Annotated in this window: 71 protein-coding genes and 1 riboswitch; of the genes, 22 read left to right on the plus strand and 49 right to left on the minus strand. The window is 72.8% G+C overall.

Annotated features, from left to right (window positions below; genetic code table 11):
* Window positions 1-130 precede the first annotated feature (130 nt).
* The 4 genes from ACFYP3_RS23470 to ACFYP3_RS23485 form a co-directional block, all read right to left on the minus strand.
* A complete protein-coding gene (locus ACFYP3_RS23470; protein WP_388835751.1) occupies window positions 131-781 on the minus strand; it encodes a thymidine kinase in 651 nt (216 codons plus the stop codon).
* Window positions 782-858: 77 nt separating this feature from the next.
* On the minus strand, window positions 859-2061 hold the full coding sequence (locus ACFYP3_RS23475) for an alkaline phosphatase family protein (protein ID WP_388835754.1): 1203 nt from the start codon (window positions 2059-2061) through the stop codon (window positions 859-861).
* Window positions 2061-2663: a DUF5998 family protein gene (locus ACFYP3_RS23480; protein WP_030385644.1), complete on the minus strand. Its 603-nt coding sequence runs from the start codon at window positions 2661-2663 to the stop codon at window positions 2061-2063. Before ACFYP3_RS23480 ends, ACFYP3_RS23475 begins: the two co-directional genes overlap by 1 nt.
* A 50-nt stretch (window positions 2664-2713) precedes the next feature.
* A complete protein-coding gene (locus ACFYP3_RS23485) occupies window positions 2714-5509 on the minus strand; it encodes a GNAT family N-acetyltransferase (protein ID WP_388835758.1) in 2796 nt (931 codons plus the stop codon).
* Window positions 5510-5693: 184 nt separating this feature from the next.
* On the opposite strand from ACFYP3_RS23485, the gene ACFYP3_RS23490 reads away from it, so the two are divergent.
* On the plus strand, window positions 5694-5975 hold the full coding sequence (locus tag ACFYP3_RS23490; RefSeq protein WP_007267025.1) for an HPr family phosphocarrier protein: 282 nt from the start codon (window positions 5694-5696) through the stop codon (window positions 5973-5975).
* A gap of 271 nt (window positions 5976-6246) precedes the next feature.
* On the opposite strand, the gene ACFYP3_RS23495 is transcribed toward ACFYP3_RS23490, so the two are convergent.
* The 4 genes from ACFYP3_RS23495 to ACFYP3_RS23510 all read right to left on the minus strand — a co-directional run bounded on the left by ACFYP3_RS23495 (window position 6247) and on the right by ACFYP3_RS23510 (window position 11031).
* Window positions 6247-6924: a GntR family transcriptional regulator gene (locus ACFYP3_RS23495; protein ID WP_388835761.1), complete on the minus strand. Its 678-nt coding sequence runs from the start codon at window positions 6922-6924 to the stop codon at window positions 6247-6249.
* 179 nt (window positions 6925-7103) lie between these two features.
* Window positions 7104-7904: a M23 family metallopeptidase gene (locus tag ACFYP3_RS23500; protein ID WP_376618967.1), complete on the minus strand. Its 801-nt coding sequence runs from the start codon at window positions 7902-7904 to the stop codon at window positions 7104-7106.
* Between the two features lie 12 nt (window positions 7905-7916).
* A riboswitch (cyclic di-AMP (ydaO/yuaA leader) is annotated at window positions 7917-8076 on the minus strand.
* Between the two features lie 217 nt (window positions 8077-8293).
* Window positions 8294-9661 (minus strand): M16 family metallopeptidase, encoded by a 1368-nt coding sequence (locus ACFYP3_RS23505; RefSeq protein ID WP_388835996.1) that lies wholly within the window; start codon window positions 9659-9661, stop codon window positions 8294-8296.
* Between the two features lie 20 nt (window positions 9662-9681).
* Window positions 9682-11031 (minus strand): M16 family metallopeptidase, encoded by a 1350-nt coding sequence (locus ACFYP3_RS23510; RefSeq protein WP_388835764.1) that lies wholly within the window; start codon window positions 11029-11031, stop codon window positions 9682-9684.
* Window positions 11032-11293: 262 nt separating this feature from the next.
* Here ACFYP3_RS23510 and ACFYP3_RS23515 point away from each other — a divergent pair, with 262 nt between their 5' ends.
* From ACFYP3_RS23515 to ACFYP3_RS23525, 3 genes are all read left to right on the plus strand, one after another.
* The gene (locus ACFYP3_RS23515) at window positions 11294-13747 is read left to right on the plus strand and encodes a DNA topoisomerase (ATP-hydrolyzing) subunit A (RefSeq protein WP_388835767.1); all 2454 of its coding nucleotides are present in this window, start codon (window positions 11294-11296) and stop codon (window positions 13745-13747) included.
* Window positions 13748-13869: 122 nt separating this feature from the next.
* The gene (locus ACFYP3_RS23520) at window positions 13870-15924 is read left to right on the plus strand and encodes a restriction endonuclease (protein ID WP_388835999.1); all 2055 of its coding nucleotides are present in this window, start codon (window positions 13870-13872) and stop codon (window positions 15922-15924) included.
* Between the two features lie 10 nt (window positions 15925-15934).
* The gene (locus ACFYP3_RS23525) at window positions 15935-16699 is read left to right on the plus strand and encodes an alpha/beta fold hydrolase (protein WP_388835770.1); all 765 of its coding nucleotides are present in this window, start codon (window positions 15935-15937) and stop codon (window positions 16697-16699) included.
* A gap of 43 nt (window positions 16700-16742) precedes the next feature.
* Here ACFYP3_RS23525 and ACFYP3_RS23530 read toward each other — a convergent pair whose 3' ends face one another.
* Window positions 16743-17882, minus strand: coding sequence for a CobW family GTP-binding protein (locus ACFYP3_RS23530; RefSeq protein ID WP_388835773.1), 1140 nt, complete (start codon window positions 17880-17882; stop codon window positions 16743-16745).
* A 55-nt stretch (window positions 17883-17937) separates the two neighbouring features.
* Complete coding sequence (locus tag ACFYP3_RS23535; protein ID WP_388835776.1) at window positions 17938-19098, minus strand: citrate synthase/methylcitrate synthase; 1161 nt, start codon at window positions 19096-19098, stop codon at window positions 17938-17940.
* An 80-nt stretch (window positions 19099-19178) separates the two neighbouring features.
* On the opposite strand from ACFYP3_RS23535, the gene ACFYP3_RS23540 reads away from it, so the two are divergent.
* The 3 genes from ACFYP3_RS23540 (at window position 19179) to ACFYP3_RS23550 (ending at window position 22882) form a co-directional block, all read left to right on the plus strand.
* Window positions 19179-20414 (plus strand): citrate synthase, encoded by a 1236-nt coding sequence (locus ACFYP3_RS23540; RefSeq protein WP_388835779.1) that lies wholly within the window; start codon window positions 19179-19181, stop codon window positions 20412-20414.
* 132 nt (window positions 20415-20546) lie between these two features.
* Window positions 20547-22148: an ATP-binding protein gene (locus ACFYP3_RS23545; RefSeq protein ID WP_388835782.1), complete on the plus strand. Its 1602-nt coding sequence runs from the start codon at window positions 20547-20549 to the stop codon at window positions 22146-22148.
* Between the two features lie 32 nt (window positions 22149-22180).
* Complete coding sequence (locus ACFYP3_RS23550) at window positions 22181-22882, plus strand: response regulator (RefSeq protein WP_388836002.1); 702 nt, start codon at window positions 22181-22183, stop codon at window positions 22880-22882.
* 6 nt (window positions 22883-22888) lie between these two features.
* On the opposite strand, the gene ACFYP3_RS23555 is transcribed toward ACFYP3_RS23550, so the two are convergent.
* The 3 genes from ACFYP3_RS23555 to ACFYP3_RS23565 form a co-directional block, all read right to left on the minus strand.
* Complete coding sequence (locus ACFYP3_RS23555; protein WP_388835785.1) at window positions 22889-24481, minus strand: cation acetate symporter; 1593 nt, start codon at window positions 24479-24481, stop codon at window positions 22889-22891.
* Window positions 24478-24963, minus strand: a complete 486-nt coding sequence (locus tag ACFYP3_RS23560; RefSeq protein WP_388835788.1) for a DUF485 domain-containing protein — start codon at window positions 24961-24963, stop codon at window positions 24478-24480. The genes ACFYP3_RS23555 and ACFYP3_RS23560 overlap by 4 nt, the downstream gene beginning before the upstream one ends.
* Window positions 24964-25148: 185 nt before the next feature.
* Complete coding sequence (locus ACFYP3_RS23565) at window positions 25149-27269, minus strand: type IIA DNA topoisomerase subunit B (RefSeq protein ID WP_388835791.1); 2121 nt, start codon at window positions 27267-27269, stop codon at window positions 25149-25151.
* Between the two features lie 448 nt (window positions 27270-27717).
* Between ACFYP3_RS23565 and ACFYP3_RS23570 the strand changes: the two genes are divergently transcribed.
* Window positions 27718-27951, plus strand: a complete 234-nt coding sequence (locus ACFYP3_RS23570; protein ID WP_030016583.1) for a hypothetical protein — start codon at window positions 27718-27720, stop codon at window positions 27949-27951.
* 137 nt (window positions 27952-28088) lie between these two features.
* Here ACFYP3_RS23570 and ACFYP3_RS23575 read toward each other — a convergent pair whose 3' ends face one another.
* From ACFYP3_RS23575 to ACFYP3_RS23605, 7 genes are all read right to left on the minus strand, one after another.
* Complete coding sequence (locus ACFYP3_RS23575; protein ID WP_388835794.1) at window positions 28089-29015, minus strand: serine protease; 927 nt, start codon at window positions 29013-29015, stop codon at window positions 28089-28091.
* Between the two features lie 96 nt (window positions 29016-29111).
* Complete coding sequence (locus tag ACFYP3_RS23580; RefSeq protein ID WP_388835797.1) at window positions 29112-30710, minus strand: RNA polymerase sigma factor; 1599 nt, start codon at window positions 30708-30710, stop codon at window positions 29112-29114.
* A gap of 369 nt (window positions 30711-31079) precedes the next feature.
* Entirely contained in the window at window positions 31080-32021 is a 942-nt protein-coding gene (locus tag ACFYP3_RS23585) for a FadR/GntR family transcriptional regulator (protein WP_388835800.1), read from the minus strand.
* A gap of 137 nt (window positions 32022-32158) precedes the next feature.
* On the minus strand, window positions 32159-33973 hold the full coding sequence (locus tag ACFYP3_RS23590) for an ATP-binding cassette domain-containing protein (protein WP_388835803.1): 1815 nt from the start codon (window positions 33971-33973) through the stop codon (window positions 32159-32161).
* 188 nt (window positions 33974-34161) lie between these two features.
* Entirely contained in the window at window positions 34162-34908 is a 747-nt protein-coding gene (locus ACFYP3_RS23595) for an NUDIX domain-containing protein (protein ID WP_388835806.1), read from the minus strand.
* Between the two features lie 117 nt (window positions 34909-35025).
* The gene (locus tag ACFYP3_RS23600; RefSeq protein WP_388835809.1) at window positions 35026-37014 is read right to left on the minus strand and encodes a glycogen debranching N-terminal domain-containing protein; all 1989 of its coding nucleotides are present in this window, start codon (window positions 37012-37014) and stop codon (window positions 35026-35028) included.
* 251 nt (window positions 37015-37265) lie between these two features.
* Window positions 37266-38531 (minus strand): DUF4192 domain-containing protein, encoded by a 1266-nt coding sequence (locus ACFYP3_RS23605; protein WP_388835811.1) that lies wholly within the window; start codon window positions 38529-38531, stop codon window positions 37266-37268.
* A 122-nt stretch (window positions 38532-38653) separates the two neighbouring features.
* On the opposite strand from ACFYP3_RS23605, the gene ACFYP3_RS23610 reads away from it, so the two are divergent.
* Both ACFYP3_RS23610 and ACFYP3_RS23615 read left to right on the plus strand, forming a co-directional pair.
* Entirely contained in the window at window positions 38654-40813 is a 2160-nt protein-coding gene (locus ACFYP3_RS23610) for a RecQ family ATP-dependent DNA helicase (protein ID WP_388835814.1), read from the plus strand.
* Window positions 40814-41028: 215 nt separating this feature from the next.
* A complete protein-coding gene (locus tag ACFYP3_RS23615; protein WP_388835816.1) occupies window positions 41029-41658 on the plus strand; it encodes a hypothetical protein in 630 nt (209 codons plus the stop codon).
* A gap of 183 nt (window positions 41659-41841) precedes the next feature.
* Here the strand turns inward: ACFYP3_RS23615 and ACFYP3_RS23620 are convergent, their stop codons facing one another.
* The 3 genes from ACFYP3_RS23620 to ACFYP3_RS23630 form a co-directional block, all read right to left on the minus strand.
* Window positions 41842-42486: a hypothetical protein gene (locus ACFYP3_RS23620; RefSeq protein WP_388835818.1), complete on the minus strand. Its 645-nt coding sequence runs from the start codon at window positions 42484-42486 to the stop codon at window positions 41842-41844.
* Between the two features lie 59 nt (window positions 42487-42545).
* A complete protein-coding gene (locus tag ACFYP3_RS23625; RefSeq protein ID WP_388835820.1) occupies window positions 42546-43256 on the minus strand; it encodes a ribonuclease HII in 711 nt (236 codons plus the stop codon).
* 115 nt (window positions 43257-43371) lie between these two features.
* Window positions 43372-43974 carry a TetR/AcrR family transcriptional regulator gene (locus tag ACFYP3_RS23630; RefSeq protein WP_388835823.1) on the minus strand — a complete coding sequence of 201 codons (603 nt, stop codon included), beginning with the start codon at window positions 43972-43974 and terminating at the stop codon, window positions 43372-43374.
* Window positions 43975-44115: 141 nt separating this feature from the next.
* On the opposite strand from ACFYP3_RS23630, the gene ACFYP3_RS23635 reads away from it, so the two are divergent.
* The gene (locus ACFYP3_RS23635) at window positions 44116-45669 is read left to right on the plus strand and encodes an MFS transporter (RefSeq protein ID WP_388835826.1); all 1554 of its coding nucleotides are present in this window, start codon (window positions 44116-44118) and stop codon (window positions 45667-45669) included.
* Window positions 45670-45747: 78 nt separating this feature from the next.
* Here ACFYP3_RS23635 and ACFYP3_RS23640 read toward each other — a convergent pair whose 3' ends face one another.
* From ACFYP3_RS23640 to ACFYP3_RS23660, 5 genes are all read right to left on the minus strand, one after another.
* Window positions 45748-47571 carry a DUF4153 domain-containing protein gene (locus ACFYP3_RS23640; RefSeq protein ID WP_388835829.1) on the minus strand — a complete coding sequence of 608 codons (1824 nt, stop codon included), beginning with the start codon at window positions 47569-47571 and terminating at the stop codon, window positions 45748-45750.
* A 166-nt stretch (window positions 47572-47737) separates the two neighbouring features.
* The gene (locus ACFYP3_RS23645; protein ID WP_388835832.1) at window positions 47738-48655 is read right to left on the minus strand and encodes an ADP-ribosylglycohydrolase family protein; all 918 of its coding nucleotides are present in this window, start codon (window positions 48653-48655) and stop codon (window positions 47738-47740) included.
* A gap of 11 nt (window positions 48656-48666) precedes the next feature.
* Window positions 48667-49326, minus strand: a complete 660-nt coding sequence (locus ACFYP3_RS23650; RefSeq protein ID WP_388835835.1) for a histidine phosphatase family protein — start codon at window positions 49324-49326, stop codon at window positions 48667-48669.
* A 73-nt stretch (window positions 49327-49399) separates the two neighbouring features.
* Window positions 49400-50005 (minus strand): YdbC family protein, encoded by a 606-nt coding sequence (locus tag ACFYP3_RS23655; protein ID WP_319728923.1) that lies wholly within the window; start codon window positions 50003-50005, stop codon window positions 49400-49402.
* Window positions 50006-50037: 32 nt separating this feature from the next.
* A complete protein-coding gene (locus ACFYP3_RS23660) occupies window positions 50038-50877 on the minus strand; it encodes an arylamine N-acetyltransferase (RefSeq protein WP_388835838.1) in 840 nt (279 codons plus the stop codon).
* A 147-nt stretch (window positions 50878-51024) separates the two neighbouring features.
* Here ACFYP3_RS23660 and ACFYP3_RS23665 point away from each other — a divergent pair, with 147 nt between their 5' ends.
* The gene (locus tag ACFYP3_RS23665) at window positions 51025-51984 is read left to right on the plus strand and encodes a DUF1152 domain-containing protein (RefSeq protein ID WP_388835841.1); all 960 of its coding nucleotides are present in this window, start codon (window positions 51025-51027) and stop codon (window positions 51982-51984) included.
* A gap of 82 nt (window positions 51985-52066) precedes the next feature.
* Here the strand turns inward: ACFYP3_RS23665 and ACFYP3_RS23670 are convergent, their stop codons facing one another.
* The 3 genes from ACFYP3_RS23670 to nrdR form a co-directional block, all read right to left on the minus strand.
* Complete coding sequence (locus ACFYP3_RS23670) at window positions 52067-52807, minus strand: class I SAM-dependent methyltransferase (RefSeq protein ID WP_388835844.1); 741 nt, start codon at window positions 52805-52807, stop codon at window positions 52067-52069.
* Between the two features lie 317 nt (window positions 52808-53124).
* Window positions 53125-56013 (minus strand): vitamin B12-dependent ribonucleotide reductase, encoded by a 2889-nt coding sequence (locus tag ACFYP3_RS23675; RefSeq protein ID WP_388835846.1) that lies wholly within the window; start codon window positions 56011-56013, stop codon window positions 53125-53127.
* A 144-nt stretch (window positions 56014-56157) separates the two neighbouring features.
* Window positions 56158-56670, minus strand: a complete 513-nt coding sequence (gene nrdR, locus ACFYP3_RS23680; RefSeq protein WP_388835849.1) for a transcriptional regulator NrdR — start codon at window positions 56668-56670, stop codon at window positions 56158-56160.
* A 467-nt stretch (window positions 56671-57137) separates the two neighbouring features.
* Here nrdR and lexA point away from each other — a divergent pair, with 467 nt between their 5' ends.
* Window positions 57138-57932 carry a transcriptional repressor LexA gene (gene lexA, locus ACFYP3_RS23685; protein WP_030709636.1) on the plus strand — a complete coding sequence of 265 codons (795 nt, stop codon included), beginning with the start codon at window positions 57138-57140 and terminating at the stop codon, window positions 57930-57932.
* Between the two features lie 62 nt (window positions 57933-57994).
* On the opposite strand, the gene ACFYP3_RS23690 is transcribed toward lexA, so the two are convergent.
* From ACFYP3_RS23690 to ACFYP3_RS23710, 5 genes are all read right to left on the minus strand, one after another.
* Window positions 57995-59965 carry an ATP-dependent DNA helicase gene (locus ACFYP3_RS23690; RefSeq protein ID WP_388835852.1) on the minus strand — a complete coding sequence of 657 codons (1971 nt, stop codon included), beginning with the start codon at window positions 59963-59965 and terminating at the stop codon, window positions 57995-57997.
* Between the two features lie 52 nt (window positions 59966-60017).
* On the minus strand, window positions 60018-61928 hold the full coding sequence (locus ACFYP3_RS23695) for an IucA/IucC family protein (RefSeq protein WP_388835854.1): 1911 nt from the start codon (window positions 61926-61928) through the stop codon (window positions 60018-60020).
* A gap of 98 nt (window positions 61929-62026) precedes the next feature.
* Complete coding sequence (locus ACFYP3_RS23700; protein ID WP_388835857.1) at window positions 62027-62725, minus strand: GNAT family N-acetyltransferase; 699 nt, start codon at window positions 62723-62725, stop codon at window positions 62027-62029.
* Window positions 62726-62757: 32 nt separating this feature from the next.
* Entirely contained in the window at window positions 62758-65016 is a 2259-nt protein-coding gene (locus ACFYP3_RS23705; protein WP_388835860.1) for an IucA/IucC family protein, read from the minus strand.
* A 354-nt stretch (window positions 65017-65370) separates the two neighbouring features.
* Window positions 65371-66693: a diaminobutyrate--2-oxoglutarate transaminase family protein gene (locus tag ACFYP3_RS23710; RefSeq protein WP_388836004.1), complete on the minus strand. Its 1323-nt coding sequence runs from the start codon at window positions 66691-66693 to the stop codon at window positions 65371-65373.
* 325 nt (window positions 66694-67018) lie between these two features.
* On the opposite strand from ACFYP3_RS23710, the gene ACFYP3_RS23715 reads away from it, so the two are divergent.
* On the plus strand, window positions 67019-68188 hold the full coding sequence (locus tag ACFYP3_RS23715) for a trypsin-like serine peptidase (RefSeq protein ID WP_388835863.1): 1170 nt from the start codon (window positions 67019-67021) through the stop codon (window positions 68186-68188).
* 105 nt (window positions 68189-68293) lie between these two features.
* On the opposite strand, the gene hflX is transcribed toward ACFYP3_RS23715, so the two are convergent.
* The 6 genes from hflX to miaA form a co-directional block, all read right to left on the minus strand.
* A complete protein-coding gene (gene hflX / locus ACFYP3_RS23720; protein ID WP_030709650.1) occupies window positions 68294-69799 on the minus strand; it encodes a GTPase HflX in 1506 nt (501 codons plus the stop codon).
* A gap of 139 nt (window positions 69800-69938) precedes the next feature.
* The gene (locus ACFYP3_RS23725) at window positions 69939-71423 is read right to left on the minus strand and encodes a M1 family metallopeptidase (RefSeq protein ID WP_388835866.1); all 1485 of its coding nucleotides are present in this window, start codon (window positions 71421-71423) and stop codon (window positions 69939-69941) included.
* An 87-nt stretch (window positions 71424-71510) separates the two neighbouring features.
* Window positions 71511-73592: a RelA/SpoT family protein gene (locus ACFYP3_RS23730; protein WP_388835869.1), complete on the minus strand. Its 2082-nt coding sequence runs from the start codon at window positions 73590-73592 to the stop codon at window positions 71511-71513.
* Between the two features lie 140 nt (window positions 73593-73732).
* On the minus strand, window positions 73733-74608 hold the full coding sequence (gene dapF / locus ACFYP3_RS23735) for a diaminopimelate epimerase (RefSeq protein ID WP_388835872.1): 876 nt from the start codon (window positions 74606-74608) through the stop codon (window positions 73733-73735).
* 73 nt (window positions 74609-74681) lie between these two features.
* Window positions 74682-75194: a hypothetical protein gene (locus tag ACFYP3_RS23740; protein WP_388835875.1), complete on the minus strand. Its 513-nt coding sequence runs from the start codon at window positions 75192-75194 to the stop codon at window positions 74682-74684.
* Between the two features lie 132 nt (window positions 75195-75326).
* Window positions 75327-76265, minus strand: a complete 939-nt coding sequence (gene miaA, locus ACFYP3_RS23745; protein ID WP_388835878.1) for a tRNA (adenosine(37)-N6)-dimethylallyltransferase MiaA — start codon at window positions 76263-76265, stop codon at window positions 75327-75329.
* A gap of 207 nt (window positions 76266-76472) precedes the next feature.
* Here miaA and ACFYP3_RS23750 point away from each other — a divergent pair, with 207 nt between their 5' ends.
* A complete protein-coding gene (locus ACFYP3_RS23750) occupies window positions 76473-76688 on the plus strand; it encodes a gliding motility protein (RefSeq protein ID WP_388835881.1) in 216 nt (71 codons plus the stop codon).
* 23 nt (window positions 76689-76711) lie between these two features.
* The gene (locus ACFYP3_RS23755) at window positions 76712-76957 is read left to right on the plus strand and encodes an antitoxin (RefSeq protein ID WP_351291475.1); all 246 of its coding nucleotides are present in this window, start codon (window positions 76712-76714) and stop codon (window positions 76955-76957) included.
* Between the two features lie 106 nt (window positions 76958-77063).
* Here the strand turns inward: ACFYP3_RS23755 and ACFYP3_RS23760 are convergent, their stop codons facing one another.
* The 3 genes from ACFYP3_RS23760 to ACFYP3_RS23770 all read right to left on the minus strand — a co-directional run bounded on the left by ACFYP3_RS23760 (window position 77064) and on the right by ACFYP3_RS23770 (window position 80104).
* Window positions 77064-77786, minus strand: a complete 723-nt coding sequence (locus tag ACFYP3_RS23760; protein ID WP_388835884.1) for a hypothetical protein — start codon at window positions 77784-77786, stop codon at window positions 77064-77066.
* Between the two features lie 99 nt (window positions 77787-77885).
* The gene (miaB, locus tag ACFYP3_RS23765) at window positions 77886-79406 is read right to left on the minus strand and encodes a tRNA (N6-isopentenyl adenosine(37)-C2)-methylthiotransferase MiaB (protein WP_388835887.1); all 1521 of its coding nucleotides are present in this window, start codon (window positions 79404-79406) and stop codon (window positions 77886-77888) included.
* On the minus strand, window positions 79403-80104 hold the full coding sequence (locus tag ACFYP3_RS23770; protein ID WP_388835890.1) for a maleylpyruvate isomerase family mycothiol-dependent enzyme: 702 nt from the start codon (window positions 80102-80104) through the stop codon (window positions 79403-79405). Before ACFYP3_RS23770 ends, miaB begins: the two co-directional genes overlap by 4 nt.
* 70 nt (window positions 80105-80174) lie before the next feature.
* On the opposite strand from ACFYP3_RS23770, the gene ACFYP3_RS23775 reads away from it, so the two are divergent.
* Window positions 80175-81107, plus strand: coding sequence for a LysR family transcriptional regulator (locus tag ACFYP3_RS23775; protein ID WP_388835893.1), 933 nt, complete (start codon window positions 80175-80177; stop codon window positions 81105-81107).
* A 31-nt stretch (window positions 81108-81138) separates the two neighbouring features.
* A complete protein-coding gene (locus ACFYP3_RS23780; RefSeq protein ID WP_388835896.1) occupies window positions 81139-82134 on the plus strand; it encodes a TAXI family TRAP transporter solute-binding subunit in 996 nt (331 codons plus the stop codon).
* A gap of 63 nt (window positions 82135-82197) precedes the next feature.
* On the opposite strand, the gene ACFYP3_RS23785 is transcribed toward ACFYP3_RS23780, so the two are convergent.
* Both ACFYP3_RS23785 and ACFYP3_RS23790 read right to left on the minus strand, forming a co-directional pair.
* Window positions 82198-83277 carry an ROK family protein gene (locus ACFYP3_RS23785; RefSeq protein WP_388835899.1) on the minus strand — a complete coding sequence of 360 codons (1080 nt, stop codon included), beginning with the start codon at window positions 83275-83277 and terminating at the stop codon, window positions 82198-82200.
* 21 nt (window positions 83278-83298) lie between these two features.
* Window positions 83299-84375 carry a LacI family DNA-binding transcriptional regulator gene (locus ACFYP3_RS23790; RefSeq protein WP_388835902.1) on the minus strand — a complete coding sequence of 359 codons (1077 nt, stop codon included), beginning with the start codon at window positions 84373-84375 and terminating at the stop codon, window positions 83299-83301.
* A 504-nt stretch (window positions 84376-84879) separates the two neighbouring features.
* Here ACFYP3_RS23790 and ACFYP3_RS23795 point away from each other — a divergent pair.
* Together ACFYP3_RS23795 and ACFYP3_RS23800 are read left to right on the plus strand one after the other, a co-directional pair.
* Window positions 84880-86133, plus strand: a complete 1254-nt coding sequence (locus tag ACFYP3_RS23795) for a glycosyl hydrolase (protein WP_388835905.1) — start codon at window positions 84880-84882, stop codon at window positions 86131-86133.
* A 115-nt stretch (window positions 86134-86248) separates the two neighbouring features.
* Window positions 86249-88441, plus strand: a complete 2193-nt coding sequence (locus ACFYP3_RS23800) for an endo-beta-N-acetylglucosaminidase (RefSeq protein WP_388836007.1) — start codon at window positions 86249-86251, stop codon at window positions 88439-88441.
* A gap of 4 nt (window positions 88442-88445) precedes the next feature.
* On the opposite strand, the gene ACFYP3_RS23805 is transcribed toward ACFYP3_RS23800, so the two are convergent.
* On the minus strand, window positions 88446-89858 hold the full coding sequence (locus ACFYP3_RS23805; RefSeq protein WP_388835908.1) for an ATP-binding protein: 1413 nt from the start codon (window positions 89856-89858) through the stop codon (window positions 88446-88448).
* A 12-nt stretch (window positions 89859-89870) separates the two neighbouring features.
* Window positions 89871-90641, minus strand: a complete 771-nt coding sequence (locus ACFYP3_RS23810) for a response regulator transcription factor (RefSeq protein WP_388835911.1) — start codon at window positions 90639-90641, stop codon at window positions 89871-89873.
* 298 nt (window positions 90642-90939) lie between these two features.
* Between ACFYP3_RS23810 and ACFYP3_RS23815 the strand changes: the two genes are divergently transcribed.
* Window positions 90940-91725: an amino acid ABC transporter ATP-binding protein gene (locus tag ACFYP3_RS23815; RefSeq protein ID WP_388835914.1), complete on the plus strand. Its 786-nt coding sequence runs from the start codon at window positions 90940-90942 to the stop codon at window positions 91723-91725.
* A 118-nt stretch (window positions 91726-91843) separates the two neighbouring features.
* Window positions 91844-92695 carry a glutamate ABC transporter substrate-binding protein gene (locus ACFYP3_RS23820; RefSeq protein ID WP_388835917.1) on the plus strand — a complete coding sequence of 284 codons (852 nt, stop codon included), beginning with the start codon at window positions 91844-91846 and terminating at the stop codon, window positions 92693-92695.
* Window positions 92696-92824 lie beyond the last annotated feature (129 nt).

A 92824-nucleotide genomic window follows, 5' to 3' on the forward strand; every position in this document is an offset into this window, starting at 1 on the left:
CAACGGCGGAATCTTCGGGCCAGGACGACTCATACCCCAACCAACGACAAACCTCTGACTCAGGTCACTAGGTCGTCTCTTTCGGATCTTGCCGGGCGGCGCGGGCGAGGCAAGATCCGGAAGAGACGGCCTAGGTGTGGTTGACCGGGAGGACGTCCGGGGAGAGGGCGCCCGCGCGGGCCGCGGCCGAGGTCATGCGGCGGCGGTGGTGGCGGCGGCAGAGGACCTCGTAGCCGATCTCCCCGGCCGGGCGGTTCACGTCGCCGACGACGACCTGGGCGCCTTCGACGACCATCTCGCCGTCTATCGTGCGGGCGTTGTGGGTGGCGCGGGCCCCGCACCAGCACAGGGCCTCCACCTGGAGCTGCTCCAGTCGGTCCGCCAGCTCGATCAGGCGCTGGGAGCCCGGGAACAGCTTCGTACGGAAGTCGGTGGTGATGCCGAACGCGAAGACGTCCAGGCCGAGATCGTCCACGACCCGCGCCAACTGGTCGATCTGCTCGGGGGCCAGGAACTGGGCCTCGTCCACGATCACGTAGTCCGCCCTGCCGCCCTTCGACAACTCGGCGACCAGGTACGCGTACAGGTCCATGCCCTCCGGCGCCTCCACCGCCTCCGTCACCAGGCCGAGGCGGGAGGACAGTTTGCCCTCGCCCGCCCGGTCGTCCCGCGTGAAGATCACGCCCTGGAGCCCGCGCGCGTCGCGGTTGTGGGCGATCTGGAGCGCCAGCGTGCTCTTTCCGCAGTCCATCGTTCCGGAGAAGAACACGAGCTCGGGCATGGGAAGTACGGGACCTTTCGGGTCGGAGGCGGGAGGTGCGGGAGGGAAGGGAGGGGCGGAGGATCGGGTGCGGAGGGTCAGGTGCGGATTTCCAGCAGCGGGACCAGCTGCTCCGCCGCGGTCATGGAGCCGTGCATGCCGACGAGCGCGGACTCGTTCGGTTCGGCCCGCGAGGCCGTGATCGCGACATCGGCCTGGGCGGCCGCGACCACGTCGCCGATGCGGCCCAGCACGCGCTCGTCGCACTCCCCCGGCGCGCCGAACCAGCCCAGTTCCAGCGCCTCTTCGCGGCTCGCCACCCAGAACCGGTCGCCGAGCACCTCGCGCCACACGGTCAGGACGTCGTTCTGCGCGCCCGGCACCGCGTACACGTGCCGGGCCCGGCCCTCGCCGCCCAGCAGGGCCACGCCGGCCCCGAGCTCCCAGTCCTCGTCGAAGTCGATCCGCGCGTCCTCGTCGAAGGGGACGTCGACCATGCCGTGGTCCGCGGTCACGTACAGCGCGGTGCGCGGCGGCAGCTGCTCGGCGAGCCGCTGCACGAGCCGGTCGACCAGCATCAGCTGGCCGCGCCAGGCGTCGGAGTCCACGCCGTGCCGGTGGCCCGCCCCGTCGAGCTCGCTGTAGTACGTGTACACGAGCGAGCGGTCACCGGCCGCGAGGCGGTCGGCCGCCAGGTCCATCCGCTCCTCGCCGGTCATCCGGCCGAGGAAGGTGCCGCCGCTCAGCGCGACCTTCGTGAGCGGGGTGGTCTGGAAGGTGGGCGAGGACACCTGGGCGGTCGCCACCCCGGCCTTGTCGGCCAGCTGGAAGACCGTCGGGTACGGCTGCCAGGGCTTGGGCGAGGTCCACGGGTGCCAGCGGAGCTGGTTCATGAGCTCGCCGGTGGCGGGGTTGCGCACGGCGTAGCCGGGCAGACCGTGCCGGGCGGGCGGCAGGCCGGTGCCGACGGAGGCCAGCGAGGTGGCGGTGGTCGCCGGGAAGCCCGCGGTGATCGGGCGGCCGGTACCGCCGCGCGAGCTGCCGAGGAGCGAGGTGAGGTACGGGGCCTCGTCCGGGTGGGCCTTGATCTGCTCCCAGCCCATCCCGTCGACCAGGAACACGCAGTTCCGGTCGGCCGGGGTCAGCTCGGCGATGGCGGCGGTGAAACCGGGGACGCCCTGGCCGGCCGCGAGCGTGGGGAGCAGGTCGGCGAGGGACCCGGTGCCGTACTCCGGGACGGGAGCACCGGCCAGGTCCAGCAGCTCCGGCTCGGGCCACTCCTGCGCCGCGGAGTACGCCATCAGCGGGCGGGGGTGGAGGTGGACGTGGCCGCCGTCGCCTCGCTGAGCGCCTGCGCGAAGACCAGGGTCTGGCGCACCGCCTCGGGGCCGTCGCCGGCCTCGCTGACGCGCAGGCTGAGGTCGTCGGCGGTGGAGTTGCCGGTGTACCCGTGGTCGGAGTCGCAGTTCGGGTCGCCGCAGGCGGCCGGCTCCAGGTCGATCCGGGAGACCGCACCCCAGCCGATGGTCAGGACGACCTCGCGGGGCAGCGTGCCCGGCGTGTAGGACTCCGGGTTGGCGACGACACGGCTCAGCACCACGGAGGAGATGCTGGACAGCTTGACCGACTCGGTGGAGGTGGTCGCGTACGGGGACGGGGACCCGGCGTCGGCGGCCTGCTCGTCGGTGTGGCTGACGATGAAGCGGTTGCCGGTGAGGACCAGCACGGTGACGTGGCGGCGCACCTCGTTGGAGTCGAAGGTCGTCTCCTGGTGGACCAGGTACGACGAGATCGGCTCGCCGCCCACCGCGGCCTCCACGGCCTCGGCCACGAGGGCCGGGTAGTAGCCGCTGCGCTCGATCGCCGTGCGCAGCCCCTGGGTCGTCGTACCGGATTTCGCCATGAGGTCCATCCTAAGGCCCGTACGGGGCCCCCAGGCCGCGTCGTCTTCGCTCAGTAACTGGGGAGGGTCCGCGGGCCGAGGTCGCCGCGGGCGGGCGGGTGCGCGACGCGGACGGTGGCGCTGAGCACCGAGAGGCCCTCGGCGGCGACCACGACGGGCTCCAGGGAGACGCCGATCACCTCGGGATGGTCGTCCACCAGGCGCGACAGTCGCAGGAGCAGCTCCTCCAGGGCGTCGGTGTCCACGGGGTCGCTGCCGCGCCAGCCGAAGAGGAGGGGTGCGGCCCGAATGGAGCGGATCAGTCCGGCGGCGTCCCGGTCGGTGGCCGGAACCAGTCGGTGGGCGGTGTCGCCGAGCAGCTCGGAGGCGACGCCGGCGAGCCCGAAGGAGAGGACGGCGCCCGCGGCCGGGTCGATGACCGAGCGGACGACGGTGTCGACCCCGCGCGGGACCATGGCCTGGACCACCGGCTGGAGCTCGGCCGGCTTGCCGAGCAGGTCGGTGAGCTCCTCGTACGCGCGCCGCAGCCCGGCCTCGTTCGCGAGGTCGAGCCGTACGCCGCCCAGGTCGGCCCGGTGGCGCAGGTGCGGGGCGGTGGTCTTGAGGGCCACCGGGTAGCCCAGGATCCCGGCGGCCCGGACCGCCGCGTCGGCGCTGGGCGCGGGCAGGGCGGAGCGGACGGTGATCCCGTACCGGGCGAGCAGCTCGCGGGCGTCCCATTCCGCCAGGGTCAGCACGGCCCCGTCGGCGACGTCGGCCAGCAGCCCGGCCAGCTGGGCGGCCGTCCCGGCCTCGTCCACGTCCTCGAACTCGGGGACGTGGCCGCCCTCGGCGAGGCCGCGGCGCCACTGGCCGTACCGAACGGCTTCGGCGAGGGCCCGTACGGCCCGCTCGGCGGCGGGATAACTGGGGATCCGGTCCTCGGACACCGGGCCGGCCGCGAGCAGTCCCGCCGGCTCGTAGGGCGCGCGGTCCGGGGCGGCGTCCCGGTTCCCGGAAGGGGCGGGGTGGGGCAGGCCCCGCGTCGCGGACAGGGCCTCGACGAGCGCGCCGAGCTCCACGTGCACCACCGCCACGGGCTTGCCCGGAACCTCGGCCACGGCCTCCCGCAGCGCGGCGGCCAGGTCGTCGGCCAGGGCGTGCTCGCTCACCCAGGGGATGGCCGTGACCACGACCGCGTCACAGTCGGCGGAGGCGAGGGCGGCGGCCAGGGCGGCCCGGAAGTCGGCCGGCCCGGCCGCCGTCGTCAGGTCCAGCGGCGGCAGCGGCCGCAGCCCCTGGGCCAGGCAGGCGTCGTAGGTGAGGACCCCGAGGGACTCGGAGTTTCCGAGGATGGCGACCCGCGGCCCGGCGGGCAGCGGCTGCGCGGCCAGCAGGAGGCCGACGTCCACCAGTTCCGTGACGGTGTCGACCCGGATGACGCCGGCCTGCCGCAGCAGGGCGGAGACGGTCGCCTCCGGCAGCCTGGTGTCGGGGACGACGTGGCCGGCCGGGGTGTGGCGGCCGCCCTTGGCGACGACCACCGGCTTGACCGCGGCCGTCCGGCGGGCGAGGCGGGTGAACTTCCGCGGGTTGCCCAGGGTTTCGAGGTACAGCAGGGCGACGTCGGTGGCCTCGTCGTCGTACCAGTACTGGAGGATGTCGTTGCCGGAGACGTCGGCCCGGTTCCCCGCGGAGACGAAGGAGGACAGGCCCTCTCCGCGCCGCAGCAGCGCGGAGAGCAGGGCGATGCCGATCGCCCCGGACTGCGTGAACAGGCCGATCCGGCCCCGCATCGGCATGGGCGCGGGCGTCAGCGAGGCGTTGAGCTCCACCTCCGGGGCGGTGTTGATCACCCCGTAGGCGTTCGGTCCGATCAGCCGCATCCCGTACGAGCGCACCTGCCGCACCAGTTCGCGCTGGCGGGCGAGTCCGTCCGGGCCGCTCTCCCCGTATCCGGCGGACAGGACGACGAGCCCCTGCACCCCGTGCTCGCCGCAGGCGGCCACGACGTCGGGAACCCGCTCGGCGGGTACGGCGATCACGGCGAGGTCGACGGGGGCGCCGATGGCCCCGATGCCGCGGTAGGCCCGTACGCCGTCGAGCAGGTCGCGGGTGACGGCCTCGTTGACGGCGTAGAGGTGGCCGTGGAAGCCGCTGTCGCGCAGGTTGCGCAGTGCGGCCGCGCCCACGCCGGCGCCGGAGCGGCTGACCCCGATGACGGCGACCGAGCCGGGGGCCAGCAGCCGCTGCACCGAGCGGGCCTCGGCCCGCTGTTCGCGGGCGCGCTGCACGGCGAGGGACTCGGCGGTGGGTTCGAGGTCGAGGGTGAGGTGGACGGAGCCGTCCTCGAAGCTGCGCTTCTGCTGGTAGCCGACGTCCGTGAACACTTTGATCATCTTGGTGTTGGCGGGCAGCACCTCGGCGGCGAACCGGCGGATGCCGCGCTCCCTGGCCACCGCTCCGATGTGTTCGAGGAGTGCGGAGGCGACCCCGCGGCCCTGGTGGGCGTCCTGGACGAGGAAGGCGACCTCGGCCTCGTCGGCGGGTGCCGAGGCGGGCCGGCCGTCGGGGCCGATGCGGTCGTAGCGGACGGTGCCGATGAACTCCTCGCCGATGGTCGCGGCGAGGCCGACCCGGTCCACGTAGTCGTGGTGCGTGAAGCGGCGCACGTCGCGGTCGGAGAGCCGGGGGTAGGGCGCGAAGAAGCGGTAGTACTTCGACTCGTCGGAGACCTGCTCGTAGAAGCTGACGAGCCGGCCCGCGTCCTCGGTGGTGATGGGCCTGATCCGGGCGGTGCCGCCGTCACGCAGGACGACATCGGCTTCCCAGTGGGCCGGGTACGAGGGGTCCGACTCGATGGTCATGGGGTCACCTTAAGGCCGGGAGGGGCCGTGCAGCCCCCGCGCGGCGCATGAGGCAACCCGGGACGAATGAGTGCAAGCTGGGGAAGGTCGACCGGCGGCAGATCCGGGCCGAAGGTCGGCACGAGCATTCCGGGCGTCGTGAGAGACTGGTCTAGACAACCGTAAGAACCTGAAGGGCATCCCCATGGCAGAGCGCCGCGTCAACGTCGGGTGGGCCGAGGGCCTGCACGCTCGTCCCGCCTCGATCTTCGTCCGTGCGACGACCGCCTCCGGCGTCCCGGTGACCATCGCGAAGGCCGGCGGCGACCCCGTCAACGCCGCCTCCATGCTGGCGGTACTGGGCCTGGGCGCCCAGGGCGGCGAGGAGATCGTCCTCGCCTCCGACGCCGAGGGTGCTGACGCCGCGCTGGACCGCCTCGCGAAGCTGGTCGCCGAGGGCCTCGAGGAACTCCCCGAGACCGTCTGACCCTTCGGGTTCGCTCCCGCACGCATCCCCGCGCACGACGAAGCCGCGGTCCCCGATCCTCCGGGGGCCGCGGCTTCGTCGTGGGCACGGGAAATCGGAGCCCCGGGCGGGAGAACAGCCCTGCCCGGATCCCGGCGCACCGGAATTCGGCCCCACCGGAATTCAGCTCCCCCAGAATTCACTGCACAGCGGCAGGGCGAATTCACGCCACAAATCCGCCCCACCCCTGCGCGGCGAATTCGTGTGACGCCACCTTTGTATACGGCTCCTGTTAATGCCGGCCGCTCGACATGTTTACGGCAGGTTGCGAAGTGCTCACCGCCGGACGGAGCCGCAGCCGGTGCGCCCCCGCCGCGCGGTCGGCGTGGACCGCGGTCAGCGCCCGAGCCCGCTCCGCGTCCCCGCGGGCCACCGCGTCCACGATCGCCCCGTGCTCCGCCCAGGACTCCACCGGCCGCACCGGCGCCTCCACCACGTACATCCACGCCACCTTGTGCCGCATCTGCGTGAGCAACGCGATCAGCCCGGGGCTGCCGGAGGCCTGGGCGAGCGTCTCGTGAAACCAGCCGCCCAGGGACCGCAGATCCTCCCCCTGCCCCCGCCTGGCCCGCTCCTGCCCCAGTCTGACCAGCCCGCGCAACACCTTGAGGTGCGCCTCGGTGCGCCGCCGGGCGGCCCGGGCGGCCGCCAGGGGCTCCAGGAGCATCCGCACCTCCAGGAGGTCCGCGGCCTCCTGCTCGGTCGGCTCGGCCACGCAGGCCCCCGCGTGGCGCCGGGTGGTCACGAAGCCCTCGGACTCCAGGGTCCGCAGCGCCTCGCGGACCGGGACGCGCGAGACGCCGTACCGGCGGGCCAGCACCTCCTCGGTCAGCCGGCCGCCCGGCTCGAACGCCCCGGAGACGATGTCGGCGCGGATTGCCGTGCATACCGCGTGCGCAGGAATACGCAAGACCGAACCTCCGCCTATTTCCGACTGCCAGCCTCAATGCACGCACGTGCGCGTGCTGCGACTCTATTGCAACACGATAATTTCCGAGAGCGGCCGAAAATGCGAAACATTTGCACAGGGACGCAACACGAAGGCCCCGGCTCGGGGAGCCGGGGCCTTCGGAAAAGGTGCGGACGGGGTCAGAGGCTGACGCCGTGCGAACGCAGGTACGCGATCGGGTCGATGTCCGAGCCGTACTGCGAGCCCGTGCGGGCCTCGAAGTGCAGGTGCGGGCCGCTGGAGTTGCCGGTGGAGCCCGACAGGCCGATCTGCTGGCCGGGGGTGACCTGCTCGCCGACGGAGACGTTCAGCGAGGTCATGTGCCCGTACTGGGTGTAGGTGCCGTCGTTGTGCTTGATGACGACGTTGTTGCCGTACGCCCCGCCCCAGCCGGCCTCGACGACGGTGCCGAAGCCCACCGCGTGGACCGAGGTGCCGGAGGCCGCGTGGAAGTCGATGCCGGTGTGGCTGCCGGAGGACCACATGCCGCCGCCCGCGTGGTACTGCGTGCTGACGTACGAGCCGTCGACCGGGGCGACGAAGGTGTTGAGGCGCTTGCGCTCCTCCTCGCGGGCCGCACGCTCGGCGGCGTCGCGCTCGGCCTTCGCCTTGGCCTCGGCGAGGCGCTTGGCCTCGGCGGCCTTCTGCTTGGCCTCCGCCTCCGCCTGCGCCTTGGCGGCGGCGTGCTCGGCGGCGCGCTGCTGGGAGTCGGCCTGGTCGGCGATGTCCCCCGCGAGGTCCTCGGCGACGACCACGGCACCCAGCCCGTTCTCCGGGGCGGAGCTGCTGTGGTTGTCCGCGGCGAAGGCCGGGGCGGCGAGGGAGCCGACGACACCCGTGGTGGCGATCGCGGCGATACCGGCGTAACCGGCGGTCTTCTTGCTCAGACGGCTGGAGCCACGGTGCTTACCGGTACCAGCGGGACGACTGCCAAACGCCATGAAGGGTTTGATCCTTTCCTTCCTTCTCGCCTACCGGGTTAGCTGACGGGTTCGGAGCAGGAAGGTCTCCTACGGGCCTCCTCTTGCGAGGGGGTCCGATTCACCCCAGGGACGCATGTGGGTCCCCGGCTCCCCAGGCTCGCGCCTGACGGGGACTCGGCGATCGCTGTCCGGTGCCGCGGGTGCGGCGGGCACAACTGACGAACAGCACGGCCGACGCTAGGCGGATCATCAGTCAATCGCCAAACAGACGCGCCTTTTTGTTGCGTACGCCACACCCCATACGAGCAACCTAGCCGCCAAACGGACAAAAGGGGCTCCGGCGGATAAGCCCGCCAGAGCCCCTGCGTGATCCGTCGGTCGACCGTCAGCCGGCCGTCACCGACAGGTCAGTTGGTGACGACCGAGACGTCCCCGATCCCGAGGGCGCGCACCGCCTCCTCGATCACTGCCGCGTCGCCCACCAGGACCGTGACCAGGCGGTCCGCCGGGAAGGCCTTCACGACCGCCGAAGTCGCCTCCACGGTGCCCGTTTCGGCCAGCCGGGCGTACAACTGCGCCTGGTAGTCGTCCGGCAGCTCCTGCTCGACCTGGTCGGCGAGGGTGCCCGCGACCGAGGCCGCCGTCTCGAACTTCAGCGGGGCCACGCCCACCAAGTTCTGTACCGCCACATCGCGTTCGGCATCGGTCAGACCGCCCTCCGCGAGGGTGCGCAGCACCTTCCAGAGGTCCTCCAGCGCCGGACCGGTGTTCGGGGTGTCCACCGAGCCGCTGATGGCCAGCATCGAGGCGCCCTTGCCGTCCGCGGTGGAGCGCAGCACCTGGCCGAAGGCGCGCACGCCGTACGTGTACCCCTTCTCCTCGCGCAGCACCTTGTCCAGGCGGGAGGTGAGGGTGCCGCCCAGGCAGTACGTGCCCAGCACCTGGGCCGCCCAGACCTGGTCGTGGCGGTCCGGCCCGATCCGGCCGATCAGCAGCTGCGTCTGGACCGCGCCGGGCCGGTCCACGATGACCACGCGGCCGGTGTCGTCGGCGGTCACCGGCGGCACCGGCAGGGCCGCGGCGGTGTTGCCCGTCCACGCGCCCAGGGTGTCCGCGAGCACGGCGTCCAGGTCGATGCCGGTCAGGTCGCCGACGACCACCGCGGTGGCGGTGGCGGGGCGTACGTGGGCCTCGTAGAAGGCGCGTACGGCGGCGGAGTCGATCCGGGCGACGGTCTCCTCGGTGCCCTGGCGCGGCCGGGACATCCGCAGGGAGGCCGGGAACAGCTCGTGGGAGAGCTGCTTGGCGGCCCGGCGCTGGGGGTTGGCCAGCTCGTGCGGGATCTCGTCGAGCCGGTTGCGGACCAGGCGGTCCACCTCGGCGTCGGCGAAGGCGGGGGCGCGCAGCGCCTCGGCGAGCAGGCCCAGCGCCTTGGCCAGCCGGGAGGCCGGGACCTCCAGGGAGACCCGGATGCCCGGGTGGTCGGCGTGGGCGTCGAGGGTGGCGCCGCAGCGCTCCAGCTCGGCCGCGAACTCCTCCGCGGAGTGCTTGTCGGTGCCCTCGGAGAGCGCCCGCGCCATGATGGTCGCCACGCCGTCCAGGCCCTCGGGCTCGGCGTCCAGCGGGGCGGCGAGATTGACCTCGACCGCGATCACCTGCTGGCCCGGCCGGTGGCAGCGCAGCAGGGTCAGCCCGTTGGACAGCTGCCCGCGGTCGGGGGCCGGGAAGGCCCACGGCTGCGGCTCGCCGGCCTGCGGGCGCGGGTGGAAGGTCATCGTGACGGCTGCGGTGTCGCTCACTGCTCCGCCCCCTCGTTCTCGTCGGACTCGTCGTTCTCGTCGTCGTCTGCCGCGAGCGGCTCGTAGACGAGCACCGCGCGGTTGTCCGGGCGCAGTCGGGCCGCGGCCACGGCCTGCACCTCCTCGGCGGTGACGTCGAGGACGCGCCGGACGGCGGTCAGCGCCAGCTGCGGGTCGCCGAAGAGCACCGCGAAGCGGCACAGTTCGTCGGCGCGGCCGGCCACCGTGCTCAGCCGGTCCAGCCACTCGCGCTCCAGCTGCGCCTGGGCCCGCTCCATCTCCTCGGCCGTCGGGCCCTCGGCGGCGAACCGCGCGAGCTCCTCGTCCACGGCCGCCTCGATGGCGGGGATCTCCACGCCGCTGGAGGTCTTGACGTCCAGCCAGCCCAGCGAGGGCGCGCCGGCCAGGCGCAGCATGCCGAAGCCGGCCGCGACGGCCGTCTGGTCACGCCGTACCAGCCGGTTGTGCAGCAGCGAGGACTCCCCGCCGCCCAGGATCGTCAGGGCCACGTCGGCGGCGTCGCACTCGCGGGTGCCGTCGTGCGGCAGCCGGTAGGCGGCCATCAGCGCCCGCGCCGGGACGTCCTCGACGATCTCCTCGCGCAGCTGCTCCCCGATGACGTCGGGCAGCGAGCCGTCGCGGGGCGGCTGCTTGCCGTCGTGCGCGGGGATGCTGCCGAAGTACTTCTCGACCCAGGCGAGCGTCTTCTCGGGGTCGATGTCGCCGACGACCGAGAGCACCGCGTTGTTGGGCGCGTAGTACGTACGGAAGAAGGCGCGCGCGTCCTCCAGGGAGGCGGCGTCCAGATCGGCCATGGAGCCGATGGGGGTGTGGTGGTACGGGTGGCCCTCGGGGTAGGCCAGGGCCGTCAGCTTCTCGAAGGCCGTGCCGTACGGGACGTTGTCGTACCGCTGGCGGCGCTCGTTCTTGACGACGTCGCGCTGGTTCTCCATGGACTCTTCGTCCAGGGCGGCCAGCAGCGACCCCATCCGGTCCGCCTCCAGCCAGAGCGCGAGCTCCAGCTGGTGGGTCGGCATCGTCTCGAAGTAGTTGGTGCGCTCGAAGCTGGTGGTGCCGTTGAGGGAGCCGCCGGCTCCCTGGACCAGCTCGAAGTGGCCGTTGCCCGGGACGCTCGCCGAACCCTGGAACATCAGGTGCTCGAAGAGGTGAGCAAGGCCGGTACGCCCCTTGACTTCGTGGCGCGAACCGACGTCGTACCAGAGGCAGACCGCGGCGACCGGGGTCAGGTGGTCCTCGGAGAGCACCACGCGCAGGCCGTTGGCCAGCCGGTGCTCGGTCGCTGTCAGGCCGCCGGAGCCGGCCTGGGCTGTGGCCGTGTGACCCATGGGCATGTGGTCCCTTCGATCGCGATGCAGAGATTTCTGTCAGACCTGCCACTGTATGCAAGCGCGTCGGCCGCCGGATAAGTTCCCGGGTCACTCCCCCGGGGTCGGAGTCGGCGTTGTCGGTGCCTCGGGCCACAATGGTCCGCGTCGTACCCCGTCCGGACACCCGCCCACCCGGCAAGACCGGCCAGACCCAGCCAGACCCCAGCAGTCCCGCCAGACACCCAGCACCCCCCATTCTTGGTTAAGGAGCCGCGCAGCGATGGCCCGCCGCAGCACGAAGACCCCGCCGCCGGAGGATTTCGAGGAGAAGATCCTCGACATCGACGTCGTCGACGAAATGCAGGGCTCCTTCCTCGAGTACGCGTACTCGGTGATCTACTCCCGCGCCCTTCCCGACGCCCGGGACGGCATGAAGCCGGTGCACCGCCGCATCGTCTACCAGATGAACGAGATGGGGCTGCGGCCCGACCGCGGCTACGTGAAGTGCGCCCGTGTCGTCGGCGAGGTCATGGGCAAGCTCCACCCGCACGGTGACGCCTCGATCTACGACGCGCTCGTCCGCATGGCCCAGCCCTTCTCCATGCGGCTGCCGCTGGTCGACGGGCACGGCAACTTCGGCTCGCTCGGCAACGACGACCCGCCGGCCGCCATGCGGTACACCGAGTGCAAGATGGCCGACGCCACGTCGCTGATGACGGAGTCGATCGACGAGGACACCGTCGACTTCACCGCCAACTACGACGGCCAGGAGCGGGAGCCGGTCGCGCTTCCCGCCGCGTACCCGAACCTGCTGGTCAACGGCGCGTCCGGGATCGCAGTCGGCATGGCCACCAACATGCCCCCGCACAACCTCGGCGAGGTCATCGCGGCCGCCCGGCACCTGATCCGCCACCCGCAGGCGGACCTGGAGGCGCTGATGCGCTTCGTGCCGGGTCCCGACCTGCCCACCGGCGGCCGGATCGTCGGCCTGTCCGGGATCAAGGACGCCTACGAGAACGGCCGCGGCACCTTCAAGATCCGTGCGACGGTGGCCGTGGAGAACGTGACGGCGCGCCGCAAGGGCCTGGTCGTCACGGAACTGCCCTTCACGGTCGGCCCCGAGAAGGTCATCGCGAAGATCAAGGACCTGGTCGGGTCGAAGAAGCTCCAGGGCATCGCCGACGTCAAGGACCTCACCGACCGCGCGCACGGCCTGCGCCTGGTGATCGAGATCAAGAACGGCTTCCACCCGGAGGCCGTGCTGGAGCAGCTCTACAAGCTGACGCCGATGGAGGAGTCCTTCGGCATCAACAACGTGGCGCTGGTCGACGGGCAGCCGCTGACGCTGGGCCTCAAGGAGCTGCTGGAGGTCTACCTCGACCACCGCTTCGAGGTCGTCCGGCGGCGCAGCGAGTTCCGCCGCACCAAGCGCCGCGACCGGCTGCACCTGGTCGAGGGCCTGCTGGTGGCGCTCATCGACATCGACGAGGTCATCCGGCTCATCCGGGACAGCGAGAACTCCGCGCAGGCCAAGGCGCGGCTGATGGAGCGGTTCTCGCTGAGCGAGATCCAGACGCAGTACATCCTGGACACCCCGCTGCGCCGGCTCACCAAGTTCGACCGGCTGGAGCTGGAGTCCGAGCGCGACCGGCTGACCGGCGAGATCGACGAGCTCACGGGGATCCTGGACTCCGACACGGAGCTGCGCAAGCTCGTCTCCACGGAACTGGCGGCGGTCGCGAAGAAGTTCGGCACCGAGCGCCGTACGGTGCTGCTGGAGTCGGCGGGCACCGCCGTGGCGGCCGTCCCGCTGGAGGTCGCCGACGACCCGTGCCGCGTGCTGCTGTCCTCGACGGGCCTGCTGGCGCGCACGGCGAACGGCGAGCCGCTGCCCGAGGAGGAGGGCGCCCGCGCCAAGCACGACCTGATCGTCTCGCAGGTCGCGGCCACCGCCCGGGCCGACGTCGGCGCGGTCACCTCGTACGGGCGCCTGCTGCGGCTGTCGGTGATCGATCTGCCGCAGCTGCCGGACACGCACGCCGCGCCGAACCTGGCGGGCGGCGCCCCGGTCTCGGAGTTCCTTTCCGGGCTGGAGGCGGACGAGAAGGTGATCTGCCTGACCTCGCTGGACGAGTCCTCGCAGGGCCTGGCGCTGGGCACCGAGCAGGGCGTGGTCAAGCGGGTCGTGCCGGACTATCCGGCCAACAAGGACGAGCTGGAGGTCATCACCCTCAAGGACGGTGACCGGATCGTCGGCGCGGTGGAACTGCGGACGGGCGAGGAGGACCTGGTCTTCATCACCGACGACGCCCAGCTGCTGCGCTACCCGGCGGGCCAGGTGCGTCCGCAGGGCCGTCCGGCGGGCGGCATGGCGGGCATCAAGCTCGCCGGGAACGCCAAGGTGATCCACTTCTCGGCCGTCGACCCCGGCCGGGACGCCGTGGTGTTCACGGTGGCGGGCTCGCACGGCACGCTGGACGACTCGATGACGTCGGGGAAGCTGACCCCCTTCGACCAGTACCCGCGCAAGGGCCGGGCCACCGGTGGTGTGCGCTGCCAGCGGTTCCTGAAGGGCGAGGACGTGCTCGTGCTGGCCTGGGCGGGCGGCTCTCCCGTCCGCGCGGCGACGGCGAACGGCACTCCGGCGGAGCTGCCGGCCGTGGACCCGCGCCGGGACGGCTCGGGCACGCCGCTGCCCGCGCCGGTCGCGGCGCTGGCGGGCGCCGCGCTGTAGGAGGTACGCGGTCATTCGGGTGGTACGTCCGGGGGACGTACCACCCGAATGGCGACTAGTGTTTTCCCGTTGGTGCTTGCGGTGGGGGCGGGGGAAAACTGGTGAGCCGTCAGTCGAGCGGGATGATCGGAGACTGGGCCGAGGCTCAGCGCAGGCAGCAGCGGACGCAGGTGATCCAGCAGCGCGAGGCGGAGCGCCGCCGACGCGCATGGGACCGGGACGTCGCCCGGGGTGAGCGCGAGCAGCAGGCCGCCTACCGACAGCACCGCGAGGTCGAGGCACGGCGTCGCACGGAGGCCATCGAGGCCGAGGTCTCGGCACTGCAGAACCTCTTGGCCACAGGCTGCCGGGCGGCGGCGTTCCGGATGGCCTCGCTGGTGCAGAGCGAGGAGCTCGAACCGTTCCGGCCGGGGCCCTTGGCGCATCCGGTGGCGATACCCCGCATCGAGCAGTTCCAGCAGCAGAGCAGCGGCATGGCGCTGGGTTCCTACCGGCGGGTCCAGGCGGAGCGCGAGGCGCACGCCCAGTACACGCGGGCCTACCAGAAGGCACAGGCCGCGGAGACCAGGCGTCGGCAACAGCTCGCCGAAAACCGGCAGCACTACGACCGGTGGGCGGCCGAGAAGCTCGCCGCGATCCGTGCGCACAACCGCGGACTGAGCGAACTGGCCGCAAGGCTGCGCGCGGGCGATGCGGAGGCCGTCGTCGCATACTTCTCCGCGGCCCTGTACGCCTCGACGGCCTGGCCGGAGGAACTGCCGAGGCAGGTGTCGGCCGCGTACGACCAGGCGGCACGCCAGTTGGTGCTCGACTGGGAGCTGCCCCGCTACGGAGTCGTCCCGGAGACCAAGTCGGTGCGGTACGTGCCGAGTACGGACCAGGACAAGGAGACGGTCCGCCCGGCGGCGCAGCGAAGGGCGGTCTACCGGGACCTGCTGGCGCAGTGCGTGCTGCTGGTGGTGCGCGATCTGTACGCCGCGGACGAGTTCGGCGCCCTGGACACGGTGGTGGTCAACGGCTTCGTCGACGACCACGATCCGGTGACGGGCCGGGAGGCACAGATCGTGCTCGCCACCGTGTCGGCGGAGCGGACCGCCTTCGCGGGACTGCGACTGGAACAGGTCAGCGCGGTGGACTGCCTGGTGGAGGGGTTGCGCGGGCAGCTGTCGGGGCGACCGGACCAGCGGACCGGGATCCGTGCGGGCCGCAGACCCGGTGAGGTCGGCGGCGTCGTCAGCCACGGCGGACAATCCGGCGACGGGGAGGACGAGCCGGACCTGTTCGAGATGGATCCGATCGCCTTCGAGAACCTGGTGGCGGAGCTCTTCCGGGCGATGGGCATGGAGGCGGTGACCACGCAGCGGTCGGGCGACGGCGGCGTGGACGTCGAGGCACTGGACCCGGCACCGATCCGGGGCGGGCGGATCGTGGTGCAGGTCAAGCGCTACCGGAACACGGTGCCGCCCACGGCGGTGCGCGACCTGTACGGCACGGTCCAGGACGCGGGGGCGAACAAGGGGGTGTTGGTCACCACTTCGTCCTTCGGGCCGACGTCGTACACCTTTGCCAACGGCAAGCCGCTGGAGTTGGTTCCCGGAGCCGAACTCGTGGAGCTGCTGCACCAGTACGGGCTGCGCGGCCGCCTCGGCGGTGGTCAGGCGTCACAGCGCACGGCCGAGCCCACCCCTTCGGCCGACCACAACGTGCTCGGCATGTCCTGGTCGGGTGCGGTCGCCCTGGACGTGTGCGCCCTGGTCTGCACGGGCAACCGGGTGCTGAGCGAGGACCACTTCGTCTTCTACAACAACCCGCGCACCCCGGACGGTTCGGTCCGGTCCCGGGAACACGCGACGCCCGACAAGGCTGCGCTGGAGGTCTCCTTCGACGCCCTGCCGTCGCAGGCCGACCGCCTGGTCCTGGTGGCCGCGATCGATCCGGAGGCCGATCCGCACGCCGACCTCGCCGGGTTCACCGACGCCCACATCCGCCTGCTGTCGGCCGGCGGGGACGAACTGGGCCGGCTCGACGTCTCCGACGGTCGCGCCGGCGAGACGGCCCTGGTCCTCGGTTCGTTCCGGCGCCGGCCCAACGGCGACTGGGACTTCGTGATCGGCGGCAAGGGCTACCGCGGCGGTCTGGAAGCCCTGCTGGGCGAGTACGGGGTCGAGGTCGCCTAGGGTCTGCCGTATGACTCTTGCTTACGATGCAGCCGGTGACGGCCCCGCGGTGGTGCTGCTGCACTCCGCCGTGTGTGACCGGAGGATGTGGGACCCGCAGTGGCGGCCCCTGCTCGACGCCGGATACCGGGTGGTGCGGTGCGACTTCCGGGGCTTCGGCCAGAGCCTCTTGCCGGACCGGCGTCACAACGACGCGGAGGACGTACTGGACCTGCTGGACTCCCTCGGCGTCGAGCAGGCGGCGCTGATCGCGTCCTCGTACGGCGGACGTGTTGCCCTGGAGATCGCCGCACGCCGTCCGGAGCGGGTGTCCGCCATGGCGTTGTTGTGCTCGGGCCTGCCCGGGCACGAGCCGGGCGATGAGCTGCGTGCGTTCGGCGAGCGGGAGGACGCGCTGATCGAGGCGGGTGACATCGCGGGGGCCGTGGAGCTGAACGTGGACACCTTCCTGGGGCCGGAGGCCGGGGAAGCGGTCCGGGACGAGGTGCGCGAGATGCAGCGGCGTGCCTTCGAGGTGCAACTGGCCGCCCCCGAGGGGGCCGGGCGCAAGAACGTGGACATCGACCTGTCGGCGGTCAAGGCGCCCGGTCTGGCGCTTTCGGGCGGCCTCGACCTGGCGGACTTCCGGCAGATCGCGGCCCGGCTGCCGGGCCTGCTCGGCGACACCCGGCACGTCGAGCTGCCCTGGGCCGGCCATCTCCCCAGCCTGGAGCGGCCCGCCGCGGTGACGGACCTGTTGATCGGCTTCCTGGGCGAGACGGTCCCCGCGGTCTGAGCGGGACGGCCGAGTGGCCCGGTGCCCCGGTGGCCCGGTCAGGTCACCAGGTGGCCCGGGCCTCGGCTCCGAGTCCGGACCCCGGCTCCGCTCCGACGCCGGTTTCGACGTCGGCTTCGGCCTCGGCCTCCGGACCGGTCGCGGGCCGGGGCTCGGCGACGTACCGCAGCACACCCCACATGCTCTCGGGCGACGCGTCCTGCGGGGATTCCTCGCGGCAGGCCTCCAACTCCCCGACCAGTCCAGGGCCGTCGGTGCCGACGCCGATCAGGACCAGCTGCGTCAGCCGGGCCTCGCCCGGCCCCCAGGGCTGCGGGGCGAAGCGGAGGAACCGGCCGACCGCGTGGACCTCGTACTTCTCCTCGTGGCCGGGGATCCCGAACCACACGAAGCCCTTGATTCGGTAGAGCCCCGCCGGCCGCCGGTCGAGGAAGTCGATGAACCGGCGCGGGGAGAGCGCCTGGTCGCAGGTGAACTCCGTGCTCTCGTAGACGGCGTGCGCGTGGGTGTGGTGGTCGTGGCCCTCGGCCTCCGCGAGGAGGTCCTCGAAGGAGAGCTGCCCCCGCGTCTCGGTCCAGGGGCGCCGGTCGAAGAGCAGTTCCGGGTCGATCCGCCCGTGGTCGGCTCCCACGACCGGGGTGCCGGGGGCGCAGAGCGCGTCGAGTTCCCTCTCGATCCGGGCTCGTTCGCCGGCGTCGACGCGGTCGGTCTTGTTGAGCACCACCAGGTCCGCGACGGCGAGGTGGCGGTCGGTCTCCGGGTGCGACTCCCGCGTCGCGTCGAATTCGGCCGCGTCCACGATCTGCACCAGCCCGCCGTAGCGGACGGCGGGGTTCTCGCTGGCCATGAGCATCCGGATCATCTCCTGGGGCTCGGCCAGCCCGCTCGCCTCGATGACGATCACGTCGATGCGGTGGACGGGTGCGGAGAGCTTCTCCAGGTAGGCGTCCAGCTCGCTGCCGTCGACGGCGCAGCACAGGCAGCCGCCGCCGAGGGAGACCATCGAGTCCCCGACCTGTCCGGCCACCGACATCGCGTCGATCTCGATCGATCCGAAGTCGTTGACGACGACCCCGATCCGGGTGCCCCCGCGGCCGGCGAGGAGGTGGTTCAGCACGGTGGTCTTGCCGGATCCGAGGAAACCGGCGAGGACGATGACGGGGATGGGCTGCCTGCTGTTCACCCTGTCGATCGTAGCCAGGCTCCGGCGGTCGATCGGCCGATCGCCCGTCGGTCCGTCAGTCGATCAGCGGCACCGGCTGGGGCGGGGTGGGGCCGCTGTACCGGGCGGCAGGACGGATGATCTTCGAATCGGCGGCCTGTTCGAGGATGTTCGCGCTCCAGCCGACCACACGGGCCGCGCAGAAGGTCGGGGTGAACATCTCGCGCGGCAGCCCGCAGAGCTCCATGACCACGCCCGCGTAGAACTCCACGTTGGTGTGCAGCTCCCGGCCGGGCTTGAGCTCGGCGAGGATCTCCTCGACCTGACGCTCGACCTCGACGGCGAAGTCCACGAGGGGCCCGCCGAACTGGAGGGCGATCTCGCGCAGCATGCGCGAGCGGGGGTCCTCGGTGCGGTAGACGGGGTGGCCGAAGCCCATGATCCGCTCGCCCGCCAGGACGCGTTCGCGGATCCACGGCCCGATCCGGTCCACGGTGCCGATGGCGTCGAGGGTGTCGAGGGCGCGGCTGGGTGCGCCGCCGTGCAGCGGGCCTGAGAGCGCACCGATCGCCCCGGTGAGGCAGGCGGCGACGTCGGCGCCGGTGGAGGCGATGACGCGGGCGGTGAAGGTCGAGGCGTTGAAGCCGTGGTCGACGGTGGATATCAGGTACCGCTCGATCGCGCGGGTCTCGACCGGGCCGGGCTCCTGGCCGGTCAGCATGTACAGGTAGTTGGCGGCGTACGGGAGGTCCTCGCGCGGCTCGACGGGCTCCAGCCCCTGCCCGAGCCGGTGCAGGGCGGTCAGCAGGGTCGGTACGGCGGCGCAGGCGGCCAGCGCGTCGGCGGCCCGGCGGGCGGGATCGAGGTCGTACACCGGCCGGAATCCGGCCGAGGCGCCGAGCAGCGAGAGGGCGGTGCGCAGTCCGGCGAGCGGGCCCGAGAGCCGGGTGGCCCGCGCCAGGCCGGGCAGGGCGTCCCGTACCTCCTCCGGCAGCCGGCGCAGTGCGGCGGTCTCGGCGGCGAAGGCGGCCCGCTCGGCGGAGTCGGCGGGCAGGGTGCCGCGGAACATCAGGTGCCAGACGTCCTCGAAGCCGCGGTGGGCGGCGAGTTCGACGGCCGAGTACTGGCGGTAGTGGTAGAAGCCTTCGCGGCCCCGGACGTCGCCCAACTCGGTTTCGGTGACCACGACCCCCGCGAGGCCGCGCGGTCCTTCGATGGTGCTGTCGGTGGTGTTCATGCACCGACCATCCATGATGGATTGAATCCCTGTCAATGTTGATTGAATCAATATATCCATTCATCTGTAGGGTGGTCGCCATGAGCGACGAGAGGGACGGCGGGCGCAGGCTCAGCACACAGGAGGCGGCGCGGGTACTCGGTGTGAAACCGGCGACGGTGTACGCGTACGTCAGCCGGGGCCAGCTCGGCAGCCGCCGCGACCCGGCCGGCCGGGGCAGCACCTTCGACGCGGCCGAGGTGGAGGCGCTGGCCCGGCGGAGCCGGCGCGAGGCGGCGGCTCCCGCCGGGGAGCTCTCCGTCCGTACGGCGCTCACCCTCATCGAGCCGGACCGGTACTACTTCCGGGGCGTGGACGCCGTGGCGCTGGCCTCGGCGTACCGCTACGAGGAGGTCGCGGAGTGGCTCTGGACCGGGACCGTCGTGCGGGGGGCACGGTTCTCGGCTCCCCCGGAGGCGCTGGCGGCGGCCCGGCGGGCCGTGGCCGCGCTGCCCGCCCACGGCGGGCCCATCGACCGGCTGCGGGTGGCGGTGGCCGCCGCCGCGGTGGCGGACCCGCTCCGCTTCGACCTGTCCGAGGAGGCGGTGCTCGGCTCCGCGCGCTGTCTGATCCCCACGCTGGTCGGCGCGCTCCCCGCGGTGGGCGCGGACCGGTGGGCCGGCGACGGCCGGATCGCCCGGCAGCTGTGGTCCCGGCTGACGGCCGTGGAGCCGGACCCGGACGCCCTGGCCGTGCTCGACCTGGCGCTGGCGCTGCTGGTCGACCACGACCTGGCCGCCTCGACCCTGGCCGTACGGGTGGCCGCCTCGGCGCGGGCCCATCCGTACGCGGCGGTCTCCGCCGGGCTCGGCGCGCTCGAAGGGCCCCTGCACGGCGCGGCCGGGCGGCTCGCGCACCGGATGCTGGTGGAGGTGCTGGAACAGGACGGGGCGGCGCCGGTGGTGGCGGAGTACCTGAGGGCCGGGCGCCGGGTACCCGGGCTCGGACACCGGCTCTACCAGGGCGAGGACCCCCGCGCGCGGGCGCTGTTCGCCCGGCTGGAAGCGCTGGAGCAGGCCGCTCCCGCGCTGGCCGCGGCCCGCGAGGTGGCCGCGGTGATGGCCCGGCAGGGCGGGCTGCACGCCAATGTGGACCTGGCGCTGGCGGTGCTGACCGTCTCGTGCGGGATGCCCGCGGAGGCCGGGGAGACGATCTTCGCGGTGGCCCGTACGGCGGGCTGGATGGCACACGCGCTGGAGGAGTACCAGGAGCGGCCGCTGCGGATGCGGCCGAGCGGGCAGTACCACGGGCCCCGCCCGCCCCAGCCGCTGCCGTGACGCCACCTCACCCGCAGTGAGGCGCACCCCACGGGCCGAACACGACAGAAGTGGCGAACCCGACAAGCTCGGCGCAGGCGTTCCCCTCCGGCCGGGCCCGGCCTACCGTTGCTGCCCATGCGGTTCCCCCTCATGAGCGCTCGGCGCCTCGGGCTGCCCAGACGGGCCGTCACCCAGATCCTGCTGACCCAGCTGGCCATCGCCGCCGGGGTCGCCGTGCTGGCGATGGGACTCTTCCTGGCGCCGCTGAGCGCTCAGCTCGACGACCAGGCCATGCGGCGCGCCCTGGCGATCGCGCAGAGCGCCGCGGCCGACCCCTCGCTGGCCGCCGACCTCCTGGACTCCGGAGCCTCGCGGGACAGCCCCGTGCAGTCCTCGGCCGAGCGGATCCGCCGGGCCACCGGGGCCGAGTACGTGGTGGTCCTCGACCTGGACGGCATCCGCCGCTCGCACCCGAGCGCCGACCGGATCGGGCTGCCTGTCTCCACCGACCCCAGCGACGCGCTGGCGGGCCGCGAGGTCATGGAGATCGACGACGGCACCCTGGGGCGCTCCGCGCGCGGCAAGGTCCCGCTGGTCGCCGCCGACGGCGAGATCGTCGGCGCCGTCTCGGTGGGCATCGCCTACGACAGCGTCCGGGACCGGCTGCTCGGCGCCATCCCGGGCCTGCTCGCCTACGCGGGCGGTGCACTGGCCGCGGGCGCCCTGGCGGCCTATCTGCTCTCCCGCCGGATCCAGCGCCAGACCCGGGACCTGGCCTTCTCCGACATCTCCGGCCTGCTCGCGGAGCGCGAGGCGATGCTGCACTCCATCCGTGAGGGCGTCATCGCCCTCGACCGCGAGGGCCGGGTCCGGCTCGTGAACGACGAGGCCGCCCGGCTGCTGGGCCTCGCCCCGGACTCGGCCGGCACCGTGGCGGGTCGCCCCCTGGACGACGTACTCGGCGGCGGCCGCACCGCCGACGTGCTGGCGGGCCGCGTCACCGGCCGGGACCTGGTCACCGTCCAGGGCCCCCGGGTGCTGGTCGCCAACCGCATGCCCACCGAGGACGGCGGCGCCGTCGCCACCCTGCGCGACCGCACCGAGCTGGAACGCCTGGGCCGCGAACTCGACTCCACCCGGGGCCTCATCGACGCCTTGCGCGCCCAGGACCACGAGCACGCCAACCGCCTCCACACCCTCCTCGGCCTGCTGGAACTGGGCCTGCACGAGGAGGCGGTGGAGTTCGTCACCGAGGTCGCCGACGTGCACCGCACGACCGCCGAACAGGTCACCGAGAAGGTCCACGACCCGCTGCTGGCCGCCCTTCTCGTGGGCAAGGCGGCCGTCGCGGCCGAACGCGGCGTCCCCCTGCGGCTGGCCGAGACCACCCTCCTCCCCGACCGCCTGGTGGACCCGGGCGGCCTCGTCACGATCATGGGCAACCTCGTGGACAACGCCCTGGACGCCGCCGCCGGTTCGGCGGCGCCCCTGGTCGAGGTGGAGCTGCGCGCGGAGGGGCGTACCGCCGTGCTCCGAGTGCGGGACAGCGGCCCCGGAGTGCCAGCCACGCGCCGCGAGGAGATCTTCACCGAGGGCTGGTCGACCAAGCAGCCCAGCGCCCACGGCGAGCGGGGGCTGGGCCTCGCCCTCGTACGCCGCCTCGCGGAGCGGCAGGGCGGCAGCGCCCGGGCCGGTGGAGCAGCGGACGGAGGGGCGGAATTCTCCGTCGTACTCCCGGAGGCCCTGCGATGAACGGGGCGGTGAACCGGGCAGTGAACGGGGCGGTGAACGGGTCCCCGATCCACGTATTGGTCGTCGACGACGACATGCGTGTTGCCCGGATCAACGCGGCGTACGTGGCGAAGGTTCCCGGTTTCCGGGTGACGGCGCAGGCCCATTCGGCCGCCGAGGCCCTGGAGTTCCTCACCTCGCGGACGGTGGACCTGGTCCTCCTGGACCACTACCTCCCCGACGAGAACGGCCTGGACCTGGTCCGGCGCCTGCGCCAGCTCGGCCACCACACCGACGTGATCATGGTCACGGCCGCCCGCGACCTCGCCACCGTGCAGGCCGCAATGCGCCTCGGCGCCCTCCAGTACCTGGTCAAACCCTTCACCTTCGCCGGACTGCGCACCCGGCTGGAGGCGTACGGGGCCCTGCACCGCACCCTGGAGACGGGTGGCGAGGCCGAACAGGCCGAGGTGGACCGGATCTTCGGCGCCCTCGCCGTGGCGGGACCCGCGAACGAGCTCCCCAAGGGCCACTCCCCGACCACCGCGGAACTGGTCCGCCAGGTCCTGCGCTCCGCGGAGGGCCCGCTGTCCACCCAGCAGATCGCCGATCGTGCGGGCATCAGCCGCCAGACCGCCCAGCGCTACGTGAAATTGCTCGAACGCACCGCCCGCGTGACCCTGGCCCTGCGCTACGGCGAGACCGGCCGGCCGGAGCACCGCTACACCTGGCTCCCGTCGGAGGGGCCGGCCTGACTGTGCTCAGACCGCTCCGGCGCCGGTCAGCGAGCGGACCTCCGTCTGCGCGTGCTTCGCCTCGTCCGGCTCCTCGCCCGAGGTGACCGTGCCCAGCCAGCCCGCCAGGAACCCGAGCGGGATCGAGACGATCCCCGGGTTCTGCAGCGGGAAGTACTGGAAGTCCACGCCCGGGAAGAGGGATTCCGGACTGCCCGACACCACCGGCGAGACCAGCACCAGCAGCACCGCCGGAACCAGGCCCCCGTACACCGACCAGACGGCTCCCCGCGTGGTGAAGCCGCGCCAGAAGAGCGAGTACAGGAGCACCGGCAGGTTCGCCGAGGCCGCCACCGCGAAGGCCAGCCCCACCAGGAACGCCACGTTGAGGTCCTGGGCGAGCAGTCCGAGGGCGATCGCCACCGCCCCGATGCCGACGGCCGCGGCCCGGGCCACCGAGACCTCACTGCGCTGCCTGGCGCGGCGCCGCTTGAGGGAGGCGTACAGGTCGTGGGCGACGGAGGCCGAGGAGGCCAGGGTGATGCCGGCCACGACGGCCAGGATGGTGGCGAAGGCGATGGCCGCCACGAAGGCGAACAGCACCGCGCCGCCGGTGGATCCCGCGCCCCCGCCGAGGAAGGCCGCGAGCAACGGAACGGCCGTGTTCCCCGAGGCGTTGGAGGCCCGCACCTCGTCCGGGCCCACCAGCGCCGCCGCCCCGAAGCCGAGCACGATGGTCATCAGGTAGAAGCCGCCGATGAGCGCGATCGCCCACACCACCGAGCGGCGTGCCGCCCGGGCCGTGGGGACCGTGTAGAAGCGCGACAGGATGTGCGGCAGCCCGGCGGTCCCGAGGACGAGCGCGAGGCCGAGGCTCATGAAGTCGACGCGGGCGGTCCAGTCCCCGCCGTACCTGAGGCCGGGCCCGAGGAACCGGGACCCGTGCCCGCTGCGGTCGGCGGCGCTGGTGAGCAGCTGGTCGAAGTCGCCGTGAAAGCGCAGCAGGACGAGCACGGTCAGCGTGATCGCCCCGCCCATCAGCAGGACCGCCTTCACGATCTGGATCCAGGTGGTGGCCCGCATCCCGCCGAAGGACACGTAGACCACCATCAGCGCACCCACCCCGATCACGGTCAGGGTCCGGGCCGCCGCGCTCGAACCGCCGAGAAGCAGGCCGACCAGGCTGCCCGCGCCGACCATCTGCGCGACCAGGTAGAGCACGGAGACGACGACCGAGGAGGTGCCGGCCGCGATCCGCACCGGGCGCTCGCTCATCCGGGCGGCGACCACGTCGGCGAGGGTGAAGCGCCCGCAGTTGCGGACCAGTTCGGCGACCAGGAACAGCACCACCAGCCAGGCGACGAGGAATCCCACCGAGTAGAGCATGCCGTCGTAGCCGAACAGGGCGATCAGGCCGGAGATGCCGAGGAAGGAGGCGGCGGACATGTAGTCGCCGGCGATGGCGAAACCGTTCTCCATCGGTGAGAACAACCGGCCGCCCGCGTAGAACTCCTCCGCCGACCCGTGCCGGTTCCGGCTGACCCAGGTGGTGATGCCCAGGGTCACCGCGATGAAGACGCTGAACAGGATCAGCGCGAGGGTCTGGTGCTCGGTGGTCACCGGCCGGCCCCCCTCGCCCGGGTCCGCTCCTGGTCGCGTTCCTGCTCGAAGACGGTCCAGCGCAGGTCGAGCGCGGCCCGGTCCCGGCGCAGTCGCGCGTGCCGGGCGTAGGCCCAGGTCAGCAGGAAGGTGGTGAGGAACTGGCCGAGCCCCGCCAGCATGGCCACGTTGACCGCGCCCACCACGGGCCGCGCCATCAGGCCGGGCGCGGCGGTGGCGGCGACCACGTAGGCGACGTACCAGAGGAAGAAGCCGGCGGTCGCGGGGACGACGAACCCGCGGTAGCGGCTGCGGACCTCCTGGAAGGCGGCGCTGCGCTGCACTTCGAGGTAGATGTCGGATGCGCCGTGCGCGGGGCTGCCGCCGGGGGCCGGGCGCGGCGGGGTCGTTTCCTCGCCTTCGCCCCAGCCGACGGCCAGCGCGTCGTACCAGGGGTCGTCCAGCCGGATCGTTCCGGCATCACGACCTTCGTGCTTGTCCACCGAACTCTCCTTGTCCGCTGCCGCATTGGCCGCGTGCTCACAAGGATGTGCTCAATAGTCGCTTTCCGGACTGGTGTACCGGCGCTCTTCACTCCAACAGGTGATGGAGGGAAGAGCGCCGGTGTGCCGTGAGGCGTCTCGGAGCCGGTGGCGGCGGGCTGCGCCGACCGTCGGCTCCGGCCGGGTCAGGCGTCGATGCGCGAGCGGTCGAGGGTCGCCGCGGAGCTCGTGATGAACTCCTTGCGCGGTGCCACCTCATTGCCCATGAGCAGGTCGAAGACCTGCTCGGCCGAGTCCAGGTCGCCGATGTTGATCCGGCGCAGGGTGCGGAAGCGGGGGTCCATGGTGGTCTCCGCCAGCTGGTCCGCGTCCATCTCGCCCAGACCCTTGTAGCGCTGGATCGAGTCCTTGTACCGGATGTTCTTGCGCTGGTACTCCAGCAGGGTCTGGCGCAGCTCGTTGTCCGAGTACGTGTAGACGTACTTGTCCTGGCCCTTCTTCGGCTGGACCAGCTCGATCCGGTGCAGCGGCGGCACGGCCGCGAAGACCCGGCCGGCCTCGACCATCGGCCGCATGTACCGCTGGAAGAGCGTGAGCAGCAGGCAGCGGATGTGGGCGCCGTCCACATCGGCGTCGACGAGCAGCACGATCTTGCCGTAGCGGGCCGCGTCGATGTCGAAGGTCCGGCCCGAGCCGGCTCCTATGACCTGGATGATCGCCCCGCACTCGGCGTTCTTGAGCATGTCCGAGATCGAGGACTTCTGGACGTTGAGGATCTTGCCCCGGATGGGCAGGAGCGCCTGGAACTCCGAATTCCGGGCGAGCTTCGCCGTGCCGAGGGCCGAGTCGCCCTCGACGATGAAGAGCTCGCTGCGCTCCACGTCGTCGCTGCGGCAGTCGGCCAGCTTGGCGGGGAGCGAGGAGGTCTCCAGCGCGGTCTTGCGGCGCTGCGCCTCCTTGTGCTGCCGGGCGGCGATCCGGGTCCGGGCGGCCGCGACGATCTTCTCCATCACGGCGCGGGCCTGCTGCTTGTCGTCACGCTTGGTCGAGGTCAGGAAGGCCTTGAGCTCCTTGGCGACCACGGCGGCGACGATCCGGGTGGCCGCGGAGGTGCCGAGCACCTCCTTGGTCTGGCCCTCGAACTGCGGCTCGGCGAGGCGGACGGTGACGACGGCGGTCATGCCCTCCATCGCGTCGTCCTTGACCACGTCGTCCTCGGCGACGCGCAGCAGCTTGGCCGAGCGCAGCACCTCGTTCACGGTCTTGGCGACCGAGCGTTCGAAGCCGGAGACGTGGGTGCCGCCCTTGGGGGTGGCGATGATGTTCACGAAGGACTTGACGTTGGTCTCGTAGCCCGTGCCCCAGCGCAGGGCGATGTCCACGCCGAGCTCGCGCGTGACCTCGGTGGGCGTCATGTGGCCGCGGTCGTCGAGGACCGGGACGGTCTCCTTGAAGGTGCCCGTGCCGCTCAGGCGCAGCACGTCGCAGACGGCCTTGTCCTGGGCGAGGTACTCGCAGAACTCGCTGATGCCGCCGTCGAAGCGGAACGTCTCCTCGGTCTTGCCGGCGCCGTCGATGCCGCGCTCGTCGCGCACCACAAGGGTCAGGCCGGGGACGAGGAAGGCGGTCTGGCGTGCGCGCTGGTAGAGCGTCTCCAGGTTGAGCCGGGCGTCCTTGAGGAAGATTTGGCGGTCGGCCCAGTAGCGGACCCGGGTGCCGGTCTTGCCCTTGGTGATCCGCTTGACCTTGCGCAGGCCGTTTGCGGGATCGAACGGACTTTCGGGTCCCTGCTCGGTGAACATCCCGGGGACGCCGCGGCGGAAGCTGATGGCGTGGGTGGCGCTGTTGCGGTCGACCTCGACGTCCAGCCGGGCGGAGAGGGCGTTGACCACGGAGGCGCCGACGCCGTGCAGGCCGCCGGAGGCGGCGTACGAGCCGCCGCCGAACTTGCCGCCCGCGTGCAGCTTGGTCATGACGACCTCGACACCGGACAGGCCGGTCTTGGGCTCGACGTCCACGGGGATGCCGCGGCCGTTGTCCCGGACCTCGACGGAGGCGTCCTCGTGGAGGATGACCTCGATGTGGTCGCAGTAGCCGCCCAGGGCCTCGTCGACGGAATTGTCGATGATCTCCCACAGGCAGTGCATCAGGCCACGACTGTCGGTCGAGCCGATGTACATGCCGGGGCGCTTGCGGACGGCCTCCAGCCCTTCGAGGACGAGCAGGTGCCGCGCGGTGTAGTTGGAACCGTCCCGGTCTGCTCCGGACAGCAGCGCGCTGGAAGGCACGGACGTGTCGGCGGTCACGCAGTTCGCTCCTCGCTGAATTTCTTTTCTGGCCCTGTCGGGCGCAGGGGTGGCTCGGCTGCCGCTCGAAGGGTACCGAGGCCAGGTAGAGCCGATGCAACGCCACCCTCGCGCGCTCCTCACCCTAGTCCAGATCCGTACGAACGTTCGATCCCCCGGGCGGGTGAAGGAAACATCACGTTCCCTTCCGCGCATGAACCATTTAGGGTTCGGGCACGTCCTCATGAACAACCTGGCACTCACGCCGGGGGAGGATGGAACTGCAACAAGCGCACGACTGACAACGCGAAACCGTAAAGCAACGCAATACGGCTCCTTCGCCGCCAACCGGCAACAGCCGGCCAGCTTCGGAAGGAAGTTTCGAGGAAAAGCCGCGAGCGGGAACGTTTTCGGCCTGGTTGGATGTTGACCCTGGTACGACAGCTCGTCGAGCTAGAGAAGAGGCGACGTGACTACTGTTCTGACACCCGCGACCCCGCTGACGGCCGCTGACCGATGCGACCGTTGCGGCGCCCAGGCATATCTGCGCGTCGTCCTGCTGAGCGGCGGTGAACTGCTCTTCTGCGCCCACCACGGTCGCAAGTTCGAGCCGGAACTCAAGAAGATCGCCGCGGAAATACAGGATGAGACCGAGCGGCTTACGTCCGCTCCGGCTGCCAATGCCGAACCCGAGGACCGCTGACACAAGGCCTATACCTCGCATCCGACGAGCCAGGACCGGCGATGCCGGTCGACGGGCGGCACCCCTGAGACCCAGGGGTGCCGCCCGTCCTCACATCCACGGCCGCCCGCGCTCGGGGCGGGCGGCCGGTACGGTCGCTAGCCCGGGCGGTGCCCCTGTACGGGCCCTGCACCGGGTACGGAGCGCCTGCGGGCCTCCCATGCGGCGTCCTGGGCCCCGCCGGGCTGCGCGCCCGTCTCCGGGGCTGTCACGAAGCCGGCGAGGGGGGCGATGCGCGTGTACACCCCCGGGCTGTCCGCGCGCCCGCAGCCGCGCCCCCACGAGACCAGCCCGATGAGCCGCCCCTGAGCGACGAGCGGTCCCCCGCTGTCGCCCTGGCAGGCGTCCTTGCCGCCGTCGCCGTCCCCCGCGCACACCATGGACTCGGCGCGGTACTGCCCGTCGGCGTCCCCCGGGTAGGCCCTCCCGCACACCTCGTCCGCGAGCACCGTCACCCGCGCGGCCCGGAGCGCGTACGCGTAGTCACCGAAACCGCTCGTGTCGCCCCAGCCGTAGACGGCCGCCTCGGTGCCCACCTCGTAGGCGGAATGCCCCGCCTCCGCCAGGGGGAGCACGTGGAGGGCCGGCACGGCCTCGGCCAGTTCCAGGACGGCGAGGTCGCCCGCGTTGCTCTGCGCGTCGTAGGCCGGGTTCACCCGGACCCCGCGCACCGGGATCTCCCGGCCGTCGGCCGCCGTCAGCTCCGTACGCCCGACGATCACCCGGAAGTCGGGCACGGACTCGACCGGGCCGCCCAGCACCTGGCGGCCCAGGCAGTGGGCCGCGGTCACCACCCGGGTCGGAGCCACGACGACTCCCCCGCAGAACTGCCCGCCCCGCGTACCCCCGAACCGGTCACGGCTGGCGAGCGCCACGACCCACGGGCTGTCGGCCACGCTGACCGGCTTCCCGCCGATCACCACGCTGTCCGCGGCCGCCTGCGGCATCTGGGCCAGCGGCGCTGCCGCCGCTCCCGCCGCCAGGGTCAGCGCTCCCGCCAGAGCACGGGCAAAGGGACGACGCATGAGGCCTCCTGACTCCGAGTGTGCATGACTCCACCCAGAGTGGGATGCCCGGTGGCCGAGCGCACCCGCGCGGCCACCGCGTCGTCCCCGCAGCGGTCAGTCCAGGTAGTCGCGCAGCACCTGGGAGCGGGACGGGTGCCGCAGCTTCGACATCGTCTTCGACTCGATCTGGCGGATCCGCTCACGCGTGACCCCGTAGACCTTGCCGATCTCGTCGAGGGTCTTGGGCTGGCCGTCCGTGAGGCCGAAGCGCATCGAGACCACGCCGGCCTCGCGCTCGCTCAGCGTGTCGAGCACCGAGTGCAGCTGCTCCTGCAGGAGCGTGAAGCTCACGGCGTCGGCCGGGACGACCGCCTCGGAGTCCTCGATGAGGTCACCGAACTCGCTGTCGCCGTCCTCGCCGAGCGGCGTGTGCAGGGAGATCGGCTCGCGGCCGTACTTCTGGACCTCGATGACCTTCTCGGGGGTCATGTCGAGTTCCTTGGCCAGCTCCTCCGGGGTGGGCTCGCGGCCCAGATCCTGGAGCATCTGGCGCTGCACGCGGGCGAGCTTGTTGATGACCTCGACCATGTGCACCGGGATGCGGATGGTGCGGGCCTGGTCGGCCATGGCGCGCGTGATCGCCTGCCGGATCCACCAGGTCGCGTACGTGGAGAACTTGTAGCCCTTGGTGTAGTCGAACTTCTCGACCGCGCGGATGAGGCCCAGGTTGCCTTCCTGGATCAGGTCCAGGAAGAGCATGCCGCGGCCCGTGTAGCGCTTGGCGAGGGAGACCACGAGGCGGAGGTTGGCCTCCAGCAGGTGGTTCTTCGCGCGCCGGCCGTCCTCGGCGATGATCTCCAGCTCGCGCTTGAGCTTGGGCGCCAGCTTGTCGGAGTTCGCCAGCTTGTCCTCGGCGAACAGGCCGGCCTCGATGCGCTTGGCGAGCTCCACCTCCTGCTCGGCGTTGAGGAGGGGGACCTTGCCGATCTGCTTGAGGTAGTCCTTGACCGGGTCGGCGGTGGCGCCGGCGACCACGACCTGCTGGGCGGGGGCGTCGTCCTCGTCGTCGGAGATGACGAAACCCTTGTTCTCGCCGCTCTCCTCCTCTTCGTCGGCCTCGGCCTTGACGGCGTCGGGACCCTCGTCGGTGGTCTCGTCGTCGCCGCCCTCGTCGGAGTCCTTCTTGGCCGCGGTCTTCTTCGCCGCCGTCTTCTTGGCCGCGGTCTTCTTGGCGGGCGCGGCCTTCTTCGCGGCGGTCTTCTTCGCCGCCGTCTTCTTGGCCGCGGGCTCGGTTCCCGGCTCCTCCGCGAGGACGTCCGCGGTCTCCGGGTCCGCCGTCCCGGCCGCCGGGGCCGCGGCGGGCGCGCCGTCCGCGGGCTGCGCCGCCGTCGTCCTGGCCGCGGTCTTCCTGACGGGCTCGGTGGCCGTCCGCTTGGCCGGGCTCTTCGCTGCGACGCTCTTGCGGGTGGTGCGCTTGGGCGACTCCGCGGCACTGACCATCAGCGTCACACCCTCTTCCTCGAGGATCTGGTTGAGGCTGCGCAGAACATTCTTCCACTGGGTCGCAGGAATCTGGTCAGCCTCGAAGGCCCGACGCACGTCATCGCCGGCGATCTGCCCCTCGGCCTTGCCCCGCTCGATGAGCGCCATCACAGACTCGGAATCGGCGATCTCCGGCGGGAGCGTACGGGATGTGCTGGCCGACACGAACAACCTCTCGGAACGATGGGAACGGCTTCCGACGCCGGGCCTGGTGGCGCTGGACCGGAGCCGACGACCACTGACCGGGGATGGGCCGGCGGCGCGGGCAGGGGCCGGGGAGCTGCACAGCACCCCCAAGGGCTGCTGTCTTCCCTCCGTCGGCCATCACCTCTTAGGTCATCGCGTGACCTCGCAGAGTGTTACGCGCAATCTTCGTGGCCCGAGTCACACCCCGGGTGGACGGACGCCGGTCAGGGGGCCGTCACGGCCGTCCGGACGGGGCCGGAGCGCCGTGACGGAGCGCCCCACACGGGTGTCGCCGGACCCGACCGGGCCCGGCGACACGTCCTGCACACCCCCACTCCCCCGCGCGTCCGCCCGTCAGTGCTCGCGCGGGGCGGGGACCACGCGCTCTACCTCCGGATGCACCGTCAGGAGCTGGCGCATGGCGTTCTCGGCGCCGATCGCGTCGCCCGCGGCGATGGCCTCGACCATCCGCGCGTGGTGGGCGACACAGGTCTCGCTCGGCCGGTCGCAGGCGGTGATCGGGCTGCCGGAGACCTGGAGCGCGGCGGAGACGATGCCGGAGAGGTGCTCCAGCATGCGGTTGCCGGCGACCTGGATGAGGAGCGCGTGGAACTCGTTGTCGGCGCGCGCGAAGGTGATCGAGTCGCCCTGGCCGAGGGCGTGGCCCATGATCTCGACCATGTCGGCGAGGCGCTGCTGGATGTCCGGCCGGCCGTGGCCGGCGGCGAGGCGGGCGGCGAGCGGTTCGATGGTCCAGCGGAGCTCGCCCAGCTCGCGGCGCTGGTCGTCGCGCTGGGGGCCGAAGGCGCGCCACTCGATGATGTCGGGATCGAGCAGGTTCCAGTCCGCGACGGGGCGGACCCGGGTGCCGACGTTGGGGCGAGCGCTGACGAGGCCCTTGGCCTCCAGGACCCGCAGCGATTCGCGGACGACCGTACGGGAGACCTCGAAGCGCTGGCCGATCTCCTCGGGGACCAGGGGCCGGTCCGCTCCGAGGTCGCCGGAGACGATCATCTGGCCCAGCTGCTGGACGAGTTGGCCGTGCAGTCCGCGGCCGCGGCTGCCTGCCGCGCGGCGGCCGACCCGGCCCAACTCGACGTCGGCGCCGTCCCAGTGGGGCGCTCCGACGCGGTCGGACCCGGGGGCCTCCGCGTAGGGGTAGCGGTCGAGTTCGCCCGGGCCGGCGAGGCCGGAGTCGGCGTGGCGGGCGGCGGTCATCATGGTGTGCGCAAGGGTACTCACGAATCCTTTGTCGGCCGTGCCTCCATGACCCTTGAGGTCTTTGGTGAAAAGCACACGAAAGGGTGATCGGTGCCACCTACGCAATTGACGACTTATCGTAAAGAACCGGGCCTTTTGCGGGGAGTTGCGGTCCGCTTGACGCGACACGGACGGCAACGGTCCCGTCCGGGATATCTCCGGCACCGGAACGATCACCAACGGACCCGGCTGCGCAGTCCGGTGAACCCATAGGCGCACAACAGGACCATCAGCGACAGCACCAGCGCGGTCCCGACGGGTTGGGCCATCACCCGCAGGGCCCCCATGAGCAGCCGGTCCGCCTCCGGCGGCCACTGCACCCAGGTCAAGCCCCGCAGCCGGGGTCCGAGTCCGGTGACCGGGTACGCGGACGAACCCTCCAGGGCCTTGCGCACCAGCGGCACCACCATCACCGGTACGGCGAGCACCGCGGCCAGTCCGGCGGTGGCGGACCGGAAGGCACCGGAGGCCAGTACGCCGGCCCAGGCGCAGCCGATGAGCAGCCCGGCCCAACTCACGGCCGGCGAAAGCCACTCCACCGGGGTGCGCAGCGGGCCGCTGTCGAAGACGAGCGCGAGGGCGGCGGCGTCGGCCGCGACGGCCAGGGCGCCCAGCAGCAGGGCGAGGACCGCGCAGACGCCGAGCTTGGCGGTGAGCAGCCCCATCCGGCGGGGCACGGTGCCGCGGTCGGCGGCGAGTGCGGGGTAGCGGTACTCCTCGCCGAAGGCCAGCGCGCCGAGCAGTCCCGCGCCGAGGGCGGCGGGCGGCAGCGGCAGCAGTTCGGGCCAGGCGGCGAGCAGCCTGTTCTGCGGGGTCTGCCCGGCCCGGGCCAGCACCAGGGAGGTGAGGACGGAGAAGGCTACGACGAGGGCGGCGGTGAGGACGGGCGTGGCGGTGCCGAAGACGCGGAGCAGCTCGTAGCGCAGCGGCCTCAGCGGCCCTCCCACGCGGCGCACGGCCGAGGCGGGCCGCCGGGGACGGTCCTGCCGGGGGCGCCGGCCGGAGTCCCCGTGTCCGGCCTCTGCGGGCTCCGAAGGGTGCTCGGGGGCGGAGGCGGAGGCGGGGGTGGACGCCGGGGCGGACGCGCGGGCATGCGGTACCGGCGCCGTCGGCGACCCGGCGTCGCCCGTCTCGTCGGCGAGCTGGTGGACCAGCACGCCGTGCCGGAAGGCGGCCTCGCCGACCTCGGCGCAGTTGCTGCCGTACACGGAGAGGCGGCTGCCGCTCTCCTCGACGATCTCCACCGAGCGCTGGGCGGCCCGGGCCTCCCGGCCCAGTACGTCGGCCAGCCGGGCGGCGTGCGGGGTGCGCACGGCGACCCGCGGCCTCAGCCGGGTCCGGGCGAACTCGGCGGCGTCCTGGTCGGCGACGAGCCGGCCCGCCTCGATACTGACGACCCGGTCGGCGCTGCGGGCGGCTTCCTTCGCGTCGGCGGTGGTGAAGAGCACGGCCCCGCCGAGGGAGGCGTGGCCGCGCAGCAGCCCGTGCAGCCAGCCGCGCTCGCGGGGGGAGAGTCCGGCGCCGGGCTCGTCCAGGAGCAGGGTGCACGGATCGGCGAGCAGGGCCGCGGCCAAGGCGACCCGGCGCTCCATGCCGAGCGAGAGCGAACCGAGCCGCTGGTCCCGGAGGCCGGCGATGCCGACGACCTCCAACATGGTGTCGGCCCGGGAGGCGGGCACCCCGGCGGCGGCGCAGAGCATCCGCAGCTGGTTGCGGACGGTCCGTGCGGGGTTGCCGGGTACGTCGCCCAGCAGTACGCCGACCTCACGGCCGGGGTACGGGAGCCGGTGCAGCGGGCGGCCGCGGAAGTAGGTGACGCCGCGGCCCGGTTCGAGTTCGAGCATGAGCCGCAGTGCGGTGGTCTTGCCCGATCCCGGCTCTCCGAGCAGGGCGGTCACGTGCCCCGGGCGGGCCTCGAAGGTGAGGTCGTCCACGAGGGGCGGGGCGTCGGGGCGGTGTTTGCTGGTGAGTCCGATGGCCTGGAGCATCGCTTCTCTCGCGGGGGGTGAGACCGCTCTGCGGCAGGGTGAGTACCGCAAGCAAGATAACGCGATATGTCCGATTTTCTACGCAACCGGTCCGCCAGGGCGCCGGGATTGCCCTCAGACTCCGCACGGCTGCTCGGCCCGGTCCCCGCGCCGCCCGGCCCGCGACGGCCGGCGCGTGGGGCGCGGTGTCAGACTTCGGGGCGCAGCATCGGCGGGTTGAGCAGCGTGGCCCCGCCGGCGCGGAACAGCTGGGCCGGCCGCCCGCCCTGACGGGTCGTCGTCCCTCCGGCCGGCACCAGGAACCCGGGGGTCCCGGTGACCTTGCGGTGGAAGTTGCGCGGGTCCAGGGCCACGCCCCAGACGGCCTCGTAGACCCGGCGCAGCTCGCCGACGGTGAACTCGGGCGGGCAGAAGGCGGTGGCCAGCGAGGAGTACTCGATCTTCGAGCGGGCCCGCTCCACGCCGTCGGCGAGGATCCGCGCGTGGTCGAAGGCGAGCGCCGTGGCCGCCTCGTCGTGGGAGGCCAGCAGCTCGTCCACCGGGGCCCAGCGCGCGCTGTTGGCGTCTCCCCCGGCCCGCGGCGCCGGCAGGTCCGGAGCCAGTACCAGATGCGCCACGCTGACGACACGCATCCGCGGATCCCGCTTCGGGTCGCCGTACGTGGCGAGCTGTTCGAGGTGCGCGCCGTTGCCCGCGCCGGGCAGGGCGGGATCGTGGGCGCACAGGCCGGTCTCCTCGGCGAGCTCGCGCGCGGCGGCGCCGGCCAGGTCCTCGTCCCCTCGGACGAATCCGCCGGGCAGCGCCCAGCGCCCCTGGAACGGCTGCTCACCCCGGCGGACGACCAGCGCGCAGAGCGCGTGGCGCCGCACGGTGAGCACGACCAGGTCGACGGTGACGGCAAAGGGCGGGAAGGCCGACGGGTCGTAGGGCGACATGCCGCGATCATAGTCGTCTGCCTGACGATAAACAGCTCTTTGGTGACCTTGAAGACGCTGTTCCGGAGGCGGGCGGGCCGCGGCCCGGCCTGCCGCCCGCCGCGATCGGCCATCGCACTAGCCGCCCAGCTGGAGCGCATCGGCGGCCTCCTCCACCATGCCGAGGCCGAGCCGGCTGATCCGGACGGCGAAGGGCTCGCCCGACACCCGCAGGCCCGAGAGTCGCAGCGCGCCGAGGGGGGCGCCCGGGAGCGGGGCGAGGGCGACCGTGCCCGCGGGGGCGTCGGGGCGGATCCCCGCGAGGGCGGTCAGCACGTGGATCCCGGCCGCCGCGGCCACGGCGGCGGGTCGGCAGGCCGCCGGGTGCGGGACGGGGGCGCTGCCGGCGGTGCGCTGCTCGGCCGCGAACATCTCCGGCAGCCGGTACCCGAACGCTTCCGCCGCGTCCAGCAGGCCCCGCAGCAGGCCCGCGGCCTCCTTCTCGAAGCCCGCCTGGGCCAGGCCCGCCACGGCCACGGCGCTCTCGTACGCCCGCACCGCGCCCGAGCGGTGGCCGAACGGGTTGTGCCCCGGCTCCCTGGTGGCCATGCTCCGCAGGCCCCATCCGGAATCCATGGCGGGGGCTCCGAGCAGCCGGGCCAACTGCTCCGAGCGCACCCGGTCGAGGAGCCCCGGGGCCGGCCGGCCGCCGCCGAGGAGTCCGGTGTCGAGCAGGTGGGCGGCGGCTCCCGTGAGCCGAGGCAGGGGCCGGCCGTCGGGGTGCAGGGCCGATGCGGGCCGGCCGCCGTCCGGGCCGTCGATCCAGAACCCTGCCCGGAACCGCTCCCGCAGCTCGGCGGCCCGCTCCAGCCACTCCTCGGCGCCGGGCCGCCCGCATCCGGCGAGGAGGTCCGCGCCGAGCACGGCCGCCCGGTGGGCGTGGGCCTGGGTCTCGCAGCGCCGCGGACCGGGGTCGGGATCGGCCAGGAGGCCGTCCTCCCCCAGAGCCCCGCGCAGCCAGTCGAGGCACCGCTCGGCGGCCGGGAGCAGCCGGGCCACCTCGTCTTCCGGCAGGCCCCACAGCCGGGCTTCGGCCAGCACCGCGGGGAAGGCCAGGGTCGCCTCCGTGCCGGTGCACCCGGGCGGCAGCTGGGGGCCCGCTCCGCGCAGGGGGCCCGGGATCTTCCCGGCGTCCGGCCCGCGCCCTTCGGTCTGGGTCCGGGCCAGGATGCGCAGGGTGGCCGCGGCCAGCCCGGTCCCGAGGGGCAGCGCCATCCGCGCGGCCCACAGTGACTCGGCCGGGGCCAGGCCCAGCCGCCACGGCGCTCCGGCCGCCGCGAAGGCGTCGCCGGGCGCCTCCGGGTCCCTCAGGAGGAGCGCGCCCAGGTCCTCGACGCTGCTGCGGAACCACGCCTCGACCCTCGGGTCGTCCCCTTCGGCCCGGGCGTCGGCCAGCGGGTTGGCGACTTGCCCGGCGGGAGCCCGCTCGGTGCGGTCCTGAGTGGTGCGCAGTTCGATGGTGCGGGATTCGCCGGGACCCAGTTCGAGCTGCCAGCGCAACAGCCCCGCCGAGGCCAGCGCGTCGTCCGGCGGCGGCTCCGCCGCGGTGACCGCCTGCGCCTCGCCGGTGCTCCAGCGCAGCCCGGCGGCGTGCACCCCGGCGGGCAGCTCGGGCCCCGCCCGGCCGGCGGCCACGGCGGCGAGCTCCGCCAGGTCGGTGCCGAGCAGGACCTCCACGGGCAGGCGCACCGGCCGGGCCGTGAAGCTGCGCAGGGTGATCCGCTCGGTGCCGTCCGCGTGCCTGACCCGTTCCACCCCGATGTCCGGGTCGGGGCCGGGCTCGGCACCGGTGCGGACGGTCGCGGTGAAGGCGGCCCGGTCGGCGCCGAGGCTGCGTCCCTGGACGGCGACCGGGTCCCGGCCCCCGACCCGCAGCACGCAACGGGAGAGCAGCCTGCGCCCGGAGCGGTAGATCCCGTCGATCCCCCGCCCGGTCAGCTGGCCGTGCTCCGGCGAGATGACCAGACAGGGTGCGGCGACGCAGATGACGGCGCCGTGCACGGGCGGCAGTTCGGGCCTGCGGGCTGCCGGAACGCCGGATGGGCGGGGAGGTGCGGGGTGAGACATGCGTCGCCTTGTCTGCGCTCCGGTCGGCTGAGCTGGGCGGCGGCGTGGCCGGGCCCCCACCACCCCACATCTGAACGCCCCCACCCCCGCCCGGGTCACGGTCTGCTGCCCCGCCCGGGGCACGGCCCCCGGACGCGACGGGATCCACGGTTCCGGTCGCGCGCGCCCGGGACGCAGCCTGCGCCGCCGGGTCAGGCCCAGGGCGCTCCGGAGCAGCCGCACCGGACCACCGCCCCAGGGCCGGCGCGCCGTCACTGCTCGCTCCCCGCGGTGCGGCGGGACCCGCGCCGGGGCGCGGTCCGCCCCCGTCGGCCGGGAGGACGCGTACCGGCCGAGGAGCGTGCCCGCCGGGGCTCGCGGCGGCGGCGCTCCTCCCGCAGGCACTCCCGCAGTCCCTCGGGGTCGATCCCCTCGTTGCACGCGTGGTGGAGCAGCTGGGCAAAGCGGTACTCGGCATCCGCGCGCAGGGCCAGGCCGAAGGCGATCCGGGCCGTCGGCTCGTCCCCGGTGGACCAGGAGACCCAGCCGGCGAGGGTGAGCGGGGCCGCGGCGTGCTCGCCGTAGGCCCCGACGCAGCGCCGGGCGAGAGCCCGCCAGAGCCGCAGGGCGGGGGCAGCCTCCTCGTCCTCCATCCACTCGGCCGCGACGTCCCGGATCTCGCGGTCCTGGAGGCCCAGGATGAGCGAGGCGGCCTCGTCGTGGCCGAGCAGGGCGTCGTCCCAGTCGTCGGCGTGGGCGCCGCCCTCGACCGGCGGGGCCAGCGTCATGCGCCGCATCAGGTCCCGGGCGAGGGAGATCGTCTCGGCGCCGACCTCCTCCCGGGTGGCCCCGTCGAGGATCCTCGGCATCAGGGCCGCGGCCGCCCGGTCCAGGGCCCTTTCCGCCTCCGCTGCCACGGCCCCGCGCAGCGGTGCGAGCCGGCCCTCGATGTCCTTGAGGGAGCCCCGGACCCGGAGCCCGGCGAAGGTGGCCGCCGCGGCCATCACCGAGGTGCCGACCGCGGCCAGCCGGGTGCCCTCGGCCGGGCAGCACCGCTCGTCCGGGCAGACGTAGGACCAGAAGCGGCCCTCGGAGAGGCACAGAGCCTCCAGCACGGGCACGTCCAGCGCGCCGCAGGCCAGCCGGATCCGCTGGGCGAGCGGCCGCAGCCGGGTCATCACCTGCCGGCCGCCCTCGTCCTCACGCGGTTCCTGACAGAGGTAGACGACGATGCCGTCGGGCTTGCCGCCGCGTCGTTCGCTGCCCCGGATGAGGCAGTCGGCGACCTGCCGGGCGGTGTCCTCCCATTCCGCCGGCGCGATGGGGATGCCGACCCGGAGCCGGCCGCCGAAGCGCCCGCCCTCCCCGTGCACGGCGACGAGGACGAGGGAGTCGCTCGGGTGGAACCCGAGCATGTAGGGCAGTGCGTCGGCCAGCTCGGCCGGGCTGCGCAGGGTGATCTGGGGGCCGGTGGCCGCTGTGGCCGGGCTGAAGGAGGGCTTGTCGGACGGGCTGCGTGATTCGTGGTTGTTCGTCATGGCACGAAGGTCCCGCGCATGATCCGATAGCGAAAGCCCTGTGGATAACTGTTGACGCTTCAATTTCCACAGGTCGAGAGCGGCATTGGCGCGATGTCACAGGCATCGGGTTGCATGGGGGCATGAACGCAGACCTGAGGTCCTCGGCCGACTCCGTACTAGCCCGCCTCGTGGGCGACCCCACGGGCACCGCCCGGCTGCGTGAGGACCAGTGGCGGGCGATCGAGGCCCTCGTCGCGCACAAGCGACGGGCGCTGGTGGTCCAGCGCACGGGGTGGGGCAAATCCGCGGTGTACTTCGTCGCCACCTCGCTGCTGCGGGCGAGCGGCGCCGGCCCGACCGTGATCGTCTCCCCGCTGCTCGCGCTGATGCGCAATCAGGTCGAAGCCGCGGCCCGGGCGGGGATCCGCGCCCGCACCATCAATTCCGCCAACCCCGAGGAGTGGGAGGGCATCCAGGCCGAGGTCGCCGCCGGCGAGGTCGACGTCCTGCTGGTGAGCCCGGAGCGGCTGAACAACCCCGACTTCCGCGACCAGGTCCTCCCCAAGCTCTCCGCCGCGACGGGTCTGCTCGTGGTGGACGAGGCCCACTGCATCTCCGACTGGGGACACGACTTCCGCCCCGACTACCGCCGGCTCCGCACCATGCTGGCCGACCTTCCGCCCGGCGTCCCGGTCCTCGCCACCACCGCCACGGCCAACGCCCGCGTGACCGCCGACGTCGCAGAACAGCTGGGCACCGGGGCCGGCACGGACGCGCTGGTGCTGCGCGGCCCGCTGGACCGCGAGAGCCTCAGCCTGGCGGTGCTGACCCTGCCCGACGCGGCGCACCGGCTGGCCTGGCTCGCCGACCACCTCGGCGACCTGCCGGGCTCCGGGATCATCTACACGCTGACCGTGGCCGCGGCCGAGGAGGTCACCGCGTACCTGCGCCACCGCGGGCACACGGTGTCCTCGTACACCGGCAAGACGGAGAACGCGGACCGCCAGCAGGCCGAGGACGACCTCCAGGCGAACCGGGTCAAGGCACTGGTGGCCACCTCCGCCCTCGGCATGGGCTTCGACAAGCCGGACCTGGGCTTCGTCGTGCACCTCGGCTCGCCCTCCTCCCCCATCGCCTACTACCAGCAGGTCGGCCGCGCGGGCCGTGGTGTTGAGCACGCCGAGGTGCTGCTGCTCCCCGGCCGCGAGGACGAGGCGATCTGGCAGTACTTCGCCTCGGTGGCCTTCCCGCCGGAGGAGCAGGTGCGCCGCACGCTCGACGTCCTGGCCCAGGCCGGCCGCCCGCTGTCGCTGCCCGCCCTGGAGCCCTTGGTGGACCTGCGTCGCACCCGGCTGGAGACCATGCTCAAGGTCCTCGACGTCGACGGCGCCGTGCACCGCGTCAAGGGCGGCTGGACGTCGACCGGCGAGCCGTGGACCTACGACGCCGAGCGCTACGCCTGGGTGGCCCGGCAGCGGGCGGCCGAGCAGCAGGCCATGCGCGACTACGCGGCGGCCACGGAGTGCCGGATGGAGTTCCTGCGCCGCCAGCTCGACGACGAGGAGGCCGCGCCCTGCGGCCGCTGCGACAACTGCGCCGGCGCCCGGTTCACCGCCGAGGTCTCCACCACCGCGCTGGACACCGCCCGCGGCGAGCTCGGCCGCCCGGGCGTCGAGCTGGAGCCGCGCAAGATGTGGCCGACCGGGCTCGCCGCGGTCGGCGTCGACCTCAAGGGGCGCATCCCCGCCGGGGAACAGACCTCCACGGGCCGGGCGCTGGGCCGGCTGTCCGACATCGGCTGGGGCAACCGGCTGCGCCCGATGCTCGCCCCGCAGGCTCCGGACCAGCCGGTCCCGGACGACGTGACCCAGGCCGTGGTCGCCGTACTCGCCGACTGGGCCCGGGGCCCCGGCGGTTGGGCCTCCGGGGCGCCGGACGCCCCGGCCCGGCCGGTGGGCGTGGTCGCCCTGCCCTCGCGCAGCCGACCCCAGCTGGTCGGTTCGCTGGCCGCGCGGATCGCGGAGGTCGGCCGGATGCCCCTGCTCGGTACGGTCGCCTACACGGACCAGGCTCCGGAGTTCGGGGTGGCGGTCTCGAACAGCGCCCAGCGGGTGCGGGGGCTCCACCAGGCCCTGACGGTCCCGCCGGAACTGGCCGCGGCACTCGCGGAAGCCTCGGGTCCGGTGCTCCTCGTGGACGACCGCTCGGAGAGCGGGTGGACCCTCGCGGTGGCCGGCCGGCTGCTGCGACGAGCAGGCGCGAAAGAGGTGTTCCCGCTGGTGCTGGCGCTCCAGGGATAGCCGAATGCGTCATCTTCGGCGTGGCGGGGCAAGGATATGAACGGCATACCGGCGAATTCCGGTCGGCGGCGCCAATTGCTCGTTGCCGCATGCTCAGGAGCCACGCGAGAATTGGAGTGCTCCCGCTCGGCGCCTCGGCACTCTCCTGGGCCGCGCCGCGGCGCGCCCTGACTCCAGCCGTGCCCGTCCGCGGGCGTGTACCCGAAGGGAGGACCGTGACCTTCGGATTCGCGTCGCTCTCGACCACGTCCCTGACATCGGCCACCGGCGTCACCAGCCGGCACGGCAGGCTGCTGGAACCGTCCGAGTGGACCGCGGCGGGCATTCCCCTCCTCCGCGATCCCCGAGAGGTCGTCAGCGGCCTGCACTCCCGCCACAGTCCGGTGCCCTCGACCGCCGTGATCGCCGTCCTCGGCCCGGAGGAGCGGCTCGTGGCGAGCGCCTCCTTCGTCCAGCGGTCGGCCTCCGCGGACGGCTGGGAGTACCGCAACGCCCTGCTGTCCCGGCTGCGCCGGGTCCTCCCGCACGACCTGCGGCGGCGGACCCCCGTGCGGACGGCGGTCCTGCTCTACTGCCGTGAGGGCGACGAGCGGTGGACCGAGGAGGACGGCGCGTGGATGTGGGGGCTGCGGGACGCCTGCACCCTGCACGGGCTGCGCTGCGGCGCGTACATCACGCTGACCCGCGGCGGCTGGCAGGTGCTGGGCGAGGGCCGTGGCGGCCGTCAGCCCAACTCCGACTCGCGGCCCCGGCACCTCGGCGACACCGCGGCCGAGTTCGCCCCGCTCGCCCTGCACACCGGCGGCGGCGCGGTCGACGCACTGCGCCGGACCGCCGCGCGCTGACCGCACGCGGGCAGGCCTCACGGCCGTATACCCGGATGCGGGCGTACGGCGGATCAGGCCTCGGACCCCGGCCCGAACTTCAGCTCGGGCCCCACGACGGACACAGCGCGGACCTCGGCCCGGGCTTCAGCGGGGCCGGCCCGAGGCCCGCCCCGCCCCTCGCCCGTGCCGGGGTACAGGGCGTCAGACGCCCGCACCCAGCACGGAGTTGATCTGCTGCGCGTCGCCGCACACGATCAGCAGCGCACCGGCCCGGGTGAGCGCGACCGGCAGGGCGCCGGCAACGCTCTCGACCGCTCCGCCGTTGACCGCGAAAACCACGACGGGACGGCCCGCGGCGCGCTGGACCTGCGCCGCGTCCGCGTAGAAGACGTCGTCCCCGGCGTCGTGCAGGGCCCAGTACGCGGCCTCGCCGAAGGACAGTTCGTGAGCGGCCCACGGGTGCGGGTCGCCGGTGGTGAGCACCAGGATGTCGCCGGGCGCGCGCCCGGTGTCGAGCAGCAGGTCGACGGCCTCTTCGGCCGCGTCCAGCGCACCCTCGGCGGAAGCCGGGATCAGCTGGATCTGGGGGACCGCCGCGGAGACCGACGGTGCGGCGGGGGCAGCGGCGGAGGCTGCGGGAACAGGTCCGGGGGTGGCCTGCGGCGCGCGCTGCGCGGGCGGTGCGGGCCGGGCGGGACCGGGGCGGCCGGGCCGCGGTACGGCGGCGGGACGCGGACCAGGTACAGGGCGGGGGGTCTGCGCGGTGCGGCTCGCGGCCGGCGTGACGCGGGGACCCTGGGCGCTCTCGTGAATCTGAGGCTCCTCGATGGCGGGGGTGAGAGGCATGAGTTGATGTCTATCAAACACCGGTACGAAACGTACCGGCCGGTGGCACATGGGTGCGATCAGAAATCGAAGCCGAGTTGGCCTCCGTTTTCCAGCTCCACCGATTCCTCGCTGCGGCGCACCTTCTTGAGGTGGCGCCACCGGGGCAGCCCGTCGAGGTACGACCACGAGAGCCGGTGGTAGGGGGTGGGCCCCAGTTCCTCCAGCGCCGCCCGGTGCACGGGCGACGGGTATCCGGCATTGGCGCCGAAGGCGAAGCCCTCGATCCCGCCGCCTTGTCGGCCCAGTTCGGACATCATCCGGTCGCGCGTGACCTTCGCTATGACCGAGGCCGCGGCGACGGCGACGCAGGACTGGTCGCCCTTGATCACCGTACGGACCCGCCAGGGTTCGCCGAGGTAGTCGTGCTTGCCGTCGAGGATCACCGCCTCGGGCCGCACCGGCAGCGCCTCCAGGGCGCGCTCCGCGGCGAGCCTCAGGGCGGCCGTCATCCCGAGCTCGTCGATCTCCTCGGGCGAGGCGTGCCCGAGGGCGTACGCGGTGACCCAGCGCTCCAGGACGTCGAGCAGGGCGTCGCGTCGCTTCGCGGTGAGCAGTTTGGAGTCGGTGAGCCCGGCGGGCGGCCGGCGCAGGCCGGTGATCGCCGCGCACACGGTGACGGGACCGGCCCAGGCCCCTCGTCCGACTTCGTCGACCCCGGCGATGACCTTGGCGCCGGTGGTTGCACGGAGGGAGCGTTCGACGGTGTGGGTGGGTGCTTCGTACGGCATGGCGCCAGCAAGGGTACGCCGCCCCGAGCCGACTGCACACCCCCGCCCGGGTCCGGCGCCCGTCCGACCCGGCACGGACACCGTTCCTCACACCCCGCGCCGCGCCCGCCGCGCCTCACGCCCGGAGCAGCGGCACCATCACCTCGTCGATCAGCTCTGCGATCTCCCCGTCTCCCCATTCGCTACCGCACACCTTGGCGCGGTACATCAGCATCGCCGGAATGACATCCACGACAAACGGACCCGTCGCGTCCGGCCGCACGTCACCTCGCACGATTCCGCGCCGCACAAGCTCCCTGATCAGTCGCTGGGCCGGCTCGTGCAGCCCCGACCAGATCACCCCGTGGAACCGGTCCGCATGCTTGTGATCGCATTCGTGAAGCACGGACCGCAGGGCCTGACCGGCACGGGAATGCATGACGTCCCGGGTGTGCACGCACAGCAGGTGGAGGTCCTCGCGGATCGACCCGCCGTCGGGAATCTCGCCTATCTGCGGCAGACCGCTCCGCAGCGCGTCGGCCACCAGGTCCGCCTTGGACGGCCATCGCCGGTAGAGCGCGGCCTTGCCGGTGTGCGCGCCGGCCGCGACGCCCTCCATGGTGAGAGCGTTCCAGCCGACCGTGCTCAATTGCTCCAACGCGGCGGCGAGAATCGCCCGTTCGAGTTCGGGACCCCGCCTGCGCCCCGGCGACGCCGCCGACCAGCGCGAACCCACCATCTCCCCACCTCCCGACCGGCCCCCGCGCCCGACGTACGTATTTTCGGCCTTAGAGAACGCTTGCGTTCCCTAAGGATCGGCTCCTACCGTAGCCCTGTAGTGAACGAATACGTTCACTATTTCACTTTGGGGGGATCCTCAGTGACAAGTTCTCAACTCGCCACACCCCGGATACCGGGGGCGGCGCGCCGCGAGGGGCGCCCCGGAGTGGCACTCACCGTCATCGCCGCGTGCCAGCTCATGGTGGTCCTGGACGCGACGATCGTGAACATCGCGCTCCCGCACATCCAGGACGCCCTCAGCTTCAGCACCACCGACCTCTCGTGGGTGCTCAGCGCCTACACCCTCACCTTCGGCGGCCTGCTGCTGCTCGGCGGCCGGGCCGGGGACATCCTGGGCCGGCGCCGCGTGTTCCTGACCGGCATCCTGCTCTTCACGCTGGCCTCCCTCCTCGGCGGATTCGCCCAGGAGCCCTGGCAGCTGCTCGCGGCCCGCGCCCTGCAAGGAGTGGGCGGCGCTATCGCCTCCCCGACCTCGCTCGCCCTGATCACCACGACCTTCCCCGAGGGCCCCGAACGGAACCGGGCGTTCGGCGTGTTCGCGGCCGTCTCCGCGGGCGGCGGCGCCATCGGCCTGCTGGCCGGCGGCATGCTGACCGAATGGCTCGACTGGCGCTGGGTGTTCTTCGTCAACGTCCCGATCGGCGTACTGATCGCGGTCCTCACCCCGCTCTACATCACCGAGTCCGAGCGCCACCCCGGCCGCTTCGACATCGCCGGAGCCCTCACCTCCACCGGCGGCATGGCCTCGCTCGTCTACGGGTTCATCCGTGCCTCGGAGGACGGCTGGCGCGACTCGCTCACCATCGGCTCCTTCACCGCGGCCCTCGTCCTGCTCGCGCTCTTCGTCGTCATCGAGTCACGGGCCCGCGAGCCGATCATCCCGCTGCGCATGTTCGCCGACCGCAACCGCACCGGCACCTACGTGATCATGCTCGGCCTCGCGGCCGCGATGTTCGGGATGTTCTTCTTCATCGTCCAGTTCGTACAGAACGTGCTGGGCTTCTCCCCGATCCAGTCCGGGCTCGGCTTCCTGCCCGTGACCGTCGCCATCGTCACCGCCGCCGGTCTCTCGCAGCGGTTCCTGCCGCGCTTCGGCCCCAAGCCCTTCATGGTCATCGGGTCCGCGCTCACCGGAACCGGGCTGACCTGGCTGACCTTCCTCCGGACCGACAGCTCGTACCTCTCCGGCGTGCTCGGCCCGATGCTGCTCTTCGGCTTCGGCATGGGCCTCAACTTCGTGACTCTCACCCTCACCGCCGTCTCCGGGGTGGTACCGAAGGAGGCGGGCGCGGCCTCCGGGCTGCTCAACGCCAGCCAGCAGGTGGGCGGCTCGCTGGGCCTGTCCATCCTGGTCACCGTCTTCGGCACGGCCAGCCGGGGCGAGGCCGAGAAGCAGGTCCCGGCCTTCATGGCGCAGGCGGATCCCGACCAACTGGCCGCCTTCCAGGAGACCCGCCAGCTGCCCGACCCCTGGGGGGACCTCGTCCTCGCGCAGGGCATCTCCACCGCGTTCCTCGCCGCCGTGGCGATGGCCGGCCTCGCCCTGGCCACCGCCCTGCTGGTGATCCGGGTGCGCAAGAGCGACCTGGAGGCCCTGGCCGGCGCGGCCGCGCAAGGCGGTCCGGCCGCCTGAGCTCCTCCCGTACGAGGGCCCGGGTGCGGGAACGGTCCCCGCACCCGGGCCCTCGTACGGGTTCTGCGGCGGCCCGCCCTAGTACTCGACGTGGCTGCCGAAGGTGCCCAGGCGCGAGCAGACCTCGTACGAGGCGGTCACCGGGCGCTCGCGCAGGATCTGCCGGGCCCGGTACTCACCGAGGCTCATGGCGTACCACGGGACTTCTCCGGCCCTGGACATCTCGTCGTTGATCCCGCGCAGGGCGCAGGACCTCTGGGGCTCGGGCAGCCGGTCCAGGGCGGGCGCGGCGTCCGCCGACAGGGACTGGAAGTAGGCCAGGTCGATCTTCCGAGTGCTCTCGAAGCGGCCGACGTTGCTCTCGGCGACCATCCCGTCGGGGGACAGCAGGCCGAAGGCCAGGACGGCGGCCGCCGCACTGCCCGCGACCGCGCGCGGCAGCCGGCGCGCGCCGAATACCCCGGCCGCCATGATCAGTACGATGACCAGCCCGAGCCACAGCTCCATCGCGGCGACCGACACGCGCAGCGTGGTCAGGCCGTACGCGTCCACGTAGAGGTCCATCCGGCGCAGCGCGGCGGCGACCACGACCAGGGTCAGGGTGCACAGCACGCCGAGGACGACGCGGACGAAGCGGCGGTCGCCTGCCCCGGAGCGCGGCGCCCAGCGCAGGGCGAGCGCGATCACGACGAGGGTGAACAGGGTGGCCCAGAGCAACTGCCAGAAACCCTGGCGGGCGTACTCGGCGTGGCTGAGACCCGTGCTCTCCAGGACCTTGTCGTAGCCGCCGAATAGGACGGCCAGCTGGACGGCGTTGAAGCCGGCGAAGAGCAGGTTGAGCACGACGAGCGGAAGGGCCCATTCGACCCGGGAGCGCGGCTTGCCCGGGGCCACCTTGATCCGGTCCCAGCGCAGCGGGGCCGCGGCGGTGCGGGCGGCGGCGAGCGCGAGGAGCGTGCCGAGGAGGAAGAGCAGGAAGCGGATGGGCCCGTTCTCGGTCGACACGTCGGGGATCAGGCCGTCGAGGAGGCGGGCGAACGCCGCGTCGGCGGAGGCGAACAGCGCGCCGAAGACCACCAGCAGGGCCACGGCCACGCCGGTCGCCTTGGCGACGGGCAGCCAGCGGTCCCTGCCGACCCCACCTCGTGACCGCAGTCCGACCAGGGCCCATGCGAGCCCGGACACGGCGGAGTCGAAGAAGCCGAGCGGGCTGAGCAGGACGCCGGGCCAGCTGCGGCTGCCGTGCAGGGCCAGCGCGCCCAGCAGGACGGCGCACAGGATCGCGAGCGTGGACGGCCAGGCGGAGTCGCGCAGGGCGGGCACGACGAGGAGGGCGAGGCAGCCGATCGCCCAGACCACCGTCCAGGGGCGGACGGTACGCCGGGCGGTGCGGGCGGCGACGTACGCGGCGGCGATGGCGGGCAGCACCGCGAGCAGCAGGCCGGGGCCCATGCCGTCGCCGAGGAGCAGTGCGGCGGCGAGGCCGGTGGCGAGGGCGGCGAGGAGGGTCGCGGTCGCGATGGGGGCGGCCTCCGCGGGGCGCACCAGCGTGACCCACGAGGGCGACGCGGACTTCGCGTGGGCGGCGGCCCATTGGCGCTGCTGGTGCTGGTGCGCCTGCCAGGCCTGCCACGCGGCGGCGTCGGCGGGCCCCGCCGGCGGCGGCCCGGCCGGGCCGGTGGACGCGCCCGCGGCCGGTGCTGCCGAAGAGGCCGGTGCTGCCGCGGCGGCCGGAGGCGCTGTGGCCGGACGTGCTGCGTCCGGAGTCGGGCGCGTGGATGCGTCCCCGGCCATGGCTCCTGCGTCGACCGTGCCCTGGGGGTCCTTCGAGGCCCCCGGGTCCTGCGGGTCTTGCGGGTCCTCGGACCGGGCCGCGTCCGCCCCGCCGGTGTTCTCTGACATCGGGTTCCCTCCCCTGTCGGCCGCCCCGTCGTTCCGGGGGGCGGCGCAGCGGACAGAGTAGGCCGGTGGCAGATGGTTTTGAACAGGATCAAAAGAGCCTGTGGCAGGACCGTGACAATCGGAATCGCCGGTTTCACCTGCGCCGGAAGCCCGGCCCGGCGATCCGTCAGTGCGCCGCCGTCTCCGGCAGCCAGGCCGGCAGGGCCTCGGTGCGCGCCAGCCACGCGGCCGGCAGCACCGCGTCCCCGCGGGACCCCAGCACCCCGCCGACGATCGCGCAGGTCGTGTCCACGTCTCCGCCCACCTGCGCGGTGGTCCAGAAGGCCCGCTCGAAGTCGTCCAGCGCACGCGCCGCGGACCACAGGGCGAACGGCACCGTGTCATGGGCGCTCGTGCGCCGTCCGCAGCCCAGAACCGCCGCGACCGTGGTCGCGTCGCCGTAGTCCAACATGTCCCGCGCCCGCCGCAGCCCGGCGCCCACGGCGCTGCGCGGCACCAGCGCGATCACCCCGTCCAGGAGGTCGGAGGCCTTCGGCGGACCGGCGGGCGCGGCGGCCAGCGCGGCCGCCGCGGCGACGGCCATCGCCCCGCACACGGCCTCGCGGTGCTGGTGGGTGGTGTAGGCGGAGATCTCCGCCTGGTGGGTGGCCTGCTCCGGGTCGTCGGCGTACCAGGCGCCCAGCGGCGCGATCCGCATGGCGGCGCCGTTGCCCCAGGAACCCTGCCCGTTGAACAGTTCCGCGGCCAGCGTGCGCCAGTCCTCGCCCTCCCGCACCAGCCGCAGCATGCGGTTCACCGCGGGCCCGTAGCCCCGGTCGAAGTCGTGGTGGTGGGCGAAGGAGCGCGCGAGCGCGTCCTGGTCGATCCGTCCGTGCTCGGCCAGCACCGCCACGACCGAGCAGGCCATCTCGGTGTCGTCGGTCCACTGCCACGTCCCGGTGCCGGCGGGCAGCTCGCGTCGTTTGAGCAGCGGGTAGTTCACGGGGACGAAGTACTGGGAGCCCAGGGCGTCACCCAGGGCCAGCCCGCGGAGGCTGGACATGGCGCGTGCGTAGCGCCGTTCGGGAGTGGAATCAGGCGTCATCGCGGGTCACTCTAGCCGTCCAGGTCATAAGGCTCGGGTGTGGTCCACCGCTCAAACGGGCGGTCCATCCGGTACCGGCCGTCAGGGCCCCTCAGGAGCATTCGGAACTCGCCGTTGCCGGGATTGGACAGGGCCTCGAATTCGGCTACCGACCAGTGGAACCAGCGCATGCAGAACAGCCTCATCGTCAGCCCGTGCGTCACCAGCAGGACGTTCTCGGGGTGGTCCGGAGCCTCGAAGCTGCGGTAGAGGCTTTCCAGGAAGGACCCGACCCTGTCGTACACGTCGGCCCCGGACTCGCCCTGCGCGAACCGGTAGAAGAAGTGCCCGTACGCGTCCCGGTACGCCTTCTGCAGCCGTACGTCGGTCCGGTCCTGCCAGTTGCCCCAGTCCTGCTCGCGCAGCCTCGGCTCCTCGCGCATCCGGACCCGTGTCGGGTCCAGCCGCAGTTCGCGGAAGGTCTGCAGGGTCCGGCGGTAGGGGGAGACGTACGCGCTGATCGTCTCCTCGCCGAAGAGCTCGCGCAGCCGCAGCCCGGCCGCCGCCGCCTGCTCACGCCCCTTCCGGGTCAGCCGCAGGGCATGGTCGGGCTCGCGTTCGTACACCGAGTCGTCGGCGTTCCCCTCCGATTCCCCGTGCCGGACAAGGACGATGCGCCGTGGTCGAGCCATCCCACGACCCTATTCGGCCATCGCCCGCCCAGCGCACCGGGCACGCCGACAGACCCGACGGGTAGTCGTACGGTCATACCGTCCAGGACGGTTCGAGATCCACGACATCACCGGTGAGCGCCTCGACATCCGCCTGGATCTGGGCGCGCAGGGAGAGCCTCTCGACACGCTCCTGACGGTACTTGCCGTGCTCGGCTGCGGCGTGCCACATCGACAGCACCAGGAACTCCCGCCCCGGGGCCTCCCCGAAGAGGCCGCGGATCATCCCGGGCGATCCCGCCATGGCCGGATTCCACACCTTCTCCTGCATGAGGGCGAAGTGGTCGACGCGGCCCTCACGGACGCGGGTGTGCGCGACCCGCACCACGTCGGCGTCGGTGAAGCGCGGCTCGAAGCCGGTCTTCACGTCGAAGCGGTGATCGAAGAGGGTGACCCGCAGATCGGTGTAGGTGCCGTTCTGCGCGGCGGCCAGCCGGTCGTGCGAGCGCGCCATGAAGGAGTCGTAGAAGGACCGGCTCTCCCAGAACGCGAAGACATGCGCGACCCCCTGCCGGCCCCGGCTCCAGCCGCCGCCCTGCCCCCGGAAACCCGGCTCGCCCGGCAGCCCCGCCCATTTTCGCTGCCCGCGCTCGAACCCGCGTCGGTCCGTCACCGTGCAGCGAATCCACTTGACCAGCACTGCGCCATCGTACGGGCCCGGCGCGGCCCGGGTCAGTCCTCGGCGCGGTGGATCCGCACCAGTTCCGCCGCATCCCGCTCGGGCAGGCGAAGCCCGAACTCCTGGTCGAGGACAGCGAGCAGCTCGTCCGGGCCGACGTCGCGCCGTTCCGTCCGCCCGTCGGGGTAGAGCAGGGTGAACTCCCGCCCGACGAGCGCCCTGCGGACGGCGTCCCCCGGGTGGTGGACGACGAGCCGCCCCACGAAGGAGGAGCGGGGGTGGCCCGAGCTGTAGTGGTTGAGCAGGACGTAGTCGACGGGGTGGTAGCGCTGCGGGGAGAAGGCGTACAGGTCGCGCCAGGTCCCGCCGCGCAGGTGGCACAGCACGAGGATGCCGTCCTCCTCCTCGCGGACGCGGTACGTCCACTCCCCCTGCTCCAGCGCGACGCCGGGGCGCCCCAGCGGGACCGGCTCACGGGGGCCCTGGTGGCCGAACCCCACGTCGCACAGCCACGGTTCGCCCTCGACCGTGACGACGAGGACGGCGTGCGTCACGGGCAGCAGGGAGTCCCCGCGGGTGCGGTTGCGGGCTCCGCGCCCGGAGACCTCGAAGCCCAGCCGCTCCAGGGCGGCGGCCAGCAGGGAGTTCTGCTCGTAGCAGTAGCCGCCGCGGCCGGCGTGCACGAGCTTGTCCTCGATCGACTTGACGTCCAGCGCGACGGGGCGGCCGAGCAGGACGTCCAGGCTCTCGAAGGGGATGGCCGCGGTGTGGGCCCGGTGCACTGCGTACAACGTGGCGAGGTCCGGCCGGAGTTCCCGGCCGTCTCCCGCGTTCTCCTGAAGTCCGATCCTCGCCAGATACGCGTCCAGATCCAGCTCTTCGCCGCTCCACATGGCTCCCGCTTCCCCGTTCCCCCGTGCGGCCGTTCCCCCGTGCCGCGTTGCCGCCCTGCCGCCTTGCCGCCTTGCCGCCTTGCCGCCGGCATCGCACCGCCGTGAATCCGCGGGCACCCGTTCGCCGGACCCCGCACAATGATCGCCATGACCGCCCTGCACACCAACCCGCTTTTCGCCCGCCTCGCCGACGCCGAACGCATTCTGGTCGCCGGCGCGGGCGGCGGGTTCGACATCTACGCCGGGGTCCCCATCGCCCTGTCCCTCCTGCACCAGGGCAAGGAGGTCCACCTCGCGAACCTTTCCTTCAGCGCCCTCGCCGGGCTGCCCGACGACGAGTGGGCCGCCCCCGACCTCGCCGTCATCACCCTCGAGTCCGCGCCGCACCAGACCTACTTCCCCGAGCGGACGCTGGCCCGGTGGCTGCGGCTGCACGGCTACCCGGCGCGCGTGTACGCCTTCCCGCAGACCGGCGTCCAGCCGCTGCGCGCCGCCTACCGCGAGCTGGTCGCCCTCCACCGCATCGACGCGATCGTCCTGGTCGACGGCGGTACGGACATCCTGATGCGGGGCGACGAAGCCGGCCTCGGCACCCCCGAGGAGGACCTGACCAGCGTGGCGGCGCTGGCCGCGCTGGACGAGGTACCGGAGCGCCTCGTCGTGTCGGTGGGCTTCGGCGTGGACGCGTACCACGGGGTGAGCCACGCCCTGGTGCTGGAGAACATCGCGGCGCTGGAGCGTGCGGGAGCGTACCTCGGCGCGTTCTCCGTGCCGCGCGCCACCCGTGAGGGCGCTCTCTTCCTGGACGCGGTGGCCCATGCCCAGGAGCACACCCCGGACCACCCCAGCATCGTCAACGGATCGATCGCCGCGGCCGTCCGGGGATCCTTCGGCGACGTGCAGTTCACCACCCGCACCCGGGGCAGCGAGCTCTTCGTGAACCCGCTGATGTCGCTGTGCTTCGCCTTCGACCTGCCGGGACTGGCCGCGCACTGCCTCTATCTGGACCGCATCGAGGACACCCACCTGATGCGGCAGGTCCACTCCCGGATCGCGGAGTTCCGTGAGGACCTGGTCACCCGCCCGCCCCGCCGCATCCCCCACTGAACCCGGCGGAGGCGGGCAGGTCTCCGGAAAGACCCGCCCGCCTGGGCGGTTCACGACGTCCAGCGGATCCCCCGCTCGGCCGTCAGGCGCGGCAGCGCAGCATCTCCAGCGGCGGGTTCGCCCGGAAGTCCGCCCAGAAGTCCTCACCGAACTCGCGCACCCCGGCGTCGGACACCTCGAAGGGCACCCAGGTCAGCTCGCTGAACCCGGCCGCGGGCAGGCACTTCTCGTAGATCTCGCGGCGCGGGAGGTTGGCGACGAACGAGACCGGCGGGTCGAGCAGCGCCGTGGTCCGCACCTGCGGCCCGGTCTCGCCCTCCTCCCCGGTGAGCACGCTGCGGAAGCCGTACCTTTCCGGCGTGGGCCCGTCGAAGCGGAAGTCGGGCGACTGGTTGAGCAGGAAGAACTCTCCGCCGGGCTTCAGGCTCCGGTGCACGTTGCGGCACATCCGCTCCGTAGTGGCGACGTCCTGGGCGTAGTTGAGCAGCTGGACCCCCAGGACGATGTCGAAGGCCTGCGCGAACGGACGAAGTTCGGCCACATCGCCCACCTCGTAGCGCACCCCCAGCGGATCCCCCTCTTCCAGCTGCTGTGCCACGGCGACCATCTCTGCAGAGATGTCGATTCCGAGCACGTCCGCGGCTCCGCGCCGCCTGAACTCCCTGCTGTAGAAACCGGTGCCGGAGGCCAGGTCGAGGACCGACTTGCCCCGCACGTCCCCGACCAGGGCCAGGAAGCCCGGTACCACCACGTACTGCTCCAGCGGCAGGGACTTGAAGCCCTCGTACGCTTCACCGATCTCGTCGTACTGCTGCGTGCTCACAGTTCTCTGATCCCCCATGCTCATGCCTCGTCAGCCCCTCGGCCGCAGGAACACCCCTGTCCAGGGGTGCGCAGCAGCCTCTGGCCGGCAGTCTCTCCCAAGCTGACGGACCGTTGTACTTGGCGGAACCGACGAAAAACCGGCCCCCGTCCCGGCGCGCCCTACGTGCGGGCCACCCCCCGATCGAGCACCGGGACCTCTTGCGGCCGGGGCCGGCCACCGGTGGCCCATGGCGGGGCGACAACGCCGACGGGGAGCCGGCATGTCGCCGACTCCCCGCTGTGACCAGGCACGTCATGCCTGGTGGGCGTCTACTTTCAGCTGCAGCCGCTGGTCGAGCCGCAGCCCTCGCAGATGTAGCAGGAACCGGCGCGCTGCATCTTCGTACCGCAGGAGAAGCAGAGCGGGGCGTCGGCCGAGACGCCGAGCTGCATCTCGACCAGTTCGGCGCTGCTGTGTGCCGTCTTCGGGGCGGGGACCGGGACGGTCACGGCCGGCTTCGGCGCCGACGGCACCGCAGCCAGCGGAACCGACTGGGTCAGCGACTCGGTGTCCAGCTCGTCCTCGAGGGGCTCGTAGGAGCCGGTGTCGAGGTGGCGCTGGCGCTCCTCGGCGGTGTGGATGCCGAGGGCCGAGCGGGTCTCGAAGGGCAGGAAGTCGAGCGCCAGGCGACGGAAGATGTAGTCGACGATCGACTGCGCCATCCGCACGTCCGGGTCGTCCGTCATGCCGGCCGGCTCGAAGCGCATGTTGGTGAACTTCGAGACGTAGGTCTCCAGCGGCACGCCGTACTGCAGACCGACCGAGACGGCGATGGAGAAGGCGTCCATCATGCCCGCGAGGGTCGAGCCCTGCTTGGACATCTTCAGGAAGACCTCGCCCAGACCGTCGTCCGGGTAGGAGTTCGCCGTCATGTAGCCCTCGGCGCCACCCACGGTGAAGGAGGTGGTGATGCCCGGGCGGCCCTTGGGGAGGCGCTTGCGGACGGGGCGGTACTCGATGACCTTCTCGACGGTCGCGCGGATGGTCTCCTCCGCCTTGGCGGTGACCTCCTCCTTCTCCTCTTCCTTCTTCTTCGCGGAGAGGGGCTGGCCGACCTTGCAGTTGTCGCGGTAGATCGCGAGCGCCTTGACGCCCATCTTCCAGGCCTCGAAGTAGATCTCCTCGATCTCCTCGACGGTCGCCGTCTCCGGCATGTTGACCGTCTTCGAGATCGCGCCGGAGATCCAGGGCTGGATCGCGGCCATCATGCGGACGTGGCCCATCGCGGAGATGGAACGCTCGCCCATGGCGCAGTCGAACACCGAGTAGTGCTCGGCCTTCAGGCCCGGGGCGTCGACGACCACGCCGTGCTCGGCGATGTGGGAGACGATCGCCTCGATCTGCTCCTCCTGGTAACCCAGGCGGCGCAGGGCCTGCGGGACGGTGCCGTTGACGATCTGCATCGAGCCGCCGCCGACGAGCTTCTTGAACTTGACCAGGGCCAGGTCCGGCTCGACACCGGTGGTGTCGCAGGACATCGCGAGACCGATGGTGCCGGTCGGCGCGAGGACGGAGGCCTGGGAGTTGCGGAAGCCGTTCTTCTCGCCGAGACGCAGGACGTCCTGCCAGGCCTCTGTGGCCGCGGCCCAGATCGAGTTGTCCAGGTCCTCGGTACGCGGCGCGACGGCATTGGCGTCGGCGTGCTGCTTCATGACGCGCTTGTGCGCCTCGGCGTTGCGGGCGTAGCCGTCGTACGGGCCGACGATCGCGGCCAGCTCGGCGGAGCGCTTGTACGCGGTGCCGGTCATCAGCGAGGTGATCGACGCGGCGAGGGTGCGGCCGCCGTCCGAGTCGTACGCGTGGCCGGTGGCCATCAGCAGGGCGCCGAGGTTGGCGTAGCCGATGCCGAGCTGGCGGAAGGCGCGGGTGTTCTCGCCGATCTTCTGCGTCGGGAAGTCCGCGAAGCAGATGGAGATGTCCATCGCGGTGATGACGAGCTCGACGACCTTGGCGAAGCGCTCGGCGTCGAAGGACTGGTTGCCCTTGCCGTCGTCGCTCAGGAACTTCATCAGGTTGAGCGAGGCGAGGTTGCAGGACGTGTTGTCCAGGTGCATGTACTCGCTGCAGGGGTTCGACGCGGTGATGCGGCCGGACTCGGGGCAGGTGTGCCAGTTGTTGATCACACCGTCGTACTGGATGCCCGGGTCGGCGCAGGCCCACGCGGCCTCGGCGAGCTTGCGGAAGAGCGCCTTGGCGTCGACCTTCTCGATGACCTCGCCGGTCATGCGGGCGCGCAGGGCGAACTCGGTGCCGTTCTCGACTGCCGTCATGAACTCGTCGTTCACGCGGACGGAGTTGTTTGCGTTCTGGTACTGGACGGACGTGATGTCGTCGCCGCCCAGGTCCATGTCGAAGCCCGCGTCGCGCAGGGCGCGGATCTTCTCCTCTTCCTTCACCTTGGTCTCGATGAAGGCCTCGACGTCCGGGTGGTCCACGTCCAGGACGACCATCTTGGCCGCGCGGCGGGTGGCGCCGCCCGACTTGATCGTTCCGGCGGACGCGTCGGCGCCGCGCATGAAGGAGACCGGACCGGAGGCGTTGCCACCGGAGGAGAGGAGCTCCTTGGAGGAGCGGATGCGGGAGAGGTTCAGGCCGGCGCCGGAGCCGCCCTTGAAGATCATGCCCTCTTCCTTGTACCAGTCGAGGATCGACTCCATGGAGTCGTCGACGGACAGGATGAAGCAGGCGGAGACCTGCTGCGGCTGGGCCGTTCCGACGTTGAACCACACCGGCGAGTTGAAGCTGAAGATCTGGTGCAGGAGGGCGTAGGTCAGCTCGTGCTCGAAGATCTCCGCGTCGGCGGGCGACGCGAAGTAGTCGAAGTCCTCGCCGGCCTTCGTGTAGGTCTTCACGATCCGGTCGATCAGCTGCTTCAGACCGGTCTCGCGCTGCGGGGTGCCGACCGCGCCGCGGAAGTACTTGCTGGTGACGATGTTGACCGCGTTCACCGACCAGAAGTCGGGGAACTCGACGCCACGCTGCTCGAAGTTGACCGAGCCGTCGCGCCAGTTGGTCATGACGACGTCACGGCGCTCCCAGCTCACCTCGTCGTACGGGTGCACGCCGGGGGTGGTGTGGATGCGCTCGATACGCAGGCCGCCCTTGGCGGCCTTGGTCCCCTTGGCGCGGGAACCACGTGCCGAGCTGCTCGCCGTCTCTGTCATGCCAGGCCTCCCATATGCGGGCAAAAACGCCCTAAAGTGCCAGCGTTATTCCGCGGCACGGTGCTGTGTCTCTGTATCTACGTCTCTTCGCGCGACCCACCGGCCTCCCCGCGACGCGCGAGCGCCGCGGCGAGGGCCGTCCGGTCAGTCGGCGGCGGAGGCGGGCACGGGGACCGGAACGGCCCCTCCGTGCACGCACTCATCAGGGTGAGGCCGCGGCTCGCGGAGTTCCGCGATGGCGGTCTCGAAGTCCTCAAGGGTGTCGAACGCTTTGTAGACGGACGCGAAGCGCAGGTAGGCGACCAGGTCGAGCTCCTGCAACGGGCCGAGAATGGCCAGACCCACGTCATGGGTGGTCAGCTCGGCACTCCCGGTGGCGCGCACCGCCTCCTCGACCCGCTGGCCGAGCTTGGCGAGGGCGTCCTCGGTGACCGGTCGCCCCTGGCACGCCTTGCGCACGCCGGAGATGACCTTGGTACGGCTGAAGGGTTCCGTCACCCCGCTGCGCTTGATCACCATCAGCGAGGCCGTCTCCACCGTCGTGAAACGACGGGAGCAGTCGGGGCACTGACGGCGCCTGCGGATCGACGTGCCGTCGTCCGTGGTGCGACTGTCGACGACACGGCTGTCGGGGTGCCTGCAGAAGGGGCAGTGCACGGTTCCCTCACCCTCCCTCTTGGCACGACAGAATCACCCCACATGCCCCTCAACGGCGGAGACGAACTCTGCCGGGGGCTCGTGGAGCAGCCACCAGCATATGCGATCCCAGCAGCCTCAGCAGACTCCAGGACCACTACTTCTGGGTGGCAGCGCTCATCCAACCACTAGATCTTGGGTTGGAGTGGATTTTCGTGGCTCTGCGTGTCGCGGCGTCCGCCAGGCGGTCACGAGGCCTCTCGATGCCACACTGGACAGACCCGGACGGCGGCGGTCCGATCGGGAAGGGTACCGTGAGTCAGCCGACGCCGGATCGAATCTGCGTTCGGTAAACCGATCGTCTATACACCCCTCCATTTGCCCACGCCGGACGATCCGCGATTTTTCACTCGAACGTGTGTTTGGCGCAACCTTTCGAAAGCTACTACCGTTGTCCAGCTAGGGAGAACATTTCGAGAGGGGCCGACGTGACCACCACCGCAGACAGTGCCACCATCACTGCCCAGAACCGCTCCCAGAGCCGACTCGAGCCGGTGCATGCCATGAACGACGCAAACCTGAACCCGGATGCGGAGCCCGTAGTACGCCCCGCACGCTCGTTGCCAGGTCGACCTCCAGGCATCCGCGCCGACAGCTCCGGGCTCACGGACCGGCAGCGGAGGGTCATCGAGGTCATTCGCGACTCCGTGCAGCGCCGGGGTTACCCGCCGTCCATGCGGGAGATCGGTCAGGCGGTGGGCCTGTCCAGCACGTCGTCGGTGGCCCACCAGCTGATGGCCCTGGAGCGCAAGGGCTTCCTGCGCCGCGACCCGCACCGCCCCCGTGCCTACGAGGTGCGCGGATCCGACCAGCCCAGCTCGCAGCCCACGGACACCACCGGCAAGCCCGCCGCCTCCTACGTTCCCCTGGTCGGCCGGATCGCGGCCGGCGGCCCGATCCTCGCCGAGGAGTCGGTCGAGGACGTGTTCCCGCTCCCCCGCCAGCTCGTCGGCGACGGCGAGCTCTTCGTCCTCAAGGTCGTCGGTGACTCGATGATCGAGGCCGCCATCTGCGACGGGGACTGGGTCACGGTCCGTCGCCAGCCCGTCGCGGAGAACGGCGACATCGTCGCCGCCATGCTCGACGGCGAGGCCACCGTCAAGCGCTTCAAGCGCGAGGACGGCCACGTCTGGCTCCTCCCGCACAACGCCGCCTACCAGCCGATTCCCGGCGACGACGCGACCATCCTCGGCAAGGTCGTCGCGGTACTGCGTCGGGTCTGACCCCCGTCGCCTCCATCCGGCCCCCGGGATCCACTGCGCCGGTCCCGGGGGCTTTCGCCTGCTTACTTGCCGTCGGCCTTGGCCGTCGCGTCGATCGCGGCCAGGGAGCGGCGGGCCTGGTTGCGGTCCGTGGTGTACCAGAAGTCCGGCAGCGTCGCGCGCAGGAAGCTCCCGTACCGGGCCGTGGCCAGCCGGGGGTCGAGCACGGCGACGACGCCCCGGTCTCCCGTGGCGCGTACGAGACGACCCGCGCCCTGCGCCATCAGCAGGGCGGCATGCGTGGCGGCGACGGCCATGAAGCCGTTGCCGCCGTGCTCCTCCACCGACTTCTGGCGGGCGCTCATCAGCGGGTCGTCGGGACGCGGGAAGGGGATCCGGTCCATGACCACGAGCTGGCAGCTGGGGCCTGGCACGTCCACGCCCTGCCAGAGCGAGAGCGTCCCGAACAGGCACGTCTTCGGGTCCGCGGCGAAGGCCTTGATCAGCTCGCCGAGCGTCTCCTCGCCCTGGAGCAGGATCGGGTTGTCGAGCCGGCCGCGCAGCTCCTCGGCGGCCGCCTTGGCGCCGCGCATGGAGGAGAAGAGGCCGAGGGTCCGGCCGCCGGCCGCCTCGATCAGCTCGGCGAGCTCGTCCATCATGTCGCCGCGGGTCCCCTCGCGGCCCGGCGTGGCCAGGTGCTTGGCGACGTAGAGGATGCCCTGCTTCGGGTAGTCGAAGGGCGAGCCGACGTCGAGGCCCTGCCAGGCGGGGACGTCGTCGCCCTCGACGCCCTCGGGAGACAGGCCCAGGGAGGCGGCGACGCCGTTGAAGTCGCCGCCCAGCTTGAGGGTGGCCGAGGTCAGGACCACCGAGCGGTCCTCGAACAGCTTCTCCCGCAGCAGGCCGGACACCGACAGCGGGGCGACCCGGAGGGTGGCGCCGAAGCGGTCGTGGCGCTCGTACCAGACGACGTCGTACTCGGATCCGGTGGTGATCCGCTCCGCCACCCCGTGGACGCTCTCCACCGCGGCCAGCGCCTGCTTGCGGACCGCGTCCTCGTCGTGGACGGACTTGTCGCGGGTCGCGCCGATCGCGGAGATCACGTTGCGCGCGGCGTCGCGCAGGGACATCAGCGCGTAGCCGAGGTCCTCGGGGAGCACCTCCAGGCGGCCCGGGAGCGCCAGCTCCATGACCCGCTCGAAGGACTCGGACGCGGTCTGCAGGGCGTCGGCGGTCTTCTCGTCGACCAGCTTGGCCGCACGCTTCACGGCCCGGTTGACCTGCCCGGGAGTGAGCTCGCCGGTGGCGACACCGGTGACCCGGGAGACCAGCTCGTGGGCCTCGTCCACGATCAGTACCTCGTGCTGCGGCAGCACCGGGGCGCCTTCGATGGCGTCGATGGCGAGCAGCGCGTGGTTGGTGACGACCACGTCCGCGAGCTTGGCCCGCTCGCGGGCGGCCTCCGCGAAGCACTCGGCTCCGTACGCGCACTTCGTCGCGCCCAGGCATTCGCGCGAGGAGACCGAGATCTGCGACCAGGCCTTGTCCGAGACGCCGGGGGTCAGGTCGTCGCGGTCGCCGGTCTCCGTCTCGTCCGCCCAGTCGCGCAGGCGCAGCAGGTCCTTGCCGAGCTTGCTGGTGGGGGTGGCCGCCTCGAACTGGTCGAAGAGGCCCTCCTCCTCGTCCTGCGGAGCACCTTCGTGCAGGCGGTGCAGGCACAGATAGTTGGACCGGCCCTTGAGCATGGCGAACTGCGGGCGGCGGCGCAGCTGCGGATGCAGCGCCTCCACCGTCCGGGGCAGGTCGCGCTCGACGAGCTGCCGCTGGAGGGCGAGGGTCGCGGTGGCCACGACCACCCGCTCGCCGTGGGCGAGGGCCGGCACCAGGTAGCCGAGGGACTTGCCGGTGCCGGTACCGGCCTGGATGAGCCGGTGGGAGTTGTCGTCGATCGCTTCGGCGACGGCTTCGGCCATGGCCACCTGGCCGGGGCGCTCCGTGCCGCCGACGGCGGAGACGGCGGCGTGCAGCAGGTCGGGGAGGGAGGGCTTCGTCATAGCACTGCCAACCCTACGGGGCCCCACCGACAGCGGACGCACCGACGAGGAATCATGGCCGGTACAGGGGGTTGGGTACGGTGCCGTGCTGCACGGCGTGCGGGCGGTCGGGGCGGTCGCGGTAGCCGTCCTCGTAGAGCCGGTTGCGGTTGAGGCAGAGCCGGCCGATGCGCTCGCCGAGCAGGTCGAAGAGCTCGTACCGGTCCTTGAGTTCCGGGAAGCGGGCCTGGTGGCGCAGGATCTCCGCCCGTACGAGGGACCAGAAATCGTCCTCCGGGACGCCGAGGCGGTCTTCGCACAGGGCCGAGAGGTATCGGAAGACACCGACGAACAGCCCGGAGTGGATGAACTGGGGCAGGAAGTCGGCGGGCTCGGTGAGCAGGGCCGCCCGGACCTCGTCGGGGACGGAGGCCAGCTCGGGCAGCGGTTCGTCGCTGATGTTGATGTCGTCCACGAAGTCCTTGACCCCGAGCCGGACCGGGACGTCGCGCTCGTCGAAGATCACGATGGCGTTCTCGCCGTGCGGGGAGAAGACGGTGCCGTAGCGGTAGAGGAAGTGCAGCAGGGGTGGCAGGAGGGCGGCGAAGAGGTGCTGCAGCCAGACGGCGGGGGTGAGCCCGGACCGGGCCACGAGCTCGGCGGTGAAGGACCGGCCGCGCGGGTCGGTGTGGAGGAGGGAGGCGAGGGTGCGGGCACGCTCGCCGGGGGCGAGGCGGCCGGTGAGGGGCTCGCGCCAGATCGCGCCGAGGAGCTCCTTGTACTGGTACGGGACCTCGGGGAGCTCTTCGTAGACCGGGTGGCGGACGGTGACGGAGGCTACTTCGCCGAGCAGGACGACCCGGCACTCGTCGCGCAGGAAGGGGTCGGTGTCGCGGAGGGAATGGATCCAGGCGGTGACGGCGGGGGCGGCGAGCGCGAGGTCGGAGGGCAGGCCGCGCCAGACCATGGTGTTGAGGACGGACAGCGGGAGTTTGACGCTGTGGCGGTCGGGGCGGCTGAGGTTGAGGAAGGTGCGGATCGACTGCTGGGGCAGGCGCAGGTCGGGATCGGCCGGGAGCGGCACGAGCATGCCGGAGGCGAGCGCCGGGGCGAAGAGGGGGAGGACGACCTCGTCCCACTGCCAGGGGTGGAGCGGTAGGTAGAGGTAGTGGAGCGGGTCGAGGCCGCAGTCGCGCAGGGTCTGGTCGAAGGCGGCACGGGTGACCGGGTCGAGCTCGGCGGAGTAGAGGCGGGCGGGGTCCTCCAGCCCGGCGGTGCCGCGGTAGGCGGCGAGCGAGGTGTGGGCGGCGAGCCAGGGCAGGCGGCGGCTGGTGCGGGCCTCGGGGGCCCAGGCGGCGGTGTCGGAGGCGGAGAGTCCGATCCGGCCCTTGTTGAGGACGAGCCAGGGGTGGCCCGTCTGATGCCCTTCGAGCGCGGCGTAGTCGAGGTCGGCGAGGACATCGGCGGTGAGGGCGGTGTGGTCGATCCGGGCGTCGGCGGTGAGGGTGGCGCTGAGCTCGCGGACGAGGTGGCCGAGAGTGGGGCCGTCGAGCTCGAGGAGGGTGCGGGCGCGGATGAGGAATTCGTACGGGTCCCCGAAGGGGGTCGGGGTCCCGGCGGGGGTCGGGATCCCGGAGGGGGTCGGGGTCCCGGAGGGGGTCGGCGTGCCGGGAGAGGCCGGCGGCGGGGTGAGGGTGATGGTGTCGGGAACCACGTGCCAGCTGCCGTACGAGCGGCGGCGGGCCCGGAAGCCGAGGCTGCTGCCGTCGTCGAGGGTCAGGGTCCATGCGTCGCCGGCGCCGGAGGGGGCGGCGACGGGGCTGATGATCTCCTCGTACGCGAACTCGGCGAGCATCTTGGCGAGCAGTCGGCGGGCGGCGGAGTCCCAGGTCGAACGGTTGAGTTCGGGTGGCGTGCAGGGGTGCTGGGGCGAAGGTGACACGGTGGGTTCGGCCGCGGCGGGAACTGCGTGGAAGTTCGGCACGGGACTCCTCGAAGATCGGGAACTTTGCTGCGCGACGCAGAGTTTTCCAAGGGAGAGGTGCGAAGCGGCGACGACGGTCAGGGCTTGCGGGGCGGCACTCAGAGGAGATTGCGCAGCGCCCGCTCCCGGATCATCAGGGCGGCACGCTTCTCGGGAAGATCGATTTCCGCGAAGCAGCGGAAACCGGAGCTCAGGAAGGCAGAGACGGAGGGGGTGTTGCGGATGTCCGGTTCCGCGATCACACGAGTGCAGCGGGGGCGGTTGCCGAGGATCAGGTCGGCGACGGCGCGCAGCAGGGTCGTGCCCAGGCCGCGGCCGCGGTTCGTGCCGTCTCCGATGAGCAGGTGGATACCGGTGTCGTGGGGGCGCGCCGGGTAGTGGTGGGAGAGCGGGTCGAGGTCGGCCCGGTAGATCTCCCAGTAGCTCATCGGCGTGCCGTCGAGGAGGCCGAGGCAGGGGATGCTGCGGCCGTCGCCGTCGAGTTGGGCCCGTAGGTGGGCCGCGGTGACGGCGGCGGGGCCGGCGAGTTCCCAGTAGGCGGCCACCTCGGGGTCGTTCATCCAGCCGGTGAGGAGCTCCAGGTCTCGGCCCGGCCGTACGGGTTCGAGGCGGAAGGCTCCGGCGGGTGTGTCGGCGCTGCCCCAGATGGCCGGTGAGTCGAGCAGGTCGGCTTCGGCGAGCAGGGGCAACAGGTCGGCCTTGAGCCGTGTTTCGGTGGTGTGCTCCACCACCTCGATGGCGCCGGGGGCGTCGGCGACGGATCCGGCGGAGTGGGCGGGAGTGTCGGTGGAGCGCATCGGGGGCTCTTCTCCGCGTCGGCGCGGACGCGTCAATCGTGAAGGGGGTTGGTGATGGTGACGTAGACGGACTGGGTGTCGACGGGGCCGACCAGCTCGTCGAGACCTCCCAGGCGGGTGAGCAGATTCGCCTTGCAGCGCAGGGTGGGCGAGTCGAGCAGCCGTGTGGGGAGCGGGCCGAGGCCCGCGGCCTTGGCGAGGAAGCGGCGGAAGGCGGCGAGGAGCACGCGCTCGTCGGCGAGCCGCTGGGATCCGAAGGCGCCGATGAGTCCGAGCACGTTGTTGATGCCGAGGTAGTAGGCGAAGCGTTCGTCGGTGACGGCGTCGGAGACGAAGGTGTCGCTGGCGCTGCCGATGCCCGGCAGCCGTTGCTCCAGTTCCGCGCGGCGGGATGCGCGGAAGTAGTAGCCCTGGTTGTCGCGGTAGCGGCCGCCGGCCGGCCAGCCGGCGGCGTCGAGGAGCACCAGGGTGTTCTGCTGGTGCGCTTCGAGGGCGATGCCGGCGAGCGCGTCGAAGGCGAGGACCGGCAGGACCACGTGGTCGAGGTAGCGCAGGAACCACTCGGCGGCGACGGCGGACGTGCTGCGTCCGGTGGCGGCGGCGAGACGGGAGACGAGCTCGGCGAGTCGGGAGCTCATCGTGGGCCGGCCGGGCCACGGGCGGGGAGAGGTCAGTGCGGCGATGCAGACGGCGTCGTCGCCCGAGCGGAAGGGGTTGTGGCGCAGCAGGGCGTCCAGTCCGGGAACGGGCGTTCCGTCCGGGGCGTCCACGGCGACCCAGGCGGGGTCGCGGACGATGTCGAAGCCGGGGTGGCCCGCCTGCCACTGCTCGGCGAGGCCGGTGCGGAGCAGCCGGTGGACCTCGACCCCTCGGTGCAGTTCCTTGCGGAGGTTCTCGCGGCGGGAGTTGGTGATGCGCAGGCCCAGGGAGAGCTTGAGCATCACGGGGTCGCCGGGACGGTGGACGGTGCGGACGGAGGAGGTGGGGTACCAGGGCTCGCCGTGCGGGCCGAGGTCGTGCAGCAGGCCGGCGTCGCGGAGGGCGGTGACGGCCGGGCGCTGGAGCAGGTCGCGGGCCTGCCAGGGGTGCAGGGGAAGGGGGGTGGCGCCGTCGGGCAGTGGGAGCCCGGGGGCGAGTCGGCCGAGGAGCTGGGGCGCGGAGACGGGGCGGCCGCGCTCGGTCCAGGCGGATTCGGTGGCGAGGACGGAGGAGTCGACCGCGAACCAGTGCAGGGGGAAGGAGCCGTGGAGTTCGGGTGCGTAGTGACGTGCCTCGGCCTCGGAGAGTCCTTCGCGGCTCTTCGGGTCGGGTTGGAGGGGGTGACCGAGGAGGAGTGACTGTTCGGCTGTGAGGAAGCGGTCCCCGCCCACGGGGGCCGGGGCGGTGGGGCGCGCTCGCCGGTCGGCGATGAACTCGGTGGTACGGCGCACCGAGTCGGCGACCCGGCCGACGAGGTCCGCGCTGCCGCGGCCGCCGCCGGTGCCCTCACGGGCGATGAGGGAGGCGAGGGTGACGGCGTCCAGGCAGGGGGCGCCGGCGGGGGCGCCTTCGAGCCGGGCCGGACCGAACCGGTGCCAGCCGGTCGGGGACCAGTAGCGGACGGCGACGAGCACGGCGGTGGCCGAGGCGGGGAGGGGGATGCGCAGGGGGGTGCCGACGGGGCCGTCGGGGCGGCCGATCCCGGCCTCGCGGACCCAGCACCGGAGCAGGTTCTCCACCGCCGCGGCCTCGGCGGCGACGGCCGGCTCCGGGTGGTTCAGGAGGTCGGGCAGCGCGGCCGGCTCCGGCCAGACGGGGCTCGACCCGACGGAACGGGCTCTGGGCGTGCCGTCCTTCTGTCGCGGCACGGTGGCCGTCGCCCCGGCGGCGGCCGCGGGGAGCGGCTCTTCCTCGGCCGCTCGCGGGGCGGCGGGGGTGCCCGCCGGGTCCTCGCCCGGGCGCTCCGGCGCGGTGTCGCCGGGCTGGTCCGACGCGCCGGAGCGGGGCGCGGCGGCCGGGTCGGCGGCAGGCCCGCCCCGTCTGCCGTCCACGGCCGCCTGCTCGCCTCCGGCACCCGGCGGGGCGACGGGGGACGCTGCCGCCGGGCCGCCGTCGGCGGAACCGGCCTGCGCCACGGCCGAGTCGGGGCCGGCGACGGCGTCGGGAGACGCCCCGGAGGGCGACCACGGGTAGTGGCCGTCGGCGGTGACGGCCGAGGGGTTCGCGGCGGGGGTCGGCGCAGCGGTGTCGGGAGACACCGCCGAGGGCGACCGCAGCTGCCGGCCCTCGACAGCGCCGGCCGGCACGCTCACGGCCGGACTTGGGGCAGCGGTATCGGGAGACAACGCTGAAGCCGCCCACGGCTGCAGGCCCTCGGCCACCCCGGCTGGCGGGCTCGCGGCGGGGCCGGGGGGAGCGGTGTCGGGAGACTTCGCTGAAGCCGCCCACGGCTGCCGGGCCTCGGTCGTGCCGGGCGGCGGGCTCGCGGCGGTGTCGGGAGACGGCGCTGCGGGTGGCTGGGGCCGGCGGTGCTCGACGGGGCTCAGGGCTGCCGGTGGGGCGGCGGGGGTGGGGTTCGACGCCGTTGCCGGGGGCGGTTGATGGGCGGCCCGGGGGGTCGGGGTGGACTGGTGCGGGTCTGGCATCGCGGGTCCTCGGGGTGCGGGTCAGTGGGGGCTGCGGGCGGCGGCCGGGATGGCGTCGGCCAGGCGGTCGAGGACAGCGGCGGCCTGTTCGTCGGTCAGGGTCAGCGGGGGAAGCAGGCGGACCACGGCGCCGTGGCGGCCGCCGAGTTCGACGATCAGGCCCCGGTCGAGGCACTCCTGGCGGACGGCCGCGGCGAGGGCCGGTGCGGCGGCCCCGGTCTCGGGATCGACGAGTTCGACGCCGATCATCAGGCCCCGGCCCCGGACGTCTCCCATGCAGGGGTGGTCGGCGGCCAGCCCGCGCAAGGCCGACAGCATCCGCTCGCCGAGGACGGCGGCGCGCTCGGCGAGGCGGTTCTCGCGTACGAAGGCGAGCGTGGCGGTTCCGGCGGCCATGGCGAGCTGGTTGCCGCGGAAGGTGCCGGCGTGGGCCCCGGGGGCCCAGACGTCCAGGCCGGAGCGGTACACGATCACGGCGAGCGGCAGGCTGCCGCCGATCGCCTTGGACAGGACCATCACGTCGGGCACCACCCCGGCGTGGTCGACGCCCCAGAAGGCGCCGGTGCGGCCGACGCCCGTCTGCACCTCGTCGGCGATCATTGGGATGCCCCTGGCGGCGGTGATCTCGCGCATCCGGCGCAGCCAGGCGTCCGGGCCGGGGATGACCCCGCCCTCGCCCTGCACCGGTTCGACGATCAGGCCGGCCGGGGCGGGCACTCCGCCCTTGGGGTCGTCCAGCAGGTTCTCCGTCCAGCGTGCGGCGAGTTCGGCGCCCTCGGCGCCGCCGACTCCGAACGGGCAGCGGAAGTCCTGCGGGTACGGCAGCCGTGTCACCCGTACGTCCGGGGCGCCGCCCGAGGCGTCCAGCGCTCCTGCGGTCATGCCGTGGTAGGCCCCGGTGAAGGTGAGCAGCCCCGAGCGCCCTGTCGCGGTGCGCACCAGTTTGAGGGCGGCCTCCACGGCGTCCGTGCCGGCCGGCCCGCAGAACTGGATCCGCGCGTCGGCGGCCAGCGCCGGCGGCAGGTTGCCGAACAGCTCCGTGGTGAAGGCGTCCTTGACAGGGGTCGCGAGGTCGAGGACGTGCAGCGGGGCCCCGGAGTCGAGGACGCCGCGGACGGCTTCGAGCACCACCGGGTGGTTGTGTCCGAGCGCGAGGGTGCCGGCGCCGGAGAGGCAGTCGAGGTAGCGCCGGCCGTCGGCGCCCTCGATGGTCAGCCCGCGGGCGCGCACCGGGACGATGGGCAGGGAGCGCGCGTACGTCCGGGCGGCGGACTCCCGTTGCGCCTGCCTGCGCAGGATCCCGTCGGCGGCGACGGAGCCGCCGCGTCCGTCGCGGCCCTGCACCCGGCTGCCCCAAGGGGGCACTTGGGGATCCTGCGGCGGGATCTGTGTCGCGGCCGCCGCCGCGGTCGGCTCGGTCAAAGCCACGAGTGTCGGTCCTCCCGCACTGAACGCTCTTCCGGATTGCGCCTCGAACACCAACGCTGCTCCCCCATCCCCCGTACGTACCAACGACGGTGACGCCGACGGATCACGGGTGCCCCCAAGATCCTTGCCGTGCAAGGGGCGAGCGACAGGAACCACGGCCCCGGGCTGTGTCGTCCTGGGCGGCAGCGGCATAGTGGGGGGCTGCACTCCACGCCTCGAAACCACCAGGGGGACGAACGACATGCGACCGAACCGACCGGTCACCGCGATCTTGTGCGCGGCCGCGCTCGCGCTGACCGCAGCTGCCTGCGGCCCCGGCGACGAGGAGGCCGGCGGCGACGCCAAGCCGACCGTGGCGGCGAGCCTCCCGGGCCCGGACGGGATCAAGATCCCGGACCAGCTCAAGGAGAAGCTCAAGGAACGCGGTATAGACCTGGAGAAGTGGAAGGGGGGTGAGTGGAAGAACTGGAAGAGGGAGGACTGGCTCCGCGAGGCGGGCGACTACATCAACCCGATCATCGAGGGCCTGTGGGACCCGGAGCGCATGCGTGACGCCGAGCAGCCGCAGCGCCCGGTCGTCGACCCGGACGCGGGCAAGGACCAGGGCGTCACCGACCCCACTCCCGCCCCGGTGGCTGCCAAGCCGGCGAACGCGCCCTACCACCAGAGCGTTCCGGAGTCCGGCAAGGTCTTCTTCGACGGCCCCGAGGGCTCGATGGTCTGCTCCGCGACCGTGGTCAAGGACCCCGCGCACCCCGGTAAGTCGAACATGGTGTGGACCGCGGGCCACTGCGTGCACGCGGGCAAGTCCGGCGGCTGGTACCGCAACATCGCCTTCGTCCCGTCCTACAACAACGCGGGCAAGCCGTCGGCGCAGCTCAAGGGTGCGCCGCGCGAGCAGGTGGCCCCGTACGGCGTCTGGTGGAGCGACTGGGCGCAGACCTCGGACCAGTGGATCGCGACCGGTGGTCCGACCGGTGGCGCGGGTGCCCCGTACGACTTCGCGGTGCTGCACGTGACGCCCGAGAAGGGCAGTGGCAAGTCCCTGGAGGAGGTCGTCGGTTCGGCGCTGCCGGTGGAGTTCGCCGCGCCGGCCGTGCCGAAGGTCGCGAGCATCACGGCGACGGGCTACCCGGCGGCGGCTCCGTTCGACGGCCAGAAGGCCTTCCAGTGCACGGACAAGCCGGGCCGGCTGTCCCTGAACGCGACCGAGCCGGCGATGTACCGCATCGGCTGCACCATGACCGGCGGTTCCTCCGGTGGAGGCTGGGTCGCGGCGGGCGCCGACGGCAAGCCGGCGCTGGTGTCCAACACCTCGATCGGGCCGGCCAAGGCGGGCTGGCTGGCCGGACCCCGGCTGGGTCCGGAGGCGAAGGGCGTCTTCGAGGCCGTCAGCCGCAAGTTCAAGTAGGTCGCACCTGAACGACCGAGGGCCCCCTGCACACGGTGCAGGGGGCCCTCGGTCGTCAAGCCGTCAAACCGTCCGGCTGTCCGCCGGCTCAGGCGTCCGGCCCGCTCACTGCTTCGCGAGCGCGTACGGCGCCAGGTCCGCCGCGAGCTCCTGGTGGACCCGCGCCTTGAGCAGGGTGCCGTCCGGGGTGTGCTCCTCGGAGATCACCTCGCCCTCGGCGTGTGCCTTGGCGACCAGCGAGCCGCGCGTGTACGGCACCATGGCCTCCACCTCGACCTCGGGCCGGGGCAGCTCGGAGTCGATGAGCGCGAGGAGCTCCTCGATGCCCATCCCCGTCCGCGCCGATACGGCGATCGAGTGCCGCTCGATCCGCAGCAGCCGCTGCAGGACGAGCGGATCCGCGGCGTCCGCCTTGTTGATCACCACGATCTCGGGCACGTTGACCGCGCCGACCTCGCGGATCACCTCGCGCACCGCCGCCAGCTGCTCCTCCGGCGCCGGGTGCGAGCCGTCCACGATGTGCAGGATCAGGTCGGAGTCCCCGACCTCCTCCATCGTGGAGCGGAACGCCTCGACGAGGTGGTGCGGCAGGTGCCGGACGAAGCCGACCGTGTCGGCCAGGGTGTAGACCCGGCCGCTGGGCGTCTCGGCCCGGCGCACGGTCGGGTCGAGGGTGGCGAACAGGGCGTTCTCCACCAGGACGCCCGCGCCCGTGAGGCGGTTGAGCAGCGAGGACTTGCCTGCGTTGGTGTAGCCGGCGATGGCGACCGAGGGCACCTTGTTGCGGCGCCGTTCCTGCCGCTTGATGTCGCGGCCGGTCTTCATCTCCGCGATCTCCCGGCGCATCTTCGCCATCTTCTCGCGGATCCGTCGCCGGTCGGTCTCGATCTTGGTCTCACCGGGGCCTCGGGTGGCCATGCCGCCACCGCCGCCGCCACCCATCTGCCGGGACAGCGAGGCACCCCAGCCGCGCAGTCGCGGCAGCATGTACTGCATCTGCGCGAGGGCGACCTGTGCCTTGCCCTCTCGGGACTTGGCGTGCTGGGCGAAGATGTCGAGGATGAGGGCGGTCCGGTCGACCACCTTCACCTTGACGACGTCTTCAAGGGCGATGAGCTGGCCGGGGCTGAGCTCGCCGTCGCAGACGACGGTGTCCGCGCCGCTCTCCATGACGATGTCACGCAGCTCGCGCGCCTTGCCGGAACCGATGAAGGTGGCCGGGTCCGGCTTGTCGCGGCGCTGGATCACACCGTCGAGTACGAGGGCGCCCGCGGTCTCGGCGAGGGCGGCGAGCTCCGCGAGGGAGTTCTCCGCGTCGTTCACCGTGCCGGAGGTCCAGACACCGACGAGCACGACGCGCTCCAGGCGCAGCTGTCGGTACTCGACCTCGGTGACGTCTTCGAGCTCGGTGGAGAGGCCGGCCACGCGGCGCAGGGCCGCGCGCTCGGAGCGTTCGAACTGCTCGCCGTCCCGGTCTCCGTCGATCTCGTGGCTCCAGGCGACGTCCTCTTCCATCAGGGCATCGGCCCGAAGGCTCTCGGTGAAGCTCTGCGGGTCCCGCACGTCCTGTGCGTCCCGCGCGTCCTGGGAAGGGGAAGAAGAGGAGGTCATTGGATCCTTACGTCGATTCGAATAGCGCTGACACGTTAACGGGCACGCTAACTGTCACGTCCAACGTGTCACACCGCCGGGGGATTCCCCGAACGGCCTCGTCGATGGTGACATGCCCGTTCCTCGGCGGTCACACGCTTTATCGGCCCGACCCGCCGGGCTTGCCGGACGCGGCGGGCTTGCCGGACGCGGCCGGGGTGCTCCACTCCGGGTGCCCGGGCATCGGCGGGGTGGTCTTGCCGTAGAGCCACGGCTCCAGGAAGCCCCCGAGGTCCCTGCCGGCCTCCTGCGAGGCCAGCCGTACGAAGTCGTCCGTGCCCGCCACCCCGTCCCGGTACTGCGACACCCAGCGGCGCTCCAGCCGGTCGAAGGCCTCGGTGCCGATCTCCTGCCGCAGCGCGTAGAGGATCAGCGCGGCGCCGTCGTAGACCACGGGCCGGAAGAGGCCGATCTTCTCGCCGGGCGGGGCGGGCTTCGGGGCGGCCGGCGGGCCGCCCGCCGCCCGCCACTGGTCGGAGCGCTGGTACGCCTCGCGCATGCGCCGCTCCAGGGAGTACTTGCCGAGCCCGTCGGCGTACAGGGCCTCGTACCAGGTGGCGTGTCCCTCGTTGAGCCACAGGTCGGACCAGACCCGCGGGGTGACGCTGTCGCCGAACCACTGGTGGGCGAGCTCGTGGACCATCACGGACTCGACGTACCAGTCGGGGTAGCCCTCGCCGGCGAAGAGGGTGTTCTCGAAGAGCGAGAGGGTCTGCGTCTCCAGCTCGAAGCCGGTCGTCGCCCGCGCGATCAGGACCCCGTAGTTCTCGAAGGGGTAGCGGCCGACGCGCTCCTCCATCCACGCGATGTGCCCGGCGGTCTTCTTCAGCCAGGGGTCCAGCCGCTCCCGGTCCGCCTCGGGTACCACGTCGCGCAGCGGCAGCCCGTGCGGGCCGGTGCCGTGCACGACGGCGGACCTGCCGACCGAGACCTGGGCCAGTTCGGTGGCCATGGGGTGCTTGGTGCGGTAGGTCCACGTCGTCGAGGGGCCGAACCGCAGGGTGGGGACCACGGGCATCCCGTTGGCGACGGCCGTGAGCCCGGCCGGGGCGGTGATCCGGAAGGTGAAGAACGCCTTGTCGGCGGGGTGGTCGTTGCAGGGGAAGACGCGGTGGGCGGCGTCCGCCTGGTTGGCCATGGCCAGGCCGTCCTGGGTGGGCACCCAGCCGCCGTCGCCGCGTCCGCGCGGGTCGCTGGTGTGCCGGACGGTGATGTGCAGCGGGGCCTGGTCCACCACCGGCCGCGCGGGGGTCAGTACGAGGTCCTCCCCCACGCTCTCGAACCGGGCCGGCTCCCCGTTGACCTCGGCGGACGCCACCTTGCCGTGGGTGAAGTCGAGGTTGATGCGCTCCAGCGGCTCCAGCGCGCGGGCTTCGATGACGGTGACCGCGTCGAGCGGGGTCCGGTTGTCCTTGTACGCGAAGGACAGGTCGTACGAGAGCACGTCGTACCCGGGGTTCCCGAGCTCCGGGAAGAGCGCGTCGCCGATGCCCAGCGCCTTCGGCGGGGGCAGTACGGCGGCGACGAGGGTCAGGGAGGCCGCGGCGAGCAGGGCGGCGCGCTGGCGGGGGGAGGAGAGCTGCATCCACCACCGCTTACCAGTGACCGTCACACGGCCGTGCACGGCGCGCGACGGATCCACCCGAACGGGGACTTCCGGGGCCGTCCCGGCCTACGCCCGGCTGACGTCGTACACGCCCGGTACGTCCCGCATCGCACGCATCAGCGCGGGCAGCCCGGTCGCGTCCGGCAGCTGGAGGGTGTAGGTGTGCCGGACCCGCTGCTCGACCGGGGGTTCCACGGTCGCGGAGACCACCTCGACCCCCTCGCGGGCGATGGCCTCGGTGAGGTCGGCCAGCAGGTGCGGGCGCCCGAACGATTCAGCGAGCAGGGTGACCCGGCAGTCGGCCGTGGCCCGCCAGTGCACGGCGACGGAGGTGCGCCCCACGGCGCGCATCTGCGCCACCGCCGCGCAGTGGATGCGGTGGACGGTGACGGCGCCGCCGCGGACCAGGAAACCGGCGACGGCGTCGGGCGGCACCGGGGTGCAGCACCCGGCCAGCCGCACGGTGGCGTCCGGCAGGTCGGCGACGGCGTTGCCCCCGCCGCCCCGGGCGCCGACCACCGACAGCGGCGCCCGCGCGGCCGAGGTGGTGGACAGCGCCCGGTCGGGATGGGATTCGAGCCAGCTGCCGATGGCGATCCGGGCGGCCGGGGTCCGCGCGTGGTCCAGCCATTCGGCGGCCGGGCCCGAGGAGGCGTCCTGCGCGAGCAGCAGTTGCACGGTGTCCCCGTCGGACAGGGGGGAGGACAGGGAGGCGAGGCGCCCGTTGACGCGGGCGCCGATACAGCCGTGGGCCGCCTCGCCGTGCTGGGCGTAGGCGGCGTCGATACAGCTGGCCCCGGCCGGCAGGCCCAGCGTGCCGCCGTCGGCCCGGAAGACGGTGATCTCCCGGTCCTGGGCCAGCTCCGCGCGCAGCACGCTCCAGAAGGTGTCGGGGTCGGGTGCGGACTGCTGCCAGTCGAGCAGGCGGGACAGCCAGCCGGGCCGCGTGGGGTCCACGCGCTCCTCGTCGGGGTCGGCGGCGGCGTCGGGCGTCGCGGTGGCGTACGGGTTGCCGAGGGCCACCACGCCGGCCTCGGCGACACGGTGCATCTGCCGGGTCCGCACGATGACCTCGGCCACGTAGCCCTCGGGCGTGGCGACGGCGGTGTGCAGCGACTGGTAGAGGTTGAACTTCGGGGCGGCGATGAAGTCCTTGAACTCCGAGACGACCGGGGTGAAGCAGGTGTGGAGCTCGCCCAGGACCGCGTAGCAGTCGGCGTTCTCGCCGACGAGGACGAGGACGCGGCCGAAGTCGGAGCCGCGCAGCTCGCCGCGCGTGCGGGCGATGCGGTGCACGGAGACGAAGTGCCGTGGCCTGACCTGTACCTCGGCGGCGATGCCGGCGTCGCGCAGGACGGCGCGTACGGAGTCGGCGATGCCGGGCAGCGGGTCGCGTTCCCCGGCGTGGGCCGCGATGAGCGCGCGGGTGCTCTCGTACTCCTCGGGGTGCAGGATCGCGAAGACGAGGTCTTCCAGTTCGGTCTTCAGGGCCTGAACGCCGAGCCGTTCGGCGAGCGGGATGAGGACGTCGCGGGTGACCTTGGCGATGCGGGCCTGTTTCTCGGGGCGCATCACGCCGAGGGTGCGCATGTTGTGCAGCCGGTCGGCGAGTTTGATGGACATGACGCGGACGTCGTTGCCGGTGGCGACGAGCATCTTGCGGAAGGTCTCGGGCTCGGCGGCGGCGCCGTAGTCGATCTTCTCCACCTTGGTGACGCCGTCGACGATGAAGCAGACCTCGTCGCCGAACTCCGCGCGGACCTGATCGAGGGTCACCTCGGTGTCCTCGACGGTGTCGTGGAGCAGAGAGGCCGTCAGGGTGGTGGTCTCGGCGCCGAGTTCGGCGAGGATCAGGGTGACGGCGAGCGGATGTGTGATGTACGGCTCACCACTTTTTCGCATCTGGCCGCGGTGCGAGGTCTCCGCGAGGAGGTACGCGCGGCGCAGAATGGACAAATCGGCGTCCGGATGGTGGGCGCGGTGCGCCTCGGCCACGTGACCGATCGCGTCCGGGAGCCGGTCCCGGGACGTCGGCCCGAGCAGGGCCGCACGCCCGAGCCGGCGCAGATCGAGCCTGGTCCGGCCGCGTCTGCGGAGCTCAGGGCGCGCTTCGGGGTGTGCTTCTGGGTTCGTGGCCTCTGCACTCATGGGCACCTCCGGCGGCTTCGACCGGCGGTGGCGGGCATGGGGTGAGCCCTCAGGGCCGGTGCCTGATGTTACCGACCCCACCACGTGGCGCAGTCCACCTCTCGCTCAGCGTGAAACGGATCACCCATTAGAGGGAAGCTTCAGGCGAAAGCCGTTTCGGTGAGCCAGGCCCCGTCGAACTCGCCCGTGGCCACGATCACGGCCGGTCCGGTCATGTCGATCTGCCCGTCGGGGTGTTCGGTGATGAGCAGGGTTCCGCCCGGCAGGTCGACGGTGTAGGTGACCGCTTCTCCGGTGACGGCCGGGTCGACGCCGTCGCGGCGGATGGTGGCCACGGCGACGGCGCAGGCGCCGGTGCCGCAGGAGCGGGTCTCGCCGGAGCCGCGTTCGTGGACGCGCATGGCGACGTGGCGGGGGCCGCGGTCGACGACGAACTCGACGTTGACGCCCGTCGGGTACGCGGACGCCGGGCTGAAGGGCGGGGCGGTGTAGAGGGTGCCGGCGTCGTCGAGGCTTTCGACGAAGGCCACGGCGTGCGGGTTCCCCATGTTCACGTTGCGCGCGGGCCAGCTCCGGGAGCCGACGCTGACCCTCACCTCGCCCGCGGGGAGTGCGGCGCGACCCATGGAGACGGTGACGTCGCCGGTCTTGGCCAGGTGGACCCGCTTGATCCCGCCGCGGGTGGCGACGGCCAGGTCCCCGGGCTCGACGTGGCCGGCGTACTGGAGGTAGCGGGCGAAGACGCGCACGCCGTTGCCGCACATCTCGGCGATGGAGCCGTCGCTGTTGCGGTAGTCCATGAACCACTCCGCCTCGTCGGCGAGGTGCGCCGCCTCCGGGTGCGCGGCGGACCGGACGACGTGCAGCACACCGTCCGCGCCGATGCCGGCCCGCCGGTCGCACAGCTTGGCGACCGCGGTCGCGGGCAGCTCGACGGCGTTGTCGGGGTCCGGGACGATCACGAAGTCGTTCTCGGTGCCGTGGCCCTTGAGGAAGGAGAGGGTGCGCTGAGTCACCCGCCCATCGTAGCGAGGCGCAGCTCGGCGACGCCGCGCGGTCCGGTACGCGGACCTCTGCGGGGAGGGCCGGTCAGCGGAGCCGGGCGACCCGGTACACGGCGAGGGACACGACGGCCAGTGCGATCACGGCGTACAGCGCGGCCATGCGCCAGTCGGGGCGGCGGCCGCTCCCCCGGGCCGGGAGGCCGGGCCAGGTGTAGCCGACCCGTCGGGCGGCCATCATCCCCCAGCCCCCGGCGCAGCAGCTGATCAGGAAGCCGAGCATGGCGACCACGGCTCCGCCGTCGCCGAATTCGAACGCGAGGGGGAAGGCGAACATCAGGGAACCGGCGGCGGCGAGCATCACGATGGGGGCGATCTGCCACAGGCGCAGGCGGCGCTGCGGGCGCAGCTCGACCTCGAACTCGGGGACGGCGGCCGCCTCGGCCTCGGCGGTGTCCGGGGCGTCCGGGCCGTCGGGGGTCAGCCGTGCGGGGTCCGCGGGCAGCCCGAGGGCCGCGGGCCCGTCCGTGCCGTCGAGAAGCGTCGGATCCGCTTCCCGCCGGGTGTCGTCCCGCCCGGTGTCGCGAGGGCCGGCCTCCATCGCCACGCGCCCTCCCCACTCGGACTCAGTGCGCCGCCATTCACCGCAGGTGACCGCACCCGCAGGAGTTTGATGATGGCACGCCCCCGGCCCCGCAACCGGCGCGCGGGGCGTCCCGATGCCATCACGTGATCAGGCTGTGACCGCTCGTTCGACCAACGACTGCGCGAGTCCGGGGAGTTCCCCCCGGTCGGCGGCGGCTCCGCTGAGCCAGTGCACGCGCGGGTCGCGGCGGAACCAGGAGTCCTGGCGGCGGGCGAACCGCTTGGTCGCCCGGACGGTTTCCGCCCTGGCCTCGTCCTCGGTGCACTCCCCGGCGAGCGCGGAGAGGACCTGCTGGTAGCCGAGCGCCCTGGAAGCGGTGATTCCGTCGCGCAGCCCGCGGGCCTCCAGCGCGCGGACCTCGTCCACCAGACCGGCCTCCCACATCCGGTCCACGCGCAGCGCGATCCGCTCGTCGAGCTCCGGCCGGGCGACGTCGACGCCGATCTGCACGGTGTCGTAGACGGACTCGTGGCCGGGCAGATTGGCCGTGAACGGGCGTCCGGTGATCTCGATGACCTCCAGCGCGCGCACGATGCGGCGGCCGTTGCTGGGCAGGATGGCCCGGGCGGCGGCCGGGTCGGCGGCGGCGAGCCGGGCGTGCAGGGCGCCGGAGCCGCGCAGCGTGAGCTCGTCCTCCAGCCGGGCGCGGACCTCGGGGTCGGTGCCGGGGAACTCCATGACGTCCAGGGCGCCGCGGACGTACAGGCCGGAGCCGCCGACGAGGACGGGCGTACGGCCCTCGGCGAGCAGCTTGTCGATCTCCAGGCGGGCCAGGCGCTGGTACTCGGCCACGTTCGCGGTGTCGGTGACGTCCCAGATGTCGAGGAGGTGGTGCGGGACCCCGCCGCGTTCCTCGGTCGTCAGCTTGGCGGTGCCGATGTCCATCCCCCGGTACAGCTGCATGGAGTCGGCGTTGACGACCTCGCCGTCGAATTGGCGGGCCAGGGCGACGCCCAGGTCGGACTTTCCTGCCGCGGTGGGACCGACGACGGCGATGACCCGCGGGGCGGGGGCTGCTTTCCTCACCGCCCCAGTCTCTCAGCCCCTGGTCAAGACGCGGGCATGTACCCGATCGAGTTACGTGACGGGGTGGGGGTGAGGTCGTTGCCCTGGCGAGGTTCCGGCCCGGTGCGCGCCGTGCGTACGCCTGGCGCATGCCCGGCGTACGCCGTGCGGAGGCCGGTGCGGTCACGGCGGAACTTCACTCACACGCGTAACGTTATAGGAGGAGACATGGGCGTTTTTGACTGGTTTTTTCGTCGTAAGGACGAGGCCGCGACCGAGGGGGTCGCTGCCGAGGCCGTGACGGCGGAGTCCGGTGCGGCCGAAGAGGCCGAGGCCGAGCCGGCCGTCGCGGAGGCTCCGGCGGCGGAAGCCGTGGAGATCCCGAAGCAGCAGTCGGCCGAGGTGGCCGCGGACAGCGAAGCCGGCGAGGGCGCCCGCACGTAGCGACCGCCAACGGAAGGTGACCCATGGGCCTGCTGGACAATCTCAAGGCCAAGCTCGGTCCGGCGAAGGACAAGGTCGGCGACCTCGCCCAGAAGAACGAGGGCAAGATCGCCGAGGGTCTGGACAAGGTGGCCAAGGCCGTGGACTCCAAGACCCACGGCAAGTACAGCGACCGGATCACGAGCGGTACGGGCAAGGCGAAGGACGCTCTGGGCAAGATCGCGCACAAGGACACCCCCGGCGGTACGACGCCGCCGGCCACCTCCTGACGCGGTCCCGGAAGGGGCGCGGGACCAGCAGTCGCTGCCGGTCCCGCGCCCCTTCGCCGTTTCCCGGGTCCGCGGCCGGGGCGTGCCCACGGCCGCAGGTACGCGCCTACGACCAGGCGGCGACGAAGTACCCGACCCCGTACGGCGCGTCCTCGTACAGCAGTCGGCCTTCGAGACCGGCGCCCTCGGCGGCGCCGGCCAGCACCTGCCAGGGGGCCCGGCCGGCGGCCTGGAGTTCGGCTGCGAGTCCGGCGTCGAGAGCGGCGAGGGCGGCCGTGTCGGCGGCGCCCAGGGCGCGGGCGGCGGCCGCGTCGAAGGCGGCGGCGCGCTCGTCGAGGTAGCCGGGGGCCTTGAGGGTCCGGCAGGCGCTGCCGTCGCCGAGGACGAGCATGGCCACGCGGTCGGCGGAACCGCCCAGGTCCGCGCCGAGCAGGCCGCATCCGTGCGGGGCGAGGTCAGCGGCGACGGCCACACCGGCGACCGGGGCGGCCGTCCAGCGGGCCTGACCGAGCAGCCAGCCGGCCACCGCGAGGGAAGCCGGCAGGGTGTCCCCGGTGGCGTGGCCGCTCGGCGGTTCGCCCGGGTCGGGGCCCAGGGTGACGCTCAGGTCCACGCCGAACCCGGCGAAGCCGCCGGGGGTGCCCTGGTCGTACGCGCCGCCCTCGGCGGCGGCTCCGACCACGACCAGCAGGTCGGGGCGGGATGCGGCGAGCACCGCCAGTGCGTCGGAGCAGGCGGTGCGGGCGTCGCCGAGTTCGGCGGCGGCGCCCGCGGCGACCTCCGGTACGAGCAGCGGCGGGGCGGGACAGACGGCGGCGGCTACGAGCATGATCCGCAGCCTAACGCCAGCGCGGCGCGGGCGGGACGGCCGTGCGGCGCGGCCCGGGCGGCCCGGGCGCGCCCCCTGTGCGGCCTCAGGACCCGGGGCTCAGCCCTGCGGTACCGCGCAGCCCGAGGTGGCGGCCGGGAGGGGGGCCGGGACGCCGAGGGTCGGGATGCCGAGCATGACGCCCGCGGGCTGGGCCGGGGCGGCGTTGCGCTTCTCCCAGGCGTCGCCGGCGCGGGTGCGGCGCACGGTCAGGGTCGGGCCCTCGGCGAGCAGGTGGTGCGGGGCGGCGTAGGTGATGTCCACGGTGACCACGTCGCCCGGGCGGACCTCAGCCTCCGGCTTCGTGAAGTGGACCAGGCGGTTGTCGGGCGCGCGGCCCGACAGGCGGTGGGTGGCGCCGTCCTTGCGGCCCTCGCCCTCCGCGACCATGACCTCCAGGGTGCGGCCGACCTGCTTCTTGTTCTCCTCCCAGGAGATCTCCTCCTGGAGGGCGACCAGGCGCATGTAGCGGTCCTGCACGACCTCCTTGGGGATCTGCCCGTCCATGTCGGCGGCGGGGGTGCCGGGCCGCTTGGAGTACTGGAAGGTGAAGGCGTTCGCGAAGCGGGCCTCGCGCACGGTGTGCATGGTCTGCTGGAAGTCCTCCTCCGTCTCACCGGGGAAGCCCACGATGATGTCGGTGGAGATCGCGGCGTGCGGGATCGCGGCGCGGACCTTCTCGATGATGCCGAGGAAGCGCTCCTGCCGGTACGAGCGGCGCATCGCCTTGAGGATCGGGTCCGAGCCGGACTGCAGCGGCATGTGCAGCTGCGGCATCACGTTCGGGGTCTCGGCCATCGCCGCGATCACGTCGTCCGTGAAGTCGCGCGGGTGCGGGGAGGTGAAGCGGACCCGCTCCAGGCCCTCGATCTGGCCGCAGGCGCGCAGCAGCTTGCTGAAGGCCTCGCGGTCGCCCAGGTCGGATCCGTAGGCGTTCACGTTCTGGCCGAGCAGGGTGATCTCCGAGACGCCCTCGGCGACCAGGGCCTCCACCTCGGCGAGGATGTCGCCGGGCCGACGGTCCTCCTCCTTGCCGCGCAGCGCCGGGACGATGCAGAAGGTGCAGGTGTTGTTGCAGCCGACGGAGATCGAGACCCAGGCGGCGTACGCGGACTCGCGGCGGGTCGGGAGCGTGGAGGGGAACGCCTCCAGCGACTCGGCGATCTCGACCTGCGCCTCTTCCTGGATGCGGGCGCGCTCCAGCAGCACGGGGAGCTTGCCGATGTTGTGCGTACCGAAGACGACGTCGACCCACGGGGCCTTCTTGACGATCGTGTCGCGGTCCTTCTGCGCGAGGCAGCCGCCGACGGCGATCTGCATGCCGGGGCGCTTGGTCTTCATCGGGGCCAGCCGGCCGAGGTTGCCGTACAGCTTGTTGTCGGCGTTCTCGCGGACCGCGCAGGTGTTGAAGACCACGACGTCGGCGTCGCCGTCGGAGCCCTCGGGCGCCCTGACGTAGCCGGCGTCCTCCAGCAGACCGGAAAGCCGCTCGGAGTCGTGCACGTTCATCTGGCACCCGTAGGTGCGCACCTCGTAGCTTCGCTTCTCGTCCACTGCCTGGCTCCGGTCGCTGCTGGTCATGCAACAAGGGTAGGCGGTACCCGGGAGCCCTCCGGTCCCCCGTGCAGCCGGCCCTCGGGGAGCCGGCGGCCGAAGAGGAGCAGCAGCAGGTCCTGGGCGTTCCCGTAGAGGGGCGTTCCGGTTCCGTGGGACCAGTCGAGGTCGTCGGCGCGCAGCCGCAGGCCGGCCAGGTCCGCGCCGAAGAAGCGCAGGGTGCGGGGGGTGACGGCGTCGAGGAGGAGCCTCAGCCGGTCCTCGGGGACGCGGCGCGGGTGGCCGAGGGCCGTGGTGATGTCGAGGCCGTGGACCACGTCGTGGGCCAGAGCCCCGGTGGGGCCGGCGGCGGGTGGCTTCCAGGGGTGGCCGGCGTTCTCGCGGAGCAGCGCGGCAAGCTCGCGTGGGGCGAGGGCGGCGGCGTCGCGGTGCGCGGTGCGGTCGGTCATCCGGTGGAGGTGCCCGCCGGCCCGCAGCAGCTCGGCGGCGAAGCCGGGGAGGGACGTACGGAACCCGAGGGACATGTGGGCGGCGACCTCGCGGACGCGCCAGCCGCCGCAGAGGGACGGGGCGTCCCATTGGGCCGGGGCGAGGGCGTCGAGTACGTCGGCCAGCTCGCGGCGTTCGGCGGCGACGGCCGCGGCGATCGTCCGGCGGCTTCCGGATCGACCCGCGGGGCCGGAGGAGGCGGGGCCGGGCGTGGGTTGCGGAGTTGATCGGCTCATGGCATCAGGCTCGGTCGGCGCCGTGCATAAGTCCAAGAGCGGGTTCTTCTGCGATCTAGAATCATCGGTTATGGAACTGGCTCAGCTGCGCTATTTCGTGGCGGTGGTGGAGGAGGGCGGCTTCACCCGCGCCGGGGCGCGGCTGCACGTCTCCCAGCCGGGGGTGAGCGCACAGGTACGCCGGCTGGAACGGGAGCTGGGACAGCGGCTGCTCGACCGGTCCGGGCGGCGGGTCACGCCGACCGAGACGGGCGAGGCCGTCCTCTCGTACGCGCGGGCAGCGCTCGCGGCGGTGGAGGGGGTGCGGCGGACCGCCGAGGAGTTCTCCGGGCTGCTGCGCGGGAGGGTGGCCCTCGGGCTGATCCCGGGCGCCGCCGGGGCGGCGATGGAAGGGTTCGACATGGTGGAGGCGCTCGGGGACTTCCACGACGAGCACCCCCGGGTGGAGATCGCCCTGTCCGAGGACACCTCGGAGCGGATGCTCGCCGCCCTGCTGCGCGGGGAGCTCGACCTGGCGGTGGTCGGCCTCGGCGGGGAGCCGCCCGCGGGGATCTCCTGCCAGGTGGTCCTCGACGAACCCCTGGTGGCGGCGGTCCGGGCGGACGACCCCCTCGTGGCGCGGTCCGTGGACGGCGGGATCCCGCTGGCGGCCCTGCGCGAGCGGGCGCTCATCAGCCTGCCGCGCGGGACGGGAATCCGCGGGGTGCTGGAGCGGGCGTGCGCGGAGGCGGGGTTCGCGCCGCGGGTGGAGTTCGAGGCGGCGGCGCCCGTGGTGCTGGTCCGGCTGGCCGCGCGGGGCCTGGGGGTGGCCGTGGTGCCCTCCGGGGCGGAGTCCGGCGCGGGCCCACGGGCCGGCGCCGGGCTGTGCGCGCTGCCGATCACCGAGCCGGCGCTGAACGGGCGGGTGGCGCTGGCCTGGCGGACGGCCGGGCCGGCCGGACCCGCCGCCCGCGCGTTGCTGGGACGGCTGCGCGCGCAGGCCCCCGGACGGCCCGCGCCGTGACAGGAGCGCGGTCGGGTGGCAGGATCGCGCCATGCCTCTCGTACCGCCCCGGATCAGCAGGCGCCACGCCCTGCGGGTCCTGGTGGCCGTACTGGCCGTGCTCGGGGTCCTCACCTGGTGGCTGAAGCCCTTCGGGGAACCGGAGCTGCACGGCGAGCTGACCTTCAGCACGGGCGCCCGGACCGGCGTCTACCACCGGTACGGGCAGCTGCTGCAGCAGGCGCTCGCGCGGGACGCGCCCGGTGTGGAGGTCCACCTGGAGACCAGCGAGGGCTCGCAGGAGAACCTGAAGCGGGTGGCCTCCGGCGAGGCCGACTTCACGGTGGCGACCGCGGACGCGGTCGCCAAGTACCAGCTCGACGGGAAGCCGCGCGCGGACCTGCTGCGCGGGGTCGCCCGGCTCTACGACGACTACGTACAGCTGGTGGTGCCGGCCGATTCGGCGGTGCAGTCGGCCCGGGACCTGAAGGGCAAGCGGGTCGCGATCGGCCAGCCGGGGTCCGGGGTGCGGCTCGTCTCGGAGCGGCTGCTGAGGGCGGCCGGGCTGGACCCGGTGCTGGACATCACGCCGGTGTCCATAGGGATCGACACCATGCCGGCCGAGCTGGAGGCGGGCCGGATCGACGCCTTCTTCTGGTCCGGCGGCCTGCCGACGAACGCGGTGCGCGAGCTGTCGGAGCGGTACCAGATCCGGCTCGTGCAGCTCGGCGACCTGGTGGAGCAGTTGGAGGGCAGCGGCAGTCCGGCGCGCTACTACCGGACGGCGGTCATGCCGCAGGACGCGTACGCGCGGGCGCGCAACACCAGCGCGGTGACGACCCTGGCCGTGCCGAACCTGCTGGTGACCACGGCCGAGACGGACCCGAAGCTGACGGAGCAGCTGACGCGGACGGTGATCCTCGGCCGCGACCTCGTCGGCCGCGAGGTGCACGCGGCGCAGCTGGTGGACCTGCGGACGGCGATCTACACCGATCCCCTGGACCTGCACGAGGGGGCGGGCCGGTACTACCGGTCGGTCAAGCCCTGAGGTCCCCGACGAGCCCTACGAAGCCGAGCCGCGAGGCCGAGCCGACGGGCCGGGGCCGAGGTCCTAAGAGGGCGGCGGCGACGGCAGCAGCATCATCGCCGCGGCGGCCGCGCCGATCAGGCCCGCGTGGGTGCCCAGGGTCGCCGGGACCACCTGGAGCTCCTTGACGAAGGAGAGCGTGGCGTAGGCCCCGAGGTGCGCGCGGATCGGCGCGAAGAGGATGTCGCCGGAGGCGGCGACCCCGCCCCCGATGACGGCGACGTCCGTTTCGACGAGGGTCGCGGTGGCGGCGATGGCGGCGGCCAGCGCACGGCCCGCGCGGTCGAAGGCGGCCAGGGCGATCGGGTCGCCCGCGGCCGCGGCCGCCGCCACACCGGCGGCCGAGGCGTCCCGTCCGGTCCCCGCGCCGTTCGTGTGGTCCGCCCGGTCCGCCGTGCTTCCGCCGGCCGTTGCGGTCCCTGCGCTCACGGCGCCGGACGGGGTCCAGCCCTGCTCCCGGGCCCAGCGGGCGATCGCCGTGCCCGATGCGATCGACTCGACGCAGCCGCGGCTGCCGCACACGCACGGCTCGCCGTCGAAGGCCACGCTGATGTGGCCGATGTGCCCCGCGTTGCCCGTGGGGCCGGGGTGCAGCTGGTTGTTCAGGATGAGGCCGCCGCCCACGCCCGTGGAGACCACCATGCAGAGCGCGTTCGCGTGGCCCCGGGCCGCGCCCAGCCAGTGCTCGGCGGCGGTCATCGCCACACCGTCCCCGGCCAGTACGGTCGGCAGCTCGGCCCCGCGCGCCGCGAGCTCCGCCGCGACCCGGGCCTGGACCGGGAACTCCCGCCACGCCCCGATGTTCACCGGGCTGACCGTGCCCCGGGACGTGTCCACCGGGCCGGCGCTGCCGATCCCGCAGCGGACGGCCGAGGCCCACAGCGGGGAGCCGGACAGGTCGGCGACGACCTCGGTCACCGCCGACATGACCCCCTCCGCGTCCACTCCGCGGGGGGTCGCCCGACGGGTGGTGGCGGTCATCGTGCCGTCGGGGTGCACCAGCGCACCGGCGATCTTCGTACCGCCGATGTCGATCGCCACCGTCAGGCCGGCGGCCGCCGCGGCGGCGCGCGGTGCGGGGAAGGGTGCGGTGGGGGTGATCACGGTGGCGGCTCCAGGAAGGGTTCAGGATTCAGTATGCGCCGGGGGCGGCGCCGTGCTCTCGCGAGGCTCCAGGCGCGGCTGCTCGCTGACCCGCACTCCGGGCGGACCGCCCGCGAGGACGGCGAGGAGCTCCTCGGCGGCGAGCCGGCCGAAGCCGGCGGTGTCGCGCACGAGCGCGGTGAGCCGGGGGTGGGTGACCCGGCAGAGCGCGGAGTCGTCCCAGGCCACGATGGAGAGCCGGCGCGGGACGGGGATGCCCAGCTCGGCGGCGACCGCGCTCCCGGCGACGGCCATCACGTCGTTGTCGTAGACGAGCGCGGTGGGCGGCCGGGGCTCGGCGAGGACCCGGCGGGTGGCGGCGGCCCCCTCGGCGTCGGAGTAGTCGGTGACCACCGAGCGCACCTGGTCGGGGCCGAGCCCGCGGCGCGCGGCCTCCGTCCGCAGGGAGTCCATCCGGCGGACCGTGTGGGCGAGGCCGGGGAGTCCGGCGATGTGGACGATCCGGCGGTGGCCCAGCCCGTGCAGGTGGTCCAGGACCCGGGCCATGGCCCCGGCGTCGTCGGCCCGGACCGAGGAGACCACCGCCGGCGCGGAGGCGGCGACGGGATCGGGTCTCGGCTCCGGCTCCGGCTCCGGCTCGCCGATGGTGACCGCGGGCAGGCCCAGCTGCCCGAGGAGCGCGGGGCGCGGGTCCCGCATGCGCGGGTCGACGACGAGGACCCCGTCGACCCTCCGCTCGGCCCACCAGCGCCGGTAGACCGCGCATTCGGCGTCGATGTCCTCGACGACCTGGAACAGCAGGGCGGTCCGGGCCGCGGAAAGGACCTCCTGGATGCCGGAGACGAGTTGGAGGAAGAAGGACTCGACGCCGAGCGTGTGCGCGGGCCGGGCGAGGACCAGCCCGACGGCGCCGGACCGTTCGCCGGAGAGGGCGCGGGCGGCGCTGTTGGGCTGCCAGCCGAGTTCCTCGGCGACGCGGCGGATCCGGGCCCGGGTGTCCTGCGAGACGCCGGGCCGGTCGTTGAGCGCGAACGACACGGCGCTCTCCGACACCCCGGCCTGCCGGGCGATGTCCTTGATCGTGGGTCTGCGGGCCATGGCCTGCCTCATTCGTCCTTCGGGTGCGTCACGCGTGGCGGAACACGGATGGCAATGGCCGGACCGTACGCGATCCCGCCGGTGTCCGTCGGCACGTGCGGGGTGCAGGGCGGCGGGCGCCCTCAACTGCCCTGTCCCGTAAGGAGAATCGGCGTCGGCCAGGCCGATCGGCACGCTCCGGACGCCGGTGCCGCCGACCCGGACCCGTACCGGCCGATCGCCATGACCAACTCCCGCAGGCCGTCGGGAGTTCCGGCGGCCCGGGGAAGAGGGCCGGGGTGGTGACCGCCGTGACCGAAATACCGCTGTCCATTTCCACGCACCACCCTGTGACCCGTCGCAGCTAAACCGCATTAGTTCCGCCAGGCTCCAGCGCACGGAACCCTTGTGTCAACTGGACTCAAGCGCATAAGTAATCATCTCTGAGGCCCTGTTGACTTTCCCCATCCGCACCGGCAGGTTGTGGCCCACCTCGTGAATTCCCCCAGAACTCCAGGACGCCTCGTGCACGATCACGCGCTCCGCTTCGGCGCCAACTACACGCCGGCCCGCGGCTGGTTCCACCACTGGCTGGACTTCGACCTCGACGAGGTCAGGGCCGACCTGGACTCGATCGCCGCGCTCGGGCTGGACCACGTCCGCGTCTTCCCGCTCTGGCCGGTCTTCCAGCCGAACCGGACGCTGATCCGGGCGCGCGCCGTCGAGCAGCTCGTCGCGCTCGCGGACGCGGCCGCCGAACGCGGTCTCGACGTCAACGTGGACGGGCTGCAAGGCCATTTGTCGAGTTTCGACTTCCTGCCCGCCTGGACGCGGACCTGGCACCGGCGCAACCTGTTCACCGACCCGGAGGTGGTCGCCGCGCAGCAGGAGTACCTGCGCACGCTGGCCGCCGCGCTCGCCGACCGGCCGAACTTCCTGGGCATGACCGTGGGCAACGAGGTCAACCAGTTCTCCGGCGCCCCGCACCCCGACCCCGACCGCGTCACCCGGGACCAGGCCGACCGCTGGCTGGAGCGGATGCTCGCCGCCTGCGAACAGGGCGCCCCCGGACGGCTGCACGTGCACGCCGAGTACGACGCCGCCTGGTACCAGGACGGGCACGCCTTCACCCCGGCCCAGGCGGCCCGGCTGGGCGCCGCCACCGCCGTGCACTCCTGGGTGTTCAACGGCACCGCGCAGCGCCACGGTGGGCGCGGGACGGCGACCGAGCACCACGCGGCGTACCTCATCGAGCTCTCCAAGGCCTGGGCCCTCGACCCGCACCGCCCGGTGTGGCTCCAGGAGGTGGGCGCCCCGGCGCCGCTGATCCGGCCGGAGCACGCGGCGCGGTTCACCGAGGCCACCGTCACGAACGCGCTGGACTGCCCGGACCTGTGGGGCGTGACCTGGTGGTGCTCGCACGACGTGTCCCGCGAGCTCGCGGACTTCCCCGAGCTGGAGTACGGGCTCGGCCTGCTCACCAACGACCGCCGGACCAAACCGGCCGGCGCGGTCGTGGCCCGCGTCGCCCGGGAGTGGCGGGGCCGCGCGCACCGGCCGCCGGTGCGCTCGACCGCGCTGGCCGTGGACGCCGGCGGGGAGGACGAGGCTCCCGGCCGGTCCGTGTGTGCCCCGGGCGGCGCGTTCTTCGATGCGTGGGCCGCGCTGACGGCCCAGGGGGTGCGCCCCGCGGTGGTCCTGGCGGAGCGCGCAGGGGACCCGGCCCACCTGTCGGCGCGCGGCATCACCGAGGTGCTGCGCGTGCACGACGTGACCTGACCGATCCGATCCCTCGTGAGGAGCCCGCATGGCCGAGACCGACGAGACCGGCACGCCCGACGAGACCGGCACGTCCGACGAGAACCGCGCGCAGCGCGAAACCCACGTGGCCCGCATGACCCGCGAGACGCGAGAGCCGCACGAGCCCCGCGTCACCGACAGCGGCGTCGCACCACGTACTCCGGCCTCGCCCTTACGGCCGACCCGGCGCGCGGTGCTGGCCGCCGGGGCCGGGGCCGCAGCCCTGCTGGGCGCCGCGGGCCGGGCCCCGTGCGCGTCCGCCGCGCCGGGGCCCGCCCCCGCCCCGCCGACCCCGGCCGACCTGGCCCCGTACGCCTCGTACTGGTTCCCGGACTCCCTCCCGGCGGGGACCCCCGGCCCCGGGATCGTGTGGCGCTCGCTCCTGCGGTGGAGCCCGGAGAGCGATCCCGACCTGGCCCACAACACCGCGACCGTGCCCTTGGCGCAGCGGTTCACCCCGGTCCCGGCGAACCGGACCGCCCGCGCCGGCCAGGCCCGGATCGCCTCCCTCGTCTCCTTCGGGCCCACGGCCGGGAACCCGTCCCAGGGCTCCCCGACCGCGGACCATTACGCGCTCACGCACTGGGCGTACATCGACGAGCTCGTCTTCTGGGGCGGCTCGGCCGGCGAGGGCATCGTGCTCGCCCCGAACGCCCCCGTGGTCGACGCCGCCCACCGCAACGGGGTCCGGGTGCTGGGCAACGTGTTCCTGCCGCCCGTCGCCTACGGCGGCGACCTCCGGTGGACCCGCGACCTGGTGCAGCGGGACGCCCTCGGCCGCTTCCCGCTCGCGGACAAACTCGTCGACGTGGCGCGGACGTACGGCTTCGACGGCTGGTTCGTGAACGCCGAGACGGACGGCGGAGACAGCGCGCTCGCGGCGCGGATGCGGGAGTTCCTGCGTGCCCTGCGGACCGCGGGCGAGCCGTACGGGCTGCGCATCACCTGGTACGACGCCATGAACACCACCGGCCGAGTGGGCTGGCAGGGCGCCCTCAACCCGCTCAACCAGGAGTTCTTCGAGGACCGGGCCGGGAAGGTCGCGGACACGGTGTTCGTGGACTTCCGCTGGACCGCGCAGACCCTGGCCGCGTCGGGAGCGCTCGCCGAGCGGCTGGGCCGCTCCCGCCACGAGCTGTGGGCGGCCGTGGACACGGAGTCCCGCGGCTGGGACTCCCCCGTCCCCTGGGACGCGATCGTCCCGCGCGACCGCGAGCACGTCGTCAGCTACGGCTTCTACCGGCCCGAGTGGACCCGCAACCACCTCGCCGACCGCTCCCCCGGTGCGTTCCACCTCGCCGACGACCGGTTCTGGACGGGCGAGTCCCTGGACCCCGCCCATCCCGCACCCGAGTCAGAGTCCGGACCCGGGGCCGGGTCCGGGGCCGGCTGGCGGGCCCCGGCCACGGCCGTCGCCGACCGGTCCACGGTCACCGGGCTCCCCTTCGCCTGCTCGTTCAACACCGGGCACGGGCTGCGCTGGTACGAGAACGGCAGGGCCGTCTCCGACACGCCCTGGAACCACCTCGGGCTCCAGGACCGGCTCCCGGGCCGCCGCTGGGCGGTGGACACCGCCGGCGAACGCCCCTGCGTCACCCTGGACTTCGCGGACGCCTGGCGGGGCGGCTCCAGCCTGCTGGTCACGGGCGCCTTGACCGCTCCGGCCGTCGTCGGGCTGCACTCCACGCGGCTGCCGCTGACCCGCGCGAGCGTCCTGGAGCTGGTGCACTCCGGCGGGTCGGGACCGGTGGCGGTGGAGGTCGGCGTGGCCACCCGCGAGCCCGCCGCCCCCGGCGAGCCGGTCCCGTACACGTGGCTGCCCACCGGGAGCACGTCCCGCGGGCAGGGCTGGCGCACGGCGCGGGCCGGGCTCGGATCGCTGGCGGGGAGCACCGCGTACGCGCTGGCGGTGCGGATCACCGCGCTCGACACGGTGCCGGTGGTGTGGCGGCTCGGCGCCCTGGCGGTCCACGACGCGCCCCGCGCCCGGCGGCCGGCCCCGCCCACCGCGCCGAGGGTCGACGCCGCGGCCCGGCAGGACGGCAACGCCCGGCTGCGTCTGTCCTGGCGCGCCGCGGCCGGCGGGGAACCCCGGCCGCGCCACTACGAGGTGTGGCGCGTCTTGCCCGACGGCACCCGCCGCTTCCTCGGCGGCACCTGCGGCACCGCCCTCTACCTTCCGGCCGTCCCGCGGGCCGGCCGGGAGCGCGCGGCCGTCTTCGAGGTCCGGGCCGTGGACGAGCTGTACGCGGCCTCGGCTCCGGCCCGTACCGCCCTCGGCTGGTAGCGGCTCAGGAGCCGTGGGGGCCGGTGCGCGGCACGGACACGGTGACCCGCAGCCCGTGCGGCGGGTTCGTCCCGTACGAGAGGGACCCGCCGCCCGCGGCGAGCAGCGCGCGGGAGATCGACAGGCCGAGCCCGGAGCCCTTGATGTTCTGGTGGCGGCCGCTGCGCCAGAAGCGGTCGCCGACGCGGAGCAGCTCCTCCTCGGTGAGGCCGGGGCCGCGGTCGGCGACGACCACGCGGGCGACGCGCCCCTCGGCGGCGACCGACACCTCGACCTCCTCACCCTCAGGGGTGAACTTGAGGGCGTTGTCGATGACGGCGTCGAGCGCGCTGGACAGGGCGATGGGGTCGGCCCAGCCGGTGACCGCGGACCGGCCCGTCTCGGTGATCCGTACGCCCTTCTCCTCGGCGTACGGGCGCCAGGCGGCGACCCGCTCCGCCGCGAGTGCCCCGATGTCGGTGAGGCTGATCTCGGCGGAGGCGTGCTCGGCCAGCGCCAGGTCCAGGAGGTCGTCCAGCACCTGGGTCAGGCGTTTGCCCTCGGTGCGTACGGAGGCGATCTCCTCGTTCCCCTCGGGCAGTTCGAGGGCGAGCAGCTCGATCCGCAGGAGCAGTGCCGCGAGCGGGTTGCGCAGCTGGTGGGAGGCGTCGGCGACGAACGCCCGCTGCTGCTCCAGTACCTCTTCGACGTTGTCGGCCATCTCGTTGAACGAGCGGGCCAGGCGTTGGAGTTCCGGGGGTCCGCCCGCGGCCGCGACGCGCGAGTTCATGCGTCCGGTGGCGATGCCGTGGGCGGCCGCGTCCAGGGTCTGCACGGGTTTGAGCACCCAGCTGGTGAGCCGCAGGGCTGCGCCGAAGGCGACCAGCATGGCGGCGGCGAGCCCGCCCGCGATGAGCAGCCAGCCCTGCAGGATCCGGCCGCGCATCAGGTCGGTCGGCGAGTCGGTGGCGACGACCGCGACGACGTCGCCGTCGAGGACGACCGGGGAGACGACGAGCAGTCGGCCGTGGGTCTGCCAGGGCCACACCTGCGGCGGGTCGTGGCTGCGCCGGCCGGCGAGGGCCTCCTCGAAGGCACGGCGGCCCTCGCCGGATTCGGGGAGCTGCCACCAGCTGGGCGAGCGGGCCATGTCGTTGTCGTCGCGGTAGAAGATGCCGACGCGGATGCCGTACAGCTCCTGGTAGCGGGCGAGTTCGAGCTGAAGGGTCTCGCGGCGCGCGTCGGCGCCGGTGGATCCGGAGCCCTGGGCGTCGATGACGAGCTGGGCGAGGGCGGCGAAGCGGGCACTGTCGTCGATGCGGTCGACCACCACCCGCTGCTGCTGTCCGGCGGCCAGGCTCACCGCGAGCGGGAAGCCCAGCGCGAGCAGCGTGCCCGCCATCAGGATGACGAGCAGCGGGAGCAATCGGGCGCGCACGGCAGCAGACCCCTAGGGGGCGGTCGGGGCGGACGGGGCGGTCGGCGAGGGCGGCGAGGTCGGGGCGGTCGGCGAGGTCGGCGTGACGAGCCGGTAGCCCACCCCGCGGACGGTTTCGATGAGGGCGGGCATGCGCAGCTTGGAGCGCAGCGAGGCGACGTGGACCTCCAGGGTGCGCCCGGTCCCCTCCCAGCTGGTGCGCCACACCTCGCTGATGATCTGTTCGCGGCGGAAGACGACACCCGGCCGCTGCGCGAGCAGGGCCAGCAGGTCGAACTCCTTGCGGGTGAGTGGTACGTCCGCGCCGTCCACGCTGACCCGGCGGTTGGGCAGCTCGATGCTGACGGGACCGAGCCGGACCGTGGCGGGCGTACCGGTCCCGGTGGCGGCGGCCTCCTCGGAGGCGCCGGTGCGGCGGGCGACGGCGTGGATGCGGGCGAGGAGCTCGCCGGTGTCGTAGGGCTTGACGACGTAGTCGTCGGCGCCCATGTTCAGCCCGTGGATGCGGGAGCGTACGTCGGCGCGCGCGGTGACCATGATGACGGGGGTGGCGGTGCGCTTGCGGATCTTGCCGCACACCTCGTACCCGTCCTGGTCGGGCAGACCGAGGTCGAGCAGGATCACCCCGTAGGGAGAGGCGCCGGGCGGGGCGCCGGCGGGCAGCAGCGCCTGCAGGGCTTCCTCGCCGTTGCGGGCGTGGGTGACCTGGAAGCCGTGCCGGGCGAGGATCGCGGACAGGGCGGCGGCGACGTGATCGTCGTCCTCGACGAGCAGCAGTCTCATGTCGTCCCCCTCTCCTTCTTCTCACTCACGGGCTTCCCGGGGCATGGTCACACGGATGGCCGCGAGGTGGCCATCCTGCATACACGCCGATGCGGAGTCCCACGTCAAGGGGGTTCCGTCGCGGCGCGCCTTCCGTTACGCACCCGGTACGCGCCGCATTCGGCCACGCAGGTGTCGCGCACGGAGCGTATCCGGGGGAAGCCGGATCGTTATGCTCAATTCTCCCTCAGATGTGATGACGTTGTGGACGTCACGTCACTACTGTCCTCCCAACCGAGGAGGACGGAGCAAGAAGCCGATGAGCGGAGTATCAGTGACCAAGGACGTGCAGGACGCGGCCGGTGCCGCGGACGACCTGGTCGTACTGAGCAACGTCAACAAGCACTTCGGCGCGCTGCACGTGCTTCAGGACATCGATCTGAGCATTGCCCGCGGTGAGGTAGTCGTCGTGATCGGTCCCTCGGGATCGGGCAAGTCCACGCTGTGCCGGACGATCAACCGTCTGGAGACCATCGACTCGGGCACCATCACGCTCGACGGCAAGGAACTGCCCTCCGAGGGCAAGGAGCTGGCCCGGCTGCGCGCCGACGTCGGCATGGTCTTCCAGTCGTTCAACCTCTTCGCGCACAAGACGGTGCTGGAGAACGTCATGCTGGGCCAGCTCAAGGTCCGCAAGACCGACAAGGCCGCGGCGCACGAGAAGGCGGTGGCCCTGCTGGACCGGGTGGGCGTCGGCTCGCAGGCCGACAAGTACCCGGCGCAGCTCTCCGGCGGCCAGCAGCAGCGCGTGGCGATCGCCCGGGCGCTGGCCATGGAGCCGAAGGTCATGCTGTTCGACGAGCCGACCTCGGCTCTCGACCCGGAGATGATCAACGAGGTGCTGGAGGTCATGCAGCAGCTCGCCCGGGAGGGGATGACCATGGTGGTCGTCACGCACGAGATGGGCTTCGCCCGCTCCGCGGCCAACCGGGTCGTCTTCATGGCCGACGGAAAGATCGTCGAAGAGGCCACGCCCGAGCAGTTCTTCAGCAACCCGCGCAGTGACCGCGCCAAGGACTTCCTGTCGAAGATCCTGCACCACTGAGGTTCTCGTCTGGTAGGCATCCGTATGCGGATCGCTGCCGGAACGATTCCTGTCGGCCGCGCGTACGCCGTAAGCGTCGCTCGTCGTTCAACAACGTCTCATCCGAGGGAAGTTCATCATGAAGATCTCCAAGGCCGCCGCGGCCGCGGCCGTCGCCGTCGCCCTGTCCCTGACCGCGACCGCCTGTGGCGGCAGCGAGAAGGACGCCGCCAGTGACGGCGGTGCGTCCGGTGGCGCGAAGGACAAGATCGTCGTCGGCATCAAGTACGACCAGCCCGGCCTGGGCCTGAAGACCCCGGACGGCAAGTTCACGGGCTTCGACGTCGACGTCGCGACCTACGTGGCCAAGGAGCTCGGCTACGAGCCGAACCAGATCGAGTTCAAGCAGGCTCCCAGCGCCGAGCGCGAGAACCTGATCTCGAACGGCGACGTGAAGTTCGTCGTCGCGACGTACTCGATCAACGACAAGCGCAAGGAGAAGGTCGACTTCGCCGGCCCGTACTTCCTCGCGCACCAGGACCTGCTGGTCCGCGCCGACGACACGAGCATCACCAAGGTCGAGGACCTGAACAAGAAGAAGCTCTGCTCGGTCACCGGCTCGACGTCGGCGCAGAACATCAAGAAGACCCTGGCCCCCGAGGCCGACCTGCTGCAGCAGGGTGGCTACTCCGAGTGCCTGACCGGCCTGGAGAACAAGGCCGTCGACGCCCTGACCACGGACAACTCGATCCTGGCCGGTTACGCCGCGCAGGAGAACAACAAGGGCAAGTTCAAGCTCGTCGGCCTGAGCATGAGCAACGAGAACTACGGCATCGGTCTGAAGAAGGGCGACAAGGAGCTCCAGACCAAGATCAACGCCGCGCTCAAGAAGATGGTCGAGGACGGCAGCTGGCAGAAGGCCGTGGACAAGAACCTCGGCCCGGCCAACTACAAGAACGAGCCTGCCCCGCAGATCACCGAAGGCAGCTGATTCATCGGTGAGGTGGGGCGCCCCCCCCCCGGGGGGGGGGGGGGGGCCCCCCCCCCGCCCCCCCGGGGGGGGGGGCGGGGCCCGGGGGGGGGTTTTTTTGTTTCGGGGCGGTCCCCGGGCGGGGGGGCC

Origin of the sequence: Streptomyces sp. NPDC005533 (assembly GCF_042871845.1) — a bacterium.
Lineage (GTDB): Bacteria > Actinomycetota > Actinomycetes > Streptomycetales > Streptomycetaceae > Streptomyces.

What these genes read in the sequence shown, in the direction of transcription:
- ACFYP3_RS23470 (WP_388835751.1), bottom strand. Translation starts at nt 781, where the DNA reads ATGCCCGAGCTCGTGTTCTTCTCCGGAACGATGGACTGCGGAAAGAGC.
- ACFYP3_RS23475 (WP_388835754.1), bottom strand. Translation starts at nt 2,061, where the DNA reads ATGGCGTACTCCGCGGCGCAGGAGTGGCCCGAGCCGGAGCTGCTGGAC.
- ACFYP3_RS23480 (WP_030385644.1), bottom strand. Translation starts at nt 2,663, where the DNA reads ATGGCGAAATCCGGTACGACGACCCAGGGGCTGCGCACGGCGATCGAG.
- ACFYP3_RS23485 (WP_388835758.1), bottom strand. Translation starts at nt 5,509, where the DNA reads ATGACCATCGAGTCGGACCCCTCGTACCCGGCCCACTGGGAAGCCGAT.
- ACFYP3_RS23490 (WP_007267025.1), top strand. Translation starts at nt 5,694, where the DNA reads ATGGCAGAGCGCCGCGTCAACGTCGGGTGGGCCGAGGGCCTGCACGCT.
- ACFYP3_RS23500 (WP_376618967.1), bottom strand. Translation starts at nt 7,904, where the DNA reads ATGGCGTTTGGCAGTCGTCCCGCTGGTACCGGTAAGCACCGTGGCTCC.
- ACFYP3_RS23505 (WP_388835996.1), bottom strand. Translation starts at nt 9,661, where the DNA reads ATGACCTTCCACCCGCGCCCGCAGGCCGGCGAGCCGCAGCCGTGGGCC.
- ACFYP3_RS23510 (WP_388835764.1), bottom strand. Translation starts at nt 11,031, where the DNA reads ATGGGTCACACGGCCACAGCCCAGGCCGGCTCCGGCGGCCTGACAGCG.
- ACFYP3_RS23515 (WP_388835767.1), top strand. Translation starts at nt 11,294, where the DNA reads ATGGCCCGCCGCAGCACGAAGACCCCGCCGCCGGAGGATTTCGAGGAG.
- ACFYP3_RS23520 (WP_388835999.1), top strand. Translation starts at nt 13,870, where the DNA reads ATGATCGGAGACTGGGCCGAGGCTCAGCGCAGGCAGCAGCGGACGCAG.
- ACFYP3_RS23525 (WP_388835770.1), top strand. Translation starts at nt 15,935, where the DNA reads ATGACTCTTGCTTACGATGCAGCCGGTGACGGCCCCGCGGTGGTGCTG.
- ACFYP3_RS23535 (WP_388835776.1), bottom strand. Translation starts at nt 19,098, where the DNA reads ATGAACACCACCGACAGCACCATCGAAGGACCGCGCGGCCTCGCGGGG.
- ACFYP3_RS23540 (WP_388835779.1), top strand. Translation starts at nt 19,179, where the DNA reads ATGAGCGACGAGAGGGACGGCGGGCGCAGGCTCAGCACACAGGAGGCG.
- ACFYP3_RS23545 (WP_388835782.1), top strand. Translation starts at nt 20,547, where the DNA reads ATGAGCGCTCGGCGCCTCGGGCTGCCCAGACGGGCCGTCACCCAGATC.
- ACFYP3_RS23575 (WP_388835794.1), bottom strand. Translation starts at nt 29,015, where the DNA reads ATGCGTCGTCCCTTTGCCCGTGCTCTGGCGGGAGCGCTGACCCTGGCG.
- ACFYP3_RS23590 (WP_388835803.1), bottom strand. Translation starts at nt 33,973, where the DNA reads ATGCTCCAGGCCATCGGACTCACCAGCAAACACCGCCCCGACGCCCCG.
- ACFYP3_RS23595 (WP_388835806.1), bottom strand. Translation starts at nt 34,908, where the DNA reads ATGTCGCCCTACGACCCGTCGGCCTTCCCGCCCTTTGCCGTCACCGTC.
- ACFYP3_RS23600 (WP_388835809.1), bottom strand. Translation starts at nt 37,014, where the DNA reads ATGTCTCACCCCGCACCTCCCCGCCCATCCGGCGTTCCGGCAGCCCGC.
- ACFYP3_RS23605 (WP_388835811.1), bottom strand. Translation starts at nt 38,531, where the DNA reads ATGACGAACAACCACGAATCACGCAGCCCGTCCGACAAGCCCTCCTTC.
- ACFYP3_RS23610 (WP_388835814.1), top strand. Translation starts at nt 38,654, where the DNA reads ATGAACGCAGACCTGAGGTCCTCGGCCGACTCCGTACTAGCCCGCCTC.
- ACFYP3_RS23620 (WP_388835818.1), bottom strand. Translation starts at nt 42,486, where the DNA reads ATGCCTCTCACCCCCGCCATCGAGGAGCCTCAGATTCACGAGAGCGCC.
- ACFYP3_RS23625 (WP_388835820.1), bottom strand. Translation starts at nt 43,256, where the DNA reads ATGCCGTACGAAGCACCCACCCACACCGTCGAACGCTCCCTCCGTGCA.
- ACFYP3_RS23630 (WP_388835823.1), bottom strand. Translation starts at nt 43,974, where the DNA reads ATGGTGGGTTCGCGCTGGTCGGCGGCGTCGCCGGGGCGCAGGCGGGGT.
- ACFYP3_RS23640 (WP_388835829.1), bottom strand. Translation starts at nt 47,571, where the DNA reads ATGTCAGAGAACACCGGCGGGGCGGACGCGGCCCGGTCCGAGGACCCG.
- ACFYP3_RS23645 (WP_388835832.1), bottom strand. Translation starts at nt 48,655, where the DNA reads ATGACGCCTGATTCCACTCCCGAACGGCGCTACGCACGCGCCATGTCC.
- ACFYP3_RS23650 (WP_388835835.1), bottom strand. Translation starts at nt 49,326, where the DNA reads ATGGCTCGACCACGGCGCATCGTCCTTGTCCGGCACGGGGAATCGGAG.
- ACFYP3_RS23660 (WP_388835838.1), bottom strand. Translation starts at nt 50,877, where the DNA reads ATGTGGAGCGGCGAAGAGCTGGATCTGGACGCGTATCTGGCGAGGATC.
- ACFYP3_RS23665 (WP_388835841.1), top strand. Translation starts at nt 51,025, where the DNA reads ATGACCGCCCTGCACACCAACCCGCTTTTCGCCCGCCTCGCCGACGCC.
- ACFYP3_RS23675 (WP_388835846.1), bottom strand. Translation starts at nt 56,013, where the DNA reads ATGACAGAGACGGCGAGCAGCTCGGCACGTGGTTCCCGCGCCAAGGGG.
- ACFYP3_RS23690 (WP_388835852.1), bottom strand. Translation starts at nt 59,965, where the DNA reads ATGACGAAGCCCTCCCTCCCCGACCTGCTGCACGCCGCCGTCTCCGCC.
- ACFYP3_RS23700 (WP_388835857.1), bottom strand. Translation starts at nt 62,725, where the DNA reads ATGCGCTCCACCGACACTCCCGCCCACTCCGCCGGATCCGTCGCCGAC.
- ACFYP3_RS23715 (WP_388835863.1), top strand. Translation starts at nt 67,019, where the DNA reads ATGCGACCGAACCGACCGGTCACCGCGATCTTGTGCGCGGCCGCGCTC.
- hflX (WP_030709650.1), bottom strand. Translation starts at nt 69,799, where the DNA reads ATGACCTCCTCTTCTTCCCCTTCCCAGGACGCGCGGGACGCACAGGAC.
- ACFYP3_RS23725 (WP_388835866.1), bottom strand. Translation starts at nt 71,423, where the DNA reads ATGCAGCTCTCCTCCCCCCGCCAGCGCGCCGCCCTGCTCGCCGCGGCC.
- ACFYP3_RS23730 (WP_388835869.1), bottom strand. Translation starts at nt 73,592, where the DNA reads ATGAGTGCAGAGGCCACGAACCCAGAAGCACACCCCGAAGCGCGCCCT.
- ACFYP3_RS23740 (WP_388835875.1), bottom strand. Translation starts at nt 75,194, where the DNA reads ATGGAGGCCGGCCCTCGCGACACCGGGCGGGACGACACCCGGCGGGAA.
- ACFYP3_RS23750 (WP_388835881.1), top strand. Translation starts at nt 76,473, where the DNA reads ATGGGCGTTTTTGACTGGTTTTTTCGTCGTAAGGACGAGGCCGCGACC.
- ACFYP3_RS23755 (WP_351291475.1), top strand. Translation starts at nt 76,712, where the DNA reads ATGGGCCTGCTGGACAATCTCAAGGCCAAGCTCGGTCCGGCGAAGGAC.
- ACFYP3_RS23760 (WP_388835884.1), bottom strand. Translation starts at nt 77,786, where the DNA reads ATGCTCGTAGCCGCCGCCGTCTGTCCCGCCCCGCCGCTGCTCGTACCG.
- miaB (WP_388835887.1), bottom strand. Translation starts at nt 79,406, where the DNA reads ATGACCAGCAGCGACCGGAGCCAGGCAGTGGACGAGAAGCGAAGCTAC.
- ACFYP3_RS23770 (WP_388835890.1), bottom strand. Translation starts at nt 80,104, where the DNA reads ATGAGCCGATCAACTCCGCAACCCACGCCCGGCCCCGCCTCCTCCGGC.
- ACFYP3_RS23775 (WP_388835893.1), top strand. Translation starts at nt 80,175, where the DNA reads ATGGAACTGGCTCAGCTGCGCTATTTCGTGGCGGTGGTGGAGGAGGGC.
- ACFYP3_RS23780 (WP_388835896.1), top strand. Translation starts at nt 81,139, where the DNA reads ATGCCTCTCGTACCGCCCCGGATCAGCAGGCGCCACGCCCTGCGGGTC.
- ACFYP3_RS23790 (WP_388835902.1), bottom strand. Translation starts at nt 84,375, where the DNA reads ATGGCCCGCAGACCCACGATCAAGGACATCGCCCGGCAGGCCGGGGTG.
- ACFYP3_RS23800 (WP_388836007.1), top strand. Translation starts at nt 86,249, where the DNA reads ATGACCCGCGAGACGCGAGAGCCGCACGAGCCCCGCGTCACCGACAGC.
- ACFYP3_RS23810 (WP_388835911.1), bottom strand. Translation starts at nt 90,641, where the DNA reads ATGAGACTGCTGCTCGTCGAGGACGACGATCACGTCGCCGCCGCCCTG.
- ACFYP3_RS23815 (WP_388835914.1), top strand. Translation starts at nt 90,940, where the DNA reads ATGAGCGGAGTATCAGTGACCAAGGACGTGCAGGACGCGGCCGGTGCC.
- ACFYP3_RS23820 (WP_388835917.1), top strand. Translation starts at nt 91,844, where the DNA reads ATGAAGATCTCCAAGGCCGCCGCGGCCGCGGCCGTCGCCGTCGCCCTG.